Origin of the sequence: Patiriisocius marinus, from assembly GCF_008974325.1 — a bacterium.
GTDB classification, from domain to species: Bacteria; Bacteroidota; Bacteroidia; order Flavobacteriales; family Flavobacteriaceae; genus Patiriisocius; species Patiriisocius marinus.
Genome location: NZ_BKCG01000008.1, coordinates 57,672 through 157,635, shown reverse-complemented (window position 1 = coordinate 157,635; position 99,964 = coordinate 57,672). Strand labels below are relative to the sequence as shown.

The following is a 99,964-nucleotide window of genomic DNA, read 5'->3' as shown; positions in this document are numbered from 1 at the left end:
CGCCTTCTTTAAGACTTGATTCATTTATTTGAATCAAGTCTTTTTTTTTGCAGTAAACTCAAGAAATCCTACTCTACCTGTTTCTATCTCAACAAATGAGGAACAGTAAAACGATACAAATACATCAGGACTACTTAGTACTATAATACAAGTTTATTATTACGTAATATTAGCACAACGAAAAAGAGCTATCAAATATTGATAGCTCTCTTATAATTAATCTATAAAGGATAATTAATACTTTGCTAAGTTATTCTATTCTAAAAAATTCAATTGAAGCTCTATTATTACTTATCATTATATGTTTTACACCATTAATAGTTATAGATTTAATATCTCTAGCATCACCATCATTAAAAAAACCAGTTTTTATTAAAGGTATAGGTTTTAATTCATTCGTTAATATACTACCTATATGTGCATCAGATCTACCTGTTTCTATTTCAACTGGATAAAAATTTCCTATTGTTAAGATTTCCGAAGTTTTATTTAAATCTAAATCATTAATTAATATACCATTGGTAGGTGCCATCTGTGTTTGATTTGGTAATTTCTCAAACTTAAATTTACCGTTAATATTATACAAGACTGAACTTTCAAAATAAGTTGCTTTAAGTGTTGTAGCATTACTAGTGTCATAATTTTTGTAAATATCATCAAATGTTAAACTTCCAAATTCTGCATAGGAATGAATATTTTCTTTCAAGCCTGGCAATTGTTCTGATGAACATTGTAATCCTCTTACTGGATATAATTGGTTATTATTATAATAACCTAATGCAATATCATTAGTTCCATTTCCATCAAAATCCTTAGCCATAACTACGAATGGTTGTTCTTTTGTAGCTTTATGTTTACTATTTGTACCTAAATTTCCAGCTATAAGTTCTAATGTTCCATCATTATTTAAATCTGCTGTAGTTATAGTATTCCACCAGCCTACATTTTCTTTAGTATTATATTCCTCACTATTATTTTTAAACACCCCATTTACATTAATGTAAATTTCAATTGGCATCCAATGGCCAACGACTATTAAGTCTATCTGTTTGTCATTATTAATATCAGTAAATATTGCGTCTTTTACCATACCAATATTGTTTAAACCATCAGCTCTACTTATAATTTCATTTGTAAAAACTCCCTCATTATTTATTAATAGTTGGCTCTCTCCAGGTTGAGGGTATTTATGTGGGACTTGAAAACCACCAATAAATAAATCTAGATCTCCATCATTATCTATATCAGCTGTTTTTACACAACTGCCGCTGGCATAAATATTAGGAATCACGTTAATTGTTTTAGAGAAATTACCAAGCCCATCATTATTATATAATCTATCTAATTGTTGAGGACTATTAATTTCATATTCATTACTACCACTAACGACATATAAATCTTTATCTCCATCATTATCATAATCAAAAAATAACACACCTATATCTTCACTCATTTTATCTTTTTCAAAATCATTTTGCCGCGATTTGTAAAACTTTCCATTTGGTTTCTGAATATATAGTACTCCTGCAAATCCACTCCCATTACCTTGATAAAAATCTTCTAATCCATCACCATTTATGTCAGCTACATCAATAAAAGGTCCTTCTTGAGACATTTTTTGAGGAAGTAATATTTCTTTTTTATAATCGTCATACTCTAATTCTTTATGTTTATCTGAAATGCTTATTTGATTTGTTACATTAGTTAGTAGTGGTGAAATCTTTTTGTCTTGTTGTGTATATACAATTCCATCACTAAATTTCACTTTATTGATATTGTTAATTTTGAGAGATGTATACAGTCTTTTACCTTTAGTAGGCCAGTTAATTACTATTGAATCAACTTTTGTTGATTTGCCTAACCCAAAGTGTATTCTTGTGTCAGAATGAGATTGGAATCCACTAGTATTACCTAACTCCCAAAACTGCTGTTTTCCATGATCTAATATTGATACTTTGACACCGTACGGTATTTTACTATTGTCTATTAAATCTAAGGTTAGAAAATTATTATTATCAATATTATTATTTTTATAGATTATGGCTCTTTCTTCTATATTATTTAATACTAAATCCAAATCTCCGTCATTATCTAAATCAGCGTACGCTGCACCATTAGTATTTAAAGCTACATCTTTTAGTCCCCATTTTTTTGAATTATCGTTATAGGTAAGGTCTCCATTATTCTTAAATATATAATTATATGATTTTGAGACAGGAATATTGTTTTGGACTAAATCAAAAATTTTAGGATTTTTCAAGACTTCTTTTCCTGATTTTCTCATAAAATCTTTATTTAGTACATCTCTTTTATAGCCGTTAGAAACAAATAAATCTTTTAGACCATCGTTATCAAAATCAGCAAATAGGGGACTCCACGACCAATCTGTTTCTGCGACGTTTGCCATCCAAGAAATTTCACTAAATGTTCCGTTTCCATTGTTTAGTTGTAAACTGTTATGCATATCTTGATAATGAAAATTAGCTTTTATGAATCCTTCATATAATTCAGGATTCATAGAGGCCATATTGACTTTTTTAGAATAGTTGTCTTTACCTAACATTTCAGAATTAAAAATATCTACTAATCCATCATTATTAATATCTGCAATATCTACACCCATACTAAATTTAGACATATGTTTTACAACTGAATTTCTTTCGTTTTTAAATGTTCCATTTTTTTGGTTAATTAATATATCATCTGGTTTTGAATAATCATTTGCTATATATAAATCTTGCCAACCATCATTATTAAGATCTGCTGCTCTAATTCCTAAGCTGTGAGATACATTTTGAAGATTTAATGATTTAGTTATGTCTGTAAATTTTCCGTTATTATTTTCGTACAATTTATCACTGTCACTATAGGTAGCATTTTCATCTATAAAAGACATTGATCCATCTGATGATTTTCTAACAGTAGTAAACTTTTTAGGATGGTTAATAATGTAAACATCTAAATCACCATCATTATCTTTATCAAAAAAACAAGCTTGAGTTGATCTTGAATTATCTTTAAAACCATAATCTTCCCCTTTTTCTGTAAATGTTAAATCTCCATTATTAATAAACAGAAGATTCCTGAGTTTATTAGCTTCTTCATTTTCAAACCATCCAGCCCTAGAAATAAAAATATCTTGATATCCATCATTATTGATATCAATAACATTAACACCTGTACACCAATCTTTAGCGCTAGAGTTTATTCCAGCTGTGCTTGTAATATCTTCAAATTTAAAGTTACCTCTATTTATGTATATTTTATTAAGTGCCATATTAGCTGTAAAAACGATATCTAAGAGCCCATCGTTGTTGAAATCTGCTGTTGCGACTCCACCACCATTATAGAAGTATTCATATGAATAATAATTATAGTCATTATTCTCTTTATTATAGTTTATAAAAGAAACCCCTGAATCAATTTCACTTACTTGAGTGAATAATGGTGTCGTTATTATTGTATTTTCATTATCTATAGTTGTATCTGTTGTAGGGTGATTTTCTAGTTCATTTTTACAAGATATTATGCTTGTAATTAATGTTAACGAAATAACGATATTGTTAATTTTTTTTAAATATTTAATAGAATTCATTTTAGATATTCATTTTATGTGATATTGATAGTTGATTTTGCTTTTAGGGATATATAATTTAGAAATATATTAAATAAGTTATAGACTCTATTATGAATTGCTAATATAGTTATTGATCATGTATTTTTTCAGATATAATTCACTTTAGGCTTAGTTATTTGTAATTGAACGATTTAGTGTTGAATTATAACTTATAACTTATTACTTTTTTTATTTTGCAATTTGATGATCTGTTAAATTAATTACATAATTTAACAGATTTAAGTCAGATTCGAATTAACCCAAACCTCTTTTTATGAAACAAATTACTTATTTATTAACGACTATGTGTTTAATTTTATTCACGTCATTTCTTCAGGCACAGAATGGTGGTGATAATTGTGCTTCTTCATTAGTCATAGTTCCTGGGAATTTTACTGGTACTATTATTAATAATGGAACTGGAGGAGCAAGTACTTCTGGAAGAGATGCATCTTGGTTTTCATATACACCCTCTTTAGATGGAACAATAACTGTAAGTTCTTGTGGTGGAGGTTCTGATACTGAGCTTGAAATTCATAGTGGTACTTGTACAGCATTAACTTCAGTAGCATCATCGGGTGATGTTTGTGATTTAGGAAATGGAAGTAACTGGGCTTCGGAAGTTTCAGAATTTGCTGTAACAGCAGGTACTGAATATTTTATAGAATGGGATGATAGATATGATCTAGGTCCTTTTGATTGGTCTTTAGTATTTACGGCTCCTCCTGCTTGTCCTGATGTAGCTAATTTAAGTATAGATATTGGTTCAGATGCCACAGTTGCAATAGATTGGGATGATGCTATAGGGGCTACTAGTTATAGTTATGAGATACAACCTGATGGTGCTTTACAAGGAGCTTCTGGAGCTTTAGTAAATTCAACTTCTACAACTTCAGATGCAAATGTTACATCAGGAATTTTAACAGATGGTTCCGATTATACCTTATACGTAACTTCAGATTGTGCTGGTGCTTTAGGTAATTACCAGAGTTTAGATTTTACGTACAGAATCCCTCCTAGTAATGATTCTTGTGTTAGTCCAATGATGATTATGGCTTCTTTAAATGATACTTGTGCAAACAAAGTTAGTGGTACTACATATGCAGCAGCTACTAATGCCGTTAATGGATGTTCAACTACAGGTAAGGATGTATGGTATGAATTCGCTCCTTCTGAAACAGGTATTTATAATTTTAGTGTATCTGAAACTTTAGATATAGGTTCTAACACAACATATTTAACTCTTTATACTGGAGTTTGTGGTTCGTTAACTCAAGTAGGGCCAACTAGTTGTTTTAATACGAGTAGTTATTCTGATACATTTATGCAGGGTACTACATATTTGGTAAACATACGTTCTTCCTCTTCAACTGCAGCTAATTATGTAGAATTCGATTTATGTATTGAACAAATTGAAACACCTGATAATGATAATTGCGAAGGCGCAATTGATTTAGCTTTAGAAACTAGTCCTTTGTCAGCTTCAATAACTATGGGGGTGAGTAATACTGATGAAACAAGTTGTTTAAGACCTCAAGGAAGAGATTTATTTTATAAAATTTTGGTACCTGATACTTATGAGTTTAGCATTAATCAAGTTAGTAACACTTTTGATTCAGTTCATAGAGTCGCTTATGGAGGTACTTGTCCTGGAGATACAGAGCTTATTTGTACTGATGGGGGAGAATTTGATGTAACTGAATGGACAAATGATACTGGTGCAGACCAAACGGTTTATATAATTATTGAAAATTATTATACAAACTTATATGGAGATTTTACAATGCAATGGTCAGTAGAAGCTCCACCAGCTTGTTTAGAACCAACAGTATTATTAGTAAGTAATGTTACTACTGCTGGAGCTACAGTTTCTTGGACACCAGGAGATACAGAAACGACTTGGGAATATGTAGTGCAGCCAGTTGATACTGGTTTACCAACAACGATGGGGACACCGGTATCTGGAATGCCAACGGTAGATATATCAACTTTAATGGCAAATACTTCGTATGAGGTGTATATTAGAGCTGTATGTGGTATGATACCTAGTGCTTATGCTGGTCCTGTTGATTTTTATACTGGACACTGCCAAGTTTCTGGTAATAATTCAAATTCATATATTGATAGTTTTTCAACTACAGGTGGTACAGCAACTAATATAAGTAATGCTTCTACGGGATATGGAACTGATGGTTATCAAGATAATTATGATACTATGTCAGTGACATCTTACGAAACTGGAAGTATTAGTTTTACATCTACTACCGTTGGAAATACTGTTGGTGCAGCAATATGGATTGACTGGAATAACGACTTACAATTTGAAACATCTGAAAGAGTTTATAATTTTGGAGGTTATACTTCAAATCCTTCAGGTGATATCTCTGTACCTTCAGAAACGCCTGTTGGAGATTATAGAATGCGTATTTTGATTGATTATAATAGTCAAAATCCATCTCCTTGTTCTTTTGGAAGTGGAAGAGGTGAAGCGGAGGATTATAAATTTATTGTTACATCTCCACCAGCTTGTGCATCACCTAGTAATCCATCGATATCATTAATAACTGACACAACAGCTGAAGGATCTTGGAGCGCTGGTATTGTTACTGCAAACTATGATTGGATTGTAGTTGCTTCAGGTGATGGCGCAACAGGAACAGCAGTTGTTTCTGGTAGTACTTCAGATTTAACTGCGGCTATTTCAGGATTAACGGCTGAAAATGATTACGATTTCTTTATAAAATCAGATTGTGAAATTGAATATACAGGACCTGCATCATTTACTACGTTTGCTACACCACCAGTAAATGATTCTTGTAGTAATCCTATTTCAATTACAGCTTCAACCGATTTTGATTGTGCTAATCAATTAAGTGGTACCACAAATGCGGCAACTATTACTGCACCAGATGGATGTTCTACAACAGGAAAAGATGTTTGGTACTCATACACCCCTTTAGTAACTTCATTGCATAGTATTTCGATTACCGAAACATTAGATATTGGTTTTAATAGTACTTACGTTTCGGTTTATACAGGTGATTGTGGAACTTTAACGCAGCAAGGTGCAAGTTGTTTTAGCACTAGCTATAACGGTGAATTAACTCAAGGAATTACTTATTTAATTAATGTAAGATCTACAAGTACCACAGTTACAAATTATGTGGAATTTGATTTATGCGTAGTTCAGTTAACTTCACCAGAAAATGATAGTTGTTTTAATGCTAATCCATTATCATTATCTCTTGATGATACTTGTGCTAATAAAGTAAGTGGAACTACTGCGTATGCTTCAACTACTGCACCAGATGGATGTTCAACTACTGGAAAAGATGTTTGGTATACATTTACAGCTCCATCAACAGCAAATTATTTGTTTGCTGTTACAGAAACAGATGAAGTAGGTTTTAATAGTACTTATGTAACATTATATACTGGATCTTGCGGGACTTTAACTCAAGTAGGGGCTAGTTGTTCAACAACAACTATTTTAGAATCATTAACACAAGGAGTTGAATATTTAGTTAATGTTAGATCAACAAATACTACAATTACAAATTATGTAGATTTTGATTTATGTGTAAGAGAGTCAATTGCTCCTGAAAACGATGAATTTGATGATGCAACTGAGTTAATAGTAGGAACTACTTGTACAAATATCTCCGGATCATTAGTATTTGCAACTAATTCACCTGAATCTGCATCTGCTGATTGTGGTAGTACAGATGGTTTAGAAAATGATGTTTGGTATAAATTTGTTGCACCAGCTAATGGTAATATAGTTGTTGAGTCAAGTGAAGGTACATCAGGAACTTTGGATACAGTTATGGTTCTTTATGACACTGATGGAACTACACAGTTAGCTTGTAATGATGATTTTGTTTCAGGTATAGTATACTCAGGTATCGCTTATCAGGATTTAACTCCTGGTGATACGTATTTTGTAGAAATACATGAATACGATAATAATAATTCTGGAAGTTTCAATATTTGTGCTTATTCACCAGATTGCAGTGGAGATACAGTTACTTGGAACGGAACAGCTTGGTCACCTAATGTACCAACTACAAATGATGTTGCTATTATCAATGGCACTTATACGGCTACTTCAGCAAATAGCTTAGATGTTTGTTCAATAATAATTAATCCTGGTAGAACTTTAAATGTTAGTGCAGATGGTTATATTCAAACATCAGGTGATATTACAGTGAATGGAACTTTAAATGTAAACCATCAAGGTAGCGTTGTACAAATTGATGCTACAGCTGAAACATTAAATAACGGAACTATTAATGTAAACATCACTACACCTTTGTTAAATGAACGTGAATTTATGCTTTTAGGAAGTCCAATGGATGCATCAACAGGTACTACTTTTGACGGCGCTTATCAAGTTCTTACTCATAATACGAGTTTATATACTATGTTTGATGATGCTCCAATAGCAGGGGTTAACTTCTATGATGATGATGGAAACGATTTATCTCCATTAATTGGTACAATGGAACAAGCTGCAGGTTATATTGTAAGACCTTCATATACTCAAAGTGACACTTATGATTATACATTTGAAGAAGGAACTTTAAATAGTGGAAACATAACGTACACAGCAGGTTATAATGGAAATAAAGATGACAGTGCCAACTTTTTATCTAATCCATATCCATCTGCAATAGACGCAACGGCCTTTTTAGATGCTAATAGCGGTATAATTAGTGAAATTTATTTCTGGGATCATTTAACTGCACCTGGAACAATGGCAGGACCTTATGGAGAACAAAACTTTAATATGGAAGACATATCAACTTTAAATAGTATGGGTGGAACTGCAGCTACTGGTGGAACGGTTCCAACTAATATTATTTCTACAGCACAAGGTTTTGGTATAAAAGCCAATGCGGGAGGAGATATTATATTTAAAAATTCTATGAGATTAACTTCTGGAAACTCTACGTTACGCTCTCCTATTGAGGATGCCAACCGTTTATGGTTAAATGTTCGTGAGGAATCAAATAACTTAAGTAGTATGATACTAATTGGTTTTACAAATGCAGCAACTGAAGGTTTCGATGTTGGTTTCGATACTGAAAAAATAGGAACTGCAGTTTCTTTATATACACACCTACAAGATGGAACTCAAAACTTGAGTATTCAATCAAGAGAGGCTTTTGATTCTAGTATGACAATCCCAATGGGCTTCTCAACATATTTTGATGATGAATTGACCTATACGATTTCAATTTCAAACTTTGAAGGAAATGAAATTAGTTCAGCTACCGTTTATTTAATAGATAATCTTTTAGGTACCACCACTAATTTAAGTGAAGGTGATTATACCTTTACTAGTTCAGCAGATGTGTACAATAGTCGTTTTACAGTATTATTTGAGAATTCAATTTTAAATACAAATGAAATTTCATTATCAGCTGTTGCGGTTTATCCAAATCCAGCTAAAGATGTACTAAACGTAGCTTCTCCTAATGCTGAAATTTTAAGTATTGAAATTACTGATCTAAGAGGAAGAGCTGTAGTTAATCAATTAATAAATGCAAATACTGTTTCAAATCTTGACGTATCTAATTTAGATAGTGCTATTTATTTGGTAACAATAAAAACGGTTGAAGGTTCAATTACAAAGAAGTTTGTAAAAGAATAATTAACTAAGCAATTAAATGAAAAAGAGCGTTCAGATGAACGCTCTTTTTTTATACTACTATTTTTAAAAACTGAAATGTGAAAATATTTTATTAAAGTAGAATAGCAACTTAATAATATATACAACACACTCTTTGTAGTTTAAATAAAGTGATCGTTTAATATATTATTTAAATTTAAAAGCAATATTTGAAGTGCTTTAAAATTTCAGAATCTATAATTAGAATTCTACACTTAAAAGTCAGTTAAATGAAATAAGCTAAAGCAGTTCCTAAAAGTATGGTTAAAAGCTTCGCTAAATTAAATTTGTGATCCTTGCTACTTTCAAAAAGAATAGTTGTTGATACGTGAAGAAAAACACCAATAACTACTGCATCTATTTCAGGTTTGTAAGTGTCGAAAAATGAAAACTGATTTGCTGCAAAGGCTCCAAGAGGAGTCATTAAAGCAAATGAAATTAGAAATAAAGCAATTTTTGATTTAGATAGTTGACCATCAATCAAAAACAAAGTTAGAATCATTGCAATTGGTATTTTATGTATTAAAATACCATAAAAAACCCCATTATGTCCTTGAACTGGAATACCTTCTAAAAATGCGTGAATTGATAAACTTAAAAATATTAACCAAGGAAATTTAACTTGCTTTTCGTGACTATGCACGTGACCGTGCTCTGCACCTTTACTAAAAAAGTCTAGGAATATTTGTAACAAAAGCCCGAGCATTATAAATAAACCAAATCGTTTATTATAATGTTCAAATACTTCTGGAAGCATTTCAAAAACTGTAACAGCCAATAAAAAAGCTCCACTAAAAGCTAGTAATAGAGGCATACTATTTTTAAGTCTATGTTTTAATAGAGTTGCAGAAGCAAAGCCTAGCAGAACCGACATTAAAAGTGCTAAATAAATCATAGTGTAAAAATAAGAATTAGTCTTTTAGATGTATTAATGTTAAATGGATTTAGCGAATAATCACCAAAAGTATATTTCAAATTTAGCCCTGCTTTTTCAAAATAGGTATTGAAATCTTCTAAGGTTAAAGCTCTTACCTTTTCTTCAAACTCATTGAAACCATTAGTATCATTGAATTTAATTTTTTTAATAATATAGTTGTCTTTAATTTCTCTAGTTAAATTAAAAGTTACTCCATCAACTATTTTTTCTTCAACTGGAACAAGATTTTCTGCAACGTAATTAACGTTTAAAAAATCAATTACTCCATAACCATTTTTATTTAACTCTTGTTTAATAGCATTTATAGTTCTTTGGTTATCTTCTTCTGTTTCAAAATAACCAAAACTTGTAAACAAATTAAAAACAGCATCAAACGTATCTGGGAAAGGTTCGCACATATCATGAACTTCAAATTTTAAATTTGAACTCTCAAATTTTTTAGCTGCTTTGATACTTTCAGGAGATAAATCTACACCTGTAACGTTATACTTTAAAGTAGCTAAGTGCTTTGAATGACGTCCTTTACCACAGGCTAAATCTAAAATTTTAGCCTTCTCGGGCAACTTTAAAAAAGTTGTTAGGCTACGCATAAACGAACTTGCCTCATCGTAGTCTCTATCTTTATATAATATGTGATAATTAGGGTTATTAAACCACGATGCATACCAATTAGAATCTTCTTTCTTCATAAACGAATCTTACGGTGCGAAAATACTGTATTTTTGCAGGACTTTGAATCTATACCTATGACAAAAAATTTTAAAATGGTAGCAAAGACCTTATATGGTCTTGAAGAATTATTAGCGCAGGAATTAAGACAATTGGGAGCTTCTGCCGTTGAGCTAGGAGTTCGTAACGTATCGTTTGAAGGCGATACAGGTTTTATGTATAAAGCAAACTTATCTTGTAGAACCGCTATTAAAATATTGAAGCCCATAACCTCTTTTAATGTTTTTAAAGAGGAAGATTTGTATGCTAAAATTTATGCAATTAAATGGGAAGATTATATGGATGCTGAAGGTAGCCTTGCAGTTGATGCAACTGTTTTTTCAGATTACTTTACTCATTCACAATATATTTCATTAAAAACTAAAGATGCAATTGTTGACCGTTTTAGAGATCAAAAAGGGGTTAGACCTAATGTAGATTTAGATCACCCTACATTAAGAATAAATATTCATATTGATAGAAATATTTGTACAGTTTCTTTAGATAGTTCTGGGCAATCTTTACATAAAAGAGGCTATAAGGTAGCTACTACAATGGCGCCAATAAATGAAGTTCTTGCAGCAGGAATGCTAATGAAAGCTGGGTGGAATGGACAATGTGATTTCCTTGACCCAATGTGCGGTAGTGGAACCTTGTTAATTGAAGCCGCAATGATTGCTTGTAATATTCCACCTAATTTAAATAAAGATGAATTCGGTTTTGAAACTTGGCCAGATTTTGATGTTGATCTTTACGAACTAATTGAAAATGCTGCATTAAAGAAAATTAGAGAGTTTAATTATAAAATTACTGGTTTTGATATTGATCGAATTGCAATTCAAAAAGCGAAAGAAAATATTGAAGCAGCTAGTTTAACCGAATTTATAACTCTAGAAAACAAAGATTTTTTCGAAACTGAAAAGGAGAATGATAAAACACTTTTCATTGCAGTAAACCCTCCTTATGATGAACGTATTGCAGTTGACGACGTTGAAAAATTCTATGGAAATATTGGAAATACTTTTAAAAGAAATTATCCAGATTCACAAGCTTGGATGATAACATCAAACCTTGAAGCACTTAAGTTTGTTGGGCTACGACCTTCAAAAAAGATAAAACTGTTTAATGGTAAATTAGAAAGTAGATTAGTAAAGTATGAATTGTACGCTGGTAGTAAAAAAGCCAAAAAGAACTAAACTAAAATTGAACAGTCGTATTTGAAGAGACGTTTCTTTATTGACAAATACGACTGTATAGTAGTGATAAAAGTAAGCTCTTACTTTGTAAATAGTGGAATTAAGTACGAAATACTGTAGCTGTATCCTGCACCAAATTCGCTGTAATCATTAGTTTTTCCAAATCCTGGAATGAATAAATTACCAAAATTCTCTGGTGTTTCTTCGCTCACCATATGTTTTATTTGAAAGTTTAAACTCAAATAAAGATTTTTAAGTACTTCGGTTTTTAGACCTACTATTAGTTCTACCCAGCTAGCAGTTAATCCATTAAACTCAAGGGCATCTGTTCTAAAAGTTGGATTAAAAGTTTGGTCAGTGCTGTAAATATTATACGCTAATAATTCTTGGTCAAAAGCTGAAATACCATAACGTAACCCAATATTAATAATATTGTTTAAACCTATCCAGTTTCGGTTTGCATTAAAATCTCCACCAACTTTTAAGTAACTACCTTTTGTTCGTGCATTTAAATTAGGTTCAAAATAATCCTTCTCTTCGCTCCCTAATTCCGCAGCAACATAAAGTCGTTTTGAAATATTAAAATCTGCAATTAATTCAAAACCTGAATAATCTTCATCAAGTAATGTTCTAATTGGTTTCGCTACATCTAAACCAACTCTAAGGCCATATTTTATAGGTGCTTGGAGGGTGTCAGCTTTTTTGTTAGAAGCATCACTCTCTTGGGCCATTAAAATTTCAGAAGTAAAAAGTATACTAATGAAAAACAGTAATATGGGTAATATCTTCATTTTCAATTAAATCATTAGTTATTTCTACATTGAGCATCCAGTTAGTATTTGCAGCACCTTCGTTTCTAACCATTGCACCTAAATCTGTATACGTGGTTTTAAACGCGCAAGCTCTATTGATGTAAACATCTTCGCCAATACCATAGTTAAAACGGATGTTGTCGCTGTTTTCATCTTCCCCCTCAAAATCTTTTGTAAACGTGTATTGCACACTTGTTAATGAAGGATTAAGCGGTATTTCGTAAATGGTATCTGTACGTACAGTAAAAATTTCGTCATCCTCATTGCTTGTTAATGCAACTTTTAAATTTGTAACAAATTTGACTTCTGCTGGGTTACTCAAATCCATAAACTTAATTATTAGTCGTGGGGTAGTAGGTGTGCCTTCAGGACAAATGTCATCCCTTGTACAACCTGCATAAAGAGCAATAATAGTTAATAGAATTAATGTTTTTTTTAGCATAGCCAAAATATTAAAGGCATTATAATTAAGCGTCTCTTTTTTCTAAAAGAACTACATTTTCAACGTGGTGCGTTTGCGGGAACATATCGACAGGTTGTACTTTAGTTACTTTGTACATTTCGTCTAATAATGCTAAATCTCTAGCTTGTGTAGCGCTATTACAGCTAACGTACACTATTTTTTTAGCGCCTAGTTGTAATAATTGTGCAACAACATCAGCGTGCATTCCATCTCGTGGTGGATCAGTTATTACAACGTCTGCCATTCCGTGTTGTGAGATAAATTGGTCATTAAAGACTTTTTTCATATCACCAACATAGAACTCCGTATTATTAATGTTATTATGAGCAGCATTCGCTTTTGCAGCTTCAATGGCATCTGGCACAGCTTCAACACCAATAACTTTTTTAGCTTTCGAAGCAACAAATAATGCAATTGTTCCTGTACCTGTGTATAAATCGTAAACAAGTTCTTCGCCTGTTAAGCCAGCAAAGTCTCTTGTTATTTTATAAAGTTCAAAAGCTTGGTCACTGTTTGTTTGGTAGAAGGATTTGGCATTTATCTTAAACTGTAAGCCTTCCATTTCCTCAAAAATATGATCTTCTCCAGCGTAAACTAATACTTCTTGATCATAAATGGTATCGTTACCTTTTCCGTTTATTACATATAAAAGTGATGTAATTGTTGGGAATTCATTTTTTATGGCTTCTAATAATGCTTCTCTGGTTTCAGTTTCTTCTTTGTAAAACTGAATTAACACCATAACGTCTCCTGTGCTAGAAGTACGTATCATTAGGGTGCGCATAACACCTTCCTGACTTCTTGCGTTGAAAAATGGAATATTTAGTTCTTGTGCTTTAGCTTTTACAAAATCTCTAATAGCATTACTGGGGTCAGCTTGAAGATAACATTTATTAAGATCTAAAATTTTATCCCACATACCAGGAATATGAAATCCTAGTGCATTTTTATTCTCAATTACTACGTCACTTTTAATTTGTTCTAACGTTAGCCATTTATTATCGCTAAATGAAAACTCCATTTTATTACGATAAAAATATTGTTCAGCAGATCCTAGAATAGGAGTGATGGTTGGCATTTCAACTTTGCCTATTCGCATAAGGTTATTTTCAACTTCCTTTTGCTTGTAGAATAGTTGATGTTCATAACCCATATGCTGCCATTTGCAACCTCCGCAGGTCCCAAAATGCTCACAAACTGGTTCTACGCGTTTATCAGAAAATTTAGTTACTGCAATGGCAGTACCTTCAAAATAAGCTTTCCTTTTTTTAGTTGTTTGTACTGTAACAACATCACCCGGAACAGCATTATTAATAAATACTATACGTCCATCAGGGGACTTGGCAACAGCCTTCCCTTTTGCACCAGCATCAATTACTTCTAAGTTTTCTAAAATTATTCTGTTTGTTTTTTTTCTAGCCATATCGCAAAAATAACATAAAAAAAAACGTCACCTTTATAAGTGACGTTTTTTAGAGTTATTGATTTTACTATTTATTTACTATCTGTTTTTGAGTTGAATTTATCAATAATTTTATGCATTTGTTTCCCTGCAGCTTCTCTTCCTCCAAGACCAAATGACAATGCTATTGTAACTGCAACAGTACCAAGTGTAATACCAAAAGCTAGATTAATAATATCATCTGCAATACCCATCGTTCTAAGCCCAATTGCTAAGAAAATAGCTATAATTGCTACTCTTACAATTGCTCCAATAAATTTATTATCTTCATTTTTAGCGAAATTTTTATAAGCAATACTCGCTATCCAATTTCCTATCGCTAAAATTACAAGACCAAATATTATCTTACCAGCATATGATGTAACGGTTTCTAAAATTTCAGTTAAATTCTGAAATTCTAATTTTTCTACTGCTGTCATAATTCCAAATAATACTATAAAGAAGTATACTAGTTTACCAATTAGTGAAACTATATTAGCATTTCCTATAATTGAATCTAATTCAATTTTCTTAGCAAACTCATTTAAATTCATGCTGTTTAATAAGTCCTTAACTAGGTCAGATACAAAACGAGCTCCTACTATAAAGATTATAAGGATTAACATAGCCATAATAATTTTAGGTATGCTGCTTAGTAACTGCGATAGCATTAAGGATGCAGGTACTGAAATTGCATCCATATTTAATATGTTTAGAGCTGCAATTAAAATAGGAACAAAAATGATGATAAATACCACCTTCGTTATAATTTTTACTAGATTTATGTTTTCTGGCAATTTTAATTTTGGCGCCATATTTTGAATAGTATCTCCAGACATCCCTACAAGTTCAGAAATAATCTTTGCTAGCATATAGCCTACGTACCCAACAAGACCAGCTCCTATGATATTAGGTATAAATGATAGGAATCCATTTAACATATTTTTTAATGGGTCTAAAACCTCCGTCATCCCTAACTTGTTTAATGCTAGGATGAACACAAATATTAAAACAAGTAGATAAACTAATTTAGATACAAAATCAGACAGTTTTACGTTACTTTTCAACTTGTCATCAACGCCAGTTTTTTTAATGACATTTTTAACAATCTTCTTGATAATCTTTGCGATAAAAAGCCCTATAATTAGTATTAAAATTACTGCTATAATTGTTGGGATGAATACCCCAAGCGAGTTTTCTAGATTGTTCCATAAGTTAGTAATTGTGTCCATTTGTTTTGTTTAAATTATTGGTTAAGCCTTAATTTACTTAATACTAAACTAGTAAAGGACTTATGTAGCACGTAGATGGGTGTGTTTTCGATAAAAAAGATTTTTATTAGCTTAACTATAAGAGTTTTTATTTTAGTTTTGTGAATAAGGTAAAATAGGGTGATTTCTCTCCTTAAGAAGGAATCAAAAAAAGTAAGAGTTTAAAATATTAGAATATGTCTGTTATAGATAAAGTATCATCGCAACAAGCGATAGATTTAGAGAACAAGTATGGAGCCCATAATTATCACCCACTTCCCGTGGTACTAAACAGGGGAGAAGGTGTTCATGTATGGGATGTTGAAGGAAAACAATATTACGATTTTCTATCAGCATACTCAGCAGTAAATCAAGGGCATTGTCATCCTAAAATTGTAGGAGCAATGACAAAACAAGCTGAAACACTTACATTGACTTCTCGTGCTTTCTATAATGATATATTAGGGAAATATGAAGAGTATGCTGCTAACTACTTTAAGTTTGATAAAATACTACCAATGAATACTGGTGCTGAAGCGGTTGAAACTGCTTTAAAACTATGTAGAAAATGGGCTTACGAGAAAAAAGGTATTGCAGAAAATGAAGCTGAAATAATCGTTTGTGAAAATAACTTCCATGGAAGAACAACAACTATTATTTCTTTTTCTAACGATCCTGTTGCTCGTGATAATTTTGGTCCTTATACAAATGGATTTATTAAAGTTGCTTACGATGATTATGAAGCTCTTGAAAAGTTATTAGAAAGTAATAAAAATATTGCTGGATTTATGGCTGAGCCTATTCAAGGGGAAGCAGGAGTTTATGTACCTTCAGATGATTACCTGATAAAAGCAAAAGCATTATGCGAAAAACATAACGTATTGTTTATTGCAGATGAAGTACAAACAGGAATAGCACGTACTGGTAGATTATTAGCTACTTGCGGTAATTGTTCTTGTCCTAATAAAGATTGTAGTGGAACTCCAGATGTAAAACCTGATGTATTGATATTAGGTAAAGCATTAAGTGGTGGAGCTTACCCAGTTTCTGCGGTATTAGCTAATGATGATGTAATGAGTGTAATACAGCCTGGAACTCACGGATCAACATTTGGTGGTAACCCAATTTCTGCAGCTGTTGCAATGGCCGCTTTAGAGGTTGTTAAAGACGAAAAATTAGCAGAAAACGCTTTCGTATTAGGAGAGTTGTTTAGAGCTGAATTAAATAAATATATTGAAACTAGTACTATTTGTAAATTAGTGCGTGGTAAAGGATTGCTTAATGCAATTGTAATTAATGATGACGAGGAAGGTGATACAGCTTGGAACATCTGTCTTAGTTTAAGAGATAATGGTTTATTGGCAAAGCCTACACACGGTAATATTATTCGTTTTGCACCACCTCTAGTAATGACTGAAAAGCAATTACTAGAATGTGTTTCTATTATTACTGAAACTTTAAAGGAATTTGAAATTTAAGATTTTCTTTTTCTAACAAAAAAAACCGCGACAAGTAATTGTCGCGGTTTTTTTGTTTTATGCATTTGCTTTTTGCATTTCTTCTAAATGTCGTTGCCATTCTAAAACTTGTTCTTCAGGAACGAAGAAGTTAACGTAGATTACAAATAGTAAGAAAAGTACACTTAATACAATACCAATAATAGCTAGTGTTTTTCCTGTAGTTACATTTTTAATTCCTGAATATCCTTCAGGATTTGTATCGTATTCTGCTTGTGCTTTTTTAGCTAATATAAGTGCTACAACTCCTAGTGCTAAACCAACAACGCCATAACAGCAGCAAAGTGGTATAGATAATATTCCTAGTATTAGTACTGCTTGCGAATTTGGTAAGGTTTGTTGGTCCATCGTTAATAGGTTTAATGTGGTTAATTTTTAAAAATAATATAATATTTCGGAACTTAAAATAGATAGCTCATTTTGTAGAAATAACCTACAAGTATAATAACGCCATTAATGATCGCTAATATTAGCTTAATTTTACGAGCATTCTTAATCTCAATAAACATACTCAAACCTATAAAAATGAAAAATATCCAGAGCGTAAATACGGCTGGATACATTTTAAAAGCTTGTGTAAACTCTCCGGTAAAAAGAAAGGCTGTGGCTCTTTGAAAGCCACAGCCTAAACAATCCAATCCAAAAAGTTGTTTATTAAGGCACGGTAACATATAATCTTCCATACCTAAAACACTTCTTATCTATTCTCTACAATAATTTTGTAGTCTATAGTTTGATTATCTTTTGTAGTTAATATTACTATATAAGTACCATCACTAAAATTGCTAGTATTAAAAGTAAAACGAGAAGCATTCCCTACGTTAGTTTCGTTAAGTACTAAACGACCTCTCATATCAAATATAGCAGCGTTTGCTATTTCCATTGTATCAGGATTAGCAATCTCTAATTGTGTTTGCTTGTTGTTTTGGAAAAAAGAAACTGAGGTTGTTAGCTCTTCTTGACCTTGTTCAACTTCTCTTCCATCAGCAGTCATATACTGATCAAGTGAGTTCTTTTTTCTGAATACAATATAAAACCTATTGTCATATGTTCCTTGATCTAAAAAGAAATTAGCCGATTCTCCACCTGTAATATTTTGGTAGGTATCATTTAATGAATCCCAAACATAAATATTATCTGTTGGTAGATCAATTTCTTCAATTCCAGTGATAACAACATTCATTTGCTCTTCAATTTTAAGAGAAAAAGGAATTTGCTTTAGTACATCATCAAAAGGAACAGCATTAATAACAAATGGATATTTACTTTCGTCGTTAAATTCTGTTTGTAAAGGAAAATACATTTCACTTGTAGCATCCATTGGGCTTAAACCATCCCAACCATTATCAAAATCATCTGTAGCAGTATCGTGTAAAATTAAAAGTGTTTGACGCATATGAGATACTCCCATATAAGCATTAATTCTAATTTGTGGTGCATAGAATGCCTGTTGTGTATCTGTAGGGTCAACTTGTGTAGCGCCTATTTGGCTATCAGAAATTGATGTTCTAAACTCTGAGTTGTATGTAGCGTCGCTTTCTTTAATGAAAATACGGTGGCTATTTTTAAAAGTAATGTCAGTATCTGCTGCGTTAATTGATTGGATGTAAAATCCTTGTGCAATAGGAGCCATTCTTCTTTCCACATAAGGTCCACTTGTTCCAGTTGCCGTAAGTGGGTTTCCACTAGCATCAAAGTTAAAAAATGCAGGGACTGTATAATTTCCAGGATTATAAGGTCCTACTGTTGGGTCTGGTTGAGATGCTCCAGGAGTCCATATTCCAAAACCTGCTTTATTGTCTTCATATAAATGAGAGTTGATTGTTCTGTCCTCATCGTAAAACCTAATGCTATTAAATTTAGAAATCGTTCCATTGTTTGCTGCATCGTAGAAAAATACATTTAAATCTATTGCAGAAGGGTAAGGGTTTCCTACTAATATGTTTCCGTCTAGAAATCCACCTACACCATCACTTAAACTTCCTGCTCCTGCTGGTAGTGGAACCGTAATATCACCACTGTTAGGACGACCTCTAAAATCGTAACGTTGTTCTTGTGTTTCTGGAACACCTTCCATAGTAATTTCAGTACCTTTCATTACAAAACCGTGTCCCGCTGGTACATCATAGCTATTGTTAATTGCAACATAGTTTTGTCCTGCGATATTCCACTTATAAAACCATTTATCTGAAATTTCAAGCGTTGTAGCATTTGAAGATCCATTAAAACCAGGGATAAAAGTAGCTAAACTAGAATTTGTTAAGTCAGTTCCTTGTTGGTGATAAAAGTTAAGTTCTCCAAAGTTTCTATTACCAGTTACTGAAGCAGATGCTTCACTTACTGGAGAAGTCCACGCGTTATAATCGTACGCATCTCCAATACCTTCTTGGAAAACAGAAATCATTCCGTCACCAGCGTTAGCATTACTTGATCCACCTTGAAATAATTGTGCTTCGTCTCTTAAATATAAACTAGCTTCAGTAGGTCCTGCGCTATTTTTTTCTAATTCAATTGCTCCATCAACGTAAAGTTGTACGTCTTTGGCATAAATGTACGTATCAGTAGAAGTAGTTGCATTGGGGGAAACGTACAATTGTGCTAATGCACTTGTTGTTGTTGCCAGAATTAAGCTGGCTGTGAGTAGTAGGTTTTTCATAATGAAGTGTTTAAAAACTAATTGGATTGGGGTACAAATAGTTTAGTTACGCGATAAAAATAATGCTTAATTTGCTTTTTGTACGAATTTAGAAGATATTTTCGATGAAGTGCACAGTTTTTCAGGGGTTTTTCAGACTTTTGTTAAAAATATAAGATTAAATTTTTATGAAAAAAGGCGATAAAGTGATGGTTTTAGACGATAATCTTGAAGGTCACGTTGTGAAAGTTTTAGAAAATGGGGTTTTAATTGAGACGCTCGATGGCTTTGAAATGGAATTTACAGAACGTGAATTAGTGATTATTTCCGAAGCAATTAAACACCACCATTTTGCTCCTGAAAACATAAAAGCAATTATCTCAGAAAAAGAGATTAAAAAGAATAAAAATACAAAGCGTGTTAAGCCTAAGGAACGTGCACAGGCTGCGATGGAGGTTGATTTACATATCCATCAATTAGTGCCAACTGAAAAGGGCTTGCAGCCACACGATAAGCTTGAAATTCAAATAGATACCGCTAGACGTCAATTAGAGTTTGCAATGAGTAAAGGGATACAACGTGTAGTGTTTATTCATGGAGTAGGAGCAGGTGTTTTGCGTGCAGAATTAGAATATATGCTACGTAGATATGAAAATCTAACTTTTGAAGACGCAAATTTTCAGAAATATGGTCGTGGTGCTACACAGGTGTACATTTTCCAAAACCCAAAATAGGTTAAAATTCTAAAAACACCGTAATTGTTTCATTTCTTATACCGTCGCTTGAACCAAAATCGAACGTTTCAAAATTGATTGTTTCGTTTTCACCTACTAATACAAGATCTTCAATAGTAATAGTCCCATCGCTCGTAAGATTATAAGTGTGAGGTCTATATTCATCTACAATATTTGAAATAGTAACAGCTGGGTTTAAGTAATTTGGGCCATCAGTTCCGGTAACATCATTTAGTGGATTTAAATCGCCATTTGCATCTTCGTAGCGTGTTAAAATACCATCATTATCATCATCAATATCCAAATAATCAGGTATTCCATCGCCATCTGTATCTCTTGGATTATCAGGATCATCACCTATTTCCACAGCGGTAAAGACGTTGTCTCCATCATCGTCTAAATCATAGTAATTAGGGATACCGTCATTATCTAAATCTCCAGTTCCTTCTTCCATATCATCCTCACTGTCAACGGTTTCAATATTGTCGTTATCATCTAGTGTTGTAACAGAAGTAAGCAAAACAGTTCCTGAAGTACCTATATATTCTTGTGTTGTAACAGGAGTAGTAGGAGGCACAGGATTACAGAAATATGAGGAAGTGACTTCATCACCAAAAAGTCTATAATTTACTATGTTACTACTAGTGTTTAAGGTATATTCTTCAGTTCCAGAAGTAATAAATAACTCGTCAGTTGTTTCAATAATAAGTGAAATGCTTTCGTCAACTTCAGGATTTATTTTAAAGAAAACTGTTTGCGTTTGTGTTTCGCAATCCTGTAAAGTAGCATCTTCGAAATCAAAGTTAGTCACAATTAAATCACCGTCATTACAGCTACTAAGGAGTATAGAGAGCGCACAAATCTTAAAGAGAATTTTCATATTTATTCTGAAATTTTACAATCATTACAAAGTAACGCAAATCTTTAAAACTCGGTTGCCTTAAGTGAAAAAAAAAGGAGTATTTTTGTTGCTTATTATAGAATCTCCTCTCTTTTGAAAAAAGTATATTTTGATAGTGCAGCAACGACTCAACTTCGTCCAGAAGTTATTAGTTGTATGACAGACGTCCTTAAAAACGAATACGGAAATCCATCATCAAGCCATGCGTTTGGTAGATCGGCTAAATCAGTAATTGAAACAGCTCGTAAAGAAGTAGCTTCGATGTTGAATGTTTCGGCTTCCGAAATAATTTTTACTTCTGGTGGTACTGAGGCTGACAATTTAGTGATTAATAGTAGTGTTCGCGATTTAGGTGTAACACGTATTATTTCTTCTCGTATTGAGCATCACGCAGTATTGTATTGTATTGAGCAATTACAAAAAACGCACAACGTTGAAGTGGAATATGTAAAATTAGACGGATGTGGTTTTGTTGATTTCGACCATTTAGAACAATTGTTAAAAAATGGAACTAAAAAGACTTTAGTAACATTAATGCACGTTAACAACGAAATAGGAAATGTTCTAGATTTAAAAAAGGCAGCCGAAATATGTAAAAAGCATCATGCACTTTTTCATAGTGATACCGTACAATCTGTAGGGCATTTTGAATTAGATTTTCAAGAAATCCCAGTAGATTTTGCTGCAGTTGCCGCTCATAAATTTCACGGACCAAAAGGAGCAGGTTTTGCTTTTATTAGAAAAAACACTGGACTTCGACCACTTATTTTTGGAGGAGAGCAGGAACGAGGCTTAAGAGCAGGAACAGAAGCTGTTTTTGCAATAGCTGGACTTGTAGAAGCTTTGAAAATAAGTTATAAAAATCTTCCAACTGAAAGAGCATATGTTTCAGGAATTAAAGAATATTTTAAAGAGAAAGTTTCAGAAGTGATACCGGGTGTTAAGTTTAATGGTGGTTGTGATGATTCTAAAAAGAGTACTTACACATTGTTAAATGTATGTTTACCAATGACTCCAGAAAAAGGAATGATGCTATTGTTTCAATTAGATTTAAAAGGAATAGCGTGTTCTAAAGGGAGTGCTTGTCAAAGTGGAAGTTCTAAAGGGTCTCACGTTTTGTCCCAAATATTGAGTGAAGAGGATATGGCTAAGCCATCGGTGAGATTCTCATTTTCTAGCTTTAATACTAAAGAAGAAGTTGATTATGTAGTTGAATGTTTAAAGGAGTTTGTAGCTGCTTAAATCATTTAAAAATTACTTATAAAAAAAGGATTGATGAGCATTCAGCTTATCAATCCTTTTTTAGGTAGTAGGAGTTTGGTTTTAAAACTTCGCTGTCATTCTAACGTTGAACACACGAGGAGTTAAAAAATTTGGAATTGCATATTGTGTTTTTGTGTAGACATCACGAACAAATGTGTTTGTAATAGAGTTCTGCACATCAAAAATATTGAATATTTCAGCTCCAATAGTAAGTTCTTTAAAAGGCTTAAACATTCCGCTATCGCGCTGGCTATCTTTATTTACAATTTCATAACTAACCCCTAAATCTGCTCTTTTGTAATCGCGTAACCTTTGTTGATAGTCGTAAGGGTCAGCATAGCTTGGAGATCCACCAGGTAGTCCTGTGTTGTATTGTAAGTTTAAGTATCCTTTTAAGTTAGGAACAATTTTTACATAATCTTGAAGCAACACACCAATTTTTAAACGTTGATCAGTTGGTCTAAAAATGTAACCACGATCGTTAATGTTTTCCTCTGTCTTTAAATATCCTAAACTCACCCAGCTTTCTGTTCCCGGAACAAACTCACCTGCCAAGCGTAAATCTAAACCATAAGCGTATGCAACGGCATCATTATTAGCTCTGTAGCGAATACGTACATTTTCAATAGTGTATGGATTTACATCAGTTAAGCGTTTGTAATAAGCCTCAGTGTTTAAGGTGAATGGTCTGTCCCAAAGTTTGAAACTGTAATCATTTCCTAATACAATGTGTATGGATTGTTGAGCTTTTACATCTGGTCTAACAGTTCCTGTACTATCACGTAATTCACGATAGAAGGGAGGTTGGTGATATACCCCACCAGAAAGACGGAATAACATATCCATTTCCCAGTCTGGTTTAATAGACACTTGTGCACGCGGACTAAAAACTGTTTGAGAAGTACTTGTAATACCTTCACCGTTAACAGTCCAATTGTGTGCTCTAACTCCTGCGTTTAACCATACATCATTTTCACCTAAATTAGTACGGCGACTCCATTGTGCGTAACCACTAATACGGTCTATTTGCACATCATTTTCGGCTCTTATATTTGTATAAGGTACTATGTCGCTTGTAAAAGGTTGGTATGGTTGGTTATTTTGAAAATCGATAATTGGCGGTCTAATTGAGAAACCAGCACTATCAATAATTTCGTACTCTTGAACGCGGTCTCTAATGTCTTCGTGAGTAAACTTAATACCGTATTCAATATTGTTTTCGCCAATACTTGCATTTCCTTTGTGTTCAAGATTTACAATCAAAGCATCAAGGTTATTACGGGCGTGAGTAAGTTGTGAGCCTATTCCTTGGCTAAAAGTAACTTCACCTAGATTTTCACTTCCTATACTTGTATCAACTTCTCCAAGTCTATATTGTGCTAAAATATCGTAATATTCCTGCTCTTGAGTTTGATAAACAGAACCAATTAATTTAGCAGTAAAATTATCTGAAACAATATAGGTTCCTTTTAATGCTCCAAAATATGTTTCGTAGCGATCTTCTTCTTGTCCCTCATAAAAAACAAGTAAAGCTACAGGGTCTGCTAAAGTACCAAAGTTTGTTTGGCGTGTTAGTGGGCTATAGCTGTAATTATTAATTGCTACATTTCCTAAAAATCCTAATTCAAATTTATTATTAAACTTATATGTTAAGTATGTTTGTCCGTCAGCAAATGATGGGCGGTAATTTGTTTCAGTTTCTTTAGCATTAACAAATAAACTGTTGTCTCTATAACGGAGTCCAACAATACCAGTAAACTTATCATCTTTAGAGGCTCCTTCAACGGCAACACTACCACCTAATAAACTTGCATCTATACTAGCACCAAATTCAGATGGTCTTCTATAGGTAATATCTAAAACTGAAGATAATTTGTCTCCGTATTTAGCTTGAAATCCTCCAGCTGAAAAGTCAACACTCGATGTTAAGTCGCTATTCACAAAACTTAATCCCTCTTGTTGTCCACTTCTAATTAGAAACGGGCGATATACTTCAACTTCGTTAACGTATACTAGATTTTCATCATAATTTCCACCACGTACAGCGTATGAAGTACTTAACTCGTTATTGTTATTTACACCAGGAAGTGACGTTAATAAACTTTCTACACCATTACTTGCAGTAGGCATTCTCTTAATAGTTTCAGGACTAAGGGTGGTAATACCCTCAACACGTTTACGTTCTCTCCCAGAAATAACAACTGTTGCAATTTGCTCAATTGAAGTTTTCATCACAGGGCTAAACTTGTAGTCCTCAAATGGATCTAAATTGAAAGTTGCGGTAACTTTACCATTCCCAATGTGTGAAAACGTAAGCGTTACGTCCTCATTAGGCGCAATTTTAATTTGATAATAACCATCAAGGTTTGTAATTGTTCCTTCGGTACCGTAGGTAACATTTACGCCAGGAATTGGAAAACTGTTTTCATCAGTAATAATACCGCGAACAATTGCTTTTTGAGCAAAGGCACTAGCCGAAGCTAATAAAACAACTAAAAGTAGGGAGTAAAATTTCGTTTTCAAAAGCAAGAATTATATGTTTTTTCTGAAAAATTGAGCTTCAAATGTAGTACTATTTCCTACATTATCAGTTACAATCAATTTTAAATTATTATCAGATTCTGAGACAATTTCATCATCAAAATCATAGGTTAAAACGTTCTTTTTATAATTATATTCCATAAGAATAAATTTTCCGTTAATTGTAGCTCTGTATTTACTTATTCCGCTAAGGTCATCTGTAATTTTTACTTTCAAAGTATTATTTTTACTAATCCATTGTCCATCTTTGAAGTTAATAGCCCTTACTTTAGGCGCAATGGTGTCAACCGCTAACGTATAATCACCAAATGTGCGAGTGCGAGCAGTAAGTACATTACCTTTTCTTCTTGTACTGTTGTAGTATGGTTGACCTTTCCAATTTAGCCTTCCAATAAACATTTTGTCTTTATCAGTTCCGGCATAGTTTGAAATATCAATACTTATTGAAATATTTTTATGAATAGGCACATTGTCGTTATGAAAATACAGCGTATCTCCACTAACTTTAATATCTAGGTATTCATTTTGATAAAGCGCTTTCGCAGGAATGTACACTGTAAATTTTCCGATATTTAAAGTAGTAGCTTCCCCAGCTTGAACATATTCTAGATCTGCTGTGTTTTTTACAGGAGTATTCGAAGTTTCAGTCACACCCATAATAGGAATTGAAATTGTAGTTTCATTTCCTTTAAAATCCTTTAAAGAAATATTATAGTTTGCTTCAAAACCATTTTCAACATCAATAAAACCATTATTATTTTCATAGTTAATTATACTTAAAGGGTTGTTAGGTTCTCTAAATAATTTCTGAATTCTTGATTTATTCTCTTTAAAATATCCGTAATCAATGTACCTGTTTAAAAAACGAGTTTCGCTAAATGAAAATTTCTCAAAAAAGACTTCAAATTTTTCTTCACCGTTATAAGTAGTATTAATTTTATAGAGACCATTTTTATTACTTGCGCCATTTTGTTGATCGTTAGATACTACTCCAAAACCTATTTTTCCGGAAGCCGAAATTTTCTCCGTATTATAAGTACCGTCTTTTTGTTTAATTAAGCGAAGTTTCACTGGTTCAGTTGATTGGTTTACAATCCCACCATCCATTGGATAAGCGAAAACACTTGTAACAATAGGAGCTTTTGTATCAGGAATTTCTACACCAAAGAGCATAGGATTCATTGGTCTTGACGAAGCGTCGCGTATTTCGTAATGCAAGTGAGGACCACCACTACTTCCTGTGTTTCCTGTGTAACCGATAATATCTCCTTTGCTTACGGCAATTTGATTTACTTCAGGAAACAGTTCTAATTCGAAAGTTTCTTTTGAGTATTGATTTTTCTTTACATAATCTTGGATGTCGCCAGCATACCTTTGAAGGTGAGCATACACAGTAGAATATCCATTAGGATGTTTAATGTAAAGTGCTTTTCCGTAACCATAATGTGCTACTTTTATACGGCTAATATAACCATCAGCGGGAGCGTGAACAGGGATTCCTTCGCGTTGTTGTGTTTTAATATCTAATCCACTGTGAAAATGATTACTTCTTAATTCACCAAAACTTCCAGAAAGAATAAGGGGAATTTCTAAAGGATTATCAAAATAGTCTTCTGGTATCTGGCCATGTGCAATATTAATAGAGCATAGAAGGGCTAGAACAAAGTAAAATCGTGTCATTAATCGGTTTTATGTATGTACTATATAATGGGAAGTTATCTGCAAATATTGTGTTCGTATTTCAATATAACAAAAAATACCTAAAAGAATTTGATTATTAACTTAGGTAGTATAACTTTGTAGGGATAGCGTTGAAAAGCAAATTTAATGAGTCACCTTTCTGAACATGTTGATTCTCTTGAAAATAAGATTAGCAAATTGCTGAACAGGTACACCATACTTGAGCAGGAAAAATCTAATTTAGAGATGGAAATTACAGTACTGAAAGATGAACGCTCTAAATTTCAGCTTGAGAATGATAAGTTGAACGAAACGTGCAACTCTTTAAAATTAGCGAATTCAATGCTTGGCAGCGACCAACATAAACGAGATACAAAACTCAAAATAAATGCTCTTGTTCGGGAAATAGACCAGTGTATTAGTCAACTTTCTGAATAACATATAAATATGTCAAACCAACAAAAAATTAAAATTTCGATTGCAGATAGGGTTTATCCCTTGACCATCAATCCTGCCCAAGAAGAAGGGTTAAGGCTTGCTGCGAAAAAAATCGAAATGATGATTAAAAAGTTTGAAAAAAGCTACGCAGTAAGGGATAAGCAAGATGTACTTGCAATGTGTGCCTTACAATTTGCAGCACAAACAGAGCAAAAAAATATTGATAAGAATACTGATACAGCAGATGCAGAAGAGAAATTAAAGTCTCTTAATGCATTGTTGCAGGAGTACTTATCATAACGTTCTTTACATAAAATTAGGTTACTGCCTATAGTATTATACATTTTGGTAAACTCAACATGAATTCTTTTGAGAAGGGTGAATTCTAGTTGTAAAAGCGTGCCGTTATTCTGGTTTTCCAGTTTCAGACGGATTCTTGATCAGCTTATTAGCCCTAAACTTTTTCTTACTGGAGTTTACACAAATCAAATAATATTATAGGCTTTTTTATGTCTAATAATGACGTTATAAACTTTTAAAAAAAATGCTATAAGGGGAAAGTAGCACTTTGATTATTAATATTCCCCAACCACTAACAACAACCTTGTATTGCTTAACAGGTAATACAAACTAAATATAAAAAGGAATTATGGATGGAATGAATTTGGTCTTTATAATAATAGCAGTAATTGTAGGTCTTGTAATAGGCTTTGTAATTGCAAAAACAATGGAGAAGAAAAGCGCTTCTACAGCAATAGCAGAAGCAAAGAAAGAATCAGCACGTATTTTAAAGGAAGCTACATCTGAAGGAGAAGCACTTAAAAAAGATAAAATATTACAAGCTAAAGAAAAGTTTATTGAGCTAAAATCTGAACACGAAAAGGTCATTAATAGTCGTGAGAAAAAGATTAATGACGCTGAAAAACGTACTAGAGATAAGGAGTCGCAAGTTTCAAGTGAAATAGCTAAAAATAAAAAGCTTAATGCGGAAGTTGATGCTAAACGTAAAAACTATGATGAACGTTTAGCCTTTATTGAAAAGAAGCAAAACGAAGTTGAAAAAATGCACCGTAGCCAAATTCAGCAATTAGAAGTAATTTCTAGTTTATCTGCAGATGATGCTAAGGCTCAATTAATGGAAAGCTTAAAAGAAGAGGCTAGGACAAGTGCTATGAAATTTGTACAGGATTCTGTTGAAGAAGCTAAAATGACAGCACAACAGGAAGCTAAAAAGATCATTATTAGTTCAATACAGCGTATAGGTACGGAGGAAGCAGTAGAAAACTGTGTGTCTGTTTTTAACCTTGAAAATGACGATGTAAAAGGACGTATTATAGGACGTGAAGGAAGGAATATTAGAGCAATTGAAGCAGCAACAGGTGTTGAAATTATAGTTGATGATACTCCAGAAGCAATTATACTATCTTGTTTTGATAGTGTGCGTAGAGAAATTGCAAGATTATCATTACACAAGTTAGTTACTGATGGGCGTATTCACCCGGCACGTATTGAAGAAGTTGTAAAAAAGACTACAAGACAAATTGAAGAGGAAATTGTAGAAGTTGGAAAGCGTACTGTTATTGATTTAGGAATTCACGGTTTACAACCAGAATTGATTAAAGCTGTTGGACGTATGAAATACCGTTCATCTTATGGACAAAACTTGCTACAACACTCGCGCGAAGTTGCAAAACTTTGTGGAGTTATGGCAAGCGAATTAGGTTTAAACCCTAAACTAGCAAAACGTGCAGGTTTATTACACGATATTGGTAAAGTACCTGAAAATGAAACGGAAACACCTCACGCAATTTTAGGAATGCAGTGGGCTGAAAAATATGGTGAAAAGCCTGAGGTTTGTAATGCTATTGGAGCTCACCACGACGAAATAGAAATGACAAGTTTATTATCGCCTATTGTACAGGTTTGTGATGCTATTAGTGGAGCAAGACCAGGAGCAAGACGTCAAGTACTTGACAGTTACATTCAACGTTTAAAAGATCTTGAAGAGATTGCCTTTGGTTTTGGAGGTGTTAATAAAGCTTACGCTATTCAAGCAGGACGTGAATTACGTGTTATGGTTGAAAGTGAAAAAGTAACTGATGAAAAAGCAGCACAATTATCATTTGAGATTTCTCAGAAAATTCAAACAGATATGACATATCCAGGTCAAGTGAAAGTTACTGTTATTAGAGAAACTAGAGCGGTCAACATCGCTAAATAAAACGAATTGTTTACTAAAAAGCTCCTTTCAATTACTGAAAGGAGCTTTTTTTATTTATGACTTTTAATAATTACTCTGTTATTTAATTGTTTAACTGTATTTATAGTCGATAAGGGACAGAATTTTATTTTTCTATTTTAAAATAAATAGATACCTCTCCTTTAATCTCTTCTTGGGTGAAATTTATTAATTGTTTCGGCTAGAAAACTTGTTTCCATGTGCGTGTAGATTTCAGTAGTCGTAATACTCTCATGTCCTAGCATTTGCTGAATGGCCCGAAGATCAGCTCCATTTTCTAATAAATGTGTAGCGAAGGAGTGTCTAAATGTGTGCGGACTAATAGTTTTCCTAATACCTGCGAGTTCTGCGAGTTGTTTAATGATAGTAAAAATCATTGCTCGCGTTAAACCATTTCCACGCCTGTTAAGAAATAGGGTGTCATTAGCTTCAGCTTTGATTTTTTGATGTACTCTAACTTCTTTTCGGTAGATATTGATGTATTTAATAGTATAATCGCTAATAGGGACGAAGCGTTGTTTATCACCTTTTCCTGTAACTTTAATAAAACCTTCGTCAAAGAATAAATCTGAAATTTTAAGGTTTGTTAATTCGCTAACACGCAATCCACAAGCGTATAAGGTTTCGAGCATAGCTCTATTTCGTTCTCCTTGTGGGCTGCTTAAATCAATGGCTCCTATCAAACTGTCTATTTCTTCGAGCGCTAAAGTATCGGGTAATTTGCGACCCATTTTGGGGCTCTCAATGAGTTCTAAAGGATTTGTTTTTCGGTATTCTTCAAAAACTAAATAATTGAAAAAACCACGAAGTCCAGAAATTATACGCCCTTGCGAACGCGGACTCATCTTTTTAGCAACATCGTAAATAAATTGCTGTGTTATTTCGGTAGTGATTGTTAAAGGAGTTTCTGAAATTTGATGTTCCTCAAGCCATCCTATTAATTTTAATACGTCTAAAGAGTAGTTTGAAATAGAATTGTCTGATAGGCCACGTTCAATCCTAAGATAATCACAATAGTCCTTTAAAGCGTTTTTCCATTTCATATTGTAAAAGTAAAAAAATTCCTACCTAGATGTGTAGAATAATCATTATTGTTATATTTAACTAATATTCAACTAATTGTGCGAGGTTGTTTTTTTTGTTTAAATAAATAAAAAAGTAGCACAGCTTTGCGTAACATTACTAACAAATAAAAAATTTTTAAAATGAAAAAATCTCTCTTAGTATTATGCTTATCATTTTTTGCATTTAGTTTTATGCAAGCTCAGGAATTACGCTTTGGAATAAAAGGTGGAGTTAATGTATCAACATTAGGTGGTGACTCGTATGACGGCTTAGTAAGTTTTGATTCTAGAACAGCTTACCACGTAGGTATTTTTGCTGAAATACCACTAATGATGAAATTCTCAATCCAGCCGGAATTACTTTATTCAGCACAAGGAAGCCAGTTTGGAGGATTCTTCTCTGTCGATGGTTTTGATGACCAAAAGCTTGATTATTTAAATGTACCAGTTTTAGTAAAATATAATATAATTGCAGGTTTGAGTGCAGAATTAGGGCCTGTTTTTGGGTATTTAATTTCTGCAGATGGAGAACGTATTTTTGATGATGAAGGTCTTGAAATTGATAATAAAGAAGCTTTTAATGATTTAGATATAGGTATTGCATTAGGTGTATCATATTCATTAAAATCGTTCTTGTTTGGATTACGCTACAATAAAGGTATTTCAAATGTAAATAATGATGAGTTTACAAGTAATAAAAATCAGAATAACGTGTTTCAAATTTGGGCAGGATATTCATTTCTATAAACAACGATAAAACCTATGTTAAATGAAGTGGAAACATCTTGTTTCCACTTTTTTATTATAGTAAATACTGTATTTTTGTTATATAAATTTTTAAAATTTCAGAATGAAAAAATACATAGTTTTATTTGTTATGATTGCAGGATTTGCAACAGCTAGTGCTCAAGGTTTTAAAGCTGGTTTTGGAGCAGGATATCTTACTGGACTTGATGGTGGTGGTGGATCTGTTGATCTTATTTATGAACTAAATGAAAAATGGGGAATAAGTAATACAAACACATTTGCTTTTGCTGAAATAGCAGATAATGACCGTCTAAAATGGTTTGCTGTAGATTTAAATGCACGCTACAACATTGGTAGAGGTTTTTATGCAATTGCTGGTGGTGAATACTTGTCTAGCACATTTGTAGACAAGACTGATGTAGGTGGTTTTTCTACAGGTGAAGAAAAATTTACAAGTAGTGAAATAGGAGGTAACGTAGGAGCTGGATATGTTTACAATTTAATTGATAATGTAAATATTTTTGTAGAAACAAAATATACGTTTTTAGAATTAGGAGATCAAGTTGATGATAGTGGATACTTACACGCTAGACTTGGTTTGTTATTTGATTTCTAAAAAATACTAAAACATACTTTAAGACCGATGCCATGCATTGGTCTTTTTTATTTTTGGCTATATTTGAACTATGAAAATTATTATCATAAATGGTCCTAATCTTAATCTATTAGGAAAACGAGAACCAGAAATTTATGGAGCCGAAACGTTCCAAGATTTTTTTAGTAATCTTCAATTTAAGTTTAAAAACATCGAATTAGAATATTTCCAATCTAATATCGAAGGGGAGTTAGTTTCTAAACTGCAAGAAGTAGGTTTTGATTATGATGGTATTATTTTAAATGCAGCAGCATATACGCATACTTCAATTGCTATAGGTGATGCAGTTAAAGCTATTACTACTCCAGTTATTGAAGTGCATATTTCTAACACTTTTGGTAGAGAGGAGTTTAGACATCAGTCGTATATTTCACCAGGAGCTAAAGGTGTTATTTTAGGTTTTGGTTTACAGAGTTATGATTTAGCAATTACTAGTTTTATTGAGTAATTACTATTTAGTAAAATTGAAAGTGCTAAGACAATTCACTTTACTTAATAAATGAATAAAGTCAAAAAAACCCCGAATTAAATTAAATCTAATTCGGGGTTTATGTTTTACAAAATACTTAGCATTACAGGTGTATTACTTCGTCGTATGCATCTGCAACAGCTTCCATTACTGCTTCACTCATAGTAGGGTGAGGGTGGATTGTTTTAAGAACTTCGTGACCAGTTGTTTCTAATTTACGTCCTAAAACTGCTTCAGCAATCATATCAGTAACTCCAGCACCAATCATATGGCAACCTAACCATTCGCCATACTTAGCGTCAAAAATTACTTTTACAAAACCGTCTTTTGTTCCGGCTGCGCTTGCTTTTCCTGAGGCAGAGAAAGGGAATTTACCTACTTTAATGTCGTAGCCAGCATCTTTTGCTTGTTGTTCTGTCATCCCTACACTTGCAATTTCTGGAGTTGCATATGTACACCCAGGAATATTTCCGTAGTCAATAGCTTCAACATTCATTCCTGCAATTTTTTCAACACAAGTAATTCCTTCAGCAGAAGCCACGTGAGCTAAGGCAGGACCAGGAGTAATATCTCCAATTGCGTAATATCCAGGGATATTAGTTTGGTAAAAATCATTTACCATAACTTTACCTTTATCAGTAACGATACCAACATCTTCAAGGCCTATACCTTCAATATTTGTAACAATACCAACCGCTGAAAGTACGATATCAGCTTCAATAATTTCTTCTCCTTTTTTAGTTTTTACAGTTGCTTTAACTGTTTTACCAGAAGTGTCCACTTTCTCAACCGAACTGTTTGTCATTACTTTAATACCTGCTTTTTTGAATGAACGTTCAAATTGCTTTGAAACATCTAAATCTTCAAGAGGTACTAAATTAGGAAGGTATTCAACAATAGTAACTTCTGTTCCCATTGCATTGTAGAAGTGTGCAAATTCAACACCAATTGCTCCACTACCTACAACAATCATAGATTTTGGTTGCTTTTTAAGTGTCATTGCTTCTCTGTATCCAATTACCTTTTTTCCGTCTTGTGGAAGGTTTGGTAATTCGCGAGATCGTGCTCCAGTTGCAATTACAATATGGTCTGCACTATATTCTTTTCCATCAACGTCAATCTTTTTTCCGGCTTTCAATTTTCCAAAGCCTTCTATAACGTCAATTTTATTTTTTTTCATTAAAAACTTTACTCCGTTGCTCATTCCTTCGGCTACGCCACGGCTACGCTCAACTACTTTAGTAAAATCTTTGTCATATTCATTTACGGTTAACCCGTAATCACTTGCGTGTTTTAAATAATCAAATACTTGTGCACTTTTTAAAAGCGCTTTAGTAGGGATACATCCCCAATTAAGGCAAACGCCCCCAAGGCTTTCCTTTTCCACTACTGCGGTTTTCAATCCTAGTTGTGACGCTCTAATAGCGGTTACATAGCCTCCAGGGCCAGATCCTAAAACAATAACATCGTATTTGCTCATCGTGTATTTTTCTTGATTAATTTTAAAGTTCAAATTTACAAAAAGAAAAATTCCTACTCATAATCTCTTGTATGAAATTATCAATAGGAACATTTAAGTTTTTAGCCGAAATGTGCTACTCATTTATAATGAACAATCTCCGTTTGAAATTTGTAATGGGGTAGGGTTGTAGCCGTTGTTTTCAATAGTGGCTTCAAAAGAACAAAGACCGTTATTCGTAAAAAGTGTTTGCAAACCACATAAATCTCCAAGGTTAAAATTATCAGTAACTATTAATTGACCCGGACATTCTATATAGTTTAAATTAGAAAGTGCATCGAGATTGGTTAATAGGTTGTTTTCATTAATTACTAGCGAAGATTCTGTAATGGTATTTATGCTTGATAAAAAATCAATACTTATTAATGAATTATTAGATTGAATTGTGCAACTCTTAAGGCTCGTTATATTATTTAACCCTGTAATAGATTGTAAATTTGAATTATTTTGTATAGTAAAATTTATAGGATTTGTGGTACTTACAGATTCAAAATCTAATGTTTGAATATTAGAATTGTTTACTAATACAACTGAAGTATTAATTTCTTCAAGATTATTTAAAAAATCAAAAGTGTTATTTGAAATATTATAAATTAATAGTTCATCTACAGAGATTAATTGACTAAAAGATTGAGGGTCAGAAAAATTTACATTCCCTAAACTTAAAATATTTGTAGATTCTAATAAATCAAATCCATTTAGTGCAGAAGTATTTCCTAAATTCAAATTTTCTAAAGTAATTACATTAGTAAAAGCGGTAATCTCTTCTGAAGTGTTTATTTCAACATCATTTGCTGAGGTAACATTATTTAAAATATTTATTGTAGCGGAGCCTTGTATATTAATATCTCCTACACTTTCATTAATATTATTAAATCCTATTATTTCAGATAGATTAGGCAAATTGTTAATTGTTAAATTATTTAAGCTCGTGATATTACTTATTGCTGAAATATCATTCAAATTTGTAAAATTTTCAATTGTTACATCACCATCAAAATTAACAAGAGATTCAAGTCCTTCTAAAGAAGTTAAATTACTATGGCGGGTTCCATCAAATATAATATTGCCAGTAACAGTAGTAATTCCAGATAATCCTATAATTGAATCTATATTTCCATACTGAAAATTTCCTCCAACCGGACAACTACTGGTTATAATTAAATCTCCGTTTACGGTATGTATTTCGGCATCATTTAGAAGTTCAAAATATTCAGAAGTAGTAATTGCTAAATTTCCTTCATAAATACCATTAGATGGAACTATTTTAATTATCTCCTGAAAAGAAGATGACCAGTTTCCGTTTGCATCTACTGCCCTGATATTTACTTTAACTCTCCCTACTTGACCTACATTCTCTAAAGTATAATTACTGTTAATAAATTCTTCAAAAAGAAAATTAGAATATTGATAATTACCCGAATCACAATTATAATAATACGCTTTTATATCTATGTTATAAGAGACATTAGATCCATTTGAACTATTACAGTCATCCCAGTCCATTGTCAAGTCACCATTTACTATTTCATAAGTAAAATTTTCAATGGTAGTACATAATAAAAGATTAGGAAGTGTTACGTCACCATCACCATCACCGTCCATATCATCTGTAGTTTGCTGCTCTTCAGCATCCACCATTGTTTCATCATCACTTCCACAACTGTTCAAACTTAAAACAATAATTAAGCTAAAAATGAAAAATTTTAAAATTTTCATAATTCTTTTTGCTTTAAATATACTAAAAACTCCTTTAAAGCACTATAAATACTTAAAAGGAGCTTAAGATTTTAATAAATATAAATACTTAATCCTCATCTAGATCTACAGAAAGAGAATTTATGCAATAACGTTGTCCCGTATCAGTTGGGCCATCTTCAAAAACGTGACCTAAATGGCTTCCGCAGTTTGCGCAAACTATTTCGGTACGGATCATACCCATTGATATATCTTTAACATATTCTACACTGTCTTCAATACTTTCATCGAAACTAGGCCAACCACAGCTACTTTCAAATTTACTTGAACTTTCAAATAGTGGATTTTCACAAGCTCCACAGACATAGGTTCCGTTTTCAAAAGTTAAATTGTAGGCTCCTGTGTTAGGGCGCTCAGTACCTTTTTCTCTCAATATTTTATAACGTTCTTCGCCTAGTTCTTTTTTCCATTCGGCTTCGGTTTTTTGTACTGGATATTTACTCATTGTTTGCTGGTATAAAGTTTAATGCGACACCATTGATACAGTGCCTTTTACCTGTAGTCTCTCTTGGGCCATCGTTAAAGACATGTCCTAAGTGACCTCCACAAGTTGCGCAATGCTCCTCTGTGCGAGCATAGCCTAAATTGTAATCTGTATCAAATGCTACGTTCCCATCAATTACGCTATCAAATGATGGCCATCCGGTTCCGCTGTCAAATTTATTTTCAGATTTAAATAGTGGTGTAGCACAAGCTGCACACACATAGGTTCCTTTAGAATATTGTTTATTTAATGGACTTGAAAATGGACGTTCCGTCCCTTCTTCGCGAAGTACATTAAATTGACTGTCCGTAAGCTCGGCTTTCCATTGAGCTTCAGTTTTATGTATTTTAAATTCTTCTTTCTTCTGTTTTCCTTTTTGGGCTGATGTATTGCAGCTTATAAAAGCGATACTCAATATAGCAAGAAATATCTTATTCATAACATTTTTTTATGTGATTAAAATTTCGGCTTAAAATGAAACTGTTTCTAATGTTGTGTCGTCAATATTATATTGATCAATTATATCTGACATAGATGGTGAGTTTGTCGCAAATTCAGCAGGAACTATCGCAATTCTAAAAATTTGATTGTTTGTAAAACCACTGTCAATTGTATTTAGCGGAATGTCTCCTTGAAGAAATAACAATACGTCTAAAAATGTATGGTTAAATGTGTATTGAAATGAGCCATTGTCAACATAAATAGTTTGAGGTAAAGGCGACCATACATCTATTGTGCCTCCGCTACCATCACTTACAACATCTTCTAACCAATATACTAAAATGGCATCACTTTCGAAAACTTCTATGTTTGAAGGAATAGAAACTAGGTTTCTATAATCATTATTTATAGTGAAATTTACGTTTGCTTCAAATACTTGTCCTAATAAATTAATTCCATCTTGTCCTGGAGGCCCTTGATCGCCTTCACAAGATGAAAATAATGCGCTTGTAGCTATTGCTAATAATAGTATAATATGTTTCATAATAATGTTTTTTAGAATGAGTATCAAATTCCATTCCGATATTGTTTTCAAAGGTATTGATAAGCACTCGTTTAAAATCTTAAGGTTTTGATAAACTATGTGGAACGGTTTTTGTTTTTCTAAATAAAAAATTTTAATTATTAATTAATCCCATTGAAATGTTAAAATTGTATTTTAGCACTAATTTAAAACCATCATCATGAAATTAAAACAATCTATTGCAATAATTGCAATTGCTTTATTAGTAGTTGCTTGTACAACCAACCCGTTTACAGGTAAGTCTACTTTAGCGTTAGTCCCTAATTCGCAAATATTACCAATGGCTTTTCAACAATACGATCAGTTTTTAACTGAGAATAAAGTTGTAACTGGTACTGCTGATGCAAGAATGGTTACTAATGTAGGACAAAAAATATCTGCTGCAGCTGAGCGTTATTTAACAGCTAATGGCTATGCAGGTTACTTAAAAGATTATGCTTGGGAATATAAGTTAGTAGATGACCCAACCGTAAATGCTTGGTGTATGCCAGGGGGTAAAATTGTATTTTACACAGGGATTATGCCTATAGCGGCAGATGAGGCTGGTGTTGCAGCTATTATGGGGCACGAGGTTGCTCACGCGCTTGCAAATCATGGGCAGCAACGTATGAGTGCAAGTCAAATTCAACAAGTAGCAGCAGTAGGAGTAGCAGTAGGAACAGCAAGTTCAGAAAATGCTGCGATCTACAATCAAGCTTTTGGAGTAGGGTCAAATGTTTTAGGAATGTTACCTTTTAGCCGTAGTCACGAGACTGAAGCAGATAGAATAGGGCTTACATTAATGGCTATTGCTGGATATGATCCTATTGTAGGAGCTCGCTTATGGGAAAGTATGAGTGCTGCTGGAGGTGGTGCACCACCTGAGTTTTTAAGCACACACCCTGCAAACCAAACAAGAATTGATAATATCAAAAGTTGGGCGCCAGAGGCTAGAGCAGAAGCTAAGAAATTTGGAGTAACTACATTTAAAAAATAACTTACTTGTTAATAAGATTAGAAGTTTTGCTTCTTAAATATCCCAACTTATTGTTGGGATATTTTTATTTTAGACCTCTAATAATATTCTATGGAAACATTAGCTAAAGGATCAAAAAAATTATTGAATGCTTGGGCCTTTTATGATTGGGCAAATTCTGTTTATAGTTTGGTGATTGCTTCGGCAGTATTTCCTATTTTTTATGGAGCGCTATTTTCAAAAGCAGGTGTTGAAACCGTTATGGTTTTTGGAGGTCAAATTAGAAGTACTCCTTTAATAACATACACTACTGCAGCAGCATTTTTAGTTGTTGCAATTACATCACCACTTCTTTCTGGAGTAGCAGATTACGTTGGGAACAAGAAAAATTTTATGAAGTTTTTCTGTTATCTAGGGGCGCTAAGTTGCATTGGCCTCTATTGGTTTTCACTAGAACATATTTACATAAGCTTATTTGTTTATTTCCTTGCACTTATCGGGTTTTGGGGAAGTTTAGTTTTTTATAATTCGTATTTACCAGATGTAGCATTTAAAGAACAACAAAACGCAATAAGTGCTAAAGGATATTCTTTAGGATATTTTGGAAGTGTATTGTTGCTAGTTTTTAATCTTGTAATGGTTATGAAGCCAGAATTGTTTGGTTTAGGTGAAGGTGGGGAAGCAAGTGTGAAAGCCATGAAAATTTCTTTTATAACTGTAGGAATTTGGTGGATAATTTTCAGTCAATATTCCTTTTATCACTTACCTAAAGGAAATAAAAGTGATAAAAAGGTTACTGCTAAAGTATTATTTAATGGTTTTAGAGAGCTTAAAACAGTATATGCATCGCTTAAAGAAAACTTAAAGTTGAAGCGTTATCTCGCGGCATTTTTTGTGTACAGTATGGCGGTACAAACAGTAATGTTAATTGCGACTTACTTTGGTGAGCAAGAAATTAATTGGGGTGGAGATGATGCTAAAACTATTGGTTTAATTGGGAGTATTTTGATTATTCAGTTAGTTGCTATACTTGGAGCTTGGTTAACGTCTAAGGCTGCAACTCGCTTCGGAAATATTAAAACGTTAATAGTTATTAATGTTATTTGGGTATTCCTCTGTATCACGGCGTTTTTTATATACGAACCTATACAGTTTTATATAACGGCTGGAGTTGTAGGATTAGTAATGGGTGGTATTCAAGCTTTGTCAAGATCAACATATTCTAAATTTTTACCAGAAACAAAGGATACAACTTCTTATTTTAGCTTTTACGATGTTGCTGAGAAGATAGGAATAGTGTTCGGAATGCTCATCTATGGAGTGATTGATCACATTACAGGAACGATGCGTAATTCCATATTATTTCTTGTTGTGTTTTTTGCAATAGGAGTGGTGTTGCTTTTGAGAGTGCCAAGAAAATCATGATATTATACAATTTTTAATTATGTTTGCGGTTATTACCTAAAGCAAACGCCTATTTATATGAAAAAACTTAGACTACTTAATTGGATGCTCATAGCCTTTATGGCGTTTCAATTTTCATCTTGTGAAGACGAACCTCTTGAAGGTCAGTTCCCTGGAAACGAAAATAACGAACCTTCAGGTCCGGCACAATTTGTTGCTTTAGTTGATGGTGTAGCTTTTACGGCTGCCTCAACAAGTGGTGTTTATAACGATGGAGCACTAGTAATTACAGGATTTAATGCAAATGGTGACGCTATAAACTTAGCTCTTGGTACTGCAGGAGAATGTACTTACGATCTTGGATCAATTACTAATCCTGCGCAATATGTTCCTAATGGCGATATTACAAATCCATTCTCTTCTGTTAACTTAGCTGGTGGAGAAGGAACACTTACGGTAACTTCATTAAATACAATTGATAACCTAGTTACAGGAACATTTAGTTTTATTGGAGCACGTGAAATTACAGATAGTAGTGGTAATACTACAACGGCTACTGTAAATATTCAAAGTGGTTCATTTACAAATATTACATTTCAAGTGCTTTCTGGTGAAGTTGTTTCAGCTGACTGTAGTACCATTGGTGGTGGTGACGGCGGAGGCGATGGCGGCGGAGACGGTGGCGGTGAAGATGATGAGCCAATGATGGTTGATGATTTCTACGCATTAGTTGATGGATCAGAGCATATTGATGAAAGTTTTACAATCACTACAAATACCGTAGGTGACGATATGATATTTAAGCTTGAAGCTTTAACAGGTTCAGGACAATTAATTAGAATCGATGTTCCATCTACAACGGGAGTAGGGACTTTTGAAATGGAAAGCGATATTTCTGATGGAACTAAATTAATAGGTGTTTACAATCCTAATACTGGACAAGAGAACTTAAGTTCTAATCCTGGAACAATAACATTCACACAGTTTAATACTGTTGAAGGAATTTTAGAAGGAACATTCTCATTTACTGCAACAGATCCTCTAGGGCAAAATCCTGAAACTTTTACCATTTCGGAAGGAGCATTTGTAATTTACTTTGAAGGAGTTCCAGATCCAACGCCTACACCTTTTAGAGCTGTAATTGATGGTTTAGAATATTTACCAGATGGAGCAGATGTAACTTTTACTTCAGAAGAAATTAATGAAGTAGATGTCGTTACAGTTTCAGCTGCAATGGCAGATGGACAAAATATGGAGATTAAATTTCCAAGAGATATTGAAGTTGGTGTATATATGATGAGTACTGAAGTAATTAATGGAGATGAAAAAGTAGGTACATATTCACCAGCAGGAATTGAAACAGTTTATTCTTCTAATCCAGGAATGTTAACTATTCAAAACTACGATGCTGAAACTGGAGCTATTAATGCAACCTTTGCATTTAATGCTGTTGATCCTTCAGGAGTTGACCCTACAATACGTACTATTACAGAAGGAGAATTCAATTTGAATATTCTATAACTGTAAAATAATAAGTGTCAATAAAAGGCACAAATTAAAAACGCCAAAAAGAAATTCTTTTTGGCGTTTTTAATTTTAATAGTTTTGTATTAGTATGGGTGTAGTTAGTTTCTAGAATCAATATCTCCAGAGCCTTTTACATTTACATCTTTAGTTGCAGGATTACCTGAATAAGTAATATCGCCACTTCCTAATAAGCGAGCTTTAATCGTTTTTTGGGCATTTACTTCAATATCTCCAGATCCTTTTAGGGAAACGTCAGTTGATTGAGACTTTAAATTAAAAGCATTAAAATCTCCACTTCCTGTCATTTCAACTGATAATTGATTAGTACTTCCAGCAAGGTCAATATCACCGCTACCTTTCATATATGCAACTACAGTTTCAGCTTTAATTTCTGTTTCTAAATCTCCAGAACCTACGAGTGTGCAGCTAAATGAATGTGTCACAATTGGCGATTTGCTTATAAGGTCTCCTGATCCTTTTAACAGTATCTCTTTTAAATCTGTGAAAGGAACATAAACTTTGATTCCATTTTTAGAGTAATAGTTTACTTTTTCTTTCATTACTATTTTTAAAACATCTCCTTCTGTCGAAATACTTATTAGATCAATAATGTTGTCATCGGCAACTACTTTAATAGCTCCTTCAGTTCCTTTTTCTAGAATAACATCCATCGAACCCTTTGTGTCAATAATATCATAGTCTGATGTATTTATATTTTTAGTGATAAGGTTTCCGCTTCCGCTTATTTTTTTACCCCATTGTGCATTAGCTAGTGGAATAGTGCATACTATTAGTACTATAGTATAGATAGATTTTAGTTTCATAATAAGTGATTTTAGTTAGTTTGAATTCTTTTAAATGTTACTGTACCGTATGATGAGTCAATTGTAATTTTGTTTTTTGAAGACGGTGAGCCATAATAGCCTTCGTAGTGCTTGCTCCTTCCTTTTCCTTCCTGAGGCTTTAATGTAAGTACATCAGTTCCTTTAAGGCTTCCATAATTTAAATCGGCTTCTAGATTAAAAGAGTAGTTTGAATCAATCCCTAAATTAATACGAGAGTATCTACCATCAATCGTTACATTTTTAGCTGAAGCAGTAAACTTAGAAACAGATAAGCCGCTGTAACGTAAATCAAATACTGACTGCCCGGATATAACCTCAATACTAACTTCATTATATGATCCGTCACCACTAATGTCTTTTACATCTTCAATTCTAATTTTTCCGTAACGATTTTTATACTTGATTGAACCTGCCGAGCCAATTTTGGTTTTAGTGTAATCTGCAAAAAGTTTTATATCCCCCACTTTTCTTAAGTTAAGATCGGAATATGCCGAATTAATAGTTCCATATTTTATAAAATCGATATTTGCAGCATCAATATATTTTAATGTCAACTCATTATAAATAGCATTTAAATTACCAATATTTACTTGTCCGTATTTAGCTGTAATATCTGCATTACCATCCAAGTTGTCTAATGAAATTGCGCCATAGATATTTGATAAGTTTACACTATTTGATTTGGGCATTTTAATTATATAATTGATTTCCATAGAAACGCTCTTGTTGTTTTTCCATCCCCAAGAATTTTCTTTTTTATCAATATTAGTTTTAGCGTTTACACTAGTGTTAGTACCACTTAAATCTATAGAGATGTCATTGAGTCGTTCTTGTACATCCTTTTCATTATCTCCATTAGTTTTAATGATAACTTCAATAACAGTTCGGTTTTCATCCCAAGTAGCGATGGTGATATTTCCGTATTTGTTATCAATAGTCAAACTAGCGTCTGCTTGTACTTTAAATTCTTTATTTACAGTTTTTTCTTTGGTGTACTTACCTTTAAATTTGGTATCGCTATTAGCGAATGCTACTAAAGGAAATAGGAAGCATAAAACAAGTATGTTATAATATGTTTTCATCGTTATTTTGTTTTAAAGTTGTAATATCTTTTAAGGTTTCTTGTACTTCTTGAAGCAAGTTTATTCTGTCTTGAAAATTCGAAATCATCGCGGCAATTACACGGTTATCATTTCCGCTTTGCGATAAATCTTCTTTTAAATCTGAGTATTGAGCTTCTAAAAGGTCTATTTCGGTTAGTGTTTCGGTAATTATTTCTTGTAATTCTGGATCATTAAATGCTTTAAGCTTTTGTAGTTCTGTATTAATTGATGATTTAAAGAATGTTTCGGTTTTTATCATTTCAGGAGGAAGTGATGCAAACGAATTTTCTGTATCAACTAATGAAAAACCAACTGTACCTAAGCATAGTATCAAAACAATACTTGCTGCAATAGAAATAGGGCGTAACCAGTTATTATTAGTTTTTACAGCTGTTTCTTTTTGGTGCAGTTTTTCCATAAAACGTGCCAGATGATTTACCGGTGCTTTTGCCGTATCAAATGTCCCTTTGTGGGATTCAAATAAGTTATCTAATTCATCTTTCATTGTAATTGTATTTTTTTACGCAAACTCTCTTTTGCTCTGGATAATAAAGTTCTGCACGTAGCATTTGTAATGTTGAAAATTTCAGAAATTTCATCCGTATCAAATCCTTCAATATAATGAAGTGTTAATACTTGTTGGTATCTGTCTTTTAATGTTTTCATAGCAACTAAAACCTGTTGCATTTGCTCATTATGGTGCATTGTATCTGTGACTCCGTCATTATCTTCAATTCCTACTTCGGCTTGCTTTTCTAAAGGTGTGTACCTTTGGGCTTTTTTATAAGCTGTCAAACTGTTATTAATTACAATACGTTTTAGCCACGCGCCAAAAGTTGCTGTACCTTTAAAACTATTTAGCTTTGAAAATGCAGTTATAAATGATTCCTGCATTACATCTTCGGCTAAAGCTCTATCCTTAACAATCCTCAACGACACATTAAACATTGCGTTTTGATAGCGATTGTAAATTTCTAATTGTGCAAGATGGTTATTGTCTTGGCACAATTTAATTAAGCTTGTTATGTCTTGTTGGTTAAGTGACACTGTGTTGTTTGATGGTTGTGTTATAAAGATACGCTTGTTTCTAGTTTGTTACACTTTCTAAAATTTATTCTGAAATATTAATAAAACCCTACCTTAAGCTATGGCATACAAATTGGTCTATAATAATAGAGAGTGCAACTAAAGGTATTGTATATCAGGCATTTTCTAAATTTATTTTATAAATCGAATTAAATAGACAAGGTCCCACTATTAATAGAAGTGACACATTGTCCCAAAACATATTATGTCAAAATCGAAACTTACTATATTAGACAACTTGTCATTACAGGAATTTCAAGATGATGCCGAGTTTATACCATTGATGTCTACAGAAGATGAAGAAGCAATGAACAATGAAGAGCTTCCTGAAATTTTACCAATACTTCCATTAAGAAACACAGTGTTGTTTCCAGGAGTTGTTGTCCCTATTACTGCGGGGAGAGATAAGTCAATTAAGCTTATTAATGAAACAAATAAAGCAGGTAAAATAATTGGGGTAGTATCTCAAAAAGAAGAAGATGAAGAAGAACCTGGAATAGATGATATTAATACTGTTGGTACAGTAGCTAAAATATTAAAGGTTTTAAAAATGCCTGATGGTAACGTTACAGTTATTATTCAAGGTAAAAAACGTTTTAGTGTTGCTGAAGTAATTACAACAGAACCTTACTTAACTGCAACTGTTAGAGCTGTTGCTGAAGCTCGTCCCGCAATTGACAATAAAGAGTTTCAGGCTATAGTAGATAGTATAAAAGAAAAGTCTTTAGCAATAATAAAGGACAGTCCCAATATCCCTAGTGAAGCATCATTTGCGATTAAGAATATTGAGAGCCCTTCGTTTTTAGTAAACTTTGTTTCTTCAAATTTGAATATTACAGTTGAAGAGAAACAGAAATTACTTCAAATAAATGATTTAAAGGATCGTGCTTTAGAAACATTGCGTTTTATGGAAATTGAAATCCAAAAGCTTTCGCTTAAAAAGGATATTCAGTCTAAAGTACACAATGATATCAATAAGCAGCAACGTGATTATTTTCTGCACCAACAAATGAAAACAATTCAAGAAGAACTAGGGGGAAACTCTAGTGAAGCTGAAATTGAAGAAATGCGTACAAGAGGTAAAGCTAAAAAGTGGGATGAAAGTATACAAAAGCATTTTGATAAAGAATTAGCTAAAATGCAGCGAATGAACCCGCAAGTAGCTGAGTTCAGTATACAGAAAAACTATCTTGATTTAATGCTAGACTTACCTTGGAACGAGTTTTCAAAAGATAAGTTTGATTTAAAAAGAGCTAAAAAAATATTAGATAGAGATCATTTTGGTTTAGAAGATGTAAAGCAACGTATTATTGAATACCTCGCAGTGTTAAAGCTACGTAATGATATGAAATCGCCAATACTCTGTTTGTACGGACCTCCGGGAGTTGGTAAAACATCCTTAGGGAAATCTGTTGCAGAAGCTTTAGGTCGAGAATATATTAGAATTTCATTAGGAGGTTTAAGGGATGAAGCAGAAATACGTGGGCATCGTAAAACCTATATTGGTGCAATGCCTGGACGTATCATAAAAAGTTTAAAGAAAGCAGGGACAAGTAATCCCGTATTTGTTTTAGACGAAATTGATAAGCTTTCGGTTGGGAGTCAAGGCGATCCTTCTTCAGCAATGTTAGAGGTGTTAGATCCTGAGCAAAACAGTGCATTCTATGACAACTTTTTAGAATTAGGATACGACCTTTCTAAAGTTATGTTTATTGCTACTTCTAATAGTTTAAGTACTATACAGCCAGCATTACGTGACCGTATGGAGATTATTAATGTAACGGGATATACTATTGAAGAAAAAGTTGAAATTGCGAAACAACATTTATTGCCTAAGCAATTAAAAGAGCACGGGCTTTCTAAAAAAGACCTAACAATAGCAAAGCCACAATTAGAAAAAATTGTTGAAGGATACACTCGTGAGAGTGGTGTTCGTGGATTAGAAAAGCAAATAGCTAAAATGGTTCGTTATGCTGCAATGAAAATTGCAATGGAGGAACCTTACGATAAAAAAATTACAAATGATACCATTATTGAGGTATTGAAAGCGCCACGTATGGAGCGTAACAAATATGAGAATAATGATGTAGCAGGTGTAGTAACAGGCTTAGCTTGGACCCGTGTAGGTGGAGATATACTGTTTATAGAATCAACTTTAAGTAAAGGTAAAGGTTCTTTAAATATGACTGGGAATCTTGGTAAAGTTATGAAAGAGAGTGCAACCTTAGCAATGGAATATATTAAAGCTAATGCAGAACTTTTAGGGCTTAATCCTGAAATATTCAATAAATACAATGTCCATATTCACGTTCCAGAAGGAGCAACTCCAAAAGATGGACCTAGTGCAGGTATAACTATGTTAACTTCATTAGTGTCATTATTTACTCAGCGTAAAGTTAAAAAGAGCATTGCAATGACTGGTGAAATTACACTTAGAGGTAAAGTACTTCCAGTAGGTGGAATTAAAGAAAAAATTCTAGCTGCCAAACGCGCACGTATTAAAGAAATTTTACTTTGCGAAGAAAATAGAAGAGACATAGAAGAAATTAATCCTGAATATTTAAAAGGATTAAAATTTCACTATGTGAAAGATATGAGTGATGTTCTCGACCTAGCTCTTACTAAAGAGAAAGTAAAGAATGCTAAAAAGTTAGACTAGCTTTTTATTAAACTATTTGATGTGAGGACAGAAAGTTGTAAACTCTTTTTGTCCTTGCTGAAAATAAATTAATATTGCATTCGTTATCATTGAAAGTTACCCTGCGCAGCATATCTATGACCCATAAGGTTTTATTTTTTTTATGTATTCTTTTTACCGTATCTGCGTATTCGCAAATAGGGGGAAGGTCAACATACCAGTTTCTAAATTTGGTAAATAACCCGCGTCAAGCTGCATTAGGAGGTAAAACGGTAACTAATTACGATTACGATCCCATTCAAGGATTGTTTAATCCTGCTGCTATAAATCCAGAAATGGATAACCAACTTTCAGTTAATTATAACAACTATTTAGGTGATGTTAACTATGGAACCGTAGCATATGCATATTTATGGGACAGACGAACACAAGTAATCAATGCAGGTGTTACCTATATAAATTACGGAAATTTTGAAGGGTATGATGAACAAGGGAATCCTACTAGTGATTTTAGTGGAGGAGAAGTAGCGGTTTCAGTTGGACACGCACGTAATATACCATTTACAAATTTTCATTATGGAGCAAATGTTAAGCTTATTTCATCAAAATTAGAACAATATAGCTCTTTTGGAGTAGCTGTGGATTTAGGATTGATGTATGTTTATGAAGATTGGGATTTACAAATAACAGGAGTTGCACGTAATATTGGAACACAAATTACTCCTTATGATGTTGAAATAGAACAACTCCCTTTCGAGTTAATTTTTGGGGCTTCCCAAATTTTAGAACGAATTCCATTACGTTGGCATTTTACTTTAGAGAATATGCAACGATGGAATGTAGCCTTTTCAAATCCAGATCGCGAAACCACAGATTTAGAAGGAAATGTTACAGCAGAAAATGTAAATTTCTTTGATCACGCAATTAGACACATAATTGTAGGGATTGAATTATTCCCAGAAAGCGGTTTTAATATTAGACTAGGATACAATTTTAGAAGAGGAGAAGAACTACGCATTGAAGAACGTAGAGCTTTTGCAGGAATTAGTGCCGGATTTGGAATTAAATTGAATAAATTGCGATTAAGCTATGCGTATTCTAAATACAACTCGGCTGCATCAACAAGTTTCTTTGGTTTAAACATTGACTTACAATAATGCCTAAAATTACTATTGCCATTGACGGCTTTTCATCAACAGGAAAAAGTACCATTGCAAAACAACTTGCAGATTGGTTAGACTACATTTATGTAGATACTGGCGCAATGTATCGTGCTATAACCTTATTTGCAATGCGCAATAATTTTATATCCGAAACATCCTTTAATCAACAAGCACTCATAGATTCATTAGACCAAGTGATTATAAGCTTCAAGAAAAATCCAGAAACGACTATTTCCGAAGTTTATTTAAACGGCGAAAATGTGGAGAAGCAAATTAGAACCTTAGAAGTGTCTAGTTTTGTAAGCCCTGTTGCAACAGTTAGTGAGGTACGTAAAAAACTAGTTACTCAACAACAAGAAATGGGTGATGCTAAAGGAGTGGTGATGGACGGCCGTGATATAGGTACTGTTGTCTTTCCCAATGCAGAGCTTAAAATTTTCCTAGATGCATCTGCTCAAACAAGAGCTGAACGTAGGTACAAAGAATTACTTGGTCGTGGTGATAAAGTTGTCTTTGAAGATGTACTTAAAAATGTAGTGGATAGAGATCGAATTGATTCAACTAGAAAAGACTCCCCACTAATCAAGGCTAAAGATGCTATTGAAATTGATAATAGTGAAATGAACCTTGAAGACCAATTTCACATAATTTTACAATTAGCTAAAGATAGGATAGCAGGTCGCATTTAGTTTTGCTAGTTATTACGTAGTTTTTACATCGGGTTATTTTATTCATTTTTAATTATTTAGGTTAAAATTAGATAGATTTAAAATAGGTTTTCATACCTTTTATCTATATTCTTGCACATTATAACTAATCAAACCTTAAAATGATGAAATTTAAAATGCCAATACTTTTGGTGACATTAGGATGTATGATTGTTACTAGTTGTCAACAAGAATCTGTAGTGTTAGAAACCGAAGTAGCTTCTCTTACATCTCAAGTAGCTTTAAATGCAAAAGAGCAACTACCCAATCCTTTATTTGACTCAACAAAAAAAGGGATCTACCATGGTGTTATTGCATCTCAAAACTCTCAATCTAGAGGGAAAATATGGATTAACTTAGGTAATAATACGAAGTTTACTGCTGTTGTAGAAATGCAAGATGGTATAAAAGCAAGTTTTGTAGGTGTTGAAAACAGTACAAGAGGCGGAGATTCTAATTATGTTTTTAAAGGAAAGAAAGGAAGCTTTATAGTTAAAGCAAATAGTGTATATAATCCAGAAATATATGCAGTTGAATTTTTAGATAGTTCAGATTATGCTGTTTTTGCAATTAAAAGTACAAGTACTAGAATGGCTATAAGCTATACCGGTACTTTTAATGAAACAGGTAATACTGCTTTCGCTGGAACTTGGAATGTGCTGTCAAATGGCATAGATAGTCCTAACGGTTATAATGGAGCTACTATCTCTCAAGTGATGGTAACTTTTGGTAATACGACTTTCGTAGATTCAGTAATGGAATCGGAAGCTGGAAATTTTAATTGTTGGAACAATAGCGCTTGGATACCTATCGTAGATTTTGGTGGAAATCCAAATGAAGGTGTTATGGCTTTTAAGCAACAAAGTAATTTTAATGGTGTTGTTGATTGGGATTTAGGATATAGTGATTCATGGTACATAGGTTCTCCAACTTATATCAATCCGCAAGTTCCAGGTTTGTTAGGGAAATCGGTTGGTTTAGGTTGTCTTTTAGAAAGTAGTGGTAGTTTTACATGGACCGCTGCAGCTGATGCAACAGTAAGACAAGGTGAAATATATGTTGACGTTGTTCCTTAAATATTAGTAATTTTGATTACAAAAGGGCTAAGCAATAAATGTATTGTTTAGCCCTTTTTTTTGCCTTAAAAGTATCTTATTAGAGTTAATCTACTTTTAATAGTTTTAATAGTTCATTATTGTTTGCGTCTAAAAGGTATAAGTACGTTTTTTCTAATCGATAGTTAGTAATGTCATTCATTGCTTTATAGAAATTGTTAGATGTTTCCATATGTGGGCACATTTTTTTGGTGCTTCCTATTGATGTAAAGGATATTTTAGAAGCATCTACCTTAATTATTTTTCCAAAAAAATTATTACAGCCATCATTACCTAATATTTTCATGTCATTTGTGAAAATTTCTAGCGTTATCTGTTTTCGTGTCTCATCTGAAATGTTTTGTAGTTTTTCTCTAAATAGTTCTTTCACTACCCAGATATCGTGCAGTCTATTGCTATTTAATATAACCTCTTCTGTGTTTTTTTTAGAAGTATTGTTTGTTTTTGTAGTGCTACAAGACATAACTGTTATGCTAAAAATAAGGATTAATAGTTTCTCCATCGTTTGTAATTAGTATTCAACAAATATAGTTTTTAATTATAATTAGATATAGCTAACAGTTTTATTGTGTTTTATCTACTTTTAACAATAATTTTTTCAACTAACAATGATAGCGTTTAACACCTATCAAAAGAACCAAATTTATGAAATTTAAAAATACACTACTCCTAGTGATTCTTGGAAGTATGTTGCTAGCAGGTTGTCAAACCGAAAATTTAGAAGTTAATGAGAACACTGTAGATTTAACAACTCAAATAGGTATATCTGCAAAAGAGCAAACGCCTAATCAATTATTCGATTCTACAAGCCAAGGTATTTACCACGGTGTAGTTGCGTCTAAAACATCTCAATTAAGAGGGAAAATTTGGGTTAATTTAGGTAATAATACTGCTTATACGGCTACAATTGAATTAATTAACGGGACTACTGAAACTTTTACGGGAGTTCAAAATGTTAAAGCGACGAAACAAAATCGTTATACTTTTAGTGGAGCGAATTCAAGTTTTACAGTTGTTGAAGGGGATACTAATGAGTTTGAGATTAATGATCTACAATTATTTCAAGAAAATTATCATGCGTATATTATAAAAAGTCGAAGTAATAAAGTTGCTATATCTTATACAGGTACTTTTAGCGATACAACCAATCCAGGATTTTCAGGTACTTGGAATATTTTAGCTAATGGAGATTTAAATCCTAATAATTTAAGCGGAACTACTATATCTGTTGTTATGGTAACTTTTGGTAATACTATGTTTACAGATACAGCTATGGAGCAAGGATCATCTAGTTGCTTAGCAACTCCCTGGATTCCTATTGTAAATTTATTGGGTTTAGCTGATGAAGGTGTTTTAGCATTTAATCAACAAAGTAATTTTAATGGTACAGTGAATTGGGATTTAGGGCAATCTAATTTAATTTTTGGTATTGAATATATGAATTCATCCTGTAGCTCTGTTTCTGGAGGAACTTTTTCTTGGACACATGAAACAAGTGGTATAACACGAATAGGGCAAATACTAATAGATTAGTACAGATTTAAATATTTAATATAAAAAAGGGACTGTTTATACGGTCTCTTTTTTATTGTTCTATGTTTTGCTTTTAGCAAAGAAAAGATTATTTTTGCAGCCCCATTTAACGATTTAAACTAGTGAGTGGGTATTTTTATTTAAATCTAATATAACCCTTCTGAGGTCTAAGTGTTTAGACTAGTTAAAAACTTCAGAATACAAAATGGAAATCTAGACTATTTCAGAAAAGATTTTCTAATTAAAACAAATGGCTGACAAAGCAAACAACGAAGCAGGAAATGACTCTGCTAAGAAAACAAGAAAAAGAACTCCAGCTGTAGAGGTTTCTACACCAGAAGTTGAGGTTCAAGACACTGATACAGCAGTAGCTGTTGAAGCAAAACCAAAAAGAGAACTTTCTTTAAAAGAGAAAGATCCAGAGAAGTTTTTAACTGATTTTAACTGGCACAACTACGAAGAAGGAATTGACCCTGTAGATGATGGTAAGTTAGAAGAGTTTGAAAAATTAGTAACTGAAAACTTTGTAGATACTTTAGATGATGAAGTAGTAGAAGGTGAAGTGGTATTTATCAGTGATCGTGATGCGATTATTGACATCAACGCAAAAAGTGAAGGTGTAGTATCATTAAACGAATTCCGTTACAACCCAGATTTAAAAGTTGGTGATAAAGTAGAAGTATTGATTGACGTTCGTGAGGATGCTACTGGTCAATTAATTTTATCTCACCGTAAGGCAAGAACCATTATGGCTTGGGATCGTGTTAATAAAGCACACGATGAAGCAACTATCGTTAATGGATTTGTTAAATGTCGTACTAAAGGTGGTATGATCGTAGATGTATTTGGTATTGAAGCTTTCTTACCAGGTTCTCAAATCGATGTGAAGCCAATTAGAGATTACGATGTATATGTTGGTAAAACAATGGAATTCAAAGTTGTGAAAATCAACCATGAATTTAAAAACGTTGTAGTATCTCACAAAGCGCTTATCGAAGCAGATATCGAAGAGCAGAAAAAAGAAATTATTGGGCAGCTTGAAAAAGGTCAAGTACTTGAAGGTGTTGTTAAAAACATTACATCTTACGGAGTATTTGTTGATCTTGGTGGAGTTGATGGATTGGTTCATATTACAGATCTTTCTTGGTCTAGAATCAACCACCCTAACGAAATAGTTGAGCTTGATCAGAAATTGAACGTTGTAATCCTTGATTTTGATGAGGATAAAACACGTATCCAATTAGGTCTTAAACAATTAAGCGCACACCCTTGGGATGCACTTGGTGAAGAGCTTAAAATAGGAGATAAAGTGAATGGTAAAGTTGTTGTAATCGCAGATTACGGTGCATTTATCGAAGTAGCTGAAGGAGTAGAAGGATTAATCCACGTTAGTGAAATGTCTTGGTCTACACACTTACGTAGCGCGAACGATTTCGTAAATGTTGGTGATGTTGTTGAAGCTCAAATCTTGACAATGGATCGCGAAGAGCGTAAAATGAGCCTTGGTATTAAGCAATTAACTCCAGACCCATGGACAGATATTACTACTAAGTACCCTGTAGGTTCTAAGCATGAAGGTATTGTACGTAACTTTACAAACTTTGGTGTATTTGTTGAACTTGAAGAAGGTATCGACGGTCTTATCTACATTAGCGATTTATCTTGGACTAAGAAAATTAAGCATCCAAGTGAGTTTACAAACATTGGAGACAAGTTAGAAGTAGTAGTACTTGAACTTGACGTTGATGGTCGTAAATTAAGCTTAGGTCACAAACAAACTACTGACAACCCTTGGGATAAATACGAGGATGAGTTTGCAGTAGGTACTAAGCACACAGCTACAATTGATGAGGTTGTAGATAAAGGTGCGGTAATCAACTTTAACGATGATATCTCTGCATTCGTGCCAAAGCGTCATTTAGAAAAAGAAGATGGTACAGATGTGAAGAAAGGTGAAGAAGCAGTATTCCAAATTATTGAATTCAATAAAGAATTTAAGAAAGTGGTAGCTTCTCATATGGCTATTCACAAAGAAGAAGAAGCTAAAATTGTTAAGCAAGCTGCTAAGAAAGCGAAGCAACAATCTGATGAGTCTAAACCTACTTTAGGTGATGCTAACTCAGCACTTCAAGCTTTAAAAGATAAAATGGACGGTAAAGTTTAATACCTTACACTTTGTTATATATAGAAAGAGTCTCGAGAAATCGAGGCTCTTTTTTTTATTCTGAAATATCACAGAAGTATTAAATAGTGAATAACCTAAGTAAATTCGCTTACTTAGTTTCCGTTTATTAGTGACAGTCTCAAAAACATCAATATTTTTGTTTTCGCTATGAAATTCATAGAAACTTTAATTAATACATAGTAGATGTAAATTTGTCTATAGCTATTTAGCAAATTAAACATTAGTACAAATGAAAAAGAAATTATTGATGACAGGAGGAGTTATTCTATTAATTGTAGCAGTATTGTTTATTGCGTTTACTTCATATATTTATACAAAGCAAGAGCGTATTGTTTTTGCCTCATCACAATTACCTTTCGATTATTATTTCGAATTTGACCAGCCTTATGAAGAGGTTAACCTTACAACTGAAGATAACGTAAATTTAAACAGTATTCATTTTACAGTACCTAATCCTAAAGGTGTTATTTTATATTTTCACGGTAATGCAGGAGATTTATCAAGGTGGGGAGAGGTTGCAAATTATTTCACAAGATTTGAGTATGATGTGCTTGTAGTTGATTATCGAACGTACGGTAAAAGTACAGGTGTAATCGATGAACAGAAAATGCTTGAAGATACTCAGTTATGGTACGATTACTTATTGAAAAATTATAAAGAGACAGATATTGTAGTTTATGGAAGGTCAATAGGAACTGGGTTTGCCACTTATGTAGCCTCTAAAAATAATCCTAGAAAATTAATTTTAGAAACACCTTTTTATAATTTACTAGATATAGCAAAGCAGAAATTTTCAATAATTCCCTTTTTAGATAAGTTTTTAAAAATTAGACTAAACAGTAATAGCTATATAACGCGTGTAAAATCGCCAGTAGTTATATACCATGGAAAAAAAGACCAAATTGTACCATATAATTCAGGTGTAAAATTAGCAGAATTACTTCCTAAAGATCAATTAACATTTTACACACTGCCTGAAGCAAACCATCACAATATAGTTTTATTTCCTTTATATAATGAAACAATAATATCTAGTTTAGGGAACTAAAAAAAGCCGAGACAAAATCTCGGCTTTTTTAAATAATATAAAAGAATAATTTACATTTTCTTCATACCTAATTCAGCTTTGTTAGCTTTTTCTAAAGCAGCTTCATATTCTTTTCTAGCTTGTTGAACTTCTGGAGATTGCATTTTTGCTTCATCAGCAGATTGTCCTATTTTTTTTGTTAATACAGCCTTACGTTCTAAACGCTCTAGTTCAAGTAACTTTTGACTAGCTTCATATTTAGCCTTTTTCATTTGCTCTTTGTTTGCCTGCATTTGTTTAGACATCTCAAGTTCTTTTTTAAGGCGAGCTTCAGTTTTTGATTTTGCGTTAGCGTCCATCATTTGTTTTTTAGTATCAACAACAGTTTCATCTGTAAGGACATTTACTTCGTCCATTTTTTTTGATATTTTATTTGGAGAAAGTTCTTCCTTACCGTTTTCAGGAACATCTAATATATCAATCTCTTTATCAATTTCTTCAACAACTTTTACAGTTTTTTTATAATCATCGGTAGTAACAATTTTTTTAGTAACTGTTTCCTTTTTGACGTCCGTATTATTTTGTGCTTGTACACCTAGTAGTGTAAAAAGTGCTGCACCTAAAGTAATTGCTATTTTTTTCATGGTTATAGTTTTTGTTTATTATTGATACAAATGTACGTTTGGTTGTGTTAAATAATTGATAAACAGAATATAAAGTTTTCCTATATTTTTTTGGATCGGATGAATTTTACGCATTAAAATTTCGGTTAAAAACATATCTTTGCAGCCGTTTAAATCACTTAATAGATTTTTTATGAAAGCTGGAATTGTAGGATTACCTAATGTTGGAAAATCAACCTTATTTAACTGTTTGTCAAATGCAAAAGCGCAAAGTGCTAACTTTCCATTTTGTACCATTGAGCCTAACATAGGGGTTGTAAATGTACCGGATGATCGATTAGTGAAATTAGAAGAACTTGTAAATCCTGAACGTGTTTTGCCAGCAACGGTTGAGATAGTGGATATTGCAGGTCTTGTAAAAGGAGCTAGTAAAGGAGAAGGGTTAGGAAACCAATTTCTAGGAAATATTCGTGAAACTGATGCTATATTGCACGTATTGCGTTGTTTTGATAATGAAAACATTGTTCACGTTGATGGTAGTGTAGACCCTATAAGAGATAAGGAAACAATTGACATAGAGCTTCAATTAAAAGATCTTGAAACAACCGATAAAAAACTTGAAAAAGTTAAAAGAGCTTCAAGAACTGGTAATAAAGATGCTCAGAAAGAGGAGGCTGTTTTGCTTAAAATTAAAGAAGCATTAGAACAAGGAATTTCTGTTCGTGCTGTTGAGTTTACAGAAAAGGAAAGAGAAGAGTTTGTTAGACCATTACAGTTTATTACAGATAAGCCTGTTATGTATGTTTGTAATGTTGATGAAGATGCGGCTGCAGATGGAAATGCTTATGTAGATAAAGTAAAAGCAGCTGTTGCAGACGAAAATGCAGAGGTTGTTATACTTGCGGTAGGAACAGAGGCAGATATAACCGAATTAGAATCATTCGAAGAGCGCCAGATGTTCTTAGAGGACCTTGGTTTATCTGAACCAGGATCTGCTAAACTTATTCGTGGAGCATATAAATTATTAAATTTACAAACCTATTTCACAGCAGGTGTAAAAGAGGTTCGTGCTTGGACTATTCCGGTAGGAGCTACTGCGCCACAAGCTGCGGGTGTAATACATACTGATTTTGAAAAAGGATTTATTCGTGCAGAGGTTATAAAATATTCTGATTTTGTTGAGCTGGGTAGCGAAGCAAAAGTAAAGGAAGCTGGAAAAATGGGTGTTGAAGGAAAAGAATATGTTGTTAATGATGGTGATGTAATGCACTTTAGATTTAACGTCTAAATATTCTTAACTGTTGCTGCTATTTTATTAGCGAACAACATAGTAAGTTATAAACTTAAAGAGCCCCTCTTAATTGAGGGGCTCTTTTTATGGATTGAGTTTAAATGTTATTAAATTGCTTCTGCTAAAACTTTTTTAGAAGGAATATTAACTTCAATCTGGTTTCTAGTAATATCTTCAAAAGTTTCTCTTTTTCTTATTAGATGTGCTTTTCCGTCCATCCATAATACTTCGGCAGGGCGATATCTAGAATTATAATTACTAGCCATTGAAAAACAATATGCTCCAGCATTTTTAAAAGATAGGATGTCACCTTCTTTAATTTCTGAAATTCTTCTATTGTTTGCAAAAGTGTCAGTTTCACATATGTAACCAACAACAGTATAAAAGCGTTCGTTTCCTTCTGGATTCGAAATGTTTAAAATTTCGTGTTGAGCACCGTAAAGCATTGGTCTAATTAAATGATTGAACCCACTATCTACTTGTGCAAAAACGGTTGATGTTGTTTGCTTTATGCTATTTACTTTAACAAGAAATTGACCCGCTTCACTTACAAGGAATTTTCCAGGTTCAAAAGAGAGTGTTATCTCTCTTCCATAATTTTTACAAAACGTATTAAAACGTTCTGTAAGCTTCTCACCAAATTCTTCAATATTAGTTTCAATATCACCTTCTTTATAAGGGACTTTAAAGCCAGATCCGAAATCAATAAACTCTAAGTTATCAAAGTTTTTAGCTGTTTCAAATAAAATTTCGCTTGCATATAGAAATACATCAATGTCTAATATATCGCTTCCAGTATGCATATGGATTCCATTAATTTTCATCCCAGTATTTTTTACAATACGTAGAATATGGGGTATTTGGTGAATTGAAATTCCAAATTTACTATCAATATGTCCTACGGAAATATTAGAATTACCGCCAGCCATTACATGTGGGTTAATACGAATACATACGGGTATATTTTTATTTCTTGTTCCGAATGCTTCTAAAAAAGTAAGGCTGTCAATATTTATTTGAATCCCCATTTTAGCAACACTTTCAATTTCTTCAAGTGCAACACCGTTTGGAGTAAAAATAATATCCTCAGGTTTAAACCCTGCGGCTAATCCTAATTGTACTTCTTGAATAGAAACTGTATCAAGTCCAGCGCCTTGGTTTTTTATTAATTTTAATATAGAAATGTTAGATAGTGCTTTAACTGCGTAATGAATCTTTAACTGTTTAATCTTTTTAAATGCACCTGTTAAACGTTTATATTGATTTTCTATAACCTGTGAGTCATACACGTAAACTGGACTACCGAAGTCCGCTGCAATTTTTAAAAGATCTTTTTGATTCATTTTATTTTAGTTAAAAATTAATTAAGCGGGTAAAATTAACAGGATAATAGAATTAGGGGGCTCAATAAGTATTAAACTTTTATTAAAAAGAGGATTTTTAGCTATAATTGCAGCTTTTTTATAGAAAAAAAAGCGTTTTGAAATTAATCAACACGCTTTTTCTAAATTAGTGAAAGATTAGTTCTAAAACGCTATTCTTAGAGCCATTGCAGTATAATCATCTCCAAGTGGGCTTTGACCACCAGTTGTGTATATTGAAATACCGTCCATTTTCTTTTTGTGTAATTCAGGTACTAATATTCCAGTTGCAGCTCCTAAAAGATATCCTAGTGCAACATCGGTTAAAAAATGTTCTCCAGCAGACATTCTGAAATATCCTACAGCTGCAGGTAGCGCTGCGGCACCTCCCCAAATGAATGCTTTTCCAGTTGGGCTAGCATCAGGATTGAAATCGCTGTAAACTTTAGCCATGTAAAATGTTGCTGTTGCGGTAACGGCTACGTGACCAGAATAGAAGGAGCGTTGTCCGTTTCCAGATTGTCTTCTTGCGAGACCTGTCTCTCCGCTATTGTCATACACATAAGGTCTGCTTCGGTTTACAAGTCCTGCTGTAATAGTATACATGGCACCTGTTGTTGCTAAACTTTCGAGATACATTCCTAAATATTGCCCTGTATGATCATTGATCTCATCATCAAATAACATTGCGAAAGGTGCAACAAACGAAAGTGCAAATGGGACATCACTTATTTCACCAGCTTTTTCATTATTATTACCCGCAGCCCATCGATCAATAAAATTGATATTGTCGATTTCTTCTTGTAAGTTATTTTGAATGCGAGCAAATTCCTCCGGATTAATATCCTCTTTATTAACTATAAGTGAATATCCAACGGCAGTACCGCCTATGGCTACTCCGGTCCAAATTCCGTCTTTTGTCCAGTCCCATTCATAGGGTGATTCACTTTGAGCTAAACTATTGCTAATTACTAATAGTAGTAAGGCGAAAAATGTTAGTTGTTTTATCATAATGACAAAACTATTAGAGCTTTGCCGTTCTTAAATTAGCTTTAACATTTCGTTATATCTTAAATAATATTTAAAGTCAGTTAATAATTCTTAAATACTGTTAATATAAATTTTTATGCTTTTGTTTATGTGAAATTTTAACCAGATTATTAATATGATTACAATTTGTTGAATAGCATATATCTGTTTAATTTTAGCATTATATAAATTAGTTTGAACGATATATAAATTCGTAAAATTTCCGAAGATTAAATAAGAAATATTAACAATTTAAAATCTCTAATTGTTAATTACTTTGTTTTGGATATATTCCAAGTGTTCGCTCGAAAGACTATATTTAACAACTATTCACACGTTTTATGTCAGATACTAAATATACAGAAGATAATATACGATCGCTCGATTGGAAAGAGCATATAAGGATGCGTCCTGGGATGTATATTGGAAAGCTTGGAGATGGTTCCTCAGCCGATGATGGAATCTATATTTTGCTTAAAGAAGTTCTCGATAATTGTATCGATGAATTTGTTATGGGGGCTGGTAAAACAATTGAAATCCGTATTAAGGATAAGATTGTAAAAGTTCGTGATTACGGGCGTGGTATTCCTTTAGGTAAAGTTGTGGATGTAGTAAGCAAGATGAACACAGGGGGAAAGTACGACTCTAGAGCTTTTAAAAAATCGGTTGGTTTAAATGGAGTAGGTACAAAAGCTGTCAATGCTTTGTCCTCTTTTTTTAAAGTAGAATCTAGTAGAGATAATCAAAGTAAGTATGCCGAGTTTTCTCAAGGTGAACTAAAAGAAGAAAGTGAAATTGAAGAAAGTAGTAAGAGAAAAGGAACGAAAGTTACTTTTATTCCCGATGAAGTAATCTTTAAAAATTATAAGTACCGCAACGAATATGTTGAGAAGATGCTTCGTAATTATGTCTATTTAAATCCAGGATTGACAATAGATTTTAATGGCGAAAAATTTTACAGTGAAAATGGTTTAAAGGATTTGTTGGAAGATAATATGTCGCAAGAAGATATGTTATACCCTGTAATTCATTTAAAAGGTGACGATATTGAGGTTGCACTAACACATAGTAAAACGCAATATAGTGAAGAGTACCACAGTTTTGTAAATGGACAGAATACTACACAAGGAGGAACACATTTAGCAGCTTATAGGGAGAGTTTAGTAAAAACAATTAGAGAGTTTTACGGTAAAAATTACGACTCTAGTGATATTCGAAAATCCATTGTGAGTGCCATTAGTATAAAAGTGATGGAGCCAGTTTTTGAAAGTCAAACAAAAACTAAATTGGGTTCTACAGATATGGGCGGCGATTTGCCAACAGTGCGAACGTATATAAACGATTTTGTTAAAACACAGTTAGATAATTACCTACATAAAAATGCAGAAGTTGCTGAGAAAATTCAGCGCAAAATTTTAACTGCAGAACGCGAACGTAAAGAGCTTTCTGGAATTAGAAAACTAGCGAAGGATCGTGCTAAAAAAGCGAATCTTCACAATAAGAAATTACGTGATTGCCGTATTCATTTAGGCGACACAAAAAAAGAACGTAATCTAGAATCTACTTTATTTATTACTGAGGGAGATAGTGCTAGTGGTAGTATTACAAAAAGTAGAGATGTAAATACGCAGGCGGTTTTCAGTTTAAAAGGTAAACCATTAAACTGCTACGGACTCACTAAAAAGATTGTTTACGAGAATGAGGAGTTCAACTTATTGCAAGCCGCGTTAAATATTGAAGAATCAATTGAAGATTTACGTTACAACAATATTGTAATTGCGACTGATGCTGATGTTGATGGAATGCATATCCGCTTGCTATTAATAACGTTCTTTTTACAATTTTTTCCTGAAGTGATTAAAGAAGGGCATTTGTTTATTTTACAAACCCCTTTGTTTAGAGTCCGAAATAAGAAGAAAACAATATATTGTTATAGCGAAGAAGAGCGTAGAAATGCGATGGAGGAGTTGAAGCCAAAACCAGAAATTACACGATTTAAAGGTTTAGGTGAAATCTCTCCAGATGAATTTGTTCACTTTATTGGCGAAGATATACGCCTAGATCCTGTCATGTTAGATAAACAGATGAGTATAGAAGAACTGCTGAAATTTTATATGGGAAAAAATACCCCAGATAGACAAGAGTTCATTATTAATAACTTGAAAGTGGAGCTTGATACTGTTGAGGATTAGTCTTGTATGTAAAACGAGAGTTTAAATTCAAAGTATAAGATTCTGAACATATCAAAAACGAAATAATAGAACAGTATATTCAAAATATTCTAATAGCATACTAAAAACTTTTGAAATTAATTCCATCAAATAATAAGTTGTTTACGGAGGTTGTAACTTTGTTACATTCTGCTAAAAGTCAGGTTTTACGTACCGTGAATCAGACTATGGTAATGACATATTTTGAGATTGGTAGAATGCTTATTGAAGAGGAACAAGGAGGAGAAGAAAGAGCAAAGTATGGCAAAGAAACGATAAAGGGACTTTCAAAAGTATTGACAAGAGAATTTGGTAAAGGTTTCTCAGTGACAAACTTGAAACAAATGCGTAACTTTTACTTAGTTTATGGAAAAGGTCAGACAGCGTCTGCTGATTTTTTAAAAAAAGGTCAGGCAGTGTCTGCCTATTTAGAACAACATAATTCAAAAACGCAATTAAGTAAAACCAAGAGTCAAAAAGAGCATAGATTTTTATTGAGTTGGTCTCATTACTTAAAGCTTATGCGAATTGACAATCTTTCTGAAAGGCAGTTTTATGAAATAGAATCTAGAAAGAACAACTGGAGTGTTAGAGAACTAAACCGTCAGTATGATTCAGCTTTATATACAAGACTAGTACTTAGTAGAGATAAAGCGGAGGTACAAGAGCTTTCTAAAAAGGGACACATTTTAGAAAAACCAAAAGATGTGATTAAAGATCCTTATATACTAGAATTTTTAGGACTTCCAGAACTACCTAATTATTCTGAAAATGATTTAGAACAAGAAATCATCAATAAGTTAGAGCATTTTTTATTAGAATTAGGAAATGGTTTCACGTTTGTGGCTAGACAAAAAAGAATTTCTTTAGATGATACACACTTTAGAATTGATTTAGTGTTTTATAATAGAATATTAAAATGTTTTGTTTTAATTGATTTGAAAATTGGCGAATTAAAACATCAAGATTTAGGTCAAATGCAGATGTACGTCAATTATTACGATAGAGAATTACGATTAGAAGATGAAAATAAAACAATAGGAATAGTTTTATGTCAAAATAAACGAGAGTCCGTTGTAGAGTATACATTGCCAGAAAATAATGAACAGATATTTGCGAGTAAATACCAAACTATTTTACCAAGCAAAGAAGAATTGAAATCTATTATTGACAAAGAAGAAAATACCATATGAGTGAAGATAACTCAAACAATAACGACGAAGCACTAGACCCTCAAGATATTCAGAACGAAAATCAAGAAGGACAGCCTAATGATAGTGATAACGAAGTTCACGAAGCTGAAGTTATGGAAGATGGCGAAGAGGATGAAGGTGGAGAAACGATAACACGAATTTCAGGAATGTACCGTGAATGGTTTCTTGATTATGCGAGTTATGTAATCCTAGAACGTGCTGTTCCAGCTATTGAAGATGGGTTTAAGCCTGTTCAACGTCGTATAATGCATTCGATGAAAGATCTTGACGATGGTCGTTACAATAAAGTAGCAAACATCGTAGGGCATACTATGCAGTATCACCCACACGGAGATGCAAGTATAGCAGATGCAATGGTGCAAATAGGTCAAAAAGACTTGTTAATTGATACCCAAGGGAACTGGGGTAATATACTTACAGGAGATAGAGCAGCTGCATCGCGATATATTGAAGCACGTATTTCTAAGTTTGGTTTAGATGTCGTATACAACCCAAAAATCACGAAATGGCAAGCCAGTTATGATGGTCGTCGTAAAGAGCCTATAAACCTACCTGTAATGTTTCCTTTACTACTTGCACAAGGAGCAGAAGGGATTGCGGTAGGGCTGTCAACTAAAGTATTACCACATAATTTTATTGAGTTGATTGATGCATCGGTAAAGCATTTACAAGGAAAACGATTTAGCTTATATCCAGATTTCCCCACAGGAGGAATGGTTGATGTTACTGACTATAATGATGGATTACGTGGCGGTAAAATTAAAAGTCGTGCGCGTATTTTACAGCACGACAAAAACACCTTAGTTATAAGGGAAATACCATTTGGTACTAACACAGGATCTTTAATAGATTCTATTCTTAAAGCAAATGACAAAGGTAAAATCAAGATCAAAAAAATAGAAGATAATACTGCGGCAGATGTGGAAATTATGATCCATATAGCATCAGGTATTTCTCCAGATAAAACTATTGATGCACTGTATGCTTTCACAAACTGTGAGTCATCAATTTCGCCATTGGGTTGTGTTATTGAAGACAACAAACCCTTATTTATTGGTGTTTCTGAAATGCTACGAAGATCAACAGATCGTACAGTTTCATTGCTGAAAAGTGAATTAGAAATACAATTGGGCGAGTTTGAAGAACAATGGCACTACGCTAGTTTAGAGCGTATTTTTATAGAAAACCGAATCTATCGTGATATTGAAGAAGAGGAAACTTGGGTAGGTGTTATTGAGGCAATAGACAAAGGTTTAAAACCTCATACCACTCATTTAAAACGCGCTGTTACAGAGGAGGATATTGTAAGATTAACTGAAATTCGAATTAAACGTATTTCAAAATTTGATATTGATAAGGCACAACAAAAAATTGATGCATTAGAGGATAGTATAGCTCAAGTAAAGCATCACTTAGATAATTTAATTCAATATGCAATCGATTACTTTACACGACTTAAAAAAGACTATGGTGAAGGAAAAGAGCGTAAAGCTGAGATTAAAGTATTTGATGATATTGAAGCCACTAAAGTAGTTATCCGTAATACTAAACTTTATGTAAATCGTGAGGAAGGGTTTATAGGTACTAGTTTAAAACGTGATGAGTATGTAACTGATTGTAGTGATATTGATGATATTATTGCATTCACTGCAGACGGAAAAATGATGGTCCACAAAGTAGATAGCAAAACCTTTGTTGGTAAAAACATTCTACATGTCGCAGTTTTTAAAAAGAAAGATAAACGTACAATTTATAATCTAATCTATAAGGATGGTTTAAAAGGCCCAACATACGTTAAACGTTTTGCTGTTACAGCAATGACACGCGATAAGGAATATGACATGACTAACGGAAATAAAGGCTCGAAAGTTCTTTATTTTACGGCAAACCCTAACGGAGAAGCTGAAGTGGTTACTGTGCTTTTAAGACAAAGCGGAAGTATTAAAAAATTAAAATGGGATTTAGATTTTAGTGATATTTTAGTGAAAGGACGTGGCTCTAAAGGAAACATAGTCACCAAGTATCCTGTAAAGCGAATTGAATTAAAAGAGAAGGGACTTTCTACGTTGAAACCACGCAAAATTTGGTTTGATGATACTGTTCAGCGTTTAAATCTTGATGCTAGAGGAGAACTATTAGGCGAATTTAAAAGTGAAGACCGCCTTTTAATTGTAAATCAAAAGGGTATTGTTAAAACAGTGATTCCTGAAGTAACACTACATTTTGATGAGGATATGATAGTGCTTGAAAAGTGGATTCCAAAAAAGCCTTTAACGGTTATTTACTGGGAAGGTGAAAAAGAATTGTTTTACGTAAAACGATTCCTAATTGAAAATCCAGACAAAGAAGAACAAGTGATAACTGACCATGAAAAATCGTATTTAGAACGTTTTTTTACTGATTATAGACCTGTCGCTGAAATTGTATTTGGTAAAAAAAGAGGGCAGGAGCGAGAAGAAAATTTAGAACTTGACTTAGAAGATTTTATCTCTATTAAAGGTATTACCGCAATGGGGAATCAATTGACAAAAGAGAAAGTTCTTGAAATTAATGCGCTATCGCCATTGCCATTTGAAGAGCCGCAAGAAGTTACTCCGGAAAGTATTGAAATAGTTGATGAGGTAAATGTCTCTAGCGAAACAGCAAAAGGAGAAGGGGCAGTCAATTCAGACACTGAGGGAAAACCTAAACCAAAATTAGATATTGATGGTGAAGACCCACAGATTGATGAGGACGGGCAAGCTACATTGTTTTAATATTTCAGAATACTATATATGAAAAGCTTTATTGAAGAGTTTAAAGATTTTGCTATAAAAGGGAATATGATCGACATGGCTGTCGGGATTATTATAGGTACGGCATTCAATAATGTAGTAAATACTTTAGTGAAAAAAGTAGTGATGCCACCACTGTCGCTGCTTACTGATGATGTAAATATTGCTGAGCGTAAATATGTTTTAAAACAAGCTGTAGGTGAGGCAAAAGAAGTAGCAATAGGTTATGGAGAACTAATTGAGGTGTTAATTGACTTTGTAGTTATTGCATTAACCATATTTATAGTCATTAAGTTTATTAACCGTTTTAAGAAAAAGGCGCAAGACCCTAAAAATAAAACGGTAGAAACACCTAAAAACATTGAAATTCTTTCAAATATCGAAGAACTGATGAAGGAACAAAATGCTATGTTGAAATCTAAAAAGTAAATTATTCTTCTTCGGTAGAAACTTCAGTAACGGGTTTTACGGGCACTGCTACAGGAGAAAACCTTGCGAGTAACTTAGCAGGTACTTTAAAGTCAGCTGCATATGTTAAGCCTTCTTGTCGTGTTTTCATAGTTAGAAATGCACGATGATACCAACGAGAGTCAGTAGCTTTTTTAGATTGATCCGCGTGAGTAATAGTGCCAAAAGTCGTTCTTTTTAGCCACGTAGTGATATTATATATTCCTAGACCGTTGTATTCAGCGCGTTCTAAAATGGTAGCGAAATCTGATTCATCAAATTTATATTCTTTCGCTTCGGTAGCTTTTTTATTCAAGTTTGTTAATCCTTTGAATATTTCGGCTTGTAAAAATTCTAATTCTGTCATTGTGCAAAGGTGATGAGTATTTTTGGATAGTGGAATTTTATAGAGCAGAAAAGCTTACTTTTCCTTTAAAGATTTTAAATATAACCGTTCTACTTTTTCTCTTGCCCAAGGTGTTTTACGTAAAAAACGCAAACTAGATTTAATAGCAGGATTGATAGCAAAACAATTTATTCTGACCTCTTGATCCATACGTTCCCAACCATAAACGGCAACTAAATGCTCTAGAATATGCTTTAAAGTGATACCGTGTAATGGGTTGTTCTGTTGTTTTTTTATATTTCGTTTCTTTAATATTGCAAAAAACTCTTTTCCATCACGTTCAATGTATGAGTTATGTGCTGGTTTAAATGTGAGAACTTCAAATGAAGGAGCAAAATAGGAGAGGTATTCCTTTTTTGTACCACCGTAAGGGCGTTTTTCGGTAGTAGCATCTAGAGGGATGTTAAACCACAGCCCAACTAATTTTCCATCTGGTTTTAAAAGCGAAAGCATTTTGGTAGTGTACTTTACACGATTCATCCTTGATGGGTTAAATGAACAAAAAAATGTCTGTTCAATAATAAGATCGTACTCGCCTTTATGCTTGAAGAAATCTTGATGTATTAATCTTTCAGAAGGAAATGTAGGATGATTTTTTTTAAAATTGTTAAGTGGTATTTCTGAAATATCTACCACGGTGACATTGCTAAAGCCATTATCATGTAAATAGGCAGCTTCATATGCATTGCCTGCGCCAGGTATAAGTATGGCAATGTCTTTAGTGGTAAGTTGATCAAAATACTCTTTCAAAGGGGGTGAGACAGCACCTAAATCCCATCCAGTAGTTTCTTCTTCATAACGGTTGTCCCAATACGCTTTTTCATCATTCATATATCACCAATTTTAGTTACGGTACCTTTTTCAACTCTTCGAGGATTGTTCTCTTTTTTAACAACCATCCTATATTCAAAGGTATATGAATCCTTAGTAGTAGTCAATATTTTAAAATGTACTGCTTCTTCGTCATATTTATTTTTTGGATTCAATTTGCGCATTATATACTCACAATCATTTATCCATCTTACTGAAAATGTGTCAACTACAGCGTTATAAGTTTCTATTGAAATAGAATCGTTACGTCTAATTGTAGATGAAACTAACTCAGTACCAACGAGTTCTTCAAACTTAAAAACCCCAGTTTTAAACGACGTACAGTCACGTTCAGGACTATAGCAACTAGTAACAACTAAAAATAATAAAAGGAGAGCTGTAATTCGCATATTTGATTTTTATACAAATTTCCGCTTTTTAGCTGATGATTCCAATGGCTATTCACTTTTATATTCTTTAAAAGTACCATTTGTGTAAAAAATTACAATTCGCTCAATTGGATTGTTTTTTTGAAATGCTTCGGAAATTTTAATTTGTGAAGCGGCTTGTGTTTCATTATTCTGTAGTGATGGATTTTCAATTTCACTAATCACTTTTTCTGAAGCTATTTTCTCCACTTGAACAGGTGGGTTTTTCTTCAACTTCAAGATTTCTTCTTTTAGTTTTGCAATATTTTCTTCATCATTTTTAGAAGTAGGGAAGGTCCCTTTTCCGTTCAAAAGCCAGTGTAATTCTACCTCAGGAAATCGCTCTAAAACTTTCATAACAAATTCTAAACTAGGCTTATTTCTTCCAGATAATAAGTGTGAAATAGTAGACCTGTTAAAAGATAATTCTTCAGAAAAAGCAGTAGCTGAAAGTCCATAATATTCTAAGATTTTTTGAAGCCTTTTAGCAAAATGTGCACTGTTTACCACCGTAACGTTGTTTTGTGTTGAAATTCTATCACAAAGGTAGTTACATTTGTAAACAACTGCAATATTACTTGTAAACAATCTAAAAACAATATAAACCTATACTTTATATGTAGTTATTTAATTAGCTGAAAATAAAAAGATTAAATGCATATATTGGGTTTTTGTTAAATTATTATTGAAAACTACATTGATACAGTTGTATTTTGTTGTCTAAAGTAAACAATTTGCAAATTACACGATGTTTACAAATGTAAACCACTCATTGTTTACCTTTACAAGCGTATGAAAAATGAACATCTCAAAAACTGGTTTAATAAAAATTTTGAATCGAGAATTTCTGGTAGATATATAACTTTAAATCATCTCGATTTACTCCTAAAAGATTTACAGGAAATAGCCAAAATTGAAATACTTGGACTCTCAGAAAATGGTCTAGAAATTCCAATTTTGAAAATTGGAAATGGATCAAAAAAAGTGTTAGCTTGGTCTCAAATGCATGGAAACGAAAGTACCACGACGAAGGGTGTTTTTGATTTTTTAAAATTTTTAAATTCTAAAGAAATCTATAAATCTGAAATTGATTTATTTTTAAAAACGCATACATTTTTTGTAATTCCAATCTTAAATCCTGATGGAGCAATTTTAAATACACGCGAAAATTTTAATAAAATTGATCTTAATAGAGATGCACAATTACAAACTCAAAGAGAAAGTTTATTATTAAGAGGCTGTTTTGATTCTATAAAACCAAATTTATGTCTTAATTTACATGACCAGCGTAGCATTTTTGGTTTTGCAAATGGTAACCCTGCGACTATTTCATTTTTAGCACCTGCTGCTGAAAAGTCACGCAAAATAACTTTAGCTAGAAAAATAGCGATTGGTTATATAAATAGGGCAGTGCAGTTATTGGAAATAGAAATTCCTAATAATATTGGTCGTTTTGATGATTCATTTAATATTAATTGTGTGGGAGATTCATTTACAGCTTTAGAGACCCCTACAATATTAGTTGAAGCAGGTCATTTAGGTGACGATTATAGTCGAGATTCATCTAGGTATTATGTTTTTTTAGCCCTTGTTGGAATTCTGTTAAGTGCTTCTGAAAATATTTCCCTCGATAAAGCGATGAAAAACTATTTTCATCTTCCAGAAAACGAAAAGAACTTTAATGATATAGTTTTAATAAATGTATTGCTTGAAAAGGGGAAACTAGGTACAGTTGGTTGTCAATTTAAAGAGGTGTTAAATGAAAATGTAGTTGAATTTCAATTGATTGTAGATAGTATATCTAACAATCAAAAAATATATGGTCACAAAATATTTGATTTACAGGGTAATCGTGTTTTGATAAATTCGCAAGAATCGTATCATATTGGTCAGAAAATTGAGTCTATTTTCGATGAAACGCATAAAAACTCAATTTATTAATAGTATTTCTTACAATATATTATTAAAAGTGCAGTACTTTTGTGACAAAATATAAGATGAAATTTAAATTAGATACAACAGACCAGAGCATCCTAGATATGCTTATTGAAAATACGAGAACTCCATTTACTGATATCGCTAAGAAACATGGTATTTCTGCCGGTACAGTTCATGTAAGAGTTAAGAAAATGGAAGAAGCTGGGATTATTACAGGATCTTCATTAAAATTGGATTATAAAAAACTAGGGTATTCTTTTATTGCTTACGTTGGTATATATCTTCAAAAAACCTCTCAAACCCAATTTGTTTTAGAAAGAATAAACGAAATACCGTTTGTAACAGTTGCACACGTCACAACAGGGAAGTTTAATATTTTCTGTAAAATTCGTGCAAAAGACACCTCACATGCAAAGGAGATTATCTATTTAATAGATGATATTGAGGGAGTTACTAGAACTGAAACAATGATATCATTAGAAGAAAGTATTAATGATAAAAAGCGCTTAATGCATTCTATATTTAGAGCTTTTTAATAACTTTTTTTATCTATAATTTAAACCACTTGCTTTCGGGTAAGTGGTTTTTTATATTTGAGAAAAACTCTCAACTAACAGCACATGAAAAAAGAAGAATTACAATCAACAGATTACTTACCCTATTACTCACAATATATAGCCCTAGCAGATAATACTGATTTGTTAGAAACCCTTGGTGACGGAATGTTATCCGTAACAAAACTTTTCGAAGATCTACCTGTAGCTATTTATGATTATAGATATGATGAAGGTAAATGGACTCCCAAGGAAATTTTACTACACTTAATAGACACTGAGCGAGTATTTGCTTACAGAGCATTAACTTTTGCTAGATCTCAAGATGCTGTACTTCCAGGATTTGATCAAGATGTTTTTGTTTTAAACTCAAATGCTTCAGATAGAACAATGGATTCCTTACTTAAAGAATATATTGCTACGAGAACAGCAACAATATATTTTTATAGTTCTCTTAATAGCGAGGTCATGACTAATAAAGGAACTGCAAGCGGTGGACCATTGTCTGTTGCGGCAGCAGGGTTTATTATAAGTGGTCACGAAATACATCACTGTAATATTCTAAAAGAACGCTATATTAAATAGTTTTAAACAATTTATCTAATTGTATGTCTTTAAATTTCCTTAACAATTTTTAGTAAAACCTTATAATCGAATCTTTTTGGTTATCACTCTTCATTAGTAATTTTGGGGTATAACAAATATTAAAAATAGAACGATTATGAAAAAGAGAATTGCAATTTTAGCAACAAATGGATTTGAGGAATCAGAACTATCTTCACCAAAAAAAGCAATGGAAGCAGAAGGTTTTACTGTCGATATTGTGAGTGAGCAAAAAGGAAAAATTAAATCGTGGAGCGATGGAAATTGGAGTAATGAATATGATGTAAATGAAACACTTGATACTGTTTCTGCATCAGATTACAATGCTTTAGTTTTACCTGGAGGCGTTATTAATCCAGATAAGCTGAGACGAAACGAAGATGCTTTAACTTTTGTTAGAGATTTTTTTAAGCAACACAAGCCTGTAGCTGCAATTTGTCATGCACCTTGGACACTTATCTCAGCAGATGTTGTAAAAGGGCGTAAAATGACTTCATTTGCATCTATTAAAGACGATTTAATAAATGCAGGAGCAAATTGGGTTGATGAAGAAGTAGTTTGTGAAAACGGATTTGTAACAAGTAGAAATCCAGATGATTTACCAGCATTTAATTCAAAATTGATTGAAGAGATTAAAGAAGGTAAGCACGAAATGCAAGGAGTATAATTTTAGAATTTATTTAAAAAAAAGAGACCTTTTATGGGTCTCTTTTTTTTTTGTTTAATGTGAATGATTAACTATTAATCGAAATTTTCATCGGGATCATCCATTTCTTCACCTAGTTCCTCAGCTTCTTTAAATTTTTTGTCTGCAATATCTGCAATCGTGTCAGTTAGCTCATCGTCATCATAATCATCTTCATCATAATTAGCCATTGAAACTTCAAGTTTAGTGCTAACTTTTACAAGATAAATAGTATCGTCTGTTCTAACTTCAACAGCTTCAACAGTCTCGTTTTTTGCATTTTTGAATCTTATTACGGCGTCATCGTCGTAACCATCGGGGTATTTTTCTACAAGAAGAGAAAGTATTTCTGGAGTCAATTTTTTAAAATCTACTATGATTCGTTTCATAGGAAAAGTCTTTTACGTTAAAAATCATGCGCTTGTTCGTTAAGCTAAGCTAGTAAAAAAACAAATACACAAAAGATTTTTTTAAAAAGTTTTATAAAAATCGAATGCTTCTTTTATTAGTTCATTGCGAACAATGCAATTTGTTTTAATTGAGCCAAAAGCGTTTAAAAGTACAAAGTAGATATTACCATTTTTATTCTTTTTATCATACTTTAATAGCTCAATAATTGCATTTATTTCCTCATTTGAAAATTCAACTTTAGGAAAATGTTTTAAAATTACGCTTGAAACCTCTTTGCAATCTAAAAGAGGGAATTGTAGTAGCTCCTTAGAAATATAACAGGTTAATATCATTCCAATGGCAATTGCTTCGCCATGTAAAAGTGTAGTTTTTTCGTTATGTTCTAGGCAATACGATTCGATTGCGTGACCTAAAGTATGCCCAAAATTTAATGCTTTACGCTCATTTTGCTCAGTTGGGTCTACGGTTACAATTTCATTCTTAATCTGAATTGATTTCCAAATAGCTTCTTCAGTAGCTGGAACATTTTCAACATCAAAACTTTTCAAGGATTCCCAATAATCTTTAGAATAAATAAGACCATGTTTGAGCATTTCGGCATAGCCAGAAGTTAATTCGTTAGAAGGGAGTGTTTTTAAAAAGTGAGTGTCAATAATAACTGAGTGGGCATTATTAATAACACCAACTTGATTTTTTAAAACACCTAAATCAACACCGTTTTTGCCTCCAATAGATGCATCAACCATAGCAAGCATTGAGGTTGGTATATTTATAAATGATATACCACGTTTAAAAGTAGAGGCAACAAATCCACCTAGATCAGTTATCATTCCACCACCTAAGCTGATCAATAAACTACTTCGGTCAGCACCTTTTTCAGAAAGATCTTCCCAGAGTTTTAAGCAAGTTTCGATAGTTTTATAATGTTCTCCAGCGGGTACAGTTAATTGTAGTGGAGGATTGTTAAAATTAATATGTTGCAAGACATGTTTTAAACAATATTTAGATGTGTTCTCGTCAGTGAGTATAAAAATTTTTGTGGGATTTAAATCATCCAAAAGCTCTTGAAGTTTTTGCCACACATTTCCATTACAATAAACAGATCCTTTTTCTTTAATGATGTATTTCATTTTATAACCGAAATTTTATTGATTTATGGATGGTTAATCTTGAATACCAATAGGTTAATTATTTAATGTTTCCGAAGTCAAATTTAGAGGATTTCTTGTTTTTAACGCACCTAAAACTATTTATATTTGCGATACTCAATTATATATTATATGGTATCGAATACTCTTTTTGATAATACTGAAATTGCTTTTTCTTTAAAAAGTGATAGCGAGCTTGAACGCGCATATTTTCTTTTTAAGATGATTTCAAAAGAGCCGTTGGTTCGCATAGGAACAGCAGCAACCAAATTTGCATTAAATATGCATTTGCCAGTAGAAGGTTTGATACGTTCTACTGTGTTCGATCATTTTTGTGGAGGCGTTAATGAGCAGGATTGTATGCCTGTGGTTGATAGCCTTTATACTGCGGGAGTACATTCAGTTTTAGATTATTCAGTTGAAGGCAAAGAGGACGAGTCTCATTTTGATGCTACTATGGAAATGGTTGTTAACTTGACAAAATTTGCTGACCATAAAGATGCAATGCCATTTTCGGTTTTTAAACCTACTGGTTTTGGGCGTTTTAAAATATGGCAAAAAGTCACAGAAAAAGAGTCTTTATCTGAAGCTGAAAAAGAAGAGTGGGATAGAATAGTGAAGCGTTTTGATACTGTTTGTTCAACAGGATTAGCTTCAGATATTGCTTTGTTGATTGATGGAGAAGAAAGCTGGATGCAAGATGCGGCTGATGATTTGTGTGAGCAAATGATGGCTAAGTACAATAAAAAGAAGGCTATTGTTTATAATACTTTACAGTGCTATCGTTGGGATCGTTTAGATTATTTAAAAGAACAACATCAGAAAGCTATTGCTGGAGGTTATAAATTAGGTTTTAAAGTGGTACGTGGTGCTTACATGGAAAAAGAAAATGACCGCGCTAAAGAAAAAGGGTATCCATCGCCTATTTGTGAGAGTAAACAAGCTACAGACGACAACTTTAACGAAGTGATGAATTATATTCTTGATAATCTAGAGGATATTTCAATTTTTGTAGGAACTCATAATGAAGCTAGTAATTATCTAGCGATGGAAATTATTAAGGAAAAGGGGTTGTTTAAAAATGACGAAAGAATTTGGTTTGGCCAATTGTATGGTATGAGTGACCATATTAGTTACAATATGGCTCAAGTGGGCTATAATGTTGCCAAATATATGCCTTTTGGGCCTGTAAAAGATGTTATGCCGTATTTGATTAGACGTGCTGAAGAAAATACTTCGGTTGCGGGTCAAACAAGTAGAGAGCTTACATTATTGAAAAAAGAAAAAGCGCGTAGAAAAATATAAGTTGCTTAATTTGAGCTTTCTACGGTAAGTATTTTAGCTATTGAGTCACAGTTTTCAATTAGCATTTTAAAAGGTTTTTCCTTATAAGTATGTTCTATTACATATTGTTTACAGGAATCTAATTCGCGATTACCTTCTGAAAACAAGACATCACCTTTTTTTAATGCGATGTTTATTACCGTAGAATCCCATCCGTTAATTGCTAAAGTTTTTAGCGCCTCTTCGCTATAACTTTTAGGCTTTATTCTAATGTTTTTTAAAACTCTTGCTTCTGGGCCATAATCGCAACCTGTCTTTTTTCCTCCTAAAAAGAAGAATAGTAAGATAAGTCCAATAACAAATCCAAATCCGAAAAAAACAAAACGTTTAGCTATATTCATTAAGTAGTATTTTTAAAACATCAACAAGTTAATATCACTGTGTGGTAAATCGAACCAATCACTAATAGATTTACTTGTTAAAATTCCTCGGTAAAAATACAAACCATTTGCGAGACCTGGGTCATAACGTATAGCTTGTTCTACACCTCCGCATTCAGCTATTTCAAGTAAGTAAGGTGTAAATATATTACTTATTGATATTGAGGCTGTTCTAGGGTATCTTGCCGGAATATTAGGAACTCCATAATGAATAACACCGTGTTTAATATGTGTAGGTTTATCGTGACTTGTCATTTCGGTAGTTTCAAAACAACCTCCCATGTCGACACTTACATCAATAATTACAGCTCCTTCTTTCATTTTTTCTACCATTTGTTCGCTAACTATAATAGGAGATCGATTATCCCCTCGAACAGCGCCAATAGCTACATCGCATCGTCTTAAAGATTTTAAAAGGTTTTTTGGTTGGATAGTAGAGGTGTATAAAGTACAGCCTAAATTAGATTGCAATTTGCGGAGTCTAGTTATGGAGCTGTCAAATACTTTAACGTTAGCTCCTAATCCCATAGCAGATCTAATGGCAAATTGTCCTACAGTCCCAGCGCCTATAACTACAACTTCAACTGGTGGTACACCGCTAATATTTCCGAAGAGAAGTCCTTTACCTTTTTTTGCATTCACCATTAACTCAGCTGCAATTAATACGGAAGCTGTTCCTGCTATTTCACTAAGTGCTTTTACAGCAGGGTATGAGTGATCTTCATCTTTAATAAATTCAAATGCTAATGCGGTTATTTTTTTACGTTTTAATGCTTGGAAATAACTTTTTTGACGTGTTTTTAATTGAAGTGCTGAAATAAGAACCGTTTTTGGATTCATCATTTCAAGTTCATCCATTGTAGGCGGCTCCACTTTTAAAATCATAGGGCAACCAAAAACTTTTTTTGTATCGTTGGTGATTTGTGCTCCAGCGTCACTATAATTTTTATCACTAAAGCCTGCTTCTTCTCCTGCACCAGATTCTAATAAAACTTTATGGCCATTAGCTACAACAGCAGCAACGGCATCTGGAGTTAAACAGATTCTTTTTTCCTGAAAGTAAGTTTCTTTTGGTAAGCCTATATATAGATCACCTCTTTTTTTTGCAACCTCTAGCATTTCTTCTTGAGGTAATAACTGTGCTGCAGTAAAAGGGGATGTTGGTTTTGTCATGGTGGTTGTGTTAACAGCACCAAGTTACGGATTTATTTTTTTTAAATAAAGATGATTTTTTAGATATGCAATTGATATTTTTTATCTAAACAGATCAGTAATTTGATCCCATACAGAACGTTTTTTACCTAAATCTTCTTCGAATTTTTCAAAATCGTTACCTTGAATATTATTAAATATTTTAGCTCTTATTAGGTAAACACAAGGTACTAAAACAAGCATAACAGGAAACATATAGTATATCTCTACTTCGTCTAAACTACTACTTTGGTTTACTAGAGACCATAATTGAAATATATAAATAGATAATGGCGCCATAATGATCCAGTGCCACCAGTTTTTACAAGTAAAAAACCATAACAATAGAAGGTATATGGGAACAATTTTTCCAGTTAAAAACCAAAAATATACCTGAATATTAGCATAACTCGTAGTTATTGTAAAAAATGAAGTTTCCCAAGTTTGTGAATCACTTGGGAAACTTTCATATACATAAAAGAAATATGGGCTAATTGCAATTAATAAAACAATTATCCCACCGTACAAAAGGCTTTTTTTATCCTTTCGCAGGGACTTCTTTGATGGTATGTGGGTCGATTTGTTGTTCATTTTCAAGATTTTCTGGAGTACAAGAAGCGAATAAGCCCATTGATAAAATCGCTACAATACATACATTTTTAAATACTTTCATAATTTTGGTTTTTGTGAGTTTCTACTAAGGTTTGTAAGTTTTATACTACAAATCTATAGCGAAAAAATAAATTTTAACCAACTTTCTTCGTCGTATATTGTCAGGTTTTTTTAGTTATTAAGTTATTTAACTTAAAAATCGTACAATTTAACCTGTTTTGTTAGAAGAATTACTAAAATGTGTATTTACTGTAGGGATCTATTTCACGTGCATTTTGTTTTATGTATCTCTTCGATATATTTTATTGTTATTGAAAATCTAAATGTTATGTTTAGATAATACTTTAACTTAATTTATTATTAAAAAAAAAATACTAATTACTCTAAATTCTAATTAGTGGTTTTGGCGAATATAGATTAAATGTATTGTTCGAAAAAAACTATTATGTAACATTTAGGTTACTAGTTGAATGAGCATATCATTTAACGAGATTATCGCATAGCATTGTAGCAATCTGTATTACATTTTAACAATTTTAGTTAGTTGATAAATGTATTACCAATAATAGCTAATATTAGCATTGCATTAAATTAATGCAACTATGATTTAGCAAATGGGAAAGTGAGATTTGTTATGGTTATTATACTAATAACAGCACCAATTTACGTATTTATTTTTTTAGGAAAGTGTTTTTATTTTAAAAACAAATTTGTAGTATTATCTAAAGAGATCGATAATTTGTTGCCATAAAGTACGATTCTGTCCTAATTCAGCTTCAAATGCAGCAAGATCATTACCACGTACTTTAGAGAAAAGCTTTGCTCTAATTAAGTAAACGAATGGTACGAGAACCATCATTAATGGGATCACATAGATTAGTTCTACTTCATCCATACCATTGCTCTCATTTAAAACGCCCCATATCTGAAAAGAATACATCGCAATAGGAACAAGTATAATCCAGTGCCACCAATGTTTACAAGTAAAAAACCAAATAAGTAATAATAATAATGGGATTGACTTACCAATAAGATAATACGCAAAATTAATCCAAGAGGGGAAATTAGTTTCTAATGTAAAAAAATAAGTTTCCCAAACTGTTGAGTTTGGGAAACTTTCATATGTATAAAATAAAATAGGAGTACTAGCAATAATAATTACTAGCAAACCACCTACTATAAGAGACTTCTTACCCTTGTCTTGGGATTGGGATACTTCTGTCAATTTGTTGTTCTGTTTGGTCATTTTCTAGGTTTTCTGGCGTGCAAGACGCAAATAGACCCATTGAGAAAATCGCTACGATACATACTGTTTTAATTACTTTCATAATGTTAGTTTTTTTTGTGAGGTTATAAAATGGTTTGTAAGTTTTACACTACAAATCTATCACGAAAAAACACATGTACGCCAACTATGTTCGCCGTATCTTGTTAAGTTTTTCTCAGGTAAAGGTTATTTTGCCTAAATTAATATTATCAAAAGTGAGAAGTTCTTAGAAGATGTTCATTAAAAGTATGTGTTGTAGGGATTTATTTCACAGGCATTAGGTTTATTGTTCTACTTCCGTCTTGGTTTTTGGTTAGGTTGATCCTAGTTGTATTTTCGGGCAATAAACCCGCTATACGTTCTGGCCATTCTATAAAAATAAATTGATCAGAACTTAAATAATCTTCAATTCCAAAATCTAAAGCTTCTGTTTCATTTTCGATTCTATAACAATCAAAATGGTACAGAAGATTCTCTCCGGCTTCATACTCGTTAACAATTGAGAAAGTTGGGCTGCTTAAAGTGTCAGTCACACCAAGTGCAGAGGCCATTTCTTTGATTAGGGTAGTTTTGCCCACACCCATTTCACCATAAAACAGAACTGTCCTATGCTGGAGCTTAGAAGTAACACTTTTTGCTACTTTGCTTATTTCGGGGAGTTTATAAGTTAAATTCATCGTTGAAAGAAGCGAATATATCGATTAAATGTAATATTCTATCAAAAAAATCGATAAAAAACATTCATAGCGAAAATTCTTACAAAAATTATTGCCTTGGGGATAATGTTACAAAGGGGATTATCATTTCTTCAAGTGAAACTCCACCGTGTTGGTAGGTATTTCTATAATAACTCACATAATGGTTATAATTATTAGGGTAAGCAAAAAATAAATCACCTTTTGCAAAGATAAATGAACTACTCATATTAATTTTTGGTAAATGAATAGAAGCAGGATCTTTTGCTGCTAAAACATCTTTATCCTCATATGTTAAACTCTTACCCGTTTTATAACGTAGATTCAAACTTGTGTTTTTATCTCCAATAACTTTACTAGGGTTTTTTACATTAATTGTTCCGTGGTCTGTAGTGATCATCAATTTAAAACCCATTGAAGAAGCTTGTTGAATTATATCCATCAATGGTGAATTCTTAAACCAACTTTGAGTTAATGATCTATATGATTTATCTGTAGAAGCAAGTTCTTTAATGACTTCCATTTCCGTTTTAGAGTGGGAAAGGATGTCAACAAAATTGTAGACTATTACCGTTAAATCATCATTTTTATGACTTTTGAAATTTTCAGCTAAACGCTTACCTTGTTTTAAACTAGAAATTTTATGGTAGCTCCAGTTTAGATCTAATTTTAATCGCTTTAATTGGGCGGCAAGAAATTTATCTTCATTCATGTTTTTTCCACCTTCCTCAGTATCATTTAGCCATAGATCTGGATGTTTTTTTTCCATATCACTTGGCATTAATCCACTAAAAATAGCATTTCTTGCATATTGAGTTGCAGTAGGGAGAATTCCATAATACATTTCTTCCGTATCCTTTTTATAGCTATTAGCAATATAAGGCTCAAAGGCTTTCCATTGATCGTAACGTAAATTGTCAACAACAACTAATAAAGTAGGAGCACCTTTTTTTAATTTAGGAGCCACGCGTTCTTTAAAAAGTGTGTGGGACATTATTGGAGCGTCAGCACCATTAAACCATTCAGGATATTGTTTATCTATAAATTTGCAAAACTGTGTATTTGCTTCATTTTTTTGAGATTCGAGTATGTCAAACATTCCAGTGTCCTCAATGCCTTCAAGTTCAAGTTCCCAATAGACTAGTTTTTGGTACAAATCTGCCCATTCTTCAAAGCTATTGACCATTGACAAGTCCATTGCAATCTTTCTAAATTCTTGCTGGTAACTTGAAGTAGTTTTAGCACTCACTAATCTTGAATGGTCTAAATTCTTTTTTAAACTCAATAAAATCTGATTAGGATTCACAGGCTTAATTAAATAATCAGCAATTTTAGAGCCAATAGCTTCCTCCATAATATACTCTTCTTCACTTTTTGTGATCATAACCACAGGAAGGGAGGCGTTTATTTCTTTTAATTCAGCTAAAGTTTCCAGTCCAGTTAAGCCTGGCATATTTTCATCTAAAAAAACAATATCAAAATTCTGCTCTTTTATTTCCTCTAGGGCTTCCATACCACTTTGAGCTGTTGTCACTTTATAGTTTTTCTTTTCTAGAAAAATTATATGTGGTTTAAGTAAGTCAATTTCATCATCTACCCAAAGTACCTTTATTTCGCTCATAGTTGTATATTTGTTCTAAAGCTCCGTTATCGTAACCGAGCTTGATTATCATCAATTTTCATACCGAAATTTTAATAATTTCAGAAATTCGTGAGATTCAAATTTACTATTGAAAATCACTTTTTGTCGTATGTCTCAATTAATTTAAAGTTAAAATTTGAAACAGCCCAACAAGCTTAAAATAGTAAACGATCCAATCTATGGTTTTATTACTATTCCAAGTACACTCATATTCGACTTAATAGCTCATCCATACTTTCAAAGGTTGCGTAGAATTTCGCAAATGGGAATGTCGTATTTAGTATATCCAGGAGCACATCATACTCGATTTCATCATGCACTAGGGGCAATGCATTTAATGTCAAAAGCAATTCAAGTGCTTAGGTTTAAAGGTGTTGATGTTTCAGAAGATGAAAAAGAGGCGCTTTTAATAGCTATTCTGTTGCACGATATCGGGCACGGTCCCTTCTCTCACGCGATGGAACATAGCATTGTAGAAGGGGTTTCTCACGAGCATATTTCTTTGTTGTTTATGGAGGAATTGAATACTGAGTTTAACTCTAAATTAACACTTGCTATTACTATTTTTAAAAATGAATACAGTCGTAAATTTTTACACCAACTTATTTCGAGTCAATTAGATATGGATAGGTTAGACTATTTACGTCGTGATAGTTTTTACACTGGTGTGAGTGAAGGGTCTGTAAATAGTGAACGATTAATTGCGATGCTAAATGTGGTTGAAGATCGTTTAGTAGTTGAAGAAAAAGCAATCTATAGTGTAGAGAAGTTTATTGTTGCAAGGCGTCTAATGTATTGGCAAGTGTATTTACATAAAACAGGTATTGTTGCAGAACAACTATTAACTAAAGTGTTGAAAAGAGCAAAAGAGTTGACTGCTCAGGGTATGTCATTACCAGCAAGCACTGGTTTAACGTATTTTTTAAAGAACAGTATAGGTCCAGATAACTTTAGTAAAAAAGTATTAAATCGTTTTTCTAAGTTAGATGACTATGATATAATAGGAGCGATGAAAGAATGGCAGAATCACGATGATTTTGTACTTCGTAATGTTTCTGAAATGCTCCTTAATCGTGATTTGTTAAAAGTAAAATTAAAGAAAAAGCCAATTTCTGAAGGTAAGATTGCATTAAAGAAAGAAGAAATAATGTCACGCTTTAATATTTCGGAACACGAAGCAAGCTACTTTGTTTTTGATGGATGTATCTCTAATCAAGCATATAAAATGGATGTTGATACTATAAATATTTTAGCTAAATCTGGAAAGGTTGTAGATGTAGCAAAGGCTAGCGACCAGTTAAATATAAAAGCATTGTCTAAGAAAGTGGTTAAATATTATCTGTGTTATCCAAAGGCTTATTAATTACTCTTTTTTCCTATTTTTGCACTTATGCAATTTTATAAGGTTTCTATTAAACAACCGAAACTATAAATTGCTATAAACGTAACCAATCAATGAAATTTACAGCAACCCAAATAGCAGGGATTCTTGAAGGAAAAGTGGAAGGTGACGATGCAGTTGAAGTTTCAAAGCTTTCTAAAATTGAAGAAGGAACGCCAGGAAGCTTAACTTTTTTAGCAAACCCTAAATACACTCCTTTTATTTATTCAACGGAGGCATCGATTACTATAGTGGACAAAGATTTTGTCGCTGAACAAGAAATCTCTACAACTTTAATTAGAGTTGAAAACGCTTATAAATCATTTTCTAAGTTATTAGAATATTACAATGAAGTGAAAATGAATAAAAGCGGCATTGAACAGCCAGTATTCATTTCGGAGTCTAGTAGTTTAGGTGAGAACCTTTATATTGGAGCTTTTGCTTACATTGGAGAAAATGTAACCGTTGGTAATAACACAAAAATCTACCCTAATGCTTATATAGGCGATAACGTTACAATTGGAGATAATTGTACGGTATTTTCTGGAGCAAAAATATATTCTGAATCCGTTGTTGGAAATCACTGTGTGATAAACAGTGGAGTGATATTAGGCGCAGATGGTTTTGGATTTTCACCTAATGAGGCAGGAGAATTTGCTAAAGTTCCTCAAATAGGAAACGTTATTATCGAAGATTATGTAGATATTGGAGCTGGTACCACTATTGATAGAGCTACTTTAGGTTCTACGATTATTAGACGTGGAGTAAAATTAGACAATCAAATACAAATAGCACATAACGTTGAAATAGGTAAAAACACTGCTATTGCGGCACAGACGGGAATTGCTGGTTCAACTAAAATAGGCGAAAATTGCTTAATTGGTGGACAAGTTGGTTTTGCAGGACACTTAACTATTGGAAACAACGTTAGGATACAAGCACAAAGTGGCGTAGGTAGAAATATTAAGGATAATGAAACCATTCAAGGTTCACCTTCATTTAACTATAGCGACTTTAGTAAGAGTTATGTACATTTTAGAAATCTTCCTAAAATTATGGATAGATTTAATAGCATAGAAAAAAAAATAAACAATGAGTAATTGTTCAAACAAACAGTGTACACTAGCTAAAGAAATTTCTTTAAAAGGTGTAGGATTGCATACGGGAAAAGAAGTTACCTTAACTTTTAAGCCAGCTCCAGAAAATACTGGGTATGTTTTTATTCGAAAAGATTTAGATGGTATGCCACATATTGAGGCAGATGCTAATTATGTTGTAAACACTCAACGTGGTACTAATCTCGAAAAAGAAGGTGTTAAAATTCAAACTTCAGAGCACGTATTAGCTGCTTTAGTAGGTTTAGAAGTAGACAACTGTTATTTAGAATTAGATTCTTCAGAGCCACCTATTATGGATGGTTCGTCTAAGTTTTTTGTTGAAGCAATTGAAAAAGCTGGAATACTAGAGCAAAAAGCAGAAAGAGAAGAATACGTTATTACTGATGTAATCAATTATATTGATGACGAAACAGGAAGTGAGATTACAATAATCCCTTCAGATACATATCAGGTTACTACAATGGTAGATTTTGGGACTAAAGTTTTAGGTACTCAAAATGCTTCTATAAAGCACATTTCAGAATTTAAAGAAGAAATATCTGATTCAAGAACATTTAGTTTTTTACACGAGATTGAAACATTATTAGACCACGGTTTAATTAAAGGTGGGGATCTTAATAATGCTATTGTATATGTGGATAAAGAGCTTTCTGATAAAACAATGGAAAAGCTTCGTCACGCCTTTGGTAAAGACGAGATAAGTGTTAAGCCTAATGGAATATTAGATAACTTAACATTACATCATCCTAATGAAGCAGCGCGCCATAAATTATTAGATGTAATAGGTGATCTTGCTTTAATAGGTACTCGCATTCGCGGAAAAGTTATAGCAAATAAACCTGGGCACCACGCAAATACACAATTTGCTAAAAAGGTGTCTAAAATCATTAAAAACGAAAAGCGTAGTGGAATACCTAAATACGATATAACTGCAACACCTGTTAAGGATGTAAATGCAATTATGGAAATGCTACCTCACAGACCACCATTTTTGTTAGTAGACAAAATTATGGAGTTAAGTGATACGCATGTAGTAGGATTGAAAAACGTGACAATGAACGAACCGTTTTTTGTTGGTCACTTTCCTGGAGCTCCGGTAATGCCAGGTGTGCTAATAGTTGAGGCTATGGCACAAACAGGAGGGATTCTTGCATTAAGTACCGTTCCTGATCCAGAAAACTATTTGACGTTTTTTATGAAAATTAATAATGCGAAGTTTAAGCGTCAGGTTAATCCTGGTGATACTTTAATTTTTAAATTGGAATTAATTACACCAATTAGAAGGGGTATTGTGCATATGAAGGGTAGTGCTTACGCAAATGATAAACTAGTAACTGAGGCAGAATTAATGGCTCAGATAGTAAAAACTAAAAACAACTAAATGCACTTAGTATTTACAAAAACTTCTGTTAATAAGATAAATTTGTATTTCGAGAACATTTCAGTTTTAATACATAATAAGAAATACAAATGAATCAACCATTAGCATACGTACATCCAGGCGCCAAAATCGCTAAAAATGTCGTGATAGAGCCGTTTACAACAATACACAATAATGTTGTGATTGGTGAAGGTACTTGGATTGGATCTAATGTGACTATTATGGAAGGTGCTCGCATAGGAAAAAATTGTAATATTTTTCCAGGTGCGGTAATTTCTGCAATTCCACAGGATTTAAAATTTCAAGACGAAGAAACAACTGCAGTTATTGGCGATAACGTTACTATTAGAGAGTATGTTACTATAAACCGTGGTACGGTTGATAGAGGTAAAACCGTTATTGGGGATAATTGTTTAATTATGGCTTATTGTCATATTGCTCACGATTGTATAGTGGGTAACAATTGTATATTTTCCAATAATAGTACGCTTGCTGGTCACTGTACAGTAGGGGATTACGTTATACTAGCAGGAATGACCGCTGTACATCAATTTTGTATGGTAGGTAACCACGCATTTGTAACAGGGGGTTCTTTAGTGAGAAAAGACGTTCCGCCATTTGTAAAAGCTGCACGCGAACCTTTATCTTATGTAGGAATCAATTCTATAGGACTCAGAAGAAGAGGTTTCAATCCAGAAAAAATTAGAGAAATTCAAAATATTTATAGATTACTCTATCAAAAAAATTATAATACAACTCAGGCTTCTGAAATTATTGAAGCAGAAATGGAAGCAACTCCAGAGCGTGATGAAATTTTACAGTTCATCAAAAATGCGAAAAGAGGTATTATGAAAGGGTATTTCAGTAATAATTAATTCTGAAATTTTATAAGAAAACTACCTGTGATACAATTTCACAAACTTAAAGTGGAAGAACTCTACTTTAAAAAGATAATATGTAGAAATCTAGATGAAAATTAATAATCTGATTTCATAATTCAAAATAAAACTATGGCAACAAGTTCAGACATTAGAAACGGTTTATGTATTAAGTACAATAATGATATTTATAAAATTGTGGAATTTCTTCACGTCAAGCCAGGAAAAGGGCCAGCGTTTGTTAGAACTAAATTGAAAAGTGTTACTAATGGTAAAGTAATTGACAATACTTTTTCTGCAGGACATAAAATTGAAGATGTACGTGTTGAAACACATAAATTTCAGTTTTTATATAATGATGGAGACTTTTATCACTTTATGAATGAAGTAGATTATTCTCAAATTCGTCTTGTAGAAGCAGCTTTAGATAAGCCGGAGCTAATGAAAGAGGGGGAGGTTGTTACTGTTATTATTAATACAGAAGATAATGCACCGCTTTCTGTAGAGCTTCCAGCAAGTGTAATTTTAGAAGTTCAATCTACTGAGCCAGGTGTTAAAGGAAACACTGCTACTAATGCTACAAAGCCAGCTATTATGGAAACTGGAGCAGAGGTTAATGTGCCATTGTTCATTAATGAAGGTGACAAAATTAAAATTGAAACTGAAAAAGGAACGTACAAAGAGCGTGTAAAAGAATAGCTATTCTTTAAAATCTAATATTTTTGACATCCAATAATCTTTTAAAAGTTATTGGATGTTTTCTTTTAGCCAAGAAACATATAGCGAAAACAAAAAAAATGAAAATTAAAATACTACTATTTATAGGTATAATTGGGTTACTGCAAAGTTGTGGTGGGGATGATGAAACAGGAGAAAATGTTACTCCATCAACATCAATAGTCAATGTTACTGAAATTACAGATTTTGATGCAATTGTAAATGTATCAATTGAAAATGCTGGATCATCAGCTATCTCAGATCGAGGTGTTGTTTATGGTACTACGAGTAATCCAACAATGGCTGATAACAACATAGCGGTAGAAGGGAGTCAAACCACATTTAGTGTAACTATTAATGGGTTGAACGCAGCTACTAATTATTTTGTTCGTTCTTATTTTATTGTTGATGATGAAGTTGCTTATAGTTCTAGTGTTGATTTTATAACAACTAATAGTTGTGAAAATAATATTTTTGACGGAGGTATTGTTTTGTCAAATCAGGATATGGTAAATGAATTTGGGAGTAATAATTATTGCGAAATTACAGGTACTCTAAGGATATCAAATTTTTCAAATGAACCAATTATTGTTGATTTATCTCCTCTAGCTTCTATTAGCAGTGTATCAGGTTTGGTAATCGATTTTAATAATCACTTAACAAGCTTAAATGGATTAGAGAATTTACAATCGACTAATTCGATTGATATATATGACAACGAAATATTAACGGATATTAATGCTCTTAGCAATATAGTTTCAAGTGATATTAGACTTTGGATAAGAGAGAATGATGCTCTTCAAAATATCGATGGTCTTTCAGGATTAACTTCACTAAGAGCTGATATAAATGCTATGATAATAGAAAATAACACGATGCTAACAAACCTGAATGGACTTTCTAATGTTGTTAGTATATATGGAAGAGTAGAGATTATTAATAATGAATCATTAAATAGTATTGAAGGTTTCCAAAGTTTGCAAACAGTAACTAATGATTTTAAATTAAAATTAAATCCAAGTCTTATAAATTTAGATGGTTTGGAAAATATTACTTCTGATATGACTTTATTTCGGGCTGATAACAACATTTCTCTTGTTGACTTTGCAGCCTTACAAACCCTTTTAGTGTTATTGAATTAGGTTCCTATTCAGTATATGACAACGCCTACAACCCAACCCAACAAGATATCATAGATGGTAATTGTAGTGAATAAGAGCAAAATTTAAATAGTTAATATTTCAGAATTAAAAAAATCCCACCACGATAGATATTGCGGTGGGATTTTTTATATTTGATATCCAATTTATCAAAACCTATGAAATTTCTGAAGGCGCAAACATTACAGGATATCGCAACTATATTAGCGTGCGATTTTGTTGGTGATGCTAACTTCCCAGTATTGGGAATGAATGAAATACATGTTGTTACTCCTGGAGATATTGTGTTTGTGGATCATCCTAAATACTATGACAAAGCGTTAGCTTCAGCTGCTACTATTGTATTAATTAATAAAAAAGTAGACTGTCCTGAGGGAAAAGCATTGCTTATATCAGAAGAGCCGTTTAGCGATTTTAATAAGCTTACAAATCACTTTAATCCATTTAAGCGAGCTACTTCGGTGGTTGCAGACTCAGCTGTGATAGGTAAGAACACAGTAATTCAACCTAATGCATTTGTTGGTAATAATGTGACAATTGGGGATGATTGTTTAATACATAGCAATGTTGTAATTTATGATAACACGGTTATAGGTAATGGATGTACAATACATTCTGGTACAATTTTAGGTGCAGATGCATTTTATTATAAAAACCGTCCAGAAAAGTTTGATAAATTAATAAGTGGCGGGAATGTAGTTTTAGAGGATAATGTAGATTTAGGGGCTTTATGTACTATTGATAAAGGTGTTACAGCTTCAACTATAATAGGCGAAGGGACTAAAATTGATAATCAAGTTCACGTTGGGCACGATACTGTAATAGGAAAACGTTGTTTAATAGCATCTCAAGTTGGGATCGCGGGCTGTGTTGTTATTGAAGATTTTGTCACTATTTGGGGACAAGCTGGAATTACAAGCGGTGTTACAATAGGAGAAAAAGCAATTATTTCTGCACAAAGTGGTGTAAGTAAGTCACTTCCAGGATATAAATCGTATTTTGGGTCACCTGCAGACGAATTTAGAAAAAAATATAAAGAACTGGCATCTATTAGATTGATTCCAGGAATCATTGATAAACTAGAGAATTTATAAACGATGAGTGCAAAACAAATAGTAAAGGATTTTTACAACAGTGATTTTTTAAGGGATAAAACAGTTTTAGATAAGTTTTTTCACCCAGATGTTGAGTTTATTTGGAATAGTACTGATGGGTTAACTATCATGCATTTTGACGACCTTAAGGCTACGTTCGCTGAGATATCTAGAACCTACAATGATCTTAGAATAGAGGTGAGCCACGTACTTGAAGATGAGGGCGTTGTCACAACTCGTTATAAATACTATGTACGTACAGTAGAGAATCCAGAAGAGGAACTAGGTATCGCACATTTTATATCAATATGGCATTTAAAAGATGGAAAATTACACCGTGGCTATCAAGTTAGCCAGCCAGCAACTATTAGTGATGACACTGATGGTACTTATGAGAAGGTAAAAGTGTAAAAATTTCTTCAAAAGCTTAAGCAAAAAGCATACATTTGCAACGCAAAATTAACAATTGGTTTAACCGAAATGCTAAATCAGTTTACTAGTTAGTTTTCATAGAAATAAATAATCATTTTAAAATAGTAAAAGCAACTATGAGTGTTTTAGTTAATAAAGATTCAAAAATTATTGTTCAAGGATTTACGGGTAGTGAAGGTACTTTTCACGCCGGACAAATGATTGAATACGGGACGAACGTTGTTGGGGGAGTTACACCAGGAAAAGGTGGACAAACTCACTTAGATAGACCAGTTTTCAATACAGTTGCTGAAGCTGTAGAAAAAGTAGGAGCAGATACTACTATCATTTTTGTACCACCAGCTTTTGCTGCAGATGCAATAATGGAAGCTGCTGAAGCAGGTATTAAAGTAATTATTACAATTACTGAAGGTATCCCTGTAGCAGATATGATTAAAGCTTCTAACTACATAAAAAATAGAGATTGTCGCTTAATTGGACCTAACTGTCCAGGAGTTATTACTCCAGGTGAAGCAAAAGTAGGTATTATGCCAGGTTTTGTATTTAAAAAAGGTAAAGTAGGTATTGTTTCTAAATCAGGTACATTAACGTACGAAGCTGCAGACCAAGTTGTAAAACAAGGTTTAGGTATTACTACTGCTATTGGTATTGGTGGAGATCCAATTATTGGAACTACAACAAAAGAAGCTGTTGAGATGTTGATTAATGACCCAGAAACTGAAGCTGTGGTTATGATTGGTGAAATAGGTGGTCAACTTGAAGCAGATGCGGCTAACTGGTACAAGGCTAGCGGAAGTAAAAAACCAGTTGTTGGTTTTATCGCAGGTGAGACTGCACCAGCAGGTAGAACAATGGGGCACGCAGGTGCAATTGTTGGTGGTAGTGATGACACCGCTCAAGCTAAGAAGAAAATTATGCGTGAATGTGGTATTCACGTAGTAGATTCTCCAGCTGAAATAGGAAAAAAAGTTGCTGAGGTATTAGGATAATATCAATAATCAATAACACTATATAATATAAAACGTTTGGATTTTTCGCGAAATCCAAACGTTTTTCGTTTTTTAAATAGTTTATTGAATGTGTAATTATTCTATAAAAATCACGTTCTAAAAAATAAAAAGAAATTTAAACCAACCAAAAATGAAACACCTAAAATTATTGCTAGCTTGTACATTAGTTGCTTTTATGTCAAGTTGTAAAGAAAATGCTGAAACTACTAAAGCAGGTTTTGCATCGCACTTACAAAATGATGCTAAAGGGTATAGCTATGAAACAGTAGATAATGATCCTACAGGATTGCGCCTGTATACTTTAGATAATGGACTAAAAGTTTACTTAAGTCAAAATAAAGATGAACCTAAAATTCAAACTTATATCGCTGTAAGAGCCGGTTCAAATTATGACCCTAAAGAATCTACTGGATTAGCGCATTACTTAGAGCATATGGTTTTCAAAGGAACTTCTAAAGTTGGATCAATTGATTGGGAAAAAGAAAAAGGATATTTAGAACAAATTGCACAGTTATATGAAGAACATAGAGCGGAGCAAGACCCTGAAAAACGTTTAGAGTTATACCGTAAAATAGATGAAGTTTCATTAGAAGCTTCAAATTATTCTGTTGCGAATGAATATGATAAAATGATGACTTCGCTTGGTGCTACTGGTACAAATGCTCATACCTGGTTTGAAGAAACGGTTTACAAGAATAAAATTCCTGCTAATGAACTAGACAAATGGTTGTCTTTAGAAGAAGAACGTTTTAGTGAATTAGTATTGCGTTTATTCCACACAGAATTAGAAGCGGTTTTTGAAGAGTTTAATAGAGGGCAGGATAACGACTTTAGAAAGCGTTATGCTTCTATGTTAGAAGGTTTGTTTCCTACTCACCCATATGGTCAACAAAAAACTATTGGTACAGCAGCGCATTTAAAAGCACCTTCTTTGATTGATATTAATAATTATTTTGACAAATACTATGTTCCTAACAATATGGCTATGGTACTCGTGGGAGATTTTAACTTTGATGAGACTATTGAGAAAGTAGCAAATACATTCGGGAAATTAGAAAGAAAAGATGTTGATCATCCAGTATTGCCAAAGGAAACACCACTAACAGAAGTTGTTACTACTGAGGTTTTTGGGCCTACAGCTGAAAGTGTTTCAATTGCTTTTAGAACTGAGGCGGTGAATACTCAAGAAGAAAAGTTGGTTCAAATGTGTGATATGATTCTTGCAAATGGTAATGCAGGTTTAATTGATTTAAATTTGAATCAAAAGCAATTAGTACAGAATGCAGGTTGTAGTACTACTTTCTTAAATGACTATGGCTATCATGCATTTACAGGTTCGCCTAAAGAAGGGCAATCTCTTGATGAAGTAAAGTCACTTATTTTAGAGCAAATTCAGTTGTTGAAAGAGGGGGAATTTGAAGATTGGATGATTGAAGCTGTTGTTAATGATTTAAAGAAGTCTCAATTACAACAATATGAGAATAGCACAGCTGTAGCTTCTGCTTATTACGATGCGTTTATCCACAGAGTTGATTGGAAAGACAAAGTAGCTTATTTAGATGCTTTGAAGAAGATCACTAAAGAAGAAGTTGTTGCTTTTGCTAATAATTTCTATAAAGATAATTATGTGGTCACTTACAAACGTAAAGGAGAAGATAAAAACATTGTAAAAGTGTCTAATCCAGGAATAACTCCTGTAAACCTTAACAGAGATAAAGCTTCGGAATATATCACAGAGTTTAATAAAATTGAATCAAAACCTTTAGCTCCAGAATATGTTGATTATGCTTCAGCTATAAAAGAAACAACAACTAATAATGGTTTGAAAGTTTCTTATATAAAAAATGAATCTAATGATTTGTTTGATATGAACATCATCTTCGATATGGGAAGGGATAATAATAAAAAGCTAGGTCTTGCGGTTGGGTATTTAGAATACCTTGGTACTGATAAATATTCTAATGAAGATTTGAAAAAAGAGTTTTACAAATTAGGTATTAATTATTACGTTAGTGCAGGTGGAGATCAAACATATATTGGACTCAGTGGTCTTAAGGAAAATTTACCTAAAGGGTTAGAATTATTAGAACACTTGTTAGATAACGCTGTACCTGATAGTGAAGCGTATACTAAATATGTAGCGTCAATTGTTAAGTCAAGACAAAATAACAAAACTAGCAAAGCAAGTATTCTACGTTCAGGATTAATGAACTATGCAAAATATGGCGAAAACTCTCGTTTACGTAATATTTATACTGTTGCTGAAATGAATGAAATGAATGTTCAGGAATTGGTAGATATAACTAAAGGTATCAAGGATTTCAAACAAAGAGTATTCTATTATGGTAAAGATGTTGATGCAGCAATAACTGCTTTAAATGATCATCATACTGTAAAGGAAACTTTAAACGATTATCCTGCTGCAACAGTTTACACAGAGCAAGAAACTGGAGGTAATGTTTATTTTGTAGACTATGATATGGTTCAAAGTGAAATGATGTTTTTAGCAAAAGGAGCGCCTTTCTCTCCAGAGAATATGGCGGTTTCTACTTTGTTTAATACATACTTTGGTTCAGGGTTATCTTCTATTGTTTTTCAAGAAATTAGAGAATCTAAGTCTTTAGCATATTCCGCTTGGTCTAATTATTCAACTGCTCGTAAGAAAGAAGATTCTAATTATGTGATGGCATATATAGGTACGCAAGCTAATAAAATGCCACAAGCTGTAGATGCGATGATGGGATTAATGAGTGATATGCCTGAAGCGCAAGAGCAATTTGAAGCAGCTAAAACAGCGGCATTAAAAAAATTAGCAGCGCAACGTATTACAAAATCTAATGTATTCTGGACGTACGAAAGTCTGCAGCGTTTAGGTATAAAAGAAGATAATAGAGAAGCAATGTACAATGCTATTAAGGAAATGAAGATGGAAGATTTAAGAACTTTCTTTAATGAAAATATCAAAGGACAAGAATACAATGTGATGGTAGTAGGTAACAAGAAAGATGTTGATATGGGAGCCCTTGAACAACTAGGGAAAGTTCAAGAAATGGACGTCGATTATTTATTTAACTACGGAAAAGTTGAAGATGTAAAAATGTAGGCATCACCCAATACATTTGCACATAATTGAGATCCCCACAAATTATCATAATTTGTGGGGATTTTTATTTCGCTTTGGCTTTTGTATTGAGTATATTTATCCCTTTATAATTTGGATAAAATTTCAGAATAAATTAATATATTAAGACGTATTTAAAACTATAGATATGAAGCTTTTAGAAGGAAAAACAGCTATTATTACTGGCGGAAGCCGCGGAATAGGAAAAGGGATTGTTGAAGTTTTTGCTAAACATGGAGCAAATGTAGCCTTTACTTATAACTCATCTGCAGCACCAGCTGAAGCACTTGCTGAAGAGCTTAGTAAAAGTGGAATTAAAGCAAAAGCTTATAAAAGTGATGCTTCAAGTTTTGATCAATCTCAAGAATTAGCTGCTGCAGTTTTAGAAGATTTTGGCAGCATTGACATTCTTGTGAATAATGCAGGGATTACTAAGGATAACTTGTTAATGAGAATGAGCGAAGACGATTTTGATAACGTTATTGAAGTGAATTTAAAATCGGTTTTTAATATGACTAAAGCTGTACAACGTACTATGTTGAAACAACGTAAAGGTTCTATTATCAATATGAGTTCGATTGTAGGTGTAAAAGGGAACGCTGGACAGACCAATTATGCAGCATCAAAAGCAGGTATCATCGGTTTTTCTAAATCTGTGGCTTTAGAACTTGGATCTAGAGATATCCGTAGTAATGTTATAGCTCCAGGTTTTATCGAAACTGAAATGACAGGGAAATTAGATGAAGCTACTGTGCAACAATGGCGTGATGGAATTCCACTTAAAAGAGGTGGTTCTCCAGAAGATATAGCTAATGCATGTGTTTTCTTAGCAAGTGATCTGTCATCATATATTACTGGACAAGTAATAAACGTTGACGGTGGAATGCTAACTTAAATATAAAAGGTATTCACATTATTTTTGTGATTACATTTTTGGTTGTTACATATTTCAGCAATTCAGAAATTTTTAAATCACAATTCAACTTACTCAAAACTCTTTGACACCAGAAACTATACTTTATATTATAATTGCTGCTATAATTTCAATTATTGCAGCTGGGTTTATGTATGGTTATAAAACCAAATATACGGGGAATCTTCGTTGGCTTTTTGGAATTCTTAGATTTTTATCACTTTTTGCGCTGTTGATTTTATTGATAAATCCACAGCTTAAAACTGAATCCTATACAACTGAAAGACCTCAATTACCTATTCTTGTTGATAATTCAACTTCTATAAAGGAATTGAATCAAAAAGATGCTTTATCGTTAGCGATTGATAAAATAAAATCTAATGAGGCTTTAAATGAGAAATTTGATATTTCATATTACTCTTTTGGAAATGGTTTCTCAACACTAGATACCTTAACAAATACCGAGTCTAATTCTAATATTGCTGCTGCTTTTAAATCTATAAAAGAACTTTATAGTAATCTAAAATCTCCTGTAGTGATGTTAACTGATGGGAATCAAACTATTGGTTCAGATTATGAATTTTCGAGCACATTGTTAAGTCATCCTATTTATCCTGTGATATTAGGAGACTCTACAAAGTATACCGATTTAAAAATTGAACAGCTAAATACTAATAGATATGCTTTTCTAAAAAATCAATTTCCCGTTGAAGCTATAATAGTTTACAGTGGAACTGGTAGTGTAAATTCACAATTTGTTATAAGCCAAGGTAACAGAGTTGTTTACAGGGAAATTCTATCATTTACAAACCAAGATAATACTAAAACTGTTTCAACTATAGTACCCGCTACTGCTGTAGGATTGCAACGCTATACTGCAACTGTAAAGCCTTTGAGTGATGAGAAAAATACAGTGAATAATAATAAGCGATTTGGGGTTGAAGTAATTGATCAGGCTACTAATGTGTTAATTGTAAGTGATGTACTTCATCCAGATTTGGGAATGCTAAAAAAGTCAATTGCAACTAATGAGCAACGAACTGTAACATATTTAAAACCTGAAGAAGCAGCATCAGTAGTTAACGATTATCAATTGGTGATTTTATATCAACCAATAAGAAAATTTTCTTCAGTTTTTCAAGAACTTGAAAAGTTGAATAAAAACTCTTTTGTGATTACAGGTACTCAAACCGATTGGGTATTTCTGAATAGTATTCAATCTAGATTTTCAAAAGACGTTGTAAATCAAAACGAAGATGTTAGTGCAAGTTTAAACCTTAATTACGGAACATTTTCGATAGATGATATAGGTTTTAGTGAGTTGCCGCCACTAACCACATATTTTGGTGAATTGTCTATTGCAGTGCCTCACGAAATTATTTTAGATCAAACAATAGATGGTATAGCAAGTGATAGCCCAATGTTAGTGACTATGGAACAAGGGACTTCACGTCACGCAATATGGGATGCAGAAGGATTATGGAAATGGAGAGCTCAATCTTACTTAAATGATAAAAGCTTTGAAGATTTTGATCAATTTATAGCTAAGATGGTGCAGTACCTTGCTTCAAATAAACGTAGAAGTAGGCTAGAGGTTAGTAGCGAAACTTTTTATTATAATAATAGACCACTTAAAATTTCTGCTCAGTATTTTGATAAAAATTTTGTTTTTGATAATAGCGCTTCGGTTTCAATTTCGGTTGTTAATAATCAAACAAAAGAACGATTGGTGTTTCCGTTATTATTACGTAATAATTATTACCAAGTTGATTTAAGTAATTTAGATGCAGGAACATACTCGTATACTGTTTCTGTAAAAGACGAGGAGATAGCAAGAAGTGGGAGTTTCACTATTTTAGAATTTAATGTGGAGCAACAGTTTTTAAATGCTAACATTTCAAAATTAAATAGAGTCGCAGAAAAATCAAGTGGAGTAGCTTATTTTCCAACTCAAATTGATGAGTTGATTAATAGTTTAGTGGAAAGCGATGCCTATGTAGCAGTGCAAAAGAGTGAAGAAAAAGTAGTACCTTTAATCGATTGGAAATACTTATTAGGATTGATTATTTTACTACTTTCAATCGAGTGGTTTATCAGAAAATTTAACGGACTTATATAAACATATCATGGAAAAATTACCAAAAATTGGAATACCAGTAATCGTTCTTGCGGTTATATTAATTATCATTTTAGCAAAATCTGCTGTAACTATTGGTTCTGGAGAAGCTGGAGTGCTTTATAAAGTATTTGATAAAGGGGTTGTAATTGATGAGCCACCCTTAGGTGAGGGGTTTCATTTAATCGCACCTTGGAATAAAGTTATTATTTATGAAGTAAGGCAACAAGAGCTTTTCGAAAAAATGAAAGTACTTTCTTCAAATGGTTTGGAAATTCAAATTGATGCTTCAGCTTGGTACCAACCAGTTTATTCTGAATTAGGAAGACTACACCAAAACTTAGGAGAGAACTATTTAGGTCGAGTTATCCAGCCGGCAATTAGATCTGCTGCAAGAAGTGTTGTTGGTCGTTATACACCAGAGCAATTGTACAGTAGCAAGCGTGATGCAATTCAAGATGAAATTTACGCTGAAACGAAGACTATTCTTGCTAAGCAATACGTACAACTAAATGAAGTATTAGTTAGAGATGTAACGCTTCCTAATACCATTAAGGATGCAATTGAACGTAAATTAAAGCAAGAGCAAGAATCTCTAGAATATGAGTTTAGATTAGTTACAGCTGCAAAAGAAGCAGAAAAAGTAATTATTGAAGCGCAAGGTAAAGCAGATGCAAACAAAATTCTAAGTGCTTCTTTGACAGATAAAATTCTACAAGATAAAGGTGTTGATGCTACATTAAAATTAAGTGAATCTCCTAATACAAAAGTAATTGTGATAGGTGGTGGTGAAGGCGGTTTACCTATAATTTTAGGGAACAACTAGTTCCGAAATAGTATATTTTTAAAAACCGTTTTGAGAAATCAAAACGGTTTTTTTGTTTTTAATGATAGTCTGTCAATAATTGAATTTTTAAAATTTTTAAATTAAATATTAAGCACTATTTTTAAACAAATTAAAATTTCCGAAGTACACTAAATAACTCGCAATTAAAAAAAGTGTAACTTTGTATCCTGAATATGTTTCAGAACACTTCTATGAGCCAAAAAACACTATTAAACGCAACTGAGATACACATCGCATTGCATCGTTTGGCTTGTCAATTAATAGAAAAACACGATACTTTTTCAAATACAGTACTTATTGGGATTCAACCTCGAGGTATTTTTCTAGCAAAAAGATTAAAAGAACTTTTAGAAAGTGAATATAAAATCAAGAATATTCTCTTGGGACAATTAGATATTACTTTCTATCGTGACGATTTTAGACGCAGCGACAAGCCCTTTCAAGCAAATCAAACAACAATTGACTTTGTTGTGGAAAATAAAAATGTTGTTTTTATAGATGACGTTTTATATACAGGAAGAAGTATTAGGAGTGCTTTAACGGCAATACAATCATTTGGGAGACCTTTAGAAATAGAGTTGCTTACATTGATTGATAGACGATTTAGTAGGCATTTACCTATACAGCCGGACTATCGTGGAAGGCAAGTTGATGCCATTGGTGATGAAAAAGTAAAAGTGTGCTGGAAGGAAAACGAAGGAGAGGATGCAGTTTATTTAGTTAAAAGTTAGGATATGAGCGAACTAAGTGTCAATCATTTATTAGGAATCAAATATATCACAGAAGCTGATATTCAACTCATTTTTGAGACGGCAGATCAATTTAAGGAGGTTATTAATCGCCCTATTAAAAAAGTGCCTTCGCTTCGTGATATCACTATAGCCAATCTATTTTTTGAAAATAGTACTCGAACTAGACTTTCTTTTGAGTTAGCCGAAAAGCGCTTGTCTGCAGATACAGTTAATTTTTCAGCAGCTTCGTCTTCTGTTAAAAAAGGGGAAACCTTGGTTGATACAGTAAACAATATATTGTCTATGAAAGTAGATATGGTAGTCATGCGTCATCCAAATCCAGGTGCAGGAATCTATCTTTCTAAACACATAGGAGCTAGTATTGTAAATGCTGGTGATGGTGCTCACGAACACCCAACACAAGCATTACTCGATAGCTATTCAATAAGAGAAAAGTTGGGTGACGTAGCAGGTAAAAAAGTTGTCATTGTTGGTGATATTTTACACTCAAGAGTAGCCTTGTCTAATATTTTTGCTCTCCAGAAATTAGGAGCAACCGTAAAAGTGTGTGGCCCTAAAACATTAATTCCAAAACATATAGAATCACTAGGTGTGACTTATGAGCCGCATCTTGAAAAAGCATTAAATTGGTGTGATGTAGCTAATATGCTACGTGTACAAAATGAACGTATGGATATTAGTTATTTTCCATCGACTAGAGAATACACACAGCAATTTGGTTTAAATAAAAAGATTTTAGATAATTTAAATAAAGAGATTGTTGTAATGCACCCAGGTCCTATTAATAGGGGAGTTGAGATTACTAGTGACGTTGCAGATAGTAAGCAATCTATTATTTTAAATCAAGTAGAAAACGGTGTAGCGGTTAGAATGGCTGTACTTTATTTACTTGCATCAAAAATTCAGAGAAATGAAAATTAAAGTAGCTCCTAAATTCACCGTGTTAACTGATGAGCACGATGATGTAAAAGATTTTTCAAAGTTTCTAGAATATCAAATCCCAAAACACTATGCTAAAGTTAATGTAGTTGTAGATTTACTTAAATACGACCAATTTAGTTTAGAAGATTTATTGACCTATATGAAAGTGTCAACAGAGCATCGCAAAGAAAAAAAATCCTTTGTAATTGTAAATAATGCTATAAACCCAGATACAGTTCCTATTGAAATTATTGTGGTTCCTACTTTACAGGAAGCTGAAGATATTATTGAAATGGAAGAAATAGAAAGAGATTTAGGCTTTTGATTATGCACATTTAAATGAAACTAACTATACTGGGCTGTCATTCTGCTACTCCTCGATGGGATGCAAACCCAACATCACAAATTTTAGAAGTAAAAGGGCATCTATTTCTTATTGATTGCGCTGAAGGTACGCAAGTGCAACTTCGACGATTTAAAGTTAAGTTTTCACGAGTTAAACATATTTTTATATCACATCTACACGGAGATCATTTTTTTGGACTTGTAGGTCTTATTTCAACATTTCGGCTTCTAGGTAGAGAAGCAGATTTACATATTTACGGTCCAAAAGGTATTAAAGATGCCGTTTTGCTTCAGCTTAAATTAGGAAAAAGTTACACTAACTATAAGCTCTTTTTCCACGAGTTAGAAAGTAAAGAGCCACAACTATTGTTTGAAGATGATAAGGTTTCAGTTACAACAATACCTTTAGATCATCGAATTTATACTAACGGTTTTCTATTTCAAGAGAAATTAGGCGAGCGCAAACTCGATGTAGAAAAAGCAAGGTCACTTAATGTTGAGATGAGCTATTATAATAAAATTAAAAAAGGAGCTGATGCCCCAACAAAGGACGGTGGATTAGTACTAAACAGTTTGATAACACTTGATCCTGATCCTGCAAAAAGCTACGCATATTGTAGCGATACAGCTTATTACCCTCGTATAATTACTCAAATTACAAATGTTACGGCTTTGTATCATGAATCTACATTTTTACAGAAAGACCAAGCATTAGCTGTAAAAACGAAACACAGTACAGCACAAGAGGCAGCACAAATTGCTGTTGCAGCAAAGGTTGGTCAATTAATTTTAGGTCATTATTCTGGGCGATACGGAAATTATAATTTGTTTAAAGAAGAAGCTAACCAGTATTTTGAAAATGTAACTCTTGCTCAAGACGGTAAAGTGATTGATATTAATTAAATTCAACATCATTTTAAAGTTATAATTATTCTGAAATATTAACCGAAAATTAATTTTAGCATATTTCAGAAATTCTCCATTCTTCGTACCTTGCAATAAAGCCTCAACAAATGAATAGAGATCTTCATAATTATCGTAAATCATACCAAAAAGGGACATTAGACAAGAGTGATGTTCTGGCAAACCCAATGGAACAATTTCGTGATTGGTTTCATCAAGCTGAAATATCTAAAACAGTTGATGAAGTAAATGCAATGACTTTGAGCACTGTTAACGATAAAGGAATGCCTAGAGGAAGAATAGTGTTGCTTAAAGAAGTCACTAAGGAAGGTTTCATTTTCTATACTAATTATGGAAGTAAAAAAGGGCAAGCAATTGAGCATAACTCAAATGTGAGTTTGTCATTTTTTTGGCCTTCGTTAGAGCAACAAGTTATTATAGAAGGAAAAGCAATTAAAATTTCCGAAGAAAAATCTTTAAATTACTTTAAGCAAAGACCTAAAGATAGTCAGCTAGGAGCATTGGTTTCAAACCAATCGCAAGAGGTTAAAGATAGAGAGACTATTGAGAATCGATTAGCTGCATTACAAAAGGAATACGAAAGCAAAGAAGTGCCTAAGCCAGATAATTGGGGTGGTTTTATTGTTAAACCCGAAGCTTTTGAATTTTGGCAAGGTAGACATAGTAGATTACACGATAGAATGTATTATTTAAAAATTGATAATTCCTGGGAAGTAAAACGATTACAACCTTAATACT

90 protein-coding genes and 1 other RNA gene are annotated in these 99,964 nt (G+C 32.9%); 50 read left to right on the top strand and 41 right to left on the bottom strand.

Annotation, left to right across the window (positions count from 1 at the left end):
- Positions 1–250: 250 nt before the first annotated feature.
- The gene (locus GBH57_RS13490) at positions 251–3,595 is read right to left on the bottom strand and encodes a VCBS repeat-containing protein (protein WP_151675025.1); all 3,345 of its coding nucleotides are present in this window, start codon (positions 3,593–3,595) and stop codon (positions 251–253) included.
- A 295-nt stretch (positions 3,596–3,890) separates the two neighbouring features.
- Here GBH57_RS13490 and GBH57_RS13485 point away from each other — a divergent pair, with 295 nt between their 5' ends.
- A complete protein-coding gene (locus GBH57_RS13485; protein ID WP_151675024.1) occupies positions 3,891–9,272 on the top strand; it encodes a T9SS type A sorting domain-containing protein in 5,382 nt (1,793 codons plus the stop codon).
- A 244-nt stretch (positions 9,273–9,516) separates the two neighbouring features.
- Here the strand turns inward: GBH57_RS13485 and GBH57_RS13480 are convergent, their stop codons facing one another.
- Together GBH57_RS13480 and GBH57_RS13475 are read right to left on the bottom strand one after the other, a co-directional pair.
- Positions 9,517–10,185, bottom strand: a complete 669-nt coding sequence (locus tag GBH57_RS13480) for a ZIP family metal transporter (protein ID WP_151675023.1) — start codon at positions 10,183–10,185, stop codon at positions 9,517–9,519.
- Positions 10,182–10,916 (bottom strand): class I SAM-dependent methyltransferase, encoded by a 735-nt coding sequence (locus tag GBH57_RS13475; protein ID WP_151675022.1) that lies wholly within the window; start codon positions 10,914–10,916, stop codon positions 10,182–10,184. The genes GBH57_RS13480 and GBH57_RS13475 overlap by 4 nt, the downstream gene beginning before the upstream one ends.
- Before the next feature lie 57 nt (positions 10,917–10,973).
- On the opposite strand from GBH57_RS13475, the gene GBH57_RS13470 reads away from it, so the two are divergent.
- Complete coding sequence (locus tag GBH57_RS13470) at positions 10,974–12,131, top strand: THUMP domain-containing class I SAM-dependent RNA methyltransferase (RefSeq protein ID WP_151675021.1); 1,158 nt, start codon at positions 10,974–10,976, stop codon at positions 12,129–12,131.
- An 80-nt stretch (positions 12,132–12,211) separates the two neighbouring features.
- On the opposite strand, the gene GBH57_RS13465 is transcribed toward GBH57_RS13470, so the two are convergent.
- From GBH57_RS13465 to GBH57_RS13450, 4 genes are all read right to left on the bottom strand, one after another.
- Entirely contained in the window at positions 12,212–12,922 is a 711-nt protein-coding gene (locus GBH57_RS13465) for a DUF6048 family protein (protein WP_151675020.1), read from the bottom strand.
- Complete coding sequence (locus tag GBH57_RS13460) at positions 12,888–13,385, bottom strand: DUF6452 family protein (protein WP_151675019.1); 498 nt, start codon at positions 13,383–13,385, stop codon at positions 12,888–12,890. Before GBH57_RS13460 ends, GBH57_RS13465 begins: the two co-directional genes overlap by 35 nt.
- A 25-nt stretch (positions 13,386–13,410) precedes the next feature.
- Positions 13,411–14,829, bottom strand: a complete 1,419-nt coding sequence (gene rlmD, locus GBH57_RS13455; RefSeq protein WP_151675018.1) for a 23S rRNA (uracil(1939)-C(5))-methyltransferase RlmD — start codon at positions 14,827–14,829, stop codon at positions 13,411–13,413.
- A 71-nt stretch (positions 14,830–14,900) separates the two neighbouring features.
- The gene (locus tag GBH57_RS13450; protein ID WP_151675017.1) at positions 14,901–16,079 is read right to left on the bottom strand and encodes a mechanosensitive ion channel; all 1,179 of its coding nucleotides are present in this window, start codon (positions 16,077–16,079) and stop codon (positions 14,901–14,903) included.
- 215 nt (positions 16,080–16,294) lie between these two features.
- On the opposite strand from GBH57_RS13450, the gene rocD reads away from it, so the two are divergent.
- On the top strand, positions 16,295–17,575 hold the full coding sequence (gene rocD / locus GBH57_RS13445; protein WP_151675016.1) for an ornithine--oxo-acid transaminase: 1,281 nt from the start codon (positions 16,295–16,297) through the stop codon (positions 17,573–17,575).
- Between the two features lie 57 nt (positions 17,576–17,632).
- On the opposite strand, the gene GBH57_RS13440 is transcribed toward rocD, so the two are convergent.
- From GBH57_RS13440 to GBH57_RS13430, 3 genes are read right to left on the bottom strand one after another with little or no spacing between them, the layout of a single operon-like run.
- On the bottom strand, positions 17,633–17,962 hold the full coding sequence (locus GBH57_RS13440; RefSeq protein ID WP_151675015.1) for a CCC motif membrane protein: 330 nt from the start codon (positions 17,960–17,962) through the stop codon (positions 17,633–17,635).
- A 53-nt stretch (positions 17,963–18,015) separates the two neighbouring features.
- Positions 18,016–18,297, bottom strand: coding sequence for a DUF2752 domain-containing protein (locus tag GBH57_RS13435; protein ID WP_151675014.1), 282 nt, complete (start codon positions 18,295–18,297; stop codon positions 18,016–18,018).
- 14 nt (positions 18,298–18,311) lie between these two features.
- Positions 18,312–20,270, bottom strand: a complete 1,959-nt coding sequence (locus GBH57_RS13430; protein WP_151675013.1) for a T9SS type A sorting domain-containing protein — start codon at positions 20,268–20,270, stop codon at positions 18,312–18,314.
- Positions 20,271–20,437: 167 nt separating this feature from the next.
- Here GBH57_RS13430 and GBH57_RS13425 point away from each other — a divergent pair, with 167 nt between their 5' ends.
- Positions 20,438–20,983 carry a DUF8465 domain-containing protein gene (locus GBH57_RS13425; RefSeq protein WP_151675012.1) on the top strand — a complete coding sequence of 182 codons (546 nt, stop codon included), beginning with the start codon at positions 20,438–20,440 and terminating at the stop codon, positions 20,981–20,983.
- A gap of 1 nt (position 20,984) precedes the next feature.
- Here the strand turns inward: GBH57_RS13425 and GBH57_RS13420 are convergent, their stop codons facing one another.
- The gene (locus GBH57_RS13420) at positions 20,985–21,863 is read right to left on the bottom strand and encodes a hypothetical protein (RefSeq protein WP_151675011.1); all 879 of its coding nucleotides are present in this window, start codon (positions 21,861–21,863) and stop codon (positions 20,985–20,987) included.
- A 114-nt stretch (positions 21,864–21,977) separates the two neighbouring features.
- On the opposite strand from GBH57_RS13420, the gene GBH57_RS13415 reads away from it, so the two are divergent.
- The gene (locus tag GBH57_RS13415; RefSeq protein ID WP_151675010.1) at positions 21,978–23,126 is read left to right on the top strand and encodes a cysteine desulfurase family protein; all 1,149 of its coding nucleotides are present in this window, start codon (positions 21,978–21,980) and stop codon (positions 23,124–23,126) included.
- 81 nt (positions 23,127–23,207) lie between these two features.
- On the opposite strand, the gene GBH57_RS13410 is transcribed toward GBH57_RS13415, so the two are convergent.
- Positions 23,208–25,670 (bottom strand): TonB-dependent receptor, encoded by a 2,463-nt coding sequence (locus GBH57_RS13410; RefSeq protein WP_151675009.1) that lies wholly within the window; start codon positions 25,668–25,670, stop codon positions 23,208–23,210.
- 9 nt (positions 25,671–25,679) lie between these two features.
- A complete protein-coding gene (locus tag GBH57_RS13405; protein ID WP_151675008.1) occupies positions 25,680–27,368 on the bottom strand; it encodes a M23 family metallopeptidase in 1,689 nt (562 codons plus the stop codon).
- A gap of 147 nt (positions 27,369–27,515) precedes the next feature.
- Here GBH57_RS13405 and GBH57_RS13400 point away from each other — a divergent pair, with 147 nt between their 5' ends.
- From GBH57_RS13400 to rny, 4 genes are all read left to right on the top strand, one after another.
- A complete protein-coding gene (locus tag GBH57_RS13400) occupies positions 27,516–27,806 on the top strand; it encodes a coiled-coil domain-containing protein (RefSeq protein ID WP_151675007.1) in 291 nt (96 codons plus the stop codon).
- Between the two features lie 9 nt (positions 27,807–27,815).
- A complete protein-coding gene (locus GBH57_RS13395) occupies positions 27,816–28,106 on the top strand; it encodes a cell division protein ZapA (protein WP_151675006.1) in 291 nt (96 codons plus the stop codon).
- A gap of 52 nt (positions 28,107–28,158) precedes the next feature.
- Positions 28,159–28,284: non-coding RNA, 6S RNA (gene ssrS, locus GBH57_RS13390), on the top strand.
- A gap of 180 nt (positions 28,285–28,464) precedes the next feature.
- Positions 28,465–30,027, top strand: a complete 1,563-nt coding sequence (gene rny, locus GBH57_RS13385) for a ribonuclease Y (protein WP_174844041.1) — start codon at positions 28,465–28,467, stop codon at positions 30,025–30,027.
- Between the two features lie 161 nt (positions 30,028–30,188).
- On the opposite strand, the gene xerD is transcribed toward rny, so the two are convergent.
- Positions 30,189–31,088, bottom strand: coding sequence for a site-specific tyrosine recombinase XerD (xerD, locus tag GBH57_RS13380; protein ID WP_151675004.1), 900 nt, complete (start codon positions 31,086–31,088; stop codon positions 30,189–30,191).
- Between the two features lie 162 nt (positions 31,089–31,250).
- On the opposite strand from xerD, the gene GBH57_RS13375 reads away from it, so the two are divergent.
- The 3 genes from GBH57_RS13375 to aroQ all read left to right on the top strand — a co-directional run bounded on the left by GBH57_RS13375 (position 31,251) and on the right by aroQ (position 32,959).
- The gene (locus GBH57_RS13375) at positions 31,251–31,856 is read left to right on the top strand and encodes a porin family protein (RefSeq protein WP_151675003.1); all 606 of its coding nucleotides are present in this window, start codon (positions 31,251–31,253) and stop codon (positions 31,854–31,856) included.
- Between the two features lie 103 nt (positions 31,857–31,959).
- Complete coding sequence (locus GBH57_RS13370; RefSeq protein ID WP_151675002.1) at positions 31,960–32,472, top strand: outer membrane beta-barrel protein; 513 nt, start codon at positions 31,960–31,962, stop codon at positions 32,470–32,472.
- Between the two features lie 70 nt (positions 32,473–32,542).
- On the top strand, positions 32,543–32,959 hold the full coding sequence (gene aroQ / locus GBH57_RS13365; protein WP_151675001.1) for a type II 3-dehydroquinate dehydratase: 417 nt from the start codon (positions 32,543–32,545) through the stop codon (positions 32,957–32,959).
- 124 nt (positions 32,960–33,083) lie between these two features.
- On the opposite strand, the gene lpdA is transcribed toward aroQ, so the two are convergent.
- The 5 genes from lpdA to GBH57_RS13340 all read right to left on the bottom strand — a co-directional run bounded on the left by lpdA (position 33,084) and on the right by GBH57_RS13340 (position 37,726).
- On the bottom strand, positions 33,084–34,460 hold the full coding sequence (gene lpdA, locus GBH57_RS13360) for a dihydrolipoyl dehydrogenase (RefSeq protein WP_151675000.1): 1,377 nt from the start codon (positions 34,458–34,460) through the stop codon (positions 33,084–33,086).
- Positions 34,461–34,583: 123 nt separating this feature from the next.
- The gene (locus tag GBH57_RS13355; protein WP_151674999.1) at positions 34,584–36,218 is read right to left on the bottom strand and encodes an autotransporter outer membrane beta-barrel domain-containing protein; all 1,635 of its coding nucleotides are present in this window, start codon (positions 36,216–36,218) and stop codon (positions 34,584–34,586) included.
- 88 nt (positions 36,219–36,306) lie between these two features.
- Positions 36,307–36,702 carry a peptide-methionine (R)-S-oxide reductase MsrB gene (gene msrB / locus GBH57_RS13350; protein ID WP_151674998.1) on the bottom strand — a complete coding sequence of 132 codons (396 nt, stop codon included), beginning with the start codon at positions 36,700–36,702 and terminating at the stop codon, positions 36,307–36,309.
- Positions 36,695–37,180: a peptide-methionine (R)-S-oxide reductase MsrB gene (gene msrB, locus GBH57_RS13345; protein WP_151674997.1), complete on the bottom strand. Its 486-nt coding sequence runs from the start codon at positions 37,178–37,180 to the stop codon at positions 36,695–36,697. Before msrB (GBH57_RS13345) ends, msrB (GBH57_RS13350) begins: the two co-directional genes overlap by 8 nt.
- 30 nt (positions 37,181–37,210) lie before the next feature.
- Positions 37,211–37,726, bottom strand: a complete 516-nt coding sequence (locus tag GBH57_RS13340) for a hypothetical protein (protein WP_151674996.1) — start codon at positions 37,724–37,726, stop codon at positions 37,211–37,213.
- A 199-nt stretch (positions 37,727–37,925) separates the two neighbouring features.
- Here GBH57_RS13340 and GBH57_RS13335 point away from each other — a divergent pair, with 199 nt between their 5' ends.
- The 3 genes from GBH57_RS13335 (at position 37,926) to GBH57_RS13325 (ending at position 41,645) form a co-directional block, all read left to right on the top strand.
- Entirely contained in the window at positions 37,926–38,741 is an 816-nt protein-coding gene (locus tag GBH57_RS13335) for a M48 family metallopeptidase (RefSeq protein WP_151674995.1), read from the top strand.
- A 90-nt stretch (positions 38,742–38,831) separates the two neighbouring features.
- On the top strand, positions 38,832–40,145 hold the full coding sequence (locus tag GBH57_RS13330) for an MFS transporter (RefSeq protein ID WP_151674994.1): 1,314 nt from the start codon (positions 38,832–38,834) through the stop codon (positions 40,143–40,145).
- Between the two features lie 57 nt (positions 40,146–40,202).
- The gene (locus GBH57_RS13325) at positions 40,203–41,645 is read left to right on the top strand and encodes a DUF6252 domain-containing protein (RefSeq protein WP_151674993.1); all 1,443 of its coding nucleotides are present in this window, start codon (positions 40,203–40,205) and stop codon (positions 41,643–41,645) included.
- A gap of 104 nt (positions 41,646–41,749) precedes the next feature.
- Here GBH57_RS13325 and GBH57_RS13320 read toward each other — a convergent pair whose 3' ends face one another.
- The 4 genes from GBH57_RS13320 to GBH57_RS13305 are packed head-to-tail and all read right to left on the bottom strand — an operon-like array spanning position 41,750 to position 44,646.
- A complete protein-coding gene (locus tag GBH57_RS13320; protein ID WP_151674992.1) occupies positions 41,750–42,475 on the bottom strand; it encodes a head GIN domain-containing protein in 726 nt (241 codons plus the stop codon).
- Positions 42,476–42,486: 11 nt separating this feature from the next.
- Positions 42,487–43,578, bottom strand: a complete 1,092-nt coding sequence (locus GBH57_RS13315; RefSeq protein WP_151674991.1) for a DUF4097 family beta strand repeat-containing protein — start codon at positions 43,576–43,578, stop codon at positions 42,487–42,489.
- Positions 43,562–44,104, bottom strand: coding sequence for a hypothetical protein (locus tag GBH57_RS13310; RefSeq protein WP_151674990.1), 543 nt, complete (start codon positions 44,102–44,104; stop codon positions 43,562–43,564). The genes GBH57_RS13315 and GBH57_RS13310 overlap by 17 nt, the downstream gene beginning before the upstream one ends.
- Positions 44,101–44,646, bottom strand: coding sequence for an RNA polymerase sigma factor (locus tag GBH57_RS13305; RefSeq protein ID WP_151674989.1), 546 nt, complete (start codon positions 44,644–44,646; stop codon positions 44,101–44,103). Before GBH57_RS13305 ends, GBH57_RS13310 begins: the two co-directional genes overlap by 4 nt.
- A gap of 244 nt (positions 44,647–44,890) precedes the next feature.
- Between GBH57_RS13305 and lon the strand changes: the two genes are divergently transcribed.
- From lon to GBH57_RS13285, 4 genes are all read left to right on the top strand, one after another.
- Positions 44,891–47,344, top strand: coding sequence for an endopeptidase La (gene lon / locus GBH57_RS13300; protein ID WP_151674988.1), 2,454 nt, complete (start codon positions 44,891–44,893; stop codon positions 47,342–47,344).
- Positions 47,345–47,460: 116 nt separating this feature from the next.
- Positions 47,461–48,480: a type IX secretion system protein PorQ gene (porQ, locus tag GBH57_RS13295; protein WP_151674987.1), complete on the top strand. Its 1,020-nt coding sequence runs from the start codon at positions 47,461–47,463 to the stop codon at positions 48,478–48,480.
- Positions 48,480–49,175, top strand: coding sequence for a (d)CMP kinase (gene cmk / locus GBH57_RS13290; protein WP_151674986.1), 696 nt, complete (start codon positions 48,480–48,482; stop codon positions 49,173–49,175). The genes porQ and cmk overlap by 1 nt, the downstream gene beginning before the upstream one ends.
- A gap of 140 nt (positions 49,176–49,315) precedes the next feature.
- Positions 49,316–50,269, top strand: a complete 954-nt coding sequence (locus GBH57_RS13285; protein ID WP_151674985.1) for a hypothetical protein — start codon at positions 49,316–49,318, stop codon at positions 50,267–50,269.
- An 85-nt stretch (positions 50,270–50,354) separates the two neighbouring features.
- On the opposite strand, the gene GBH57_RS13280 is transcribed toward GBH57_RS13285, so the two are convergent.
- On the bottom strand, positions 50,355–50,810 hold the full coding sequence (locus tag GBH57_RS13280) for an META domain-containing protein (protein WP_151674984.1): 456 nt from the start codon (positions 50,808–50,810) through the stop codon (positions 50,355–50,357).
- Between the two features lie 143 nt (positions 50,811–50,953).
- Between GBH57_RS13280 and GBH57_RS13275 the strand changes: the two genes are divergently transcribed.
- From GBH57_RS13275 to GBH57_RS13265, 3 genes are all read left to right on the top strand, one after another.
- Positions 50,954–51,841 carry a hypothetical protein gene (locus GBH57_RS13275; protein ID WP_151674983.1) on the top strand — a complete coding sequence of 296 codons (888 nt, stop codon included), beginning with the start codon at positions 50,954–50,956 and terminating at the stop codon, positions 51,839–51,841.
- A 250-nt stretch (positions 51,842–52,091) separates the two neighbouring features.
- The gene (gene rpsA / locus GBH57_RS13270) at positions 52,092–54,005 is read left to right on the top strand and encodes a 30S ribosomal protein S1 (protein ID WP_151674982.1); all 1,914 of its coding nucleotides are present in this window, start codon (positions 52,092–52,094) and stop codon (positions 54,003–54,005) included.
- Positions 54,006–54,255: 250 nt separating this feature from the next.
- Positions 54,256–55,074 carry an alpha/beta hydrolase gene (locus GBH57_RS13265; RefSeq protein WP_151674981.1) on the top strand — a complete coding sequence of 273 codons (819 nt, stop codon included), beginning with the start codon at positions 54,256–54,258 and terminating at the stop codon, positions 55,072–55,074.
- Between the two features lie 50 nt (positions 55,075–55,124).
- Here GBH57_RS13265 and GBH57_RS13260 read toward each other — a convergent pair whose 3' ends face one another.
- Entirely contained in the window at positions 55,125–55,697 is a 573-nt protein-coding gene (locus GBH57_RS13260) for a hypothetical protein (protein WP_151674980.1), read from the bottom strand.
- A 172-nt stretch (positions 55,698–55,869) separates the two neighbouring features.
- On the opposite strand from GBH57_RS13260, the gene ychF reads away from it, so the two are divergent.
- Complete coding sequence (gene ychF, locus GBH57_RS13255; protein ID WP_151674979.1) at positions 55,870–56,964, top strand: redox-regulated ATPase YchF; 1,095 nt, start codon at positions 55,870–55,872, stop codon at positions 56,962–56,964.
- 110 nt (positions 56,965–57,074) lie between these two features.
- On the opposite strand, the gene lysA is transcribed toward ychF, so the two are convergent.
- Entirely contained in the window at positions 57,075–58,310 is a 1,236-nt protein-coding gene (gene lysA / locus GBH57_RS13250; RefSeq protein ID WP_151674978.1) for a diaminopimelate decarboxylase, read from the bottom strand.
- 183 nt (positions 58,311–58,493) lie between these two features.
- On the bottom strand, positions 58,494–59,339 hold the full coding sequence (locus GBH57_RS13245) for a phosphatase PAP2 family protein (protein ID WP_151674977.1): 846 nt from the start codon (positions 59,337–59,339) through the stop codon (positions 58,494–58,496).
- Positions 59,340–59,698: 359 nt separating this feature from the next.
- On the opposite strand from GBH57_RS13245, the gene GBH57_RS13240 reads away from it, so the two are divergent.
- The 4 genes from GBH57_RS13240 to mscL all read left to right on the top strand — a co-directional run bounded on the left by GBH57_RS13240 (position 59,699) and on the right by mscL (position 65,984).
- On the top strand, positions 59,699–61,549 hold the full coding sequence (locus GBH57_RS13240; protein WP_151674976.1) for a DNA topoisomerase IV subunit B: 1,851 nt from the start codon (positions 59,699–59,701) through the stop codon (positions 61,547–61,549).
- Positions 61,550–61,659: 110 nt separating this feature from the next.
- Positions 61,660–62,760: a PDDEXK nuclease domain-containing protein gene (locus GBH57_RS13235; RefSeq protein ID WP_151674975.1), complete on the top strand. Its 1,101-nt coding sequence runs from the start codon at positions 61,660–61,662 to the stop codon at positions 62,758–62,760.
- Positions 62,757–65,537, top strand: coding sequence for a DNA gyrase/topoisomerase IV subunit A (locus GBH57_RS13230; protein ID WP_151674974.1), 2,781 nt, complete (start codon positions 62,757–62,759; stop codon positions 65,535–65,537). Before GBH57_RS13235 ends, GBH57_RS13230 begins: the two co-directional genes overlap by 4 nt.
- A gap of 18 nt (positions 65,538–65,555) precedes the next feature.
- On the top strand, positions 65,556–65,984 hold the full coding sequence (gene mscL / locus GBH57_RS13225) for a large-conductance mechanosensitive channel protein MscL (protein WP_151674973.1): 429 nt from the start codon (positions 65,556–65,558) through the stop codon (positions 65,982–65,984).
- Between the two features lies 1 nt (position 65,985).
- Here the strand turns inward: mscL and GBH57_RS13220 are convergent, their stop codons facing one another.
- From GBH57_RS13220 to GBH57_RS13205, 4 genes are read right to left on the bottom strand one after another with little or no spacing between them, the layout of a single operon-like run.
- Complete coding sequence (locus GBH57_RS13220; RefSeq protein WP_151674972.1) at positions 65,986–66,369, bottom strand: hypothetical protein; 384 nt, start codon at positions 66,367–66,369, stop codon at positions 65,986–65,988.
- Between the two features lie 54 nt (positions 66,370–66,423).
- Positions 66,424–67,239 (bottom strand): VF530 family DNA-binding protein, encoded by an 816-nt coding sequence (locus GBH57_RS13215; protein WP_161596104.1) that lies wholly within the window; start codon positions 67,237–67,239, stop codon positions 66,424–66,426.
- Positions 67,236–67,628 carry a DNA topoisomerase IV gene (locus GBH57_RS13210; RefSeq protein WP_151674971.1) on the bottom strand — a complete coding sequence of 131 codons (393 nt, stop codon included), beginning with the start codon at positions 67,626–67,628 and terminating at the stop codon, positions 67,236–67,238. The genes GBH57_RS13215 and GBH57_RS13210 overlap by 4 nt, the downstream gene beginning before the upstream one ends.
- Positions 67,629–67,676: 48 nt before the next feature.
- Positions 67,677–68,156, bottom strand: a complete 480-nt coding sequence (locus GBH57_RS13205; protein ID WP_151674970.1) for a helix-turn-helix domain-containing protein — start codon at positions 68,154–68,156, stop codon at positions 67,677–67,679.
- Positions 68,157–68,438: 282 nt separating this feature from the next.
- On the opposite strand from GBH57_RS13205, the gene GBH57_RS13200 reads away from it, so the two are divergent.
- From GBH57_RS13200 to GBH57_RS13185, 4 genes are all read left to right on the top strand, one after another.
- Positions 68,439–69,587, top strand: a complete 1,149-nt coding sequence (locus tag GBH57_RS13200) for a M14 family zinc carboxypeptidase (protein ID WP_151674969.1) — start codon at positions 68,439–68,441, stop codon at positions 69,585–69,587.
- 56 nt (positions 69,588–69,643) lie between these two features.
- Entirely contained in the window at positions 69,644–70,120 is a 477-nt protein-coding gene (locus tag GBH57_RS13195; RefSeq protein WP_151674968.1) for an Lrp/AsnC family transcriptional regulator, read from the top strand.
- An 84-nt stretch (positions 70,121–70,204) separates the two neighbouring features.
- Positions 70,205–70,723: a DinB family protein gene (locus GBH57_RS13190; RefSeq protein WP_151674967.1), complete on the top strand. Its 519-nt coding sequence runs from the start codon at positions 70,205–70,207 to the stop codon at positions 70,721–70,723.
- A 136-nt stretch (positions 70,724–70,859) separates the two neighbouring features.
- Entirely contained in the window at positions 70,860–71,408 is a 549-nt protein-coding gene (locus tag GBH57_RS13185; protein ID WP_151674966.1) for a type 1 glutamine amidotransferase domain-containing protein, read from the top strand.
- 74 nt (positions 71,409–71,482) lie between these two features.
- Here the strand turns inward: GBH57_RS13185 and GBH57_RS13180 are convergent, their stop codons facing one another.
- Complete coding sequence (locus tag GBH57_RS13180) at positions 71,483–71,815, bottom strand: hypothetical protein (protein WP_151674965.1); 333 nt, start codon at positions 71,813–71,815, stop codon at positions 71,483–71,485.
- 81 nt (positions 71,816–71,896) lie between these two features.
- Positions 71,897–72,967: a 3-dehydroquinate synthase gene (gene aroB / locus GBH57_RS13175; protein ID WP_151674964.1), complete on the bottom strand. Its 1,071-nt coding sequence runs from the start codon at positions 72,965–72,967 to the stop codon at positions 71,897–71,899.
- Between the two features lie 150 nt (positions 72,968–73,117).
- On the opposite strand from aroB, the gene GBH57_RS13170 reads away from it, so the two are divergent.
- Positions 73,118–74,290 carry a proline dehydrogenase family protein gene (locus GBH57_RS13170; RefSeq protein WP_151674963.1) on the top strand — a complete coding sequence of 391 codons (1,173 nt, stop codon included), beginning with the start codon at positions 73,118–73,120 and terminating at the stop codon, positions 74,288–74,290.
- Between the two features lie 5 nt (positions 74,291–74,295).
- Here the strand turns inward: GBH57_RS13170 and GBH57_RS13165 are convergent, their stop codons facing one another.
- The 8 genes from GBH57_RS13165 to porX form a co-directional block, all read right to left on the bottom strand.
- On the bottom strand, positions 74,296–74,670 hold the full coding sequence (locus GBH57_RS13165) for a hypothetical protein (protein WP_151674962.1): 375 nt from the start codon (positions 74,668–74,670) through the stop codon (positions 74,296–74,298).
- Positions 74,671–74,682: 12 nt separating this feature from the next.
- The gene (locus GBH57_RS13160; protein ID WP_151674961.1) at positions 74,683–75,882 is read right to left on the bottom strand and encodes an alanine dehydrogenase; all 1,200 of its coding nucleotides are present in this window, start codon (positions 75,880–75,882) and stop codon (positions 74,683–74,685) included.
- A gap of 81 nt (positions 75,883–75,963) precedes the next feature.
- A complete protein-coding gene (locus tag GBH57_RS13155) occupies positions 75,964–76,428 on the bottom strand; it encodes a hypothetical protein (protein WP_235904718.1) in 465 nt (154 codons plus the stop codon).
- 10 nt (positions 76,429–76,438) lie between these two features.
- The gene (locus tag GBH57_RS16320) at positions 76,439–76,573 is read right to left on the bottom strand and encodes a hypothetical protein (protein WP_262714262.1); all 135 of its coding nucleotides are present in this window, start codon (positions 76,571–76,573) and stop codon (positions 76,439–76,441) included.
- 657 nt (positions 76,574–77,230) lie between these two features.
- Positions 77,231–77,737, bottom strand: coding sequence for a hypothetical protein (locus tag GBH57_RS13150; RefSeq protein ID WP_174844039.1), 507 nt, complete (start codon positions 77,735–77,737; stop codon positions 77,231–77,233).
- Positions 77,703–77,840 carry a hypothetical protein gene (locus GBH57_RS16040; RefSeq protein WP_161596103.1) on the bottom strand — a complete coding sequence of 46 codons (138 nt, stop codon included), beginning with the start codon at positions 77,838–77,840 and terminating at the stop codon, positions 77,703–77,705. Before GBH57_RS16040 ends, GBH57_RS13150 begins: the two co-directional genes overlap by 35 nt.
- Before the next feature lie 202 nt (positions 77,841–78,042).
- Positions 78,043–78,456, bottom strand: coding sequence for a tRNA (adenosine(37)-N6)-threonylcarbamoyltransferase complex ATPase subunit type 1 TsaE (gene tsaE / locus GBH57_RS13145; RefSeq protein WP_151674959.1), 414 nt, complete (start codon positions 78,454–78,456; stop codon positions 78,043–78,045).
- 88 nt (positions 78,457–78,544) lie between these two features.
- Positions 78,545–80,095 (bottom strand): T9SS response regulator signal transducer PorX, encoded by a 1,551-nt coding sequence (gene porX / locus GBH57_RS13140; protein ID WP_151674958.1) that lies wholly within the window; start codon positions 80,093–80,095, stop codon positions 78,545–78,547.
- A gap of 157 nt (positions 80,096–80,252) precedes the next feature.
- Here porX and GBH57_RS13135 point away from each other — a divergent pair, with 157 nt between their 5' ends.
- The 18 genes from GBH57_RS13135 to pdxH all read left to right on the top strand — a co-directional run bounded on the left by GBH57_RS13135 (position 80,253) and on the right by pdxH (position 99,960).
- Complete coding sequence (locus GBH57_RS13135) at positions 80,253–81,479, top strand: HD domain-containing protein (protein ID WP_151674957.1); 1,227 nt, start codon at positions 80,253–80,255, stop codon at positions 81,477–81,479.
- A 92-nt stretch (positions 81,480–81,571) separates the two neighbouring features.
- On the top strand, positions 81,572–82,597 hold the full coding sequence (gene lpxD, locus GBH57_RS13130; RefSeq protein ID WP_151674956.1) for a UDP-3-O-(3-hydroxymyristoyl)glucosamine N-acyltransferase: 1,026 nt from the start codon (positions 81,572–81,574) through the stop codon (positions 82,595–82,597).
- Positions 82,590–83,996, top strand: coding sequence for a bifunctional UDP-3-O-[3-hydroxymyristoyl] N-acetylglucosamine deacetylase/3-hydroxyacyl-ACP dehydratase (locus GBH57_RS13125; RefSeq protein WP_151674955.1), 1,407 nt, complete (start codon positions 82,590–82,592; stop codon positions 83,994–83,996). Before lpxD ends, GBH57_RS13125 begins: the two co-directional genes overlap by 8 nt.
- Before the next feature lie 89 nt (positions 83,997–84,085).
- On the top strand, positions 84,086–84,871 hold the full coding sequence (gene lpxA, locus GBH57_RS13120; RefSeq protein ID WP_151674954.1) for an acyl-ACP--UDP-N-acetylglucosamine O-acyltransferase: 786 nt from the start codon (positions 84,086–84,088) through the stop codon (positions 84,869–84,871).
- Positions 84,872–85,006: 135 nt separating this feature from the next.
- On the top strand, positions 85,007–85,573 hold the full coding sequence (gene efp / locus GBH57_RS13115) for an elongation factor P (RefSeq protein WP_151674953.1): 567 nt from the start codon (positions 85,007–85,009) through the stop codon (positions 85,571–85,573).
- Between the two features lie 23 nt (positions 85,574–85,596).
- Complete coding sequence (locus GBH57_RS13110; RefSeq protein WP_151674952.1) at positions 85,597–86,733, top strand: hypothetical protein; 1,137 nt, start codon at positions 85,597–85,599, stop codon at positions 86,731–86,733.
- Between the two features lie 176 nt (positions 86,734–86,909).
- Positions 86,910–87,845, top strand: a complete 936-nt coding sequence (locus GBH57_RS13105; protein WP_151674951.1) for a UDP-3-O-(3-hydroxymyristoyl)glucosamine N-acyltransferase — start codon at positions 86,910–86,912, stop codon at positions 87,843–87,845.
- Between the two features lie 3 nt (positions 87,846–87,848).
- Positions 87,849–88,256, top strand: coding sequence for a nuclear transport factor 2 family protein (locus tag GBH57_RS13100; protein ID WP_151674950.1), 408 nt, complete (start codon positions 87,849–87,851; stop codon positions 88,254–88,256).
- 137 nt (positions 88,257–88,393) lie between these two features.
- A complete protein-coding gene (sucD, locus tag GBH57_RS13095; protein ID WP_151674949.1) occupies positions 88,394–89,266 on the top strand; it encodes a succinate--CoA ligase subunit alpha in 873 nt (290 codons plus the stop codon).
- A 151-nt stretch (positions 89,267–89,417) separates the two neighbouring features.
- The gene (locus GBH57_RS13090) at positions 89,418–92,390 is read left to right on the top strand and encodes a M16 family metallopeptidase (protein WP_151674948.1); all 2,973 of its coding nucleotides are present in this window, start codon (positions 89,418–89,420) and stop codon (positions 92,388–92,390) included.
- A gap of 166 nt (positions 92,391–92,556) precedes the next feature.
- Entirely contained in the window at positions 92,557–93,303 is a 747-nt protein-coding gene (gene fabG / locus GBH57_RS13085; RefSeq protein ID WP_151674947.1) for a 3-oxoacyl-[acyl-carrier-protein] reductase, read from the top strand.
- Positions 93,304–93,406: 103 nt separating this feature from the next.
- Complete coding sequence (locus GBH57_RS13080) at positions 93,407–95,440, top strand: VWA domain-containing protein (RefSeq protein WP_151674946.1); 2,034 nt, start codon at positions 93,407–93,409, stop codon at positions 95,438–95,440.
- Positions 95,441–95,447: 7 nt separating this feature from the next.
- Positions 95,448–96,263, top strand: a complete 816-nt coding sequence (locus GBH57_RS13075; protein WP_151674945.1) for a prohibitin family protein — start codon at positions 95,448–95,450, stop codon at positions 96,261–96,263.
- A 212-nt stretch (positions 96,264–96,475) separates the two neighbouring features.
- Positions 96,476–97,015 (top strand): bifunctional pyr operon transcriptional regulator/uracil phosphoribosyltransferase PyrR, encoded by a 540-nt coding sequence (pyrR, locus tag GBH57_RS13070; RefSeq protein WP_151674944.1) that lies wholly within the window; start codon positions 96,476–96,478, stop codon positions 97,013–97,015.
- Positions 97,016–97,018: 3 nt separating this feature from the next.
- A complete protein-coding gene (locus GBH57_RS13065) occupies positions 97,019–97,957 on the top strand; it encodes an aspartate carbamoyltransferase catalytic subunit (protein ID WP_151674943.1) in 939 nt (312 codons plus the stop codon).
- Positions 97,947–98,282 carry a ribonuclease Z gene (locus GBH57_RS13060; protein WP_151674942.1) on the top strand — a complete coding sequence of 112 codons (336 nt, stop codon included), beginning with the start codon at positions 97,947–97,949 and terminating at the stop codon, positions 98,280–98,282. Before GBH57_RS13065 ends, GBH57_RS13060 begins: the two co-directional genes overlap by 11 nt.
- A 14-nt stretch (positions 98,283–98,296) precedes the next feature.
- Positions 98,297–99,205, top strand: a complete 909-nt coding sequence (locus tag GBH57_RS13055) for a ribonuclease Z (protein WP_151674941.1) — start codon at positions 98,297–98,299, stop codon at positions 99,203–99,205.
- Positions 99,206–99,315: 110 nt separating this feature from the next.
- Positions 99,316–99,960, top strand: a complete 645-nt coding sequence (gene pdxH / locus GBH57_RS13050) for a pyridoxamine 5'-phosphate oxidase (protein WP_151674940.1) — start codon at positions 99,316–99,318, stop codon at positions 99,958–99,960.
- Positions 99,961–99,964 lie beyond the last annotated feature (4 nt).

What these genes read in the sequence shown, in the direction of transcription:
- GBH57_RS13490 (WP_151675025.1), bottom strand. Translation starts at nt 3,595, where the DNA reads ATGAATTCTATTAAATATTTAAAAAAAATTAACAATATCGTTATTTCG.
- GBH57_RS13485 (WP_151675024.1), top strand. Translation starts at nt 3,891, where the DNA reads ATGAAACAAATTACTTATTTATTAACGACTATGTGTTTAATTTTATTC.
- GBH57_RS13480 (WP_151675023.1), bottom strand. Translation starts at nt 10,185, where the DNA reads ATGATTTATTTAGCACTTTTAATGTCGGTTCTGCTAGGCTTTGCTTCT.
- GBH57_RS13475 (WP_151675022.1), bottom strand. Translation starts at nt 10,916, where the DNA reads ATGAAGAAAGAAGATTCTAATTGGTATGCATCGTGGTTTAATAACCCT.
- GBH57_RS13470 (WP_151675021.1), top strand. Translation starts at nt 10,974, where the DNA reads ATGACAAAAAATTTTAAAATGGTAGCAAAGACCTTATATGGTCTTGAA.
- GBH57_RS13465 (WP_151675020.1), bottom strand. Translation starts at nt 12,922, where the DNA reads ATGAAGATATTACCCATATTACTGTTTTTCATTAGTATACTTTTTACT.
- GBH57_RS13460 (WP_151675019.1), bottom strand. Translation starts at nt 13,385, where the DNA reads ATGCTAAAAAAAACATTAATTCTATTAACTATTATTGCTCTTTATGCA.
- rlmD (WP_151675018.1), bottom strand. Translation starts at nt 14,829, where the DNA reads ATGGCTAGAAAAAAAACAAACAGAATAATTTTAGAAAACTTAGAAGTA.
- GBH57_RS13450 (WP_151675017.1), bottom strand. Translation starts at nt 16,079, where the DNA reads ATGGACACAATTACTAACTTATGGAACAATCTAGAAAACTCGCTTGGG.
- rocD (WP_151675016.1), top strand. Translation starts at nt 16,295, where the DNA reads ATGTCTGTTATAGATAAAGTATCATCGCAACAAGCGATAGATTTAGAG.
- GBH57_RS13440 (WP_151675015.1), bottom strand. Translation starts at nt 17,962, where the DNA reads ATGGACCAACAAACCTTACCAAATTCGCAAGCAGTACTAATACTAGGA.
- GBH57_RS13435 (WP_151675014.1), bottom strand. Translation starts at nt 18,297, where the DNA reads ATGGAAGATTATATGTTACCGTGCCTTAATAAACAACTTTTTGGATTG.
- GBH57_RS13430 (WP_151675013.1), bottom strand. Translation starts at nt 20,270, where the DNA reads ATGAAAAACCTACTACTCACAGCCAGCTTAATTCTGGCAACAACAACA.
- GBH57_RS13425 (WP_151675012.1), top strand. Translation starts at nt 20,438, where the DNA reads ATGAAAAAAGGCGATAAAGTGATGGTTTTAGACGATAATCTTGAAGGT.
- GBH57_RS13420 (WP_151675011.1), bottom strand. Translation starts at nt 21,863, where the DNA reads ATGAAAATTCTCTTTAAGATTTGTGCGCTCTCTATACTCCTTAGTAGC.
- GBH57_RS13405 (WP_151675008.1), bottom strand. Translation starts at nt 27,368, where the DNA reads ATGACACGATTTTACTTTGTTCTAGCCCTTCTATGCTCTATTAATATT.
- GBH57_RS13400 (WP_151675007.1), top strand. Translation starts at nt 27,516, where the DNA reads ATGAGTCACCTTTCTGAACATGTTGATTCTCTTGAAAATAAGATTAGC.
- GBH57_RS13395 (WP_151675006.1), top strand. Translation starts at nt 27,816, where the DNA reads ATGTCAAACCAACAAAAAATTAAAATTTCGATTGCAGATAGGGTTTAT.
- rny (WP_174844041.1), top strand. Translation starts at nt 28,465, where the DNA reads ATGAATTTGGTCTTTATAATAATAGCAGTAATTGTAGGTCTTGTAATA.
- xerD (WP_151675004.1), bottom strand. Translation starts at nt 31,088, where the DNA reads ATGAAATGGAAAAACGCTTTAAAGGACTATTGTGATTATCTTAGGATT.
- GBH57_RS13375 (WP_151675003.1), top strand. Translation starts at nt 31,251, where the DNA reads ATGAAAAAATCTCTCTTAGTATTATGCTTATCATTTTTTGCATTTAGT.
- GBH57_RS13370 (WP_151675002.1), top strand. Translation starts at nt 31,960, where the DNA reads ATGAAAAAATACATAGTTTTATTTGTTATGATTGCAGGATTTGCAACA.
- aroQ (WP_151675001.1), top strand. Translation starts at nt 32,543, where the DNA reads ATGAAAATTATTATCATAAATGGTCCTAATCTTAATCTATTAGGAAAA.
- lpdA (WP_151675000.1), bottom strand. Translation starts at nt 34,460, where the DNA reads ATGAGCAAATACGATGTTATTGTTTTAGGATCTGGCCCTGGAGGCTAT.
- GBH57_RS13355 (WP_151674999.1), bottom strand. Translation starts at nt 36,218, where the DNA reads ATGAAAATTTTAAAATTTTTCATTTTTAGCTTAATTATTGTTTTAAGT.
- msrB (WP_151674998.1), bottom strand. Translation starts at nt 36,702, where the DNA reads ATGAGTAAATATCCAGTACAAAAAACCGAAGCCGAATGGAAAAAAGAA.
- msrB (WP_151674997.1), bottom strand. Translation starts at nt 37,180, where the DNA reads ATGAATAAGATATTTCTTGCTATATTGAGTATCGCTTTTATAAGCTGC.
- GBH57_RS13340 (WP_151674996.1), bottom strand. Translation starts at nt 37,726, where the DNA reads ATGAAACATATTATACTATTATTAGCAATAGCTACAAGCGCATTATTT.
- GBH57_RS13335 (WP_151674995.1), top strand. Translation starts at nt 37,926, where the DNA reads ATGAAATTAAAACAATCTATTGCAATAATTGCAATTGCTTTATTAGTA.
- GBH57_RS13330 (WP_151674994.1), top strand. Translation starts at nt 38,832, where the DNA reads ATGGAAACATTAGCTAAAGGATCAAAAAAATTATTGAATGCTTGGGCC.
- GBH57_RS13325 (WP_151674993.1), top strand. Translation starts at nt 40,203, where the DNA reads ATGAAAAAACTTAGACTACTTAATTGGATGCTCATAGCCTTTATGGCG.
- GBH57_RS13320 (WP_151674992.1), bottom strand. Translation starts at nt 42,475, where the DNA reads ATGAAACTAAAATCTATCTATACTATAGTACTAATAGTATGCACTATT.
- GBH57_RS13315 (WP_151674991.1), bottom strand. Translation starts at nt 43,578, where the DNA reads ATGAAAACATATTATAACATACTTGTTTTATGCTTCCTATTTCCTTTA.
- GBH57_RS13310 (WP_151674990.1), bottom strand. Translation starts at nt 44,104, where the DNA reads ATGAAAGATGAATTAGATAACTTATTTGAATCCCACAAAGGGACATTT.
- lon (WP_151674988.1), top strand. Translation starts at nt 44,891, where the DNA reads ATGTCAAAATCGAAACTTACTATATTAGACAACTTGTCATTACAGGAA.
- porQ (WP_151674987.1), top strand. Translation starts at nt 47,461, where the DNA reads ATGACCCATAAGGTTTTATTTTTTTTATGTATTCTTTTTACCGTATCT.
- cmk (WP_151674986.1), top strand. Translation starts at nt 48,480, where the DNA reads ATGCCTAAAATTACTATTGCCATTGACGGCTTTTCATCAACAGGAAAA.
- GBH57_RS13285 (WP_151674985.1), top strand. Translation starts at nt 49,316, where the DNA reads ATGATGAAATTTAAAATGCCAATACTTTTGGTGACATTAGGATGTATG.
- GBH57_RS13280 (WP_151674984.1), bottom strand. Translation starts at nt 50,810, where the DNA reads ATGGAGAAACTATTAATCCTTATTTTTAGCATAACAGTTATGTCTTGT.
- GBH57_RS13275 (WP_151674983.1), top strand. Translation starts at nt 50,954, where the DNA reads ATGAAATTTAAAAATACACTACTCCTAGTGATTCTTGGAAGTATGTTG.
- rpsA (WP_151674982.1), top strand. Translation starts at nt 52,092, where the DNA reads ATGGCTGACAAAGCAAACAACGAAGCAGGAAATGACTCTGCTAAGAAA.
- GBH57_RS13265 (WP_151674981.1), top strand. Translation starts at nt 54,256, where the DNA reads ATGAAAAAGAAATTATTGATGACAGGAGGAGTTATTCTATTAATTGTA.
- GBH57_RS13260 (WP_151674980.1), bottom strand. Translation starts at nt 55,697, where the DNA reads ATGAAAAAAATAGCAATTACTTTAGGTGCAGCACTTTTTACACTACTA.
- ychF (WP_151674979.1), top strand. Translation starts at nt 55,870, where the DNA reads ATGAAAGCTGGAATTGTAGGATTACCTAATGTTGGAAAATCAACCTTA.
- lysA (WP_151674978.1), bottom strand. Translation starts at nt 58,310, where the DNA reads ATGAATCAAAAAGATCTTTTAAAAATTGCAGCGGACTTCGGTAGTCCA.
- GBH57_RS13245 (WP_151674977.1), bottom strand. Translation starts at nt 59,339, where the DNA reads ATGATAAAACAACTAACATTTTTCGCCTTACTACTATTAGTAATTAGC.
- GBH57_RS13240 (WP_151674976.1), top strand. Translation starts at nt 59,699, where the DNA reads ATGTCAGATACTAAATATACAGAAGATAATATACGATCGCTCGATTGG.
- GBH57_RS13230 (WP_151674974.1), top strand. Translation starts at nt 62,757, where the DNA reads ATGAGTGAAGATAACTCAAACAATAACGACGAAGCACTAGACCCTCAA.
- mscL (WP_151674973.1), top strand. Translation starts at nt 65,556, where the DNA reads ATGAAAAGCTTTATTGAAGAGTTTAAAGATTTTGCTATAAAAGGGAAT.
- GBH57_RS13220 (WP_151674972.1), bottom strand. Translation starts at nt 66,369, where the DNA reads ATGACAGAATTAGAATTTTTACAAGCCGAAATATTCAAAGGATTAACA.
- GBH57_RS13215 (WP_161596104.1), bottom strand. Translation starts at nt 67,239, where the DNA reads ATGAATGATGAAAAAGCGTATTGGGACAACCGTTATGAAGAAGAAACT.
- GBH57_RS13210 (WP_151674971.1), bottom strand. Translation starts at nt 67,628, where the DNA reads ATGCGAATTACAGCTCTCCTTTTATTATTTTTAGTTGTTACTAGTTGC.
- GBH57_RS13200 (WP_151674969.1), top strand. Translation starts at nt 68,439, where the DNA reads ATGAAAAATGAACATCTCAAAAACTGGTTTAATAAAAATTTTGAATCG.
- GBH57_RS13195 (WP_151674968.1), top strand. Translation starts at nt 69,644, where the DNA reads ATGAAATTTAAATTAGATACAACAGACCAGAGCATCCTAGATATGCTT.
- GBH57_RS13190 (WP_151674967.1), top strand. Translation starts at nt 70,205, where the DNA reads ATGAAAAAAGAAGAATTACAATCAACAGATTACTTACCCTATTACTCA.
- GBH57_RS13185 (WP_151674966.1), top strand. Translation starts at nt 70,860, where the DNA reads ATGAAAAAGAGAATTGCAATTTTAGCAACAAATGGATTTGAGGAATCA.
- GBH57_RS13180 (WP_151674965.1), bottom strand. Translation starts at nt 71,815, where the DNA reads ATGAAACGAATCATAGTAGATTTTAAAAAATTGACTCCAGAAATACTT.
- aroB (WP_151674964.1), bottom strand. Translation starts at nt 72,967, where the DNA reads ATGAAATACATCATTAAAGAAAAAGGATCTGTTTATTGTAATGGAAAT.
- GBH57_RS13170 (WP_151674963.1), top strand. Translation starts at nt 73,118, where the DNA reads ATGGTATCGAATACTCTTTTTGATAATACTGAAATTGCTTTTTCTTTA.
- GBH57_RS13165 (WP_151674962.1), bottom strand. Translation starts at nt 74,670, where the DNA reads ATGAATATAGCTAAACGTTTTGTTTTTTTCGGATTTGGATTTGTTATT.
- GBH57_RS13160 (WP_151674961.1), bottom strand. Translation starts at nt 75,882, where the DNA reads ATGACAAAACCAACATCCCCTTTTACTGCAGCACAGTTATTACCTCAA.
- GBH57_RS16320 (WP_262714262.1), bottom strand. Translation starts at nt 76,573, where the DNA reads ATGAAAGTATTTAAAAATGTATGTATTGTAGCGATTTTATCAATGGGC.
- GBH57_RS16040 (WP_161596103.1), bottom strand. Translation starts at nt 77,840, where the DNA reads ATGAAAGTAATTAAAACAGTATGTATCGTAGCGATTTTCTCAATGGGT.
- tsaE (WP_151674959.1), bottom strand. Translation starts at nt 78,456, where the DNA reads ATGAATTTAACTTATAAACTCCCCGAAATAAGCAAAGTAGCAAAAAGT.
- porX (WP_151674958.1), bottom strand. Translation starts at nt 80,095, where the DNA reads ATGAGCGAAATAAAGGTACTTTGGGTAGATGATGAAATTGACTTACTT.
- lpxD (WP_151674956.1), top strand. Translation starts at nt 81,572, where the DNA reads ATGAAATTTACAGCAACCCAAATAGCAGGGATTCTTGAAGGAAAAGTG.
- GBH57_RS13125 (WP_151674955.1), top strand. Translation starts at nt 82,590, where the DNA reads ATGAGTAATTGTTCAAACAAACAGTGTACACTAGCTAAAGAAATTTCT.
- lpxA (WP_151674954.1), top strand. Translation starts at nt 84,086, where the DNA reads ATGAATCAACCATTAGCATACGTACATCCAGGCGCCAAAATCGCTAAA.
- efp (WP_151674953.1), top strand. Translation starts at nt 85,007, where the DNA reads ATGGCAACAAGTTCAGACATTAGAAACGGTTTATGTATTAAGTACAAT.
- GBH57_RS13105 (WP_151674951.1), top strand. Translation starts at nt 86,910, where the DNA reads ATGAAATTTCTGAAGGCGCAAACATTACAGGATATCGCAACTATATTA.
- GBH57_RS13100 (WP_151674950.1), top strand. Translation starts at nt 87,849, where the DNA reads ATGAGTGCAAAACAAATAGTAAAGGATTTTTACAACAGTGATTTTTTA.
- sucD (WP_151674949.1), top strand. Translation starts at nt 88,394, where the DNA reads ATGAGTGTTTTAGTTAATAAAGATTCAAAAATTATTGTTCAAGGATTT.
- GBH57_RS13090 (WP_151674948.1), top strand. Translation starts at nt 89,418, where the DNA reads ATGAAACACCTAAAATTATTGCTAGCTTGTACATTAGTTGCTTTTATG.
- fabG (WP_151674947.1), top strand. Translation starts at nt 92,557, where the DNA reads ATGAAGCTTTTAGAAGGAAAAACAGCTATTATTACTGGCGGAAGCCGC.
- GBH57_RS13075 (WP_151674945.1), top strand. Translation starts at nt 95,448, where the DNA reads ATGGAAAAATTACCAAAAATTGGAATACCAGTAATCGTTCTTGCGGTT.
- pyrR (WP_151674944.1), top strand. Translation starts at nt 96,476, where the DNA reads ATGAGCCAAAAAACACTATTAAACGCAACTGAGATACACATCGCATTG.
- GBH57_RS13065 (WP_151674943.1), top strand. Translation starts at nt 97,019, where the DNA reads ATGAGCGAACTAAGTGTCAATCATTTATTAGGAATCAAATATATCACA.
- GBH57_RS13060 (WP_151674942.1), top strand. Translation starts at nt 97,947, where the DNA reads ATGAAAATTAAAGTAGCTCCTAAATTCACCGTGTTAACTGATGAGCAC.
- GBH57_RS13055 (WP_151674941.1), top strand. Translation starts at nt 98,297, where the DNA reads ATGAAACTAACTATACTGGGCTGTCATTCTGCTACTCCTCGATGGGAT.
- pdxH (WP_151674940.1), top strand. Translation starts at nt 99,316, where the DNA reads ATGAATAGAGATCTTCATAATTATCGTAAATCATACCAAAAAGGGACA.